Raw genomic sequence first — 115,343 nt, 5'->3', positions numbered from 1 at the left:
TTTTAAATATAAACTTTGATAGCTTTCAACCGCATAAGATGCTGAATGTGCTTTGCAAAATGAATACCCAGCAAATGATTCAATCTGGCGATATATTTCTTCGCTAAGGTTAGCTGGATGCCCTTTCTGAGCGCATGAGGTAAAGAAATTATCTTTTACTTTTTGCAAGGCTGCGAGAGAACGTCCTTTTCCAGACATGGCACGTCTTAAAATATCTCCGTCGGCTGCTGGTAAACCACCATAGTGTAAAGCAATTTTGATTACATCTTCTTGGTACACCATAATTCCATAGGTTTCGCCCAATTGTTGCTTGAAAACATCGTGGAAATACTCAAACTTAGATGGGTTGTTGTGGCGAAAAATATACTCCTTCATCATTCCGGATTTCGCTACTCCTGGTCGAATGATTGAAGAAGCTGCTACTAATGTTTTATAATTATCACATTTGAGTCTTCTTAATAAACCACGCATTGCCGGACTTTCGATATAAAAACATCCAATCGTTTTGCCTTGAGATAAATAATTATTGGCTAGTGCTTCATTTTTTGATATTGACGTATCACGGATATTCACTCGAATACCTCTGTTTTTTTCAATCAACTTAACTGTATCGTCAATATGGCCAATTCCTCTTTGGCTTAAAATATCGAATTTTTCAAAACCAATATCTTCAGCGACATGCATATCAAAAAGTACAATTGGAAATCCTTTAGGAGGCATTTCAAGTGGTGTATAATTTGTAATAGGCTCTTCGGAAATTATGATGCCGCAGGAATGCATACTTCGTTGATTGGGGTATTTCTCCAGCATCATTCCATATTCTTGAACAAACTTTACAATGTTGTTCTTATCATGAAGTTTCATTGGATTTTTAGCCAACATGTCTAATTCTTCTTTTGGGAGTCCGAATACTTTACCCACTTCCCTGAATATAGAACGGTATTTGAATTCGACATTTGTACCACAAAAAGCCACATTTTCTTTGCCATAGCGATTGAAGATGTATTCCAGTATAACATCCCGTTCTTTCCAACTCCAATCAATATCAAAATCAGGTGGGCTTTTTCGATTTTCATTTAGAAACCGTTCAAAATACAGATCCAGTTCCAGAGGACATATATCAGTAATTCCTAAGCAATAGGCAATGATACTATTGGCACCGCTTCCACGTCCAATGTGCATGAAACCACGGCTATTGCTATAGCGAATAATATCCCAGGTTATTAGAAAATAGCCGCTGAATTCTAATTGGTCAATAACCTTGAGTTCTTTTGCAACTCTTGCTTTTGCATCTGTATTTTTTTTTCCATAACGCCATAACATGCCCTGTTGGGCCAAGGAGGTCAATAATGCAATATCGCTTTGTCGATTGTTGGTATAGTATTTTTTATTTCTAGGTGTATTGAATTCAAATTTAAAATTGCATTGATCAATTATTTGTTCTGTATTGGCAATAATTTCGGGATATTCATTATAAACAGCCAAAAGTTCCTCTAAAGGTTTTAGTACTTCAGTGGTTTTACAATAATCTGTTTCTGTTAGTTTGGAAAGAATAATATTGGAATCAATTGCCCTTAAAATTTTATGAAGATTGAATTCTTTTTTGGTTCTAAAAGTTACTGGTTGCAATACCACCATTTTGGCTATTTTACTTTTAAGTTCCAAAGAAAAAAGTTTGGGTAATTCTTCGGGGCGAATACCAATGTATTCATACTCCTGTAGCGTTACTGGTGCATTTTCTACAGTGTAGATTATAAAAACAGAGTCAAATACAGGTGCTTGCTGAGGTAATGGTTCACCGCTGAAATTATGAGCCGTTAAAAATCGATTCATTTCTGCCAATCCGTTAGCATTTTTAGCCAAACCGATGTAATGCATTTTATTTTCAGAATAGAATTCTATGCCTACTAGCGGTTTTATTCCAACGATTTCACATCCTTTTATAAAATCATAAATTCCAGTTACCGTGTTGATATCAGTGAGTGCCATTGCTTTTACACCACAAGTAACGGCTTGCTCTATAAGATCATTAAGTGGGATTGTACCATATCGTAAAGAATGAAATGAATGACAGTTGAGGTACATGGGAAAGTTTATTTAATTGTATATGGTTTTTGAATACGTTTTAAAATTTCGTCTTTGTTATTAGGTTTAAATGATGCACCTGCACAACGCATTACAGCATCAAAGCCGTATCGGCTTTTCATTTTATCCATAGCTTCATAGAGGGCTAACATTTCTTGCGTATCTTCAAAAATGTCGATTTGGTATGTTCCTCTCACAAGTCCACTAAAACGAATTCCAATTAATCGTAATCTCATACGACGTTGGTACAATTTGTCGAAAAGTTCAATTACATTTTTAGTGAGTAAATGATCTGCTGAGGTATAGGCAATTTTGCATTGCTTGGTTTCGGTATCAAAATTGGAGTAGCGAATTTTAACTACAATAGTTGAAGTTAGCCATTTTTCTGAACGCAGTTGAAAAGCGAGTTTTTCGACCATTCCCATTAAGATTGATTTTAATTTTATTAAATCAATCGTGTCTTGAGAAAAAGTATGTTCGGTAGAAATTGATTTTCTTTCGGTGTATGGCTCTACAGGATTGTTATCTATACCATTGGCTTTTTTCCAAATATCTACACCATTCTTGCCAATCATTTGCTGTAGGGCATCCGCTGGCATTTCAGATAGAGTTTGGATGGTGCGAATGCCTATTCTTGATAAAAGCCTAAATGCTACATCACCCACCATAGGGATTTTTTGAATAGATAAAGGATTTAAAAATGCTTTTACCAAGTGTTCCGGTATTTCTAGATTTTGTTTTTGTTTTCCTTCTCCTGTACCAATTTTTGAAACTGTTTTATTAACGGATAACGCAAAAGTTAAGGGTAAACCTGTTTCTTTTGTAATGGTTCTAGCGAGTTCATCAGTCCATTTGTAACTGCCATAAAATTTATCCATTCCGGTAATATCTAAGTAAAACTCATCAATACTTGCTTTCTCTACAACTGGGGCTTTTTCCTGAATAATTTCGGTAATAGTATGCGAGAATTTCGAGTATAATTCCATATCACCTTTCATTACTTTGGCTTGCGGACAAAGTTTTAAAGCCATATTTATTGGCATTGCTGAACGAACACCAAAACGGCGTGCTTCATAGGAACATGAAGCTACAACCCCACGGTCACCACCACCAATAATAAGTGGAATACCCTCCAATTGTGAGTTTATTAGTCTTTCGCATGATACGAAAAATGTATTCATATCCATATGTACTATTGAGCGTGTCATATTAACTTTTTATTTTGGAGTGTAAATTTATTCTGCAAAATTAGGATGAATACACACAATTATTTATATATTTGTTGTGACAAATACGCACATTAACTTATGTCATTATTTTCGGATAATATAAAATACCTTCGAATCAAGAGCGATGTGTCGCAACAAACTGTTGCAGATGCAGTGGCCATTCCGCGACCTAGATATGCCAAGTATGAGGATGGCAAAAACTTTCCCCCACCAGAAACATTGCTGGCATTATCGAGATATTTGAAGATGAGTATTGATTTACTGCTTTCCGTAGATGTGCGCAAGATCCCGTTAGGAGATTTAATAAAACTGGAAAACAATCGAATTTTGCTACCTATCACAGTTGATGACAAAGGCAATAACAGGATAGAGGTTGTTACTGAAAAAGCAAAGGCAGGATATCTTAGCGGCTATTCGGATCCCGAATATATTGAAAACCTGCAGCAAATTTCTTTACCTTTCTTAGGACTAGGAAAACATAGAGGATTTCCAGTTGAAGGCGATTCGATGCCACCGCATGAGGAAGGTTCTATTATTGTTGGTCGCTATCTTGAAAAGATAGGGGAAGTACAGGACGGCAAAACTTATATACTGATTACTAAAAACCAAGGGGTAGTTTATAAGCGTTTGAATAAAAATAAAAAAAATGCTTTGGTTCTGGAATCTGACAATCGCTTTTATCCGAATTTTGAAGTTAAATATTCTGAAATTCTCGAAATATGGGAATTCCAATGTAATATTGGTCGAACTGATAAGAAAGAATCACTAACTGATATTGAAAGTTTAAGAGAAATTATATTAGAATTGAAAAGAGATATTTCAGACATTAAGGAAAAAACTATAACAAAAACTTAATTGCAAATTCAGATTTTTGATTTCAAAATTGAAATGGTCTTTTCGTCTATTTCTCCCTGGTAAAATTTATTCAAAACAGATTTAAAAACGGAATCGGTATTTGGAAGTACACTAAAAAGAGTCATACACGATTTCAACTTTTTAGTGTCTGGTTTACCCATGATTTCAAGAGCTGTTTTATTTTCAATTTTGAGTAATTCTTTTGAAATTTCAATTAAACGTTGCCCCAAAATAGGATGTTTTAAAAAAGATATTGCTTCTGGTATGTCTTTAATGGCATAAAAAATATTATAGTCTGTAAATCCTAAACCTACTATTTGAGGGAATACATACCACATCCAATGCGACTGCTTTTGACCAAGTTTGATTTCTGCCAATGCCTGAGGATAGGTGTTTTGTTGAGCTTCTAGAAATCGGCTTAGATTAGAGGGAGTTGCCATACTGATTTTATTTATGATTCTCTAATACTTACGAAAAGGTTGGTATTTATATTTAGACTGTGAAATATTCTTAAAGGACTACTTCAAAAAAAGCAGTTTCCTTTTGGACTTGTTTCAAGTAGGCTTCCATTGTAGTGTTTTCTGGAATGGCCAATTCCGGTGTAAACGTATCTTTTATAATATACACTTTGTCAGCACCCAACTTTTGAAATTCTTCAAAAATTCTTGAATAAACAGAGTCACTTACAAAACCATTATCATTAAAAATGTTAAGTGCATAATTGTATTGTTCCTCCCAAGCAGGCATAAACTCTATAAAATCACCATAGATTACTTTAGCTTCTTCGCCGAGTTCTAGGACAAAATTGGAATTTGAATTTTCCTTATTTCGTAAATCGTATAAAGTGGACATTATGCCGTTTTCTTTTACCTCAACAGTCCCTAAAGCAACATAATGATGTTTACCATTTTCATTTTGATACTGGCCATATTCGATATTACAATCTAGACGATTTGCAATGTCATTGGCTAAGTTCTCTAATGTTGAGCAATCTAAGTTGTGCTTACTGATGATTTTGGCTTCATCTTCTTCCATTGTATCATTGTATTTTTATGATTTACAAAATTACGGAAGACAAGTATCAATTGATGTTAAATGATGTGAAATAGTTGTTAACGAGAAGGGGAAATTATTGCTGCGAGATCTCCCGACCTCACCGAATTGAAAATTTCTTTTGAAAACCTAACTGGACTTTATATTATGTAAACTTTAAAAATCCATCAATATTTAATTTAACCATATGCTTTTTTGAAAACAAATCTCTTTTAGAAAGTCTCCTTTATTTAAGGAAAAAGAAAATTATACTTTTTAATGTATTAAAAATCAACTATAAATACATTTTATTATCTTTTTTCGGAAACAGATTATTCTTTTTTGGAAATAAATTTCTACTATTTGGAAATAAAAACCTATTTAATAGAAATAAAGTTCTTATATTTGCACATATAATATTAACAACTAGCTTCAAACATGATAAAATATTTTAGTATAATTCAAGCTTTATGCAGGTCTGCTCTTGCAAACCCAAACGAGGCTATCATACATCAAGTTGGGAGACTAAAAGATAGCCTAGAAAAGGATGGACACACCAAAGAGGCTAAATCTTTAGAAGGATTATTGTCTTCTTCACGATCTAATATTGACATGTCACCAAGTAAAATCCAAAAATCGTTTGTTGTAAACAATGGAGAAGAGTTAACGGCTAAAACATCAATTCCGGTTGACAAAGAAACTTCTACTCCGTTAGCAGAAATTTTTTTTCCAGTGGATTTACCAAATGAGGTGCCTTTATTTGATGGAAATATTCAATTAGCAATTCAGTCTATTGTAAATGAATGGATGAAGTTTGATCAACTTTTAGAGATTGATGCTACACCTGCAAGCTCGTGTTTAATTTACGGTGCACCAGGAACTGGAAAAACGCATTTAGCTAAATGGATCGCTAAACAGATAGGTTTACCTGTAGTTTTAGCTAGATTGGAAGGGCTGATGTCATCTTACCTAGGGACAACTTCACGTAACATAGGTAATCTATTTACCTTTGCTAATAGGTATAAGTGCGTGCTGTTGCTTGATGAGTTTGATGCAATTGCGAAGTTGCGTAATGATCCGCAAGAGGTCGGTGAAGTAAAACGGGTTGTGAATACTTTATTACAAAGTTTAGACTCACGACATGAAAAAGGTTTTACTATTGGGGTGACTAATCATGAAAGTCTTTTAGATCCTGCTATTTGGAGAAGATTTGACATACAAGTTGAAATTCCAAACCCATCCCCAGAGGTAATGATTCATTTACTTAAAAAATTCATTTATCCATTAGAATTTAATGAGAGTGAAGTCAGATTCCTAGCGTGGTGTCTAGAAGGTTCATCAGGCGCAGATGCTGAAACACTGTCTAAGTGGCTAAAGAGAGCATTTGTTTTAGAAAAGAAAAGCAATATTGTTAATGTCATGAAGCAATTTGCGTTACTTAACTCTGGAAGAGTAAATATAAATAAAAGAAATATAATGTTGCATAGTGATGAAGATTTCATAAGTATGCTATTAAGCGATAGAATTTATTTGTTTAAACAAAAAGACATAGCTTCATTATTTGGAATAACCCCCTCCTCTTTAAGTAAACAATTATCAAAATTCAAAGATTTATAAAAATATAAGTTATGGCAAACAGTCCTATTCAAATAGTTTTAAATACCAATGATTTTATAGAAGCATTGGATAACAAAGGCGGAGGCCCTTCTAAGGACTTTTTTGCTGAAAATGATATTGAATTTGTGAAACATCGAGACAATTTGCAAAATCAATTGAGTGAAATTAGAAGCATGCAATTGGTTAGTAGTTTTGCAAAGGTTTCATATGCAAAGGTTACTTTAAAGCAAGCTGCTTTAGCCAAAAGTCATCGCCCAACTTCGCAAATCTTTACAAGAGATATTGCTCCAGTAGTAGGTGCGGGAGATTTAGGAGAATTGTTCATTGAACTGACGCCGGAAAATATAGACAAAATAAACGATAAAGTTGGACAAGCAGAATCAGAAACACGATATAAAGAAATAAAAGGAAAAAACAAACCTAATCCATCAAGGCTTAGAAGCGAAATAGGAGTTATTAAAAAGATTGCTCCATATACCGAAAGTGATAAGAGAAACTTTTCTGTAAACGAAGCTATAGAATGGCTTTCAATCCCGCAAACTGGTGGTTCCTATATGGTTGAATTATTTGAAGCTCCACCAGCAAGACAGGATTGGGATTTGTTGAGTGGGTATAAATTTGATTTATTTGAAAGTTTTTTTGGTGGCTTAGAAAATGTTGGTAATGGTCTATTTGTTTCTAGGATTACTAAGAATTCAACTGTATTTGGAATTAAATTAGAAAAAAGTAACTCATTACCAGTTATACAATTGTTTCCATCGTCATCATCCAGCAGCAAATCTGGTGAAAGAAAAATTATTGATTTTGACGTAGAAAAACATAGTGAGTTACTTGATTTTTTAGGAAAACACCCACTTGTAAAGAAAGTTACATTACCACCTGTTGTTACTCAAAGTGAGTCAATAGGAACCACAAAAAAAGGAATGAGTTTTACTGTACAGTCTCCTAATGATGAAAACCAATATCCAAAAATATGCGTGGTAGATGGAGGCGTTTCAGATATCTACGGAGATTGGATTGAAGATCGTTGGGGACTAATTAGTTCATCCGATAAAGATGAAAACCATGGAACATTTATAGCTGGCATAGCAATAATCGGACAAACACTCAATGGAAAAGCAATTTGCCAAGAGATTGATGGCTGTAAAATTATTGATCTTGATATTTTGCCTCGCGCTGGCAGTTACGAATTATATTATTCAAAGCCCTTAGAGTTTTTCAATGAATTAGAAACGGCAGTTCAAGAACTTAAGGCAAGGACTGGCGTTAGAATTTTTAATTTTAGTTTAAATATTGAAGAACATGCATCTACTGCAGGTTATAGCATTCCTGCTCAAATTTTAGATAAAATAGCTGAGGAAAACGATGTTATTTTTGTTATCTCTGCAGGCAACACGCATCCAATGGATATGAGAAAGGAGTGGCCATCTGATAATTTTGACGCATTAAAAATCCTTGCTTCATCAAGAAATGATGCCATTAAAAAGCCAGCTGAAAGTTGTCGTAATATTAGTGTATCAGCGGTCAATCCCCCCCATATGAGCGGAGTAGTTCCTTATGCGTTGAGCAATTATAGCTGTAGAGGGCCTGGCCTTAGAATCGGCCTCAAACCTGATTTTGGTCACGTAGGTGGAGCAGGAACAAAGCACCCTACATTAGGTCACGGTTTGCTTTCTTTGGATGCTGGCGGTAAAATAATTGACGGCTGTGGCACTAGCTATGCTGCTCCAAACGTAGCAAAAACTTTAGCAAGCCTTGATCATTCTATTGAAGGCAATGTTTCAAGAGAAACATTAATAGCCCTTGGTATTCATCATGCTGAATTGCCAGAATCTTTAAATGATAAAAGTTTGCGAAATGTAACTAAGCATTTGGTCGGCTTTGGAATACCTAGCTCTTCGGACGGAATATTGAATGGTAATCCTTCAGCTATCACATTGGTTTTCGCAAATCGAGTTATAAATAGACACAAAATGAGTTTTAAATTTTCGTGGCCTTCAAGTCTTGTACGAGATGGTAAATGTTTTGGTCATGCTAAACTTACTGTCGTTAGTACTCCTGGGTTCGATTACAAATATGGATCGGAATTTGTTAGGGTAAATGTTGATGCTGCATTACGTCAAATGCAAAAAAATGGAAATTATTTAGGTCGACTAAATGCTATTTACACACCAGAAGAAGGTAATGGTAGTCTATATGAAAAAGATCAAATTGAGCATTCCTTTAAGTGGAGTCCAGTAAAGGTATATGAAAAGACCTTCCCACGTGGAGTAGGCCCAACAACCGAGTGGAGCTTGGATGTGGAGTATTTGACCAGAGATGGTGTTGCAATGCCTCGTGCAGGCGTCCCCTTTACAGCCATATTAACAATTTCAGATCCTAATAATGAAAAACCTGTTTTCAATGACATGAGACAAATGCTTCAGTCATTAGGAGTGCAAGCAGTTGACATAAAAACAGCTGCTCGTGTAGTACCAAGGGTATAAATATAGAATTTAATAACGAATGTATTATTAGTCATGTTTTACAATATTAACAATTAAAAATGCGCCGATAAATAAAAAAAACCCAATCGAACTTGGCGGTACGGATTGGGTTGTTAGGGAATAAGTTTTTCGACGACTTTCAAATACTTAGGCTTATCACCTGAGTATCCCTTTGTTTTGTTGTGTAAATCTAATACGTTTTTTGGTAAAAACAAATTTTTAGCAACAAAAACCGCTTGAAACACACTACTCCGAGAGTTTTTTAAGGATATGGAGTGTTAAATAATTTTAAATTTAAAACGTATTCATCATGAACACAAATGAAAACGGTCAAGATGACCAAAAAGAAAGACCTTTCTTAATATTGATTATTGAAGGCAAAAAGTTTGAATGGTTTGAGCAGTATATTACTGGGCAACAATTGAAGGAATTAAGAGGTCTGCCTCTTGATAGTGAATTATACTTAGATATAGTAGAGCCTTGGAAGGATGATGCTATTTTGAATGATGAAGTTGTTGACTTAGCAAGATCGGGTATTGAGCAATTCTATATCAAACAAAAATTAAAGTACTCCATCGACGGGAAAAACTTTGAAACGGATAAGCAGTATATTAAGGGCTCTCAGATTAGAAACCAAGGAAACATCTCCGAAGATTCCCAAATATTTTTGGATAATAAAGAACCATACGAAGATGATTTAATTGAAGACGATGAAGTTGTTGACTTGGCCAGACCAGGTAAAGAGAAATTTTATTCAAAAGAAAAACCTTTTTCAATAGAACTTATTGTTAACCTGAAGCCAAAACCTTGGACTGAAAAGACCATTAGTTTTGAGCAAGTTATTGCATTAGCATATGGCAATTATGATTCAAATCCCGGAAAAGGTTATACGGTTACTTACGATAGAGGACCGCACCAAAATCCAGAAGGAACAATGGTAAAAGGGCAATCAGTATTTGTTAAAAATAAAATGATATTCAATGTCAAACAAACTGATAAATCGTAGTAAAGACTTAAAACGTCTGCGAGATGAAGGTTATGAAATTGAGGTAAGAGGTGGACATTTAATTGTCCACCACATACCTTATGTTAATAGTAACCGAGAGGTAAAAATAGGCAAGCTTATTTCTACTCTTCTGATGAGTAATGATGTTACCTTGAAACCGGATAATCATGTTATCAATTTTATGGGGGAACATCCATGTAACAACGATGGTAGTATTATAACTGCTATTCAACACGTTGTTGTTAATCAACAATTGTTTAATGACATTATTTTGAATCACTCCTTTTCAAACAAACCGCCAAACGGTTATGATAATTATTATGACAAAGTAACACGGTATGTTGAATTGATAATTGCTCCTGCAAAATCGATTGATCCAAAAGTTACCGCAACAACGTTTAGAGTCATTGAATGCAGTGAAGAAGAATCGGTGTTTCGATATTTAGATATGAATTCTAGCAGGGCGAATATTAATTTTATAAATGAAAAATTTAAAGGCCAACGGATAGGGATTATTGGATTGGGGGGTACCGGATCTTATATTTTAGATCAAGTAGCCAAAACTCATGTAGATGAAATACTCCTGTTTGACAATGATGAATTTTTGCTACACAATGCTTTTAGAGCACCTGGCGCACCAACTATTGAAAAAATGAATGAGCAACGAATGAAAGTAGATTATTTTGCTTCTATTTATTCTAATATGCGGAGAGGGATTGTCCCATACGCAGAAAAGATTACCGAACAAAACATTGAACTACTTAAAGGATTATCATTTGTGTTTATTTGTATTGACAGCAACAGTTCAAGAGGTATGATTATTTCGCATCTTAAAAAATTTCAGATTCCATTTATTGATGTTGGTCTTGGCGTTGAAATTGTCGGGGATAGCCTTGCTGCCATTTTAAGAGCAACACTTGGCACTCCTTTAAAAAATGACCATATAAGCGATAGGATTGGCTCCATAGATACAGATGATGACGAATATTCCACCAATATTCAAATTGCCGATCTTAATGCGATGAATGCTTTAATGGCTGTTTTGAAGTGGAAAAAGCACAATGGTTTTTATAAGGATTTAAAAGAAGAGCATCACACAACCTACACAGTAAATACTGGTCAATTATTAAATGATGATTATACAACATAAATTTATTGAATATGTACCAGATGTTTTAGAGGATGGTGTCCTTTATATCTCTGTAGAGTATTGTTCGGCGATACACAAGTGTGTTTGCGGTTGTGGGAATCAGGTAGTGACGCCGCTTTCTCCCACTGACTGGCAACTTACTTTTGATGGAAAAAGTGTTTCACTAAGTCCTTCTATTGGCAACTGGAATTTTGATTGCAAGTCTCATTACTGGATCAGGAAAAATAAAATTGTTTTTGCCAGAATATGGACTGATGAAGAAATCAAAGAAGGTAGAGAAAAGGATGAAAAAATGAAGAAGAAATACTTCTACAACAGTAAAAAAAAGAAAAAGTGATTCTTTTGGCAAAGAAAAACAGGCTGTAAAAAGCCTGTTTTTCTTATGCTTTACTTTTAATCTCAATTAATTGAAATAATAAATCTTCGTCTTTTCTATTCGCCTCATACCTAAAACTTTGAAAATCTTCATTAAATATATCATCTAATTTAAAATCATCCAACAGCATTTGCGATGGTATATTGTGAATCATTCGATAATCGGTAAAAAAGAAATTTCCGATTTTACTTTTTCTATTTTGGACATTTTTTTCTTCCCATTGCGAACCAAAGTCAGCTAACCAATTATAATATAAAAGTATTTGTTCATGGCTAGATAACACAGAACGTAAAACCCTTAGATAATCACGTTTTTGTTCGTACGAAATAAGGTTTTCATTTTGTTTAACCACATATTTAACCGTTTGAAACAAATGTCTATAATAATGGCCTAAAATTGACAGGTGTCCTGAAAACGGTTTGTAATTAAAACTTAACCAAAGACTTTTTGTTAAAAGCCCTTCAGTTAAAACACTCCCTGTTGTATAGTATAAATGGTGTTCTTTGATTCCCGACTCTAGGTGAGATTTTCTTTTTGATTCTAATTCTTCAACAAAATCATCTAAAACCAAATCCAAAAATCCTGTAGCATCATTTTGTTTATAACTATTAATGCTTTTTTTGTAAAAACTAATACCATTAAAAAAAACAAAATAAGAGTGATCAAAAATAAATTTTTTCAATAAAGTATTGACTTGTTCTTTTTGTGGTGGTGATAAAAGATTGAAACGAAACATAAAAACTTTTGTTCCTATTAAATGAATAGCTTCGAATTCTTTCAGCATTGTAACAAACACTTTTTTTCCTGAAGTAATTTTTTTTTCTTTTGAATCAAGTTTAGCACTCTTGTCTTTACCAGCTGGATAGGTAGTAAATTCATATCCTTCAATTTGCATTTCGTTTAAATTGTCTCTATGTAGTCGTAACATCTCATAAAATTGACTTTCAAACTGTTGGATTTTAAATTGATCTTGAACTTGTTTATTGGCTTCATATTGGGCATAAAATGCAAAGCCCGCAGCAAAAACCGCAAAAACCGCTATAAGTGGATTAAGAATTCCCCCTATATAATCACCGTATGGACCAATTTTGCTATAATCTTTTGCGTTATCCAAAACATCAATTGAATGTATTGTAGTGAAAAAGAGCAGAACTAAAAAGGACAATAAAAGAATAAGTGCTGCAATTAATAGTTTACTATATGTTTTAAAAAACAGACTCCTTCCTAAAATGATTGACACTAAGATGATTGCTAAAAAAATGATTGCTACTAATGCCATTATAAAGCCTGTTTGATTAAACTCATGATGTACTCTAAATTTTGGGTGTCAGAAATAGATAATTCATAATCACCATTACCATAATGACCCTTTGAGGAAGCATCAATAGTTAAATTTTTGGAATCATCAAGCGTTCCTTTTTTCATGTTAATCCAAAAGATGAGGTTCTTTTGTTGAATGCGTATATCTACAATATTGTTCTTTAATTTGAAAGCGACATACATTTTTTTAGGAACAACTTCAATATCTGGTGATAATTGCAGAATTGCATTTTTGAAGGTTTCATACAATTCAATTATATCATCGCTTTTACCAGTGATATGATCTTCCTCAGTATAGATTTTGATTTCTTGAGTTACTTTGCTGATTTCGGAATTATCATTGTTTTGTACCTGTTTTATACTAGGGGCCGATTTTGATTTTTTGATTGGGTTAATTACAAGCACATCATTTTCAAACTGCTTGATTTCCCATAATTCAATGGATAAATCTTTGAAATTTGAAGATTGTTTTTGGAAATCGGTGAAAGAAGGGGACACGAATATGATTCGGCTTTGTGACCAATCGACATCCGTACGCTTTAGGTTTCCTTTTTGAGATTCGTTGTATTCCACAATAAAATCAGCTTTGTATTCGAGCATTAAGTTGAGGTAGGAAACGCCTTGGTCAATAACACTATAATTTTGGCTGCGCTTGTACTCGATAATTACAAAAGCATTGCTTTCTTCGTCAAATGCTAGAGTATCAATTCGGTTGTTTTTGATAGTAAACTCCGACTTAATAAATTGCAAATTAGTTAGTGCAGTCAAATTAGCTTCAAACAAGTTTTGTATTTCTTTTTCAAGCTTAAATGGTTTTTCTTTTAAGCTGTTTACTTGGTTATTTTGGTTTTTGTATAGGTACATTGACGGTAATTATATTAAGCTTAATTTACGCATTAAGTCATGTAAATGTTCTGCTTTAGCATCATTTACAAGAGTATGACTATGGGAAGTTTGATAGGTCGATGACCATATTAAATCTGATGAATATTTGGCCTTAATGTTTTGCACTGCAAGGACCGTATTCCCTCTAGTACGGGTTGCACAAACGAGTACATCTGGTTTATATGTAACCAAAATGTCATCTAAACGACGCTCTAACCCCGAATTAGGGTCACCCATACTTTCTAAAGCATAAATTTTATCCTTTATTTCAAGAATTAGTCTAAAATCAATAGTTAGAGCCGATGGGTTTTTATTGCAGTGAACGACACGATGACTTGGATAAGTACTCATTAAAAAGTTGGCTAAACTTAAAATGGAGGATGATTTCCCTTTGCCACTTGCATTCCATATTCCTATTATAGTAATCATTAGTTTGTAATTATTATTTGTAATTCCATTTACAATTGCCCTCCAACTCCTTTAAATTTGTCGACAAAGAAGCTAATTTTCTGGAATACACTTTGTTTTTTCGTCAAATACTGAGGATTTAAAGGACTCATTTTAGGTAAAATTGCATTGAGTTCAGTTCCGTTTTCATTGGCAAATTCACGCTTTAAAGATGCTGTAATATATCGTTTTGCTTCTTCCTCATTTAAGTTTTCATCTGTAATTAATTCTGAAGCCTCCTTTTTTTGTTTGTCCTGAGCATATTTGAAAAATGAATCTATTACGTTAGCTTTATCTTGAATAGTTTCAAGGTCTGTTTCATTTATAAAATCTACTACTAAACTTTCTTTTGCTCTGTTACCTATACTTGCGCGAATTACTCTTCGGATTTCTTCTATCAAGGTGGCTTTATCTTTATTCTTTTTATTATGATTAAAAATCAATTCAAGAATATAATCAAGGTTAATTTCTTGTGATTTTAGTAAGTCTATTTCAAAGACTACATCGTCCCAATCGATTGTTGAATCTTCTAATTCTTTGCCGTTTTTTTCTCGTCTTAACCAATCACGTATATCATTATAAGTAGAGCGATAATCTTGAATTGTTCGTTCTGGCAGCAAGTTTATCTCTTGCATTATTGCTATATCTTCGTCTGTTACAAAGTAAGCTTCTTTAAATTCCTGGATAGCTTGTGCATCATTTACATCTATTGTTTGAAGTGCTTTGAGATTTGTGAACTCATCGTAATTCTGTAGGATGTTTTCCACTCGTAAGTACTCTCCGAATAATTTTGAGAACTCTTTTTTGTCTTTTTCCTTTACTATTTCATCGGGGTTCGGGAACTTTTCATTTAAGTCTTTTACAACATCCTTGAAACCTCTTCGTGCTTGTCCCGTTGCAATATCCGTAAAGCCTTCTAAATATTCTTTATAACTCTTTTCGAGGACTACATTTTTAGTGTTTTTGTCTCCAAATAACGTTATGGCATCAACAGTAGCGGTTTCTAAATCTCTGAAAGTAATAATGTTTCCAAATGTTTTTGTGGCATCATAAATACGGTTGGTACGAGAAAAAGCTTGCATTAAACCATGATAACGCAGGTTCTTATCGACAAATAAGGTATTCAATGTTGGTGCATCAAAACCAGTAAGGAACATACCCACTACAATGATAAGGTCAATTTCTTTATTCTTTACACGTTTTGCAAGGTCACGATAATAGTTTTGAAACTCTTTACTTTCGACTCCGAAACTAGTTTTGAACATTGCGTTGTAGTCGCTTATTGCTGCCGTTAAAAATTCTTTGGCACTGCTATCCATTGCCGATGGTTCAAAGTTTTCATCTACTATTTCACCTATGGCACTCTGCTCTTCATTGGCGGCATAGGAAAATATCGTTGCAATATTTAAAGGCTTTTCACTGTCTTTTTGAAGACGGTTTAATTCTTCGTAGTAACATTTAGCTGCATCAACACTACTCACAGCAAACATGGCGTTAAAACCTTTGTAGCCTCCTTGATTCCTATGCGTCTTTAATCTGTAATTCTTTAGAATGTATTGCGCAATTTCTTTGATACGACCGGGATGCAAAAATGCCTTTTTGTTTTCAGCTGCACTTAATTTTTTCTCATCTTGTTCTGCTTCTATGCTCTTAAAATGAGGACGAACATCATTGTAATCTACTTTGAATTTTAGTACTTTTTCATCTCTGATTGCATCGGTAATTACATAAGAGTGTAATTCACGACCAAAAACACTGGCTGTTGTTTCTGCACCTAAAGCATTTACAGGAAAGATTGGAGTTCCAGTAAAACCAAATTGATAGAATTTTTTGAACTTTTTATTTAGGTTCTTTTGTGCTTCTCCAAACTGAGAGCGATGTGCTTCATCAAAAATAAAAACTACTTGTTTTTGATAAATGGCTAAATCACTCTCCGTTTTCATTAGGTTGTTTAGCTTTTGAATAGTTGTGACAATAATCTTATTATCCTCTTTTTCAATATTCCTTTTTAACCCTGCAGTGCTATCAGAACCGTTTACACTATCTGGAGAAAAGCATTGGTACTCTTTCATGGTTTGAAAGTCCAAATCTTTACGGTCTACCACAAAGAAAACTTTATCAACAAAATCCAATTCTGTAGCTAAGCGAGCTGCTTTAAAACTTGTCAATGTTTTACCCGAACCTGTGGTGTGCCAAATATAACCACCACTTTCTGTTTTTGACCAAATTTTAGCTTGAAATGAACTTGAAATTTTCCATAACATCCTTTCTGTTGCAGCAATTTGATAGGGTCTCATGATAAGCAACGTATCACTCGTGTCAAAAACCGAATAGGTGAGCAATACGTTTAACAACGTGTGTTTTTGAAAAAAGGTGGTTGTAAAATCTTTAAGATCTTTAATCAATGTATTATCGGCTTTTGCCCAGTTCATGGTAAAGTCAAAACTGTTTTTATTGCGCTCTACTGTGTTTGCAAAATATCGACTGTCCGTTCCGTTGGAGATAACAAAAATCTGCAAGTATTTGAAAAGAGAATTAGTACTGTTAAGGCTCTCTTTTGTATAGCGATGCACTTGGTTAAATGCTTCACGAATAGCTACACCACGCTTTTTTAGTTCTACTTGTACCAAAGGCAAGCCATTGACTAAAATTGTAACATCATAACGATTTGCATGCGTTCCTTTTTGTTCAAATTGTTTAATTACCTGTACTTTATTACGCGCAATGTTATTTTTATCTACTAAGTAAATGTTTTGGATATGCCCATCATCAAAAACAAAATCGTAAATGTAATTTTCGTGAATTTTTCTTGTTTTTTCAACAAGGTTATCACTTGGTTTATCTAAATATTCCTCCACAAAACGAGCCCATTCACTGTCTGAAAATTCCATATTGTTCAGCGCTTGTAATTGTACTCGTACATTAGCCATCATGGCCTCGATAGTATTTAGGTTCGGATTCTCATAACCTTGATTGATTAAATCTTGGATAAATTCTTTCTCAAGAGCAGCTTCCGTTTGATAAACCGTAGGAGGCTCATTCAACTCTGAATACTTGGTGTATTTATCTAAAACAATAAAATTGTTAGATTCTACTATGGTTTTATACTGTTTCATTTTGTTCTACTAGTTCTGAGAATTTATAATTTCTCTCTAAATAATTTACCAATTCAATTAGCTTATCTCTATCGTTTTCTTGAACTTCTCCAATTTCATCTCCTGCATGAGCAGAGTGACTTGAAAGGTTCAAAATACGATTTGCAAAAGGGTCTGGTTCTCCATTTGCAATTGGTAATAATTTTTCCCAATTAGAATACCCCAAAAAAGTAGCAGTTTTCTCCAAAATATGCCTAATAAAATTAAAATGATACTTTTTTATTAGGATAGGATTGTTTTTAGCTTTTTGAATCTCTCTAAAAAGCTGTAAATGATATGAAAAAGGTGTTTTTCTGCCAAGTGGTTCAAGGCTAAAATTACCATCCTCAAATTTAATAAAACGATACTTTATAGATTTGTCTGAGTGATAAATCCATTTTTCTAAACCAGTATTTTGTTCACCTCTAATATACAAAGGATTTGGTATATTATTATTAAGTTCATTTGAAATGACATTATAAAACAACGGGTTATGCGTTGTTATTATAAATTTAAGATTTGATCTACTATTTTTTATTAATCTTGAAATATTAACAGCTAACTCAATTAGATGATTATCGTCTAGTGAACTTACAGGATCGTCTATGAATACATATTCTAAATGATTAAATTTATTTGTGGAACGATTAGTTTTATCGGTCTCGTTTAGTGTCTCAATTGCCTCTTCTAATAAACTATAAAACACACACCAAATAAAATTACTTTCTTCTGCTTTAGAAATTTTAATATTTGGTAAACCCTGGTCATCTCCACTTGATATTGAAAATGTTACCTCTGAATATGCTTTTACAACAATATCATTCTCATTATCATCTTGAGTTATATACTCCTCATTAAAAAGTGGTGTAATTGAATCGTTTGTATAATACTGAAAATTGGTGACAATATTATTATCTAATCCTTGGTCTTTTAAAAATTTTAAAGCAAACCCTGTAAAATTGTTAGGTCGTATGATTAGCTTCCTATTAGTGTCAGCATCTAAATCATTATCCCAATAAAATAAGTCTTCAGTGAAAGCATTATAATAAAGGACTTTAATTCCTGTATCTTCTGAATCCTCAACTGTTTCAGCATCTTTAGGATCAACAAAAAGTCTAAACGCACGAGACAAACGTGTTTTTCCAGTACCATTAAATGCATAAATTAATTGCACTTTTTTATCATTACGTAGTGATTCTGCTACTTCGGTTAAAGATTGTGCCATATTATACTTTTAAATTATCCTTAGGAAATGCTAGTAACAAATCTCTATAATACTCATATTGTTTTTTTCTTAACTTTATTTCTTTTGGCAAACCTTCGGAGATAGAATTAGTTAAAATGTCAAACTTGTCTAAAATAGTTACTATACGTTCTTGTTCTTCCTTGGAAGGAACTGGAATTATTGCTTTACCTAAACCATTTGCATTGATAGCAGAAATTTTACCAGAAGAAATGTGTTTTTTAATTTGATCATGGAATTGTTTGGTGCGTGTAAAATAAGCCACAAACTTTGGGTTTAATGTTGTTTTATATGAAAAACATGCATCATGAACAACTACACCTTCGTCACCTAACCAAGCCGTTCCCATTCCGATATCTTCGATAGTTTCACCTGCAGCTACTATGACAACATCACCTTTATTGGCAACCCGTAGATTTTTATTTTTAACTAGTTCTTCACTCAAAAAGGATTTTGTTTTATCTGCCCAAGTTCCGTAATGTGTATACATTTCACCATAATGAATAACAGGAACTCCTTCGGAAATCAAATCAGTTTTTACAAAGCGTTTACCTCTTTGAAACACTCCAATACTTTCATCATCCATTGGTAAATATTGTACTTTATTTTTATCTAAGGAGTACAACTTCTCTCTATAATAACTATATTGCATTTTACGTGCTGTAAGCTCCGCTGTAAGCTCCGCTGTAAGCTCCGCTGTAAGCTCCGTAAAAGAATCAAGAATTGCAACTATTTTTTGTTGAATTTCGAGTGATTTTTTTGGATTATTTGGGCATGGAATGGGGATCAGTAAAGCTTTAATAATATCTGCATTTAAGTTACTTACAGAACTACTATTTATCTTTGTTAACCAATAGTTTTGAACAATATCAGATGAAAGGTAATGAAATATGTAATCAGTATTCAGTTTATCTTCAAAATTACTAATTGATGCCCAGCCATCATGAATCGCTCCATCAATATTAAGTATATAAGGCCGTCCAAAACTCATCGAATTAGACATAATTAAATCGCCCTTTTTTAATATTCTTGATTTTTCGGCTCCTTCGTTTGTTATTTTTTGTTTAGTTTGACTAACATATTTTGAATTTGGGACAGTGTCGCCTATTTTTATCCAAGGAACACCATTTTGATTATCAGTAATAAACTTTGATATAGGACGTGGCGAAGCGCCTCTTTGGATTTTAGATACATCCCCCAGAGGTTTCCATTCTACGGTAACACCTTCTAATAATTTTTCTAAATAATTCATGCTTCAATCTCGTTTATAATGGCATCAATATCTGCACGTAGTTTATTTATTTTTATTACTGTTTTGGTAACTTCTGCGTTCAATTCAACTATGTTAGTTTGCTCGCGGTTGTTTTTGGGTTCTACATAGGAACTAACAGATAAATTGTAATCGTTTTCAGCAATTTTAGTATTGTCGATAGATTTTGCAACATTTACTACATCAACTTTACTATCAAATAACCCCATTATTTTATCAATATGTTTATCGGTCATCATATTGTTATTGGTTACCTTCTTGAAGAAACCTTCACCACTTGCGTCAATAAACTGTGTGGTAGTATCAGTCTTATGTTTTGAAAGCACCAGAATTGTTACCGCTATAGAAGTTCCATAAAACAAATTAGGCGCTACAGAGATGATGGTTTCTACAAAATTATTATCCACTAAATACTTTCTAATTTTTTGTTCCGCACCACCACGGTAAAAAATACCAGGAAAACAAACTATAGCTGCTCTTCCTTTACTGGAAAGATAACTTAGTGCATGCAGTACAAATGCAAAATCTGCTTTTGATTTAGGAGCTAGTACACCAGCAGGTGCAAAACGGTCATCATTTATGAGTGTTGGGTCATCATCTCCAATCCATTTTATCGAATAAGGAGGATTGGATACAATAGCATCAAAAGGTTTGTCATCAATATAGTGAGGATGATGAAGCGTATCACCTAAAGCTATATTAAACTTGTCGTAGTTGACGTTGTGTAAAAACATGTTCATACGAGCCAAGTTATAAGTAGTATGATTTATTTCTTGTCCAAAGAAACCTTCTTCAATGATATGGTCATCAAAGTGTTTTTTTGCTTGGAGCAGTAAAGATCCAGAACCTGCTGCAGGATCATAAATTTTATTCACTTTTTCTTGTTTGTGCATTGCTAGTTGTGCAATTAGCTTTGACACGTGCACAGGTGTAAAAAACTCACCACCCGATTTTCCAGCATTGGCGGCATAATTGGATATCAGAATTTCATAGGCATCCCCAAAAAGGTCAATTTTATTGTCTTCAAAATTACCAAAATTTAGTTCTTCAACTCCTTTTAAAACCGATGCTAAACGGCTATTTTTATTTTCAACTGTATTCCCTAATCGTGAACTTGTAGTGTCAAAATCAGCAAATAAACCTTTTATAGCTTCTTCCGATGGATACCCATTGGCAGAACTTTCAATTGCTGTAAAAATGTTTTTTAAATCGGTGTTCAGGTTTGGATTGGTATTAGCCGTTTTGGCAATATTTACATAAAGTTGACTAGGATAGATAAAATATCCTTTTGTTTTAATTGCATCATCTTTTATTTCTGGTGTAATTACATCATCTGATAAATTAGCATAATCAATGCTATCATCACCAGCCTCTATATAATTCGTAAAGTTCTCACTAATGTAGCGATAGAAAAGTGTTCCTAATACAAATTGTTTGAAATCCCATCCATCTACAGCCCCACGAACCTCGTTGGCTATTTTCCAAATTTTACCTAGTAATTCTGCTCTTTGTGCTGTGCTTGTCATTTTATTTTTATATTGTTTTTTTTTTAATAGCTGTTTTTCATTTTTTTACTAGAAATATTTATTCTAAAGATTGGTTAAGAATTAAACAAAACTCATTGGTATACCCAACTATTAATCGCAAATCTACCCAAATAATATTTTATATGCATAATTATATGTTTAAAAGTAGTATTTTCTTTATTGGAAACTAGAGGCAAATTTTGGTATCAACCTTAGCGTGTTTAACCTTTTCTTTTATCTTGTGAATCTGCATCGAATGATATTAAATTAAACATTTGCCTCATACGGGATCGTAGCCGGTCACCATAGCAAGCTTCAGGTTCGGAAGCAGAAAGATTGATCGTCACATGCGTTAGCGATTTTTCGTGTATGTACAAATCATAACTTCTACCGTAACAGATTTTAGTAATTTGATTAATAGGAGATGGTGCGTCTTTGAGATGAATTTCTTCGTCTGTTCTCTATTGTGCTGGTGACAAATCCGAATAATGAGCCTCATTTAGTGGAAAAACAGTCAGACTCACAACCTCATTCCAGTTTTACTTGACCAGTACAAATTAGTAACCAATTCATTTTTAAATATGCATTTATCATACATAAAATCAAAACATTGCAATTGAATTGATGTAAAAAATGGATACGAATTAAATGGTCACAGCAATTTGGAATTTGATGATTAGTGGTATAGTTATTTACAGTATACCCACATCTGTTGTATAATCAATAACACACAAACAGCAGTTCTATTTAAAAAAAAATAAACATCGATTTAAGATATTTTCCCATATTGATTAAATTTTTCATACCTGTTAGAACCATATCCCTATCTCTTCTTTGCTTCCCCTTAATTTTTGAATATTAAGACCAGTATGCTTTTGTCTTATTTCAGGAGCAAAGGTATCTCCGTGTTCTTAACGCAATAGCAAGGCCTAGTCCTTCAGATTTGATAAAAAATCTCCACCCATGCGGGTTGTATTTTTTATCAAAGCCTTGCTATTGCTAAACACTCACCTTTTTATGCTCATGAAACAAAACATAGCATACTCCGGCTCTTTAAACGAATAAAAAAAATGTCAGCAATGAGAAATAAAATATTAAAAATGGATTTGATGAAACAAAACAGCACCTCCTCTCATTGCCGAATAAATAAATTTCAAAAAAAAATCAATTCACTAAAAAAGCAGAAATCATGAACATTATCGGAAGAGTGACAAAAGATGCGCAGGTACGCACATTGTCAAACAGCAAACAGGTAGTAAACTTTTCAGTGGCGACCAACGACAGTTACCGAAATAAAGCGGGCGAACGTATAGAGCAGACAACCTTCTTTGATTGTGCCTACTGGCTTAGCGCAAAGGTAGTGACCATACTCACTAAGGGTACTCTTGTAGAACTCACAGGCAGGGTAAGCGCAAGAGCGTGGACAGGCAATGACGGAGAAGCACACGCAGGGCTGAATTTCAATACCTCGCAAATCAAATTGCACGCAGGCGGTAAAAAATCCGAAACGGCACAAACTGCCACGGGAATCAATAATAACAAAACAGAGAACGACCTCCCATTTTAACTGCAGGTTTTCAAACAATTTTTAACCTTTTTAAATCATTTTATCATGGCACATAATATCAATTTCAACAAGAGTACAGGGCGTTATTCATTTTTCAGCGTTCAGCAAAAAGCGTGGCACAGTTTAGGTCAAATTGTAGAGGACTATCCAACAAGTGCGGAAGCCATAAAACATGCAGGGTTAGACTATGAAGTCATTAAAACACCTTTATATACCAACGGCTCAGGAATCATTGAAACCGCAAATGGTATCGAAATAGGCATTAACGAACTGCACGTTCCCAACTACTTTGCCAATATCCGTACCGATAACAATGCCGTATTGGGTGTGGTGGGCAAAGATTACCACATCGTACAAAACCGTGAAGCATTCAATTTCTTTGATGCTATTGTAGGTGGTGGCGAGGGAATACTGTACGAGACTGCGGGGGCATTGGGACAGGGCGAACGCATATTTATCACAGCTAAACTACCCGATTATATCCGAGTGGGCAATGGCGATGATGTTACGGAAAAGTACATTTTCCTAACCACTTCGCACGATGGCAGTGGAAGCATTACAGCAGCCTTCACTCCTATCCGCATTGTTTGCCAAAATACCCTTAACGCCTCGCTTCGTAATATGAGCAACGTGGTACGCATCAAACATACTTCGGGAGCAAAACAGCATTTGGAAAATGCCCACAAACTTATGGGCTTGGCGGATACCTTAAGCACACAGTTAGAGGGAATATTTAATGAATGGGCTAAAGTAATGGTAACTGACCGAGAAGTAAAAAAACTAATCCAATTAGCACTTTGTCCAAACAAGGAAACATTGGATTTACTTAAAAAGGGTGCGGATGATGAAGTTTCCACCGTGTTCAAAAATGTGGTGCAAGATGCCTTTGCCTACGCTATGACAAGCGACACTCAACAAATGGACACCACCAAAGGCACATTGTTCGGGGCGTATAATGCTGTGACAGGCTACTACCAAAATGTGCGCAGTTACAAGGATGATGAAGCCAAACTGCAATCTATTGTTATGGGTGGAACAGCACAAATGAAATCACAAAAAGCATTTGAACTATGTACTGCCTTTTCAATAGACGGTGCGGAAATCTTAAATCTCAATTAATAATTACAGGCGACTGCCTGCACAGGTGGTCGCCTATATAAAAATCGCAATCATGACAAAGGAAAATAAGGACAAAAACGAATTTGCAGACTACCTTTTTAACCAATTTGTAGAAGCAGAACGCAGAGACAAACAAGATTGGTCGCTGAATTATTGGAACGTTTTAAACCAATATGCAGAGATTGAGCTGTCTGACGAGGAACACTCTGAAAAAAGATTATACGTATTTAAACTTGATATTATAATTAGGGAAGCTATGACAGGCTGGAACACACACCTATTGATACTACGTGGAAAAGAAGCCGAGCAGGATTACAGGGAGAGAATGGAAAAATATGAAGAACGCTTACGTGCCATTGGACATGACGAAGCTACAATTAAACAAATGTTAGACTATAAAATCAAACTAAATTATGGAAACGACTAATTTTTTCAATCAGATAGCACAAATGGACATACAAGGAGATTTACACCTAACCATAGCAAAGGGAGCAGAAAACAACCTTATTGTATCGGTTATGCTCCAAAACGAACAATGCGGAGATAGCGCAAAACAACTGATACCACCACTTAATCTTAGGGGAACGGCAGAAGAATTGGATGAGGGATTTTTTCAGCAGATAACAGCTCCTTTACAAACCGCTTCAGGTTTAATGGTAAATATGGAAGCCTTTATGAAACAGTTGGAAGAAGCTAAAAAGCAATCGGCAATGGAAAAGGAAAAAGGCGAAAAAGAGAAAAAGGAACAGGAAGCAAAAGGTAAGAAATTTAAAGAGGGAATGGCAAAAGCGGATGAATTGGAAAAAGAAGGCAAATTCCGTGATGCGTGGATGAAAGTACCCGAAATGACGGAATTCCCCGAAAAGGCTGACGAGATACGAAAACGCAAATCGGAACTATCAGATAAATTTTCTTCAACAGGTCTGTTTGCGACAGAGCTACCTAATGTTTAATGCAAAATCCAAGAATTATGTTATTAGCAACACAGTTAGAACGAGTATTTATACTTAAAGATAAAGGACAGGACATCAGACTGACCGACCCCGAACCACGTTGGAGTGTGGAAGCGGTATTGAATTTTTACGCAAATACTTATCCCATACTAACCACGGCAAAAGTATCTGCCCCTATTATCCGTGATGATAGGATAGAATACAAATTGGAAAGTGTAATGGGAACAAAAGGTTAAACCAAAAATCAAAAACGATGAACTATGCAACCCAATATCCTATCGGGAACTATCAGCATACCCGAACAAAAAACACAACGGCAACTGCACCGACAATTAGGCGAGTTCGCCCATTGGATGCAGAGAGCCAAAGACTCAAACGAAGTACAGAAAGACAAACAGAAATCCGTACCAATCGCAATGCTACCAATGGTTTTCTAAAGTGTGCGTTTCTGCCTAAACTGAAAACAGTGCAATCCGTACAGGCTTGTAAGAAAACAGCAAAAATGGAGAGGGATTTTTACAAGTCCCTTTCCCAACTTGCAGAACATTATGACATTGAACCGTTACAAACGAAAAATTATTGTTATCCTTACAATATGGCTTTGGCTATGTGGGATGCTGAAAACAAGTTAAAAAAAATCAATGTAAATTGGTATAATTTACGTTTGGTACAGGATAGCAAGAAAACATTTTTTACAAGCGAGGAACGATACGGCACAGGTACAACCCTTTACTATATTCCAATTGTTCCACTCTTTCAAATGCTCAATGACCCAAAGCGCAAAAAAACGGCTCAATTGCTTGTTTCGGTTTGCAGTTATCTGTACCATATTGTTGACATACCCTATTACAGACAGGAAAACAGCTATCTGTATTGGATGTACGAAATGATGAACGATTGGGTGGAACAGGATGATTATACCGAGGAAACGGACAGCTGTATTGCTGAGATTGTAAAAGCCGAATGGATAGGCGAACGAATAGAACAGAAGCTTTTCAACCGTATCAATTTACAAGTTTTTGAACAGCGTTTAAACCATTTTAAAAGCCGTGATACATTCGACCAAGAGTGTCAAAAAGTGGCTTACAATGCCTTTGTCCTCTATACGAAATATCCACACGAGAGCATTTTCCGAAACGCTCCAAGACCCGAAGAAGACCCCTATAATGATGAAAACGAGTCCGAAACCGTTGGAATGGAAAAGTACATCTCCTTTATAGCAGATACCACAGGTTGGCTGTATGAGAGGCTTGCCGACAGTATTAACAATGAGTTTAACGAGTATGGAGCAATGGAAGAACCTACCATTTTCAAACGCTTTGACGGAAGCAACATAACAAAAACCAACCTTGATTTTGAGAACCGCCTGTTTGCCCTATTGGATGAACTCTGTACACTTTTGTTTGATTATAAAACGACAAGAAAATGAACACTATAAACGACATAACCGAGAATTTCGGAACGCTTTACCACCCAAAATCTGCATTGGTTTTTTACCAAACCAAAGGAACGAATACCGATATGTATGTAGAGCATTTTGATATGGACAAAAACGGAACTCCTGTCAATGCCCATCCATTGACCGTAAATGAAGCCAAAGTATTGGCAAAGGCGTTACACACTGACAAAGAAAAGGACAAAGCCTTTTTAAAGCCAAAAGGAATTTTGCCGACCAATATACTGCACATCAATCCGAGCGAAAAAGGCACGGTACTTTGGTACACCAAAGCACAGAAACAGCAATTCTTCTTTGTAAACGGTTTGGGCATACCCAATGGCAAAGCACATGTACCATCAATGCTTTGGTATGCCAATAAAAACAGCCTTACCGTTTTTGCTCTTGCAACTAATAGAAGACCTACCCAAAATACGCCTTTGTATTATGCTCCTTTCTTCAACATTTATGAAGATGGCAAAGTATGTATGGGAACTGTAAGCATAGATATTCAAAAATCTGCTTCTGTAGAAGAATTTACCACCGCTTGGGAAAACTACTTTTTTAACAGCTATTTCAGCCATCTATTAGGGGAACACAGCCCGATAAAAGGGAATTGTGTAAGCCTTTGGAAAAAACTAATTGAAACAAGTGAAGCCTTTCCCAAAGATGTATTAAAAAAGAACAACAAAACCCTTAAAAATATTTTGTTATGAATACCGAGAAACTAAAAGTACATTTTACCGATAACTATCTGATAAGCCCCACCAATCCCATTACGGTAAACTTAATCGGTGCAGGCGGGACAGGCTCAAAGGTTTTGACCGCTTTAATGGAAATGAACCACAGCTTAATTGAATTGGGACACGCAGGATTACGTGTCCGCTTATGGGATGATGATACAGTGACCAATGCCAATTTAGGAAGACAGCGGTTTGCAGAAAGTGAAACAGGCCTGTACAAGTCCGTTGCCCTCATCAACCGTGCAAACCGCTTTTCAGGAACAAATTGGAAAGCCGAAACCGCAAAGTTTGAAAAGAACAATTTAGGCAGAATACCCGAAAATGCAAAGGCAACTCTATACATTACCTGCGTGGACAATGTACAAGCGAGGTTTGGAGTTGCCGAAATACTGAAAGAAATAGGCAACCACAGACATCACAGGGACGAACCGAAATATTGGTTAGATTTTGGTAACAGCCAGCACACAGGACAAGTGTTGCTGTCTACCATAGGAAACATTCATCAACCCAATTCGGAGAAATACGAAACGGTGGCAAGCCTGCCAATGATTACCGAAGAATTTGGAGAATTATTGAAGCAGTCCGAACAAGAGGATGACACGCCAAGCTGTAGTTTAGCAGAAGCACTAGAGAAACAGGATTTGTTTATCAATTCCTCTTTAACCCAAATGGGATGCTCYCTTTTATGGAACTTATTTCGGCACGGTATGACACCGTACAGGGGTTTTTTTCACAATCTAAAGGACTTTAGCACCAATCCCATAAAAGTCGCCTGATAGTCAAAATCGGGCGGCAAAATGACACTCCCTTCCGGTGGTCGGGACAGTCATTTTGCGTCAAATCGGTGCAACCACTTTGGTAAAATATATGTCAATCCATAAATTTCTCTCTTATATTTTGCCAAACAGGTTGCAATCTGGTTTCTAAGGGATATTCATTATCCCTTTTGTTGTTTTGGGAACTTCTTTTCTTTCCACATCAGCGACCAAAGAAAAGAAGCAAAAGAACGCCGCTTTGGAGGTATCATTATTTTTACTTTTTTCATGAAATCATTTTAGGCAAGAAAAAAGTGTGATGTAAAATTTCACTATTATGGATTAAATAATAACCTTGTGGATTATGTCAAACCAAAATCCGTTAATTCAATCATAATCATACTCAAGTGAGCTAAGTTGATAAGTGGGATTATAAGCTCTCCCCGAATTTGTTACACGGCCTGTCTCTGATATAAGATGTAACTCACGTTTAGCCCTTGAACAAATTACATACAATAATTTTTCAGTTGCCCTGTTTCCAGTTTCATTCCAATTGGGTAATTTTCCATGTAATAATCCAAAAGCAATGACTGTATCAAACTCTTCTCCTTTAATGCCATGACAAGTATTAACAACAACGCCTTCTTCATGTTTAAACATTTTTCTAAAACTCTCTATGTCTTTTGCTAAATCAAAATCAGAATTTTCAAGTCTTGTTTTTGCACCATCAAAAAAAGTTGCCCAGTGTACTTCAAGCATCTCATTTGAAGAAATTGAAATTCCCAATTTCTCAAATAATTCAAGAAAGCATTCCTCCAAATATTGTAATCCATCAGTCTCTTCGGATGAAATTGAGTTTATTAACTTCAATAATGTTTTTGATTTGAATTCTTTATCCTCAAAGAGTATAATTCCTAAACTTTCTAACTCGTTGATAAGTTCTGATGCCCAACGCTTTCTTATTACGAAAGATTTTGGGGAAGGTAAGACAAGAAATAATCTTGCAATTTTAAACCAAGTATTCTCTCTATTTTTAAGTAGTGGAGATAAACCGACTGCATCAAATTTTACATCAGGCAAAAGTGATTTTAATTTTCTTCCCATAGGAATTACGAGATACCAAGTCGGCGCAAGAACACATATCTCATGTGCAGGAACTCCATCAGCAATTTTCTGCTTTATTATTTCTGCAATACTAACTGCTAAATTATCTTTATGAACTACTCTGTTGTAGGTTATCACAGCATTATCATCTGCATTTGTTCCTAATGCTTTTATATCAATGTCAGTAGTTTGGAAGTTTCGATAATAATCAATAATTTGTTGGTTAGACCTATAATTTCCAGATAATTCTTTACTTGTGAAAACAACCCCAAACTCCTTCTTAATCTCCTCAAGTTCTTTTGCCACACCTCCCAATGACCCGTATATTGCTTGATCAGAATCTCCAACAAAAAACATCTTACAATCCCCAGATGCTCCCTTCATTATTTTTGCCAAAATTGAATACTGCAGCTGTTGTGTGTCTTGGTACTCATCTACACATACCAAATGAAACATATTTTTAAGGATTTCCGAGATTTTAGGATATCCTAAAATCAATTTATGTGCATAATGGAGTATCTGGTCGAAATCAATCAATTTTTTACTGGCAAGCGCATTGTGGTATTCATCTATTAATGCCCTGTAAATTGTTTCTTCTTTTTCTCCATCTGGTAGATATTTAGTAGAGACGGAATCCCAAAAATTAAGTCCATAAGTTTTTTTCAACTCATCCATCAAATTTTCAGAATTGTATTCATCTGAAATTGAAAACCCATTTTTAAGGTCATCCAAATAACACATATAAGGTCTGAGAATCCATTCTAAGCAAAAGGAATGAATTGTGCCAGCCCACAAATTAGTATCATCAGCATTTAGTTCACGTATTCTCTTTTTTATTTCATCAGCTGCTCTATTGGTAAAGGTAACGGCTATGATGATTTTTTTAGAATTAGTGAGACGTTCTAACTCATAAGCAATCTTGTAAGTGAGTGCCCGTGTTTTACCACTTCCTGGACATGCAGTCAAAAGAACATTTCCCGGCTCAATTACTGCATCAGTTTGTTGGGGACTTAAACCTTTAAGCATTTAATTTACTTATTAATTTAGACAACACATCATAAGGTAACTCTTCAATAAAGAATTCTAATGCCTCCACTCCATCTTCAATTAAGATTATCTTATCAAGGATTGACTTATAATCGGTTGTATCTCCTGTGTAATGGTTATCTTTTAATTTATTAAGTCTGTATTTGGCAATAGCAAGCAATACGCTTTGATTAAGGGTTGGACAGGCAAATACAATTGCATCCAAAATATAATCAGGGATGGACGTAATGTTGCTTATGTGTAAAGAAACCATAATAGCAAACCAACCTTTTCCGAATTTTTCAGCTAACCTTAAGATTTCTTTTCCTGAAACGGAAACATCATCATCTTTAAGCAATTCTTTAATTCGGTCGATATTTGCTTGTTTTTTATATTCCTTTTCAACTGTCTGAATAACTTCATGTGAATTTCCTTCAAGTAAAAAATCAACCTCAAAAGTATGTTTGGCATAGAATGGTTTGACGAAATCATTATCCTTACAAAAAAGTTCTAATTTTTCTTTTCTGTCTACTCCTGAGATTTGAGAATTGCGACAGTCCCTCTCGTATTGATTATCATCCTTCGGGTCTTTAGGCAACTTAACGATAGAAAGGTCGTTATCAGTCAGAACACTACAATTTCTATGTATTCTGTCTTTATGAAATAATTGAGCAACATTCTCAAATCCAGTACTACCAATATTTATTAAAGAGATTCCAAGTTCATCTAAAGATACCCCAAGTACTTTTTTTATAATTTCAGGAATCAATATATGTTCAGCATCTCCCTCAACAAGAATAACCCCTTTTGCAAACAATAAGTTAGTTCTGTTGGCATCTAAATATCGTTCCAGTTTAATTATTTTATCTGCTTTAAGATTCCTTGAAGGTGCAAATACATGAGCTCTTTGTTTGCCCCTCCCTAAAATATTCATAGAGCTTATTTCACATACCGAAGATATATGGGTGGAATGTGTAGAAATAAACACCTGTGTTCTTTCCTTATCTAACTTCTGAAATAGTGTTTTTTGAATATGGGTGTGTATATGTGCTTCAGGCTCTTCAATCAAAATGAAATTTGCAATCTTGTTTTCTTTCTTTATTTTTTCAAATTCTAATAATTTGAGTGAAAGATAAATCAGGTTCGCTCCTCCAAGACTCAATTCCCATAATCGTCCTTCGTGCCCTTCCTCATCAGGGTCGCCTACCCATAATTTTAAAGATTGAAGGATCTTTTCCATTTCTGAAGGCAATTCGGATTTAATATTCACGTTAGGTGCGTATGTCTCACCAACGGCTTCCTTAATAGTTTGGGTAATACCTTTTGAAACTCCTTTTACTTCCTCTAAGCCTGAAATATTCTTATTTAAAATATCAACCTGTTCTTCGATTTCATGTTTTTTGTCAATGGAAATATTTTTTTCTTTATCTCTTAACAGATTCAATAATGGATTATCTCTATATGAGCGTAAATCAGACTCAACATCCCGAAGTGCTTTTGCAAAAGTACAGGCGAATTCATTAGGAATTGAGATGCCATACATTTTTATACCATAGACATCCGTTTGTTCGTCGTCAGGATCAGGAAATGTAATCTCAGTAAAATTGCCTACATATTGAGAGTATGTTTCCTCATCTGAGAAATCAACATTTCCTCTTCCTGCAAAAACTGACTCATAATCATTTAATGAAACTCCACTTAGTAGTTTTTCCAATTCTTCGACAGTTTTGTCATCACTTTGAGAAAGTTTAAAAAGATTTCGTCTTATTTCAATCCTAGGACGGAAAAACATAGAATATGTTCCTTGAGTAGTATCAAAATCATCGACAGCACCAATCTTATGCATAGCGATTGATTGTGCTTCTTCACTAGAGTCAAGTTCTTGAAATTCTATTTGAATTATTATCCAATGTCCAGTCCATTTTCCGAGTGAACGATTAAAATCGCTTTCATATAATCTTACGCCTCTAGGCATACTTTCATCAACTAATAACCTGATTGCATGAAAAAGATTTGTTTTTCCTGAGCCATTTTCCCCGATAATGGTATTTACACCTTTATTAAAATTCAGAGAAACATTTCTGAAATTTCTAAAGTTTCTTAGTGACAATTTTGATATAAACATATAATCATAAAATATTTCAACTAAAATAGTTAAAATATGAGAAAAATTTTCACAATCATTATTATTATTTCAATGCTTATATAATTCTCTAGTACCTAAAATAATTTTAGAATATACCATTTAAAAAACCAACTGATTACCAAATATTTAACCTAAAAAAAAACAATAAAAAATTGACCTGCTAAATATAGCAGGTCAATTTAATTTATATTAACCGTCAATAATTTTATCAATTACTGCTATTGAATTCAAAGCTCAATTGCTTTTCGTTCCCAAAATTATCCGAAATCCATACGTCAAAGGATTGCGATACAGTGGAGTTCGAAGTATAATAGAGCCTAAATTGCTTCGCCTGCAACGGGTACAAATCGTTGGGCAGATACGGCGGTTCTTCATAATACTGCAAAGTTCCTTGTCCATCAAACTGAAAGTAGCGAAGATAATATTGCGTGTTATTATAATTGCCGGTTGACAGTATAGTTATCCTAATCTCCACGGTATTGCCATTAGCAATTTCTTTGGGTACGGGCATAACCTTAAGCTCAAAAGGGAAATCATTTTGTATTTCCAGTTCGCCTTTGCTACAAGATGTAACAGAGCTTGTCAGGATTGCCAGCAATACATACATTGGCAGTAAGCCTATTTTGAATCTATTGAAAAATGCTGTCATAGTTTTATATTTTAAAAGTTAATCCTCAATCCCAGACCTACTGAAGTTCGGAACTGTTCCAAGTCAGTACCCCACAAAACTTTAGTGCGCCCCTGAAGGATCAATACACAACGGTCGGACAAATATGTTTCAAAAGACAGCCGTCCGCCTGCACCGTAAATGAAGTTGTCTTCAGTCAATATTTTTGCCCCATCATACAACAGATTTTTGCCTCGGTTAATACTTTCATAACCCAGTACACCAGTTATGGCTGTATTAAGGGTAATGCTCTTACGGGCGTCACCCAGCAGAAAGAAACTGTAACCACCTTCGGTTGTATAGGTTTCCTGTGGTAAACAGAGGTCTTTATACTCATCATATTGGTGCGTGTATTCCAAAGCCCAAAGCTGGTAATTGCCATTTTTACCGTTTACAGTCATACCGATATTGAGATAGTAGTTCCTGCCTGGATGGTCATCGGATAAGGTTCCTGCGTTTACTTCCAACCCTTTTTGTTTAGGCAGCATTCGTTGTGCCTGTGCGATAGTGAAGCCTATAAGGATAAACATCGCCGTATAGATATACTTTTTCATTTTTCTGTTAATACGTTTAATGGATTATTAAAATTTCAAGTGCATATCGGTAATCAAACGAGCCTTAATCAAATCGGAATTTTCTACCTGAAGGGTTTGATGCCTTCCTCCGTTCTTCTCGAAAATATCAATCAGCAACATCTTGTCATCCGCAATGGTAAACTGGTCTAACAGGAACACATTTTGTTCTGTTGTTTTGCCGTCAATCTCACCCAGTGGCTTGTAAGTGCGTAGTGGTATCATTGATTTTTCCTGTATCACGGTACGCTTTGCTATCTTCTTGTCTACAACCTTGAAATTGATAAAATCAATTTGAAAAGGAACATTGGTACGGTTTATCAGTTCCGTATGGAAATAGTATTTACCATTATGGATGTAAATTCCTTTGAGAAAAAACTGTATGCCGAAACTTTTCGCTCCGATATGCTTTACAATGCGCTTATCGTTTTTGTAAATGGTCTCCAATAATAAGCCTGCCAGTGATGGTGAGTTATTACCCAATTCTTCAAAAAGCACGTCGTTTCCGCTGGCTTTATCCACTGTCTTTTGCATTGTCAGCAGGTCATAACTCAACACCTCGGGGGATGAGCTGTAATGCACATTGAAACTGTAAAAATGGCCGTCATTGGTAATCACCGAAAAATTGGTTTCGGTCCCAAACTCTTTTACCGATGCTTTTACACGAAGTACATTTTCTGCATCTTCAGCTTTTCCTGCAATCAGGTATTCACTGCCCAGATCCACATAGCGGATAGCGGTTGGAAAAATCAGATGCGAAGTCTTGTCATAAGTAACTTCCATACAGTACGGTTCTATCTTGCCCAATGTAAGAGAAGTTTTTGCACTGTCCTGTGCAAAAGAAGATACGGTAAAGCCGATGATTAGGGCAAATGCCCAAAAGGTTTTAAAGTAATTTTTCATTGTTTAATTCTATTTTCGTTTAACATTATTTTTTGGAAACAAGGAACAGTTGATGCCCTGCCTTTAGAGTAACTTTCGGTGTCTTCACTTTTTTGGAGAAATAACCCGAAATGCCCTGAACTACGCCACGGCTCAAATCAGCGGCAACCTGTTGTCCTGCTGATTGGGTAAGCATCAGGCTTGTACCAGATTGTTGGCTCATATTGCCAGCCATCTCGGTAAGGGCATTCATTTCGGGCGAATACGGCACATACAAACCTTGCTGACCGTCCAGATCATAAACCGTAATATCAACCGGGAGGATGTTTCCGTCCAATTCTATGGAAATAACCTTCATCTGTAAACGTCCTCCCTCAAGTTTGGCGTTAGCCGTTAAAATTGTTCCCTTGGGAATGGTACGATTAGGCGTTTGGGCCGGTTCCAATAAGCGGAGGCGTACACCGCTTTCACCGATAATGGTCTGCGTTTCCTGTACACAGGCTTTGATACTGTTTTTGGGTTGTACCACTTGCTCTAAAGCACCTGCAGTATAAAAACTGCTGTTCTTGTTTTGACTCCAATCAGCTAAAAAGACACTATCGGTAGGCTCACGGTACAAGGTGGATACGGTGTTCTTTCTTGTAGTTGTGAATGCCACAAACTGCTCTTTTTGAGTAGAGGACGAAGATTTGGAATCTGTACCATTGGCAAGTGCAGCTTCTCCCCTGCTTGCACCTGAAGGAAGATATTTTGCTGCCATCTGATAGGATTTCTCCATCAATGCCAATTGGTTATCGACAGTTACTTTGGCAGGAATGTCTTTCTCAGCCAGCTTTTCCTTTAATTCTTCCAATTGCTTGTGGAGTTTCTGTGTTTCAGAATTATCGTCCTTATAGAAAGAGCCCAATGTGCTTTGCACGTTGCGGTAACTGTTCAAGGCGGGATTACTCTGTTTTCCAGATACGTTGGCACTACTAGAGCTTTCTTCCTCTTCAGACAAGTCCTCTCCTGGTTCTCCTTTTTCGTCTGCATTCCAGTAATCAGAAAGAGATGTGAGATCGTTCCGTTTTTCCTGATTCTTACGTTCCAGCATTTCCTCTTCGTATGCCTTACCCTTATCGTCAGGCATTCCTGTACCCGTAGCCTGAGGCACGACATCGTTCAGTCCAATTTTCTCGACTTCCTTTTTCTCGGAAGACGGTTTAAAGATCAGGTACATACAGCCTACAAATACGATTCCCATTAAACCAAATATCAGTGGCTTTTTTAGCTTCTGGACTTTATCCTGTGTACTGTCTTGCAGTACCTCATCGGTTGCTGCAGGGTTACCTTCCGTTACCCGAACAACCGTTTTTTTGTTCTCATTTTCTTTCATAAATCTTATATTTTAAAATTGTTGTTAATGTATCCTGCAATTTTGTAGGACTTTCATTTTTTTTGTGGATGGGGTTCACGATATGCTCAATGCCTATATCGTTTCGGGACTTTGAAGTTTCATACCATACTTTGCCAATGACCCCCGCAGTAAGTAGCAGATAACCCACAAAGAAGTACAGCATACATTGATGCTGTTTTTGTATTGGCAATACCCGCCAACGTTCATCCAGCTTGTCAAAGTACCTTTCCATAGTTGCTCTTAATTTTCTCATAGCCTTCTAATTTCTTTTGTTATAGCTTGAAACGCTTTGGACTTTTTTCTGCCTCTTGCTTCGGTTCTTCACTAACCAAAGAGATTGAAGCAATCGCTTTGGGTACGGATAGTATAGAAAGGTCTGTCAGAGCTGATTTTTTCATCAGTTGTCCGAAGCCATCTTTTTTTGCTACCTCCATTCTGTTGAGAGAGAATTTGCCGTTCAAGTATTTTACCCACATACTGCATTCAACACGAGGCTTATCTTCTCCCGACCATTGCAGATAGCTTGTCAGCAACAATTCCTGTTTAGGCAAATTGTCGGCATCCTTTTGGCAACTTTCGAGGTATTCACAGATACTGTCTTTTAGCTTTCCGGGATACGCGCCCTGAGTGTGGAAATAACCACTATATCCTTTTTCGGTAAGGGTTATAGCGAAAGTGTTTAAATCTGAAAATGTTTCCATACGATTATTTTTAGCGTTCGATAACTTCAATGTCCTTGTTTTCGACCACTGAAAATTTTTCTATATTGAAGCCCTGCGGGTTATTGTCCGAACGGACGGAATTGACCAGATAGCAGGAAGTAATCAGATTACGTTTGGTCACATTGCTGGAACGGATGATGAACTGTTTCGCATAGGTGCGGACCGCATAGGGATAGGTGTCAAAATTGCAGACCACACTATCCACTTCAATACGCTGCTGCACATTACCTGATATAATACGGTTGTAATATCCCTTTTCCGAAAGGTCTTTGTAATAATCAAAGGCACTTTTATCGGCAAGATTAAACGCACGTCTCATATTACTTTCGATAGCATTCTTATCGGGAGCCAGCGTAAAGAACAATTCATGAAAGTGCCTTACGTGTTCCCTCCCTTCGACCGGACGGTTGATGGATGCATCCTGTGCAAGTGCGAGCATCAGCGATTTTCCATTGTCCAGTACATAGATTTTTTGGCGTTGTTCTTCTGCAAAGCGGTAGGATTGCCATACGGCATATCCTGCAACACTTATGCAGAGAACGGCAAATACAAGGGCGTAAAGTCTTATTTGACGAAAGCTGTTTTCGATATTTCTTAGCGTTTTAAATTCCATTTTTTACTGATTAATAGTTTTACATTATTTGAGTAACTGTCCGCCGATATTTCCTGCTGCCGAACCTGCCCCCGCTCCAGCAATATTTCCTGCTTTCATTGCGGCTTGGTTCATATTACGGGTAAAATTTCCTGCGCCACCAGCCTGAATAATCCAGCCTGTCACGGTCGGAATGGTAAAATATCCCACAATACCGATGATCATAAAAATCACATACACGGTATTTGAGGTATCGGGAATGAAAGTCGGATCAGCAAGCATTTCGATATCCCTTTCTATAATCAGGGATTGTATCTTGGCAAGCATAGAGCTGAAGAGGTCGGCTACAGGTAACCATAAATACACACTGACATATCGCGTAAGCCATTGCGTAAGTGTCGATTGAAAACCATCCCAGACCGATATCGCAAAGGCAATTGGACCGAGTATGGACAATACAATCAAAAAGAAAGTACGTATGGTGTCAATCACCAGAGCAGCTGCCTGAAATAGGATTTCCAGCAATTCCCTGAACCAGTTTTTTACAGACTGCTCAATCCTGTACATCTCTTTTTCCATATACATCCCCGACATCGTGACCAGATCAGATGGTGACCAACCCAGTTCTTCCAGCTTTTTATCGAACTCTTCGTTCGATACCAAATAAGCATTTTCAGGATTTCGAAGCATGGCTTCCCGTTCCAACAGATCCTTTTTTGTCTGTAGGTCGTTCAGGTCAAGCACCTGATTTTCGAGGATGGCATGCGTCCCTTGTACTATCGGACTAAGGATTGCATTGATTGTTCCAAGTACCATGGTTGGGAAAAACATGATGCAAAGACCTAAAGCAAAAGGACGCAGTAAAGGATACACATCAATCGGCTCTGCCCGACTTAGTGCCTGCCACACCTTAATAGCTACATAGAATAAGGCCCCCAAACCAGCCACTCCTTTCGCCACTGCCGCCATATCGGCGGACAGTGGCAGCATCTCATCATACAAGGAACGCAGGACTTCGTGAAGATTATTAAATTCCATAACCTACCAGTATTTTTGGTTAGCAGTTCCATAGAGTTCGAGCACTCTCTTACTATTATTCTGTTTTTTTGCCCTTAGAAAGCTTACCGAGATATTTTTGTTGGTGTAATAGCGTACAAGGCTGTGGTATTCCTTAATTTCTTTATACACACGGTCAATAATATCCATACGCTCTTTATCATTCAATGACAAACTGGAAGAACTTACGATCTGTTTGAGTTCTTTCAGCAGTTCGGTACTTTCGTTAAGTAGTACCGCATAACCATTGGCGATAGCCATCAATTCCTGGGCAGAAAAATTGGGATCATTCATCATTTTGCCAAAATTCTGAACATACATTTCGGAAACATCTCCAACCAATAGTACGGTCTGTTGTACCTTACGGGCATCTTTCACAAGATTGTTGACGGCTTGCAGCTTGTCATAATATTCCTTGCCTTGATTATATACCTTTTCCACTTCCTTGAAATTTTTGATAACATTGGATACCGTGGATGAAGTCTGTACAATTTCATTGGCACTGTTAAGAATGCCTGAAGCCAGGTTTGTGGGGTCTGTAACCACCCATTGGGCTTTTGCGGACGGTGCTATAGCCAGCATTAGAGCTGTCAACACCATGAATAGTATTTTTTTCATTTCTCTTTTATTTTTAAATGATTAATAATTGTTTTACTTTTCTCTTCTTTGCAGGGCTATCCTCTTGATGGCCTGCTCTACATTTCCATCCAGTTCACCAGCAAGCTTCATCACTTCCATTTTTTCAGTTTCTTCGGTGGTATAGGCGAGATATTCTTCTACGGACACTTCTGTGGCATATACTGCCGAATGGGTTCCACCCAAACCAATCCATACTTCCTTGTAAAGCCGTGATGGGTCATTGTTCATGTTGATGGAAAGTACCTGCCCCTTCTCCTTGTCCGTAAGTCCAAGCATGGCCTGTATGTCATCAAACTTATTCATGTATTTGCGCTGGTCGAGCAGGATTTTGCAATCAGAATTATTGATAATACTTTCTTTGACAATGGGTGATTGGATAATGTCATCGACTTCCTGTGTTACTACTATAGCCTCGCCGAAAAACTTCCTAACCGTTTTGAATAGGTACTTTATATATTCAGCCATGCCTTCCTTGGCAATCGCTTTCCAAGCCTCTTCAATCAAAATGAGTTTACGGATACCTTTCAATCTTCTCATCTTGTTGATGAACACCTCCATGATGATGATCGTCACGATTGGGAAGAGGATTTTATGGTCTTTGATTGCATCAATTTCAAACACAATGAAGCGTTTGGAAAGAAGATCTAACTGCTTATCGGAATTTAGCAGGTAATCGTATTCGCCTCCTTTGTAATACGGTTCCAGTACATTGAGAAAATTGGCAATGTCAAAGTCTTTTTCCCTCACCTGTTTTTCTTCCAATACCTTATGGTAATCCCCCTGCACATATTCGTAGAAGCCATTAAATGAAGGATAGGTATCATCCTGCTTGATGCGTTCGATATAACCGCTTACTGCATTGGATAATGCTACTTCTTCGGAGCGGGTCGGCGGTTCGTCATCACGTTTCCACAAGGTCACGATTAATGTTTTGATGCTCTCCCTTTTCTCTATGTCGAACACGCCATCATCTGTATAGAAAGGATTGAAGGCAATGGGATTGTCTTCTGTGTAAGTGAAGTAAACCCCGTCTTCGCCTTTGGTTTTTCCTTTTATAAGTTCGCACAACCCTTGATACGAGTTACCGGTATCAACAAGCAGGACATGTGCTCCTTGCTCATAGTATTGCCTAACCATGTGATTGGTAAAGAAAGATTTACCACTTCCTGATGGCCCCAATATAAACTTGTTCCGGTTTGTGATAATGCCACGCTTCATTGGCAAATCGGAAATATCTAAATGGATGGGTTTTCCGGTCAGACGGTCTGCCATCTTGATCCCAAATGGCGATGGTGAATTGTGATAGTTGGTTTCTTCAGTGAATAAGCATAAAGCAGGCTCAATGAACGTATAAAAGCTTTCTTCACTTGGAAAATCGCCAGCATTTCCCGGCATTCCTGCCCAGTAGAGCGTAGCTACATCGGTGGTATTATGACGGGGCTTGCATTCCATCAGAGCCAAAGCACTACCGCAGTCGTTCTTTAACTGTTTAAATTCACTCGGGTCATCCGACCAAGCCATGATGTTGAAGTGTGCCCTGATGGAGGATAGCCCAAAACTGTGTGCTTCGTTCAAGTATCGCTCTATCCATTCTTTATTGATTTGATTGGCACGGCTGTAACGAGCCAGTGAATGCATATTCCTTGCAGACTTCTCAAACTTTTGCAGGTTGTCTTCGCTGTTATCCAAAAACAGATATTGGTTGTAGATGTGATTGCAGTTTAGCAACAAGCCCACTGGAGCAGCAAACGACAAACGGCAGTCGCTCCGGTCGGTAGATAGTTTTTCGTAACGAGTATCTGCTGATACTGCCGAAGGCAGGTCGTCCGTATCGGATAAGGTGTGCAGACACAATCTTTTGTTGCCGACACGGACTTCTTCTGGTCCGAGTGCAATGTCCTGCATTGGTGTTCCGGCCTCCCTTGACAGTGTTAGATACTGTTCCAGTAGTCCCTGTTTTTCATCCGTACCAATGATGTCTTCTTCCGTTAAACGTCGTAGCCCCATAAATCCGCTGTCATTTGCAATACGTTCAAATTGTCCAACGGCTTCCATGAAACGATGGATCACTTCCTTGTCCCTGATTTCTTTTGGTATAAGAGCACCTTTGCAAAGCGATGAAAAATTGCTCTGCATTCGCATTCTTTCCTTAGTGGTCTTGGTCAGGAATAGGTAACAATAATGGTTCAGAAAAGGGCGTTCGTTAAAATGCTGCTGATAAGATTTACCTAAAAAGCTCAAATCATCGCTCGCAATGTCTGGCGCATAGTTTTCCTTGATGTACCAGTCCTGTTTATGGACAACTGTATAATCGGGCAAAGTCTTGATGGCTTTGTGCCAAGCGGAATGAATAGCTTCATATTCAGCAGAAGCCACCGTGAACAGTTCCGGCAAACGCACTTCAAAACAAGCGGTAATGTCTGCATCCTTTGATAGAATACAATTGTTTTCTACCGCAAGTAAGGGAAACTTATTTTCCAGTGTTGTGGTCTTGGCTACATTTCTCATAAGGCATTCGATTTAGAAGTGAACTTTAAATAGCGGTGTAACGGCTTGCGACAGATGATGTATCGTGGGTGTCTTTTTCTTGCCCCAATTTTCATCAGGCCGTGTTCCCCATACTTTTTGTTCAATGAAAAGGTCTGCCATACAATCAGCGAAGCACCGCCTGCTCCAAGCAACAGGCAGATATAAGAGTTTACGCCAGCCATATACATAATCATTACAAGAATCAGTGTACCAAGCAGTCCGCCTGCGAAAATGAACAAGTATTGTGCTTTCAACCCCTTAAATTCTACTGTTCTTCCGATGCCTTTATTGATATTGTAATTCATAAGCCCGTGGGATTAAAGGAAGAATGAACGTAAAATGGTAGCGGCTACGATTAAGAAGATACACGCACCAAACCAACTTGCTGCTGTCTTGCTTGTATCGGGATCTCCGCTACTGAACTTACCGTACACTTTAACCCCTCCAATGAGACCTACCACGGCTCCAATAGCGTAGATGAGTTGTGTGGCAGGATCGAAATAGGACGTAACCATTTGTGTGGCTTCGGTGATACCAGCTGAACCGTCTCCCTGTGCCAACACACTGAAGCCTGTCAGCATTACCATTGTTGCCAGCAGGATTTTTTTTCTTTGTTTTTCCATGATTTTAACATTTTAAATTGTTATGTTTAGCCTGCTCCATGCAGATTATCCAGACAAATATCTCATGGAAAACGAAGAGCTATAACAAAGCGGCAGTTTGTGGAATTACTTGGTAGTGAGTGGCATTATGATTAATGTTTGTGCATAAAAAAACGCCAGAACTTTTGGCTCTGACGCTTCTTTTTTTTATCCATAAAATGAATGTTTTACATTTTTCTACCCTTTTTTTGTTCAGGGAATATATCTGACAATTTCTTGGCTTCTATTTTCTCTTTTTGTTCCAATTTTTGTTCTTCAAGGTTTAGCTTAATATTTTCTGGAATATTGGTTTCCTTCCATGGTAGTGTTCTCGCTTTAAAGTGTAATTGAAGAGTATCTTCTTTTATAAGGTGTCCGGGCCCAAAACCATATTTTATGTTCCAGCCAACATTATCCAATTCACTAAGATGCGGAAATTTTATCACTATGATTTCCTTGGGCAGTTCGGTAATGGTTCGAATACCCACTTCCTGAAATTCACGCGTTTTTGGATTATAAGGAATAATATATGCCTGGTAATAACGATCATAATACTCCCTTATTTCAGATAAATCTATTCCTTTGGACTTAAAGTCATCTTTTGGTCGAAGCTTGTCCATCACTAAATCAACATAAAAGGTGTGTCCAGCAATATCCAATGTTGGCAATATTTTTTTGTTCCATCGCAAATCAATCGGACTTCCCGGTTTTATCGTCAATTCAAAATCTGTCTTTCCCGAAATTTCTTCTATTGTTCGGTTGTACTTTTTTGCCATACCTATAGGATCGAGCTCTACAAGATTGGGGATTTTTATTTCCTTTGAATGGTTGTTATTGCCCAGAGCCATTGATGCTCCAAAAGGAAGAAAATTATTGATTGTCATATCATACTGAAAACGGTAACCGTCACCAACATACAGCATATTTTTAATGCTCATCCTGTTTTGAGGGTTGCCTTTTTCCTTCAGCTCATTTTTTATAACATCTACAAAAAAATCAGTTCCTTCGATGTTCACTGTCGGTAATTCTCGTTCCATAATATTCTGTTTTTAAAGAACAAAGGGAAGTCGTCTTTTTAGACAAACTCCCCAATGTCAAAATCACTCAAATCATTTTTCCGCAAAGTGGAAGAACTAGAATTAGTTTCAGAAGAAAGGCTCCCGTCCAACAGCTCCGCTATTTTACGGGACGCACTTTCTATGGAATTTTCCAATAGGCTGAATAATTCAGTTCCTTGTATTTTCTGAACTATAGCAACCACTGTTTCCTTTTGAGATGGCTCCAATTTGTTTTTTTGCAGCAACATCCCCGCAGAGCTTAGTTCTTCAAAGGTAACCCCTTGGGCAAAACCGTCATTCCTACCAGATATTCCATATCTGTTCCATTCTTCTTCCTCTTCCTCAAAATCAGGCATATTTCCAAAAACTTCATCCAGTTCTTCCTGCGGAATTTGTATATCGACATCTACCTCGTCGATTTCAATATCAAAATTATTCATTTCATGTTTCCGCTTTTTACTTTGGCTTTCAGTGGCACGTTTTGGCACTGAAAGGCTTCTCATTGGTTTGGGCTGTCCCATAATATCAGGTAGGTTCGGATTAGGTTTTTCCTGAGTTGGTTTTTGCTCCGTCCTTTTCTTGATAATTATCTTATCCTGCATCAAGAGCGCAATAATAATGAGCAGGCATATTACGATTACTGTTTCCATAATTATAAAATAGGTTTGTATTTATTGTTGAAACTTGTGATAATCTGCTCACCAAACTCCTGAAAATGATATTCGAGAAGATTATCTAAGTAGGCATAAATAGTTATCTTATCTTCGCCTATTACCTGTACGATTCGGGACAGTTTCTCATGAAAATCCGGTCGAATATATACCGTTTTGCCATCCCGGGCATTGGTGTCAGGCCTTTTGAAAAATATACTTTCGTAATCCCGATCATTTACTTTTTTGCCTTTGTTCCGTTCCTTCGCTAAAGACTTTTCCTGCAATGGTTTTATCGGAGTTTCTGGTTCTTCCTGCGGAAGTTGTAATCCCTCCTTCTTTATTCCATCTACCATCAAATTCATCATTAACTCTTCGTTGATTTCGGGAATTGCTTTTTTCTTATTGTCTTTTTCCATGCTATTACAATTGAACGATTCTTAAAAATTCCGTCATAAACTGGTCTAAGCGGCAAGCATTCATCAATCGTTCATCGGGAGGCATTAAAGTTGACCGAAAAACAGTCTTTGCACCCGCTTCGCTCTCCTTGCGGAAACGTGTACTGTTCATAATCTGACATTGCATTAGACTTAAGCCCAACTCATCAATAAGTTTATTATAAACATCGTACAAGGGTGAGCGTTCACGACCATCTACCTGATTCCAAAACAGATTAATGGTTTTAATGGAGGTTTCTCCTTTTTTCATAATAACATCCTTCATTAGCTGGGTAAAAATGAGTGTACTTTCCATAACTACACGATCTGCTACAATAGGCGTGAAAATATGGTGCATCCCCGCCAGAGCTTTCAAAATACCAGGAGTGTTTACTGTTCCCGGAAGGTCAAAAAAGATAAAATCAACCGGAACGGAAGTGGATTCTAAAAAATCATGCGCAGCCTCCAATACACCTTCAGCTTTATGCTGAATGATCGGATAAGCTTTTTTGTTAATAGTCGTAAATTGTTTGAATGCCATCCGTTTTAAAAACTCATTTTCCATCACCATAGCCAAATCACGAGTCTTCATTTTCATTAAACTATGTTGTGGAAAATCAGCATCGAATACGGCTACATTGTAGCCAAGACGATAATGTAGTGTACTGGCCGCAAGTGCCGTAAAGGTGGTTTTGCCAACTCCTCCCTTTTGGGACGAAAAAGCAATGAATACTGTTTTGTGTTCTGTTTTCATTTTTAACTCTATTTAATTATTCACTTATATCTCTACATAGATAGATACTTATCAACTATCGCCCATACATATGTAATTTTGTAGATAGTTATATAGCCACTTAAGCACGTATTACACTACTTGAATACTGACATATGTACATCTGTCTTTAGGTAGGTATACAAATAAATTTGCATTATCAGACCTATTTGTGTACAAACTCAGATCTGTAAATCTGCACTTATGCAACTATGTAATTTTATATCCTCATCTGCATCTATCCACACCCTTACGCTTGTATATACATAAGCGACTAAATACATAATTGAGAAACTACGTACCAACATAATTATCTGTTTAGATCCGCTTGCAGGCACAAAGAAATGTAGATATATACGTCCTTATTTTAAAGTGGTACGAATTGGCGCTCATTGACACTGTTTGGCACTACGACACTGTGCAACACTCTACTTAAGAGAAGTTTACTTTGTAAAATGATTTTTATTAATGGATTTATGCAAGAGCACTTCGATAGATCAGATTATAAAGTGAACGACCCGAAGCCGTTTTTCCCTGCTTTATTTAATCCGTCCCGCAGGGCGGATTTTTGTGTTCGCCAGAACACGGCAAGTTGTGTTTTGAGGCACTCCAAACTCCGTTCGTGCCTCAAAACAACTTGCCCTGCCGGGAGCTGAAAACCCTTCCGAAGTCAGGATTTTTGTTGAAGTTAAAAATGGATTAGTGATGAACGAAAACAGTAATAAAAAACAGAATAAAGGCGGACGAACTCCGAAGAACGATCCGAGTATTCACCGCCACGTTTTTCGTCTTACGGACGAAGAAAATATCAAATTATTATCTCTTTTTGAAGCATCGGGAATGACCAATAAAGCAAAATTTATCATTTTCGTATTGTTTGGAAGGGAAATTAAAACGGTTAAAATAGACAAAGCTGTGTTGGATTTTTATATGAGGCTAACCTCTTTTCACAACCAGTTCCGCTCTATTGGCGTGAATTACAATCAAATTGTAAAACTACTTTATCGCAATTTTTCAGAGAAAAAAGCGGCAGCTTATCTCTACAAATTGGAAAAGCAAACGGCTGAAATGGCAGTGTTATGTCAAAAAATAATCCAGCTCACAGAAGAATTTGAAGCCAAACATTTGAAAAAATAGTACTGAAATGATAGCAAAAATCGGAAGAGGAAGCAATTTATATGGTGCATTGGCATACAATCAACTCAAAGTGGAAAAAGATAACGGGCAAATTCTATTTACTAATAGAATAATAGAAACACCTAATGGACAGTATTCCGTTGCTCAGTTGGTTCGCTCTTTTGAACCTTATCTGATTGCCAACCGTAATACCGAAAAGCAAACTTTGCATATTTCTCTTAATCCTGACCCAAAGGATAATGTAAGTGATGAAAAGTTCAAACTAATAGCTCAGGAGTATATGCAGGAACTGGGTTATAGGGAACAACCTTTTGTAGTATTCAAGCATACGGATATTGATCGCACCCATATTCATATTGTATCAGTTTGTGTGGATGAAGAAGGCAAAAAGATTTCGGATAAGTTCGAAAAAAGACGATCTATGAATGTATGTCGTGAACTCGAAAGTAAATACGGACTTCTATCAGCTACAGAGAAAGAGCACAAGCAAAATGATAATATTTTCCATCCTGTGAATTACCAAATAGGAGATATAAAAAGCCAGATTGCTTCGGTTGTCCGTCACCTACCTAAGTATTATAAGTTCCAGACGTTGGGAGAATACAATGCATTACTTTCCCTGTTCAATATTACCACTGAAAAAGTAGAGGGAGAATTGCAGGGAAAAATTCGCCAAGGCTTATTGTACATTCCTTTAAATGAAAAAGGAGAAAGAGCTGGACATCCGTTCAAGGCTTCCTTATTCGGAAAGAATGCAGGGCTACCGACTTTGGAATTACATTTTGCAAAAAGCAAAGAGGCTTTGAAAGACCACCCGACAAAGCCAACCATTAAAGCTACTGTTACCATTGCCCTGCAATCAACAAGTGATGAGCAGGCTTTTAAAAAAAGATTAGGTGAACAGGGCATTAACGTAGTGGTACGGAGAAATGACACAGGGCGTATTTACGGAATAACTTTTATAGACCATAATTCTAAAGCAATTTGGAACGGTTCACGTTTAGGCAAAGAACTTTCTGCCAATACCTTAAATGATTATTGGAACCATAATATCAAACCCGACATTAAAAAGCCAGTTGAACTACAATCTAAAATATCAAAACCAAATGACACAGATCTTCCTGCAGAACAACCACATCATTTGTTCGACTTCCTGAATACTTCAGAAAAACATGAAGATGGTTTGATCGAAACATTGAGTGCCTTACTTCCCGAAGCACAGGGTGAAGATTACGAAGAACAAGATTTTGCCAATAAGATGAAAAAGAAGAGAAAACGTAAAAGAGGTCAGTAGATTTTGTTGTTTATTTTGAACTCATGATTATAAAGATACTTTCAATCCCAAAGCATAGCTCCAGTACAAAATCTTCGGAACAGTTGGTGTCTTGAACTGATAAATACCATAAACATATAATGAAAAAAGTATAAATGCTCCCCAACTCAGTCCAATACACAATAAACCTTGTCGTTCTGTTAGATTGAACATACCAGCAACGAATGATTTTACTATAAATGCGGGAATAATACAGCATATTAACACACAGATTACCCACGGTAATATCCATAATTTCCTGTTCTTTGCCTGCAAGCCAATGATAGTTCCTTTAAAGAAATAAATAATACAGAAAATAAGGTAGGTAAATAATAAGGAGAAACTCCAAATTTTAAATTTGTCGGTTTCCACTCCCCAGAACTTTTGAGACAGTAAAAATCCGGCATAAAAAAACATACCGAAAATAGCAGCTATTTTTAAGACAAAAATAAAACCCTCAACGACCATAAACATTAGCCCTGTAGCAGCCTCACTTTCTTCTCTTTTCCGAGCTTCATATTCCTCTTCACTTTCTCTAGGATCAGCATCAGGATTATTCCAATTCATATTATTTCCTTTAATATTGATTATCAAATTGATGAGTAAGTCAAAAAAATCAAGAGTTTAAATTTAATAAAAAAATCGTTATAAAATCTGAACTTGATTGGAACCAATTAACGCCAAACACTGTCACGCACCGCTAATGTCTGCCACTTTTTTATAGCCACTCTGCACATCCTTTAAATTAACGCCCGAACATTTAATATTTGAAAAATGCAAGGAGAAGACGATTTAAGAGGTTTAGCCAAGATTATGGCATTTATGAGAGCGGTAAGTATACTGATTGTACTGATGCACTTTTACTGGTTCTGTTATGGATTCTTTTTAGAAAGGAGCTGGACACTGGAGGTAGTCAATAAAATATTGAGAAACTTTGATCGAACGGTGAGCCTGTTTTCCCATACGCTTTACACCAAAATATTTGCTTTGCTCTTGCTGGCTTTGAGTTGTTTGGGAACAAAAGGTGTCAAGAATGAAAAAATAACATGGTCTAAAATATATATGACGTTGGGAATTGGGTTTGTGCTGTTTTTTCTGAACACACCCTTATTAAAACTGCCATTAAACATCGCTACATTTCTTTATATCCTTACCACAGGTTTGGGCTATATCTCGCTGATGGTAACAGGAGTTTGGATTAGCCGGCTGCTCCGTACCAACCTAATGGACGATGTATTCAATAATGAGAACGAAAGTTTTATGCAGGAAACCAAACTAATGGAAAACGAGTATTCCGTGAATCTGCCGACTAAGTTCTGGTACAATAAAAAACAGCATAATGGATGGATTAATATTGTAAACCCTTTTAGGGCAACCATTGTATTAGGCACACCCGGCTCAGGCAAATCCTATGCTGTTGTAAATAACTATATCAAACAGCATATTGAAAAAGGTTTTTCAATGTATATCTATGATTTTAAATTCGACGACCTATCTACAATTGCATATAACCATTTGCTAATACACACGGATAAATACAAAGTAAAACCTAAATTCTACATCATTAATTTTGATGACCCTAGAAAAAGTCATCGTTGCAATCCCATAAATCCTGATTTTATGACCGATATATCTGATGCTTACGAATCTGCCTATACGATAATGCTAAATCTTAACAGAAGCTGGATACAGAAACAGGGAGATTTCTTTGTAGAGTCTCCAATCATCTTATTAGCTGCCATCATTTGGTTTTTGAAGATTTATGAAAATGGCAAATACTGTACGTTTCCTCACGCCATTGAATTACTAAATAAAAAGTATTCGGACGTATTTACTATTCTGACTTCCTATTCTGATCTTGAGAATTATCTTTCTCCCTTTATGGATGCCTGGCAAGGCGGCGCACAAGACCAGTTGCAGGGACAGATAGCGTCGGCAAAAATTCCTTTGTCAAGAATGATCTCACCGCAATTGTATTGGGTTATGACAGGAGATGATTTTTCATTAGACATCAACAATCCAAAAGAGCCGAAGATATTATGTGTAGGAAACAATCCCGATCGTCAAAATATTTACTCTGCTGCGCTGGGATTGTACAATTCACGTATTGTAAAACTCATTAATAAAAAAGGACAATTAAAGAGTTCGGTTATTATAGATGAGCTGCCTACAATCTACTTTAGAGGACTAGATAATCTCATTGCAACAGCCAGAAGTAATAAGGTGTCAGTATGTTTGGGTTTTCAGGATTACTCACAGTTAACTAGAGATTATGGAGACAAAGAGAGCAAGGTAATTCAGAACACTGTGGGCAATATTTTCAGTGGTCAAGTTGTAGGCGAAACTGCCAAAAATCTATCGGAACGCTTTGGAAAAGTATTACAGAAAAGACAAAGTTTATCAATCAACCGTAATGATACGTCGACATCAATTTCCACTCAATTGGACAGCCTCATTCCTGCATCTAAAATATCTACATTGACCCAAGGTATTTTTGTAGGTGCTGTGTCGGACAATTTTGATGAACGCATCGAGCAGAAAATATTCCATGCTGAAATTCTTGTCGACAATGAAAAAGTAGCTGCTGAAACCAAAGCATATCAAAAGATACCAGAGATTTTATCATTTGTAACGAAGAATGGAGAAGACAATATGAAACAGGAAATAGAGGCCAATTACCGCCAGATAAAACAGGATATTGTTCAGATTATTGAAACTGAATTGGAGCGTATTAAAAATGATCCTGATTTAGAATACCTGATTAAAAAGAGATAATAAAAAAAGATATCCATTCAAGCAATTCGCAAAACAAAAAACTGAAAATTATAAGATTTTCGAGATTTTGACGCCATTTGGGCGTGTTATCCTAGTTTCAATTTGATTATCCTAGAAACTAAGAAGCTCTATATGCTTAATTGAATTAATAATTCAAACTTACTCCAATACCCCAACCCATGTCGCTATCATAGTGTGTTGTCAGTCCCATATTTTTTCCTAGAATATATCGTAAACCTGCCATATATTCATAATCCGTATTCCACATTAAATTCATTCTTAATCGTTTTGAAATAGGAATATCTTTTCGTTCAAATTGTATTCTAAAATAACCTCCCGTAAATATTTCTGCTTGTGCTACAATTAACAATGGTAAAGTATAATTTACACCAACACTTAAAAAATGCCGATTATCCTTTGTATTTGTTTGTCCGAACATATTTTTTTCAACTTCACCATCAGGCATTACTCTGTAACGCCAATCAAAACCAACAAACGGCATCAACCATTGCATTTTGCCAATGTATCTTCCAATATGGGTTTCGGTTTCGTAACCGTGCATATCATTATATCCTAATCTCCATTCTGTTCCAATGCTCCAACGAGTACTTTGGTACATTGCTTCGCCATCGTTACCATTTGTTGCAAAATCATTTTCTGCCATAAAATGAAATTTCCTGTCGTCTGCAAACAATTTACGTTGTGCAAGTTTTGGGTTTGGGATTTCGGGATTTGGTGCTTGGTTTTCATAACTGAAAACTCTGCCCATTCCGCTCATCATATGGTACAAGATATGACAATGAAAAAACCAATCACCTTTTACATTTGCATTAAATTCCAAGGTATCGGTTTCCATTGGCATAATGTCCACAATGTTTTTTAATGGTGCATAATCGCCTTGACCATTCAATAATCTGAAATCGTGCCCGTGTAAGTGCATTGGGTGTCGCATCATCGAATTATTATAAATTGTAATGCGGACATTTTCACCTTCTTTAATTAAAATTTTGTCAGCTTCTGAGACAACTTTGTTATCTAAACTCCAAACATAGCGGTTCATATTTCCTGTGAGTTCAAATTTTAACTCTTTTACTGGAGCATCTTTTGGGAGTGTGGTTTTAGTTGGCGATTTCAGCATTGCATAATTTAAGGTTGTAATATCCGAAAGAGCATTACTGTTATAATCGGCTTCGGTCATTTTCATATCCACCATTTTTTTTTCGGCTTTCTTTTTTTGTTCACCTGTAATTTCCGGGTACATCACCACGTTCATATCCATTTGATTGAGACTCATTTGCATTCCCATATCGTCAAGGTCTCCGTTCATTTTCATCATTCCGTTCATCATTTTCATCCCTTCAAAATATTTAAGTTTAGGAAGAGGCTCAATAAGTTGTTTGATACCATCGCCAATAAAATAAGAGGCTGAATATAATCTATCTTCGGTAGTAGCCAAAAATTCGTAAGCCGTTTTATCCGCAGGAATAGTCACAACTACATCGTAAGTTTCAGAAACTCCAACAATTAATCTATCGACTTCTACTGGTTCGACATCGTTACCATCGTTTGCAACAACGGTAATTTTACCTCCTGCATAGGTAAGCCAAAAATAGGAAGATGCCCCACCGTTGGAAATTCTCAAACGAACTTTATCACCTCCTTTTAAAGGTTTGCCATCAATACTTTTAACGTCCGTACTTTGCTTACCATTCATGAGGATTTTATCATAAAATACATCGCTTACATCCATTGCATTCATCCGCTTCCACTCGTTTTTTACTTTTACACCAAAATACCCTTGCTTTATAGCTTCTGTGTAACTTTGGGTTGTTCCTTTTTTTATTGCTGGATAATCGTTTGCGTTATGCAACATCCGGTGTACGTTTTCCGGTTTAATATCCGTCCATTCGCTCAAAACAATTGGAACGGTTGGTAAATCATCAATTCCATTTCTAAAAGTTGGGTCAGTCGTTTTTTTGAGCATTACAAAATTTCCATACATTCCGATTTGTTCTTGTAATCCTGTGTGACTGTGATACCAATGTGTGCCGTGTTGTATTATTGGAAATTTATACAAATGTGTAGTATGAGGTTTTATTGGCATTTGTGTCAAATTCGGTACACCATCTTCTTTGTTGGGTAAAAATAAGCCGTGCCAATGTAAAGAAGTATCTTCATTTAACTCATTATGCACATAAATTTCTGCAATGTCGCCTTCAGTAAATGTTAAAGTAGGCATTGGTATTTGTCCGTTTACGGCAATGGCTCTTTTTGATTTGCCTGTAAAGTTTACAATTGTATCTCGAACATATAAATCGTAGCGAACGATTTTTTGGGCTGATGCACTCAAAACAAGAAATAATAGTATAATTGATAATTTTAATTTCATTATTTGATTTTTTAAATTCTTTTAAAAATACAAAACACAAAATTTTGCACTGTATTGAATGGTGTTTGATGGTCTTGATAAAAGCTGTCAATAATTTTAAATTTATCCGAAAATAAACCAACTAAATCTCGAATGGTATATTGTTCAATTTCTAATCCACTGCATTTTAATGGTCCATTATTAGAGAAAGTAGCCATTATTAAATAATTACTTGCATAGTTTTGAACAAGTGTTTTATACTTTTCAATTTGTTCCTTTTCAGTGAGAAAATGAAAGGTTGCTCTGTCATGCCAAATATCATACGTTTCTTTGGGTTGAAATTCTGTAATATCGGAAACAATCCATTTCACTTTTTCGGATAATTTACCTAATCGGAATTTGGCTTTTTCAATAGCTTTTTCAGAAATATCCAAAACTGTAATATTCTCAAAACCTTGTTCTAAAAGATAATCTACCAAGTTACTGTCTCCTCCTCCAATATCTATAATTTTGGCTGTTTTGGGTAATTTACAATTTGCAATTAATTGTAAAGAAGTTTCAGGTTTTTCTTGAGTCCAACTTACTTCGTTAGGCAGTTTCGTATCGTACACGTTTTCCCAATGTGTTTTATTTGTCATAGTTATTTTTTAAATTGATTTTGCGATTTTTTCCATAATAGAATGGTCAGTTCCAAACTTGCAAATCGCATCACAATTCGCCCTTAATTCTGAAAAAAGTATGTATTTGATGTTCATTTTTGAATTTTTTATAACTGGCCGATTTAATTGTTGGATCACATCTTTCTCCCGACTGTCTGGAATAATAATATAAAAGACTTCTTCTCCATTGGAAATACTAAAATACAAATCAGATAAGCGTAAAATACCAGAATAAATACTGGTGCTTTTTTCGACTTCAAATGCTCCAATAATTTTGTTACTTCCTTTTTGAAACCATAAAACATCGATTAGTTTTATGGTATTTTGTGTGTCTTTATCTGTGTGAAGTTCTGGAAATTTATTTATTGATATAAATGAAAAACTTTGTCCACCAAACGATTTGCTCTTATCATTACTCGCTGGTGTTACATCAAAACCCAATGAAACTCCAATTTTTAATAAATGATATTGCATTTCGTTATGAAGATTTTCTGCTAACTTTTCTTCCTGGATTTCTTTTTGGCGTTTTAAGATGTTCTTTTCAAATTTATTGCGTTCTTCTTCGCTTAAATATTCATCGTTCCCAATAAGCATTTTTTGTGTTCCAATTTCAAAACATAATCCCGCAATGGCTCCTAAATCATTTGATAATTCAGATTTATGTTTACTGTTAGTTTCGATTAAAGTTTCTCTTATTTTTAAATATTCTGTCCAACTTCCTAGTTTCTTTTTGTCCTTGAAAAGAAAATTAAATCCGTTAAGAATTGCTGTATTGAATGGTGGAAACCAAGTCGGATGCAAGAAATATAAAATACTAGCGACTGCTGGTCCAAGCCCTTTTACTTTGAGTTCGTCTAATTTTACAATTTCTTTTACTACTTGTTCTTCCGTTTTGGCATTAATGCAGTTTTCGAGAAATTGACCAAAAGCAATTTTATTGTTTTGGTTTTCGTAAATATCTGGAATTCTTAATTTTGGTTTCCAATAAAAAGGATGTGCTACGCCAACAAAGACTTGTTTTTGTTCTGCTATACAACTTAATACAAATTCTAAACTACTGCCTTTAAAATCGTTTGGAAACGATTTGTTTTTAATATCCTCAATAACTTGTAAAACACCTCGCCGAATAGTCCTAAATGCTTTTAATCGTTGGTCGTTATCTACAAACCAAGTGTTGTAAACACTTTCGGTATCAACTTTGTATTGTTGGATTATTTGAGTAAGGTTGTTCATTTTTTATACAGCTATAAATTATTTCTAATGCTTTTTATAATTTCAAACTTCTTAATCGCAAAGCATTTACAATTACAGAAACCGAGCTAAAACTCATTGCTAAAGCTGCAATCATTGGCGATAATAAAACTCCAAAAAATGGATACAAAACTCCCGCTGCAATTGGAACTCCTAAAACATTATAGAAGAAAGCAAAAAATAAGTTTTGTTTGATGTTTCGCATTACAGCGTGGCTCAAATTCTTGGCTTTTACGATACCTAGCAAATCACCTTTTACTAGAGTTATTTTAGCACTTTCTATAGCTACGTCTGTTCCTGTTCCCATTGCAATTCCAATATTTGCTTGTGCCAATGCTGGAGCATCATTTATACCATCGCCTGCCATCGCCACAATTTTGCCTTCTGCTTGCAATTTTTTAATTTCTTTGAGTTTGTCTTCGGGTAAGCATCCTGCTTTATATGACGTCAACCCCAATTCATCAGCAACCGCTTTAGCTGTGTTTTCATTGTCTCCAGTAAGCATTACTACTTCAACACCCTGACGCATTAACTCTTTAATGGCTGCTGCACTTGATTCTTTAATGGCATCGAAAATTGATACAAAACCAACAGCAATACCATCAACAGCTATGTATGAAACCGTTTTACCTAATTTTTGTTCAGCAATAATTTTATTTTCTAAATCATCTGAAACGATTGCTTTGACTTGTTCCATTAGTTTTTTATTTCCTAATGCTACTTTTTTAGCGTCAACAGTTCCAATAACTCCTTTGCCTGCAATGGCTTCAAAATCTTTTACCTCGATTAATGAAACTGTTTTTGATTTAGCATAATTGACTACAGCTTGTGCTAATGGATGTTCGCTGTATTGGTTTAATGAAGCTATGTTTTTAAGCAAATTATTTTCTTCATTATTTGAAGAAAATATCTTCTCAACAGAAGGTTTTCCCTCGGTTATTGTTCCTGTTTTGTCAGTAATTAACACATTAACTTTATTCATGTTTTCTAAAGCTTCAGCATTTTTTATAAGTACACCAGATTGCGCACCTTTACCAACGCCAACCATTACCGACATTGGCGTAGCTAATCCTAATGCACAAGGACAAGCAATAATTAATACCGCAATTGCATTAATGAATCCATAAACCAATGCTGGTTCTGGGCCAAATTTTGCCCAAACGAAAAATGTTATTGCGGAGATAATCACCACTACGGGTACAAAATATTTAGCGATACTGTCGGCTAATTTTTGAATTGGTGCTCTTGAACGACTAGCATCATTTACCATCTGCACTATTTGGGAAAGCAAAGTTTCTGAACCTACTTTTTCGGCAATCATTACAAAGGACTTGTTACCGTTTATGGTTCCGGCAATAACATTATCGTCTTTCTTTTTGTCAACGGGTATTGGTTCTCCTGTAATCATCGCTTCATCAATACTACTTTCGCCATCGGTAATTTTTCCGTCAACTGGAATTTTATCTCCGGGTTTTACTCTCAGTAAATCACCTTTTTTGATATCATTAATAGAAATTACTTTGTCACCTCCATCTGCTACTAAAGTAGCCTCAGTTGGTGCCAATTTAAGTAATGCTTTAATAGCTCCGCTGGTTTGGCTGTGTGCTCTGGCTTCGAGTAGTTGCCCCAATAAAACTAAAGTCAGAATAACTGTTGTAGCCTCGAAGTACAGTAATACTGCCCCATGTTCTGTTTTAAATTCACTAGGAAAAATGTCTGGGAAAAACATGCCGACCAAACTAAATAAAAAAGCAACTCCAGTTCCTATACCGATAAGGGTAAACATATTCAAATTCCAAGTAATAATAGATTTGAAGGCACGAACAAAGAACATCCAACACGCATAAAAAACAACAGGAAGTGTCAGAATAAATTGTACCCAATTCCATTTTGTAGCATCCATTATTTTAAGTAATGGGTTGTTTGGCATCATTTCTATCATTGCGATAGCAAAAACAGGAACGGTAAAAATTACTGCCACTTTCATTTTCTTGACTAAATTTTTATAAGTTTTTTGGTCTTCACTATCACTAGGTTCCATCGGTACCAAATCCATTCCGCAAATAGGACACGAACCTGGTATTTCACTAATTACTTCAGGATGCATCGGACAAGTATATAAGGCTTTATTAACTGTTAAATCGGGTGCTTTTACTAAATCCATTCCACATACAGGACAGTCGCCTGCTTTGTCATATAGTTTTTCGCCTTCACAATGCATTGGACAGTAGTATTTTCCCTGAGCATTGCTTGGTATAACAGTTTCTTTTTTATGCTCATGAGAATGCGTAGAGCAGCAGGATTTTGCTGTAGTTTCATTAGCTGGTGCCTGTACTAGGATCTTGCCATTATTCATTTCTATGGTGTATTTCCCAACTGCTGTCAATGCTTCTTGTAACTGTGTTGTTGGAATATGTTTTTCCATAGTTATAGTTGCGATGGGTGGATTTAATGCAACTTTTGCCTCAACTCCTTCAATAGTATTCAATGCTTTTTCGACTTTAGAGCGACAACCATCGCAAGTCATACCGGTAATGCTGTAAGTATGTATCATCTTCTATATTATTTTAATACAAATTTCTATCATAATTGTTTTTTGCATTTGCACAATTTTGGGTATGATATGCAAGATTTACAAATCTTCTATTTGCTTTCTTTTAATGGTTTTTATGTTCTTGAAGTAAGTTGGCGAAAAACCAGTTACTTTTTTGAATTGATTACTCAAATGCGAAACAGTACTATAATTTAAAGAGTAGGCAATTTGGCTTAAAGATAATTCATCATAAATAATCAATTCTTTTACTTTCTCAATTTTCTGATTGATGAAATACTTCTCAATAGTAGTATTTTCAACTTCCGAAAACAGATTACTCAAGGTGTTATAGTCTTGATGGAGTTCTTGTGAAATATAACTGGATAAGTTACTTTTCAAATCATTGTTTTTATTTTGAACCAAATCAATAATCAATGTTTTAATCTTATCGATTGTTTTACTTTTCTTATTGTCAATTAAATCAAAGCCAATTGCACGAAGTTTTTTTAACAATTCGCTTTTTTGATTTTCGTTAATGTCACTTTTCAATTCAACTTCCCCTAACTCAACTGAAAAAGGATTAATTCCCATACTTTCAAATACAGACTTTACTACCATTTTACAACGGCCGCATACCATATTTTTGATATAAATTTTCATAGTAAACAGGTTTAATTAATATAAACTAACCCTGCTAAGTTCATAACAAGGTTAATTATAGTTTCTTCCCCAAATTAGGTGTTATTTGTTTTCTTCTTTTTTCTCAGGAACAAGTTCTGTTAATTTCATTCCACATTTTGAACATTTGTCATTCAGTTTTCCTTGCACTTCCGGGTGCATTGGGCATGCATACATTTTTTCATGATTTTTCATTGTACTGTTTTTGTCGTTTATAATTATACTGTCATTATTCATCATTGTACTATCATTGCTCATCACATTAGAATGATCCGTTGAAGCTTCTTTGTCTTTTTGGTTACAGGAAACCAATACAAATGCCATTACTATGGCTGAAAAGATTATTTTTTTCATTTTATCGGATTTTAATTTACAGATTACTTTCTGTTATATAAATATATAGTTTACTGTTTTGTAAATTGTTATACTATTATTTTTTTGATTTATGTAATTCTCCCAGACCATTTACTCTTTTTTAAAGAGCTTGATTATTTTCGATGCCCAATGAGTATTTTTTACATTTTCATTCCCTCCATTGGGTCACTTCCTTTCCGGAATTTGTATTCACTATTTATGGCATAAGCACCTGTAATCACTACTTTTTTTGAGGGATCCAAATCGGATTTGATTTCAATCATTCCATTGGTTTCTGTTCCTGTTTCTACCATAACATTTTCAAATATTCCCGGTCTTTTTTCAACCCAAATATAGGAAGCGTTTTCTTCTCGAATAACTGCATCAATCGGGATAAAAAGTCCTTTAGCATTTGATTGTGTCAATTTTACAACCGCCTGCATTCCTGGTTTTAACTGTAAACCCTGATTTGGAATTTCCATTCGAATTAACAGCAATCGGGTATCTGGATTTATTTCAGGATTGATAAAGGCAACTTGGGTATTTATTGTTTTATCTGGGAAATCACTAAAAGTAACATTGGCTTTTTGACCTATTTTAAGGTTTTTGGCATAATTTACGTTTACTTGTGTTTCTAACCAAAGGCTGTTTAAATCAGCGATTTTTATTATTCCCGAACCTTCCATTACATAACTTCCTTCTGTAGCTACAATTTCAGAAATTGTTCCGCTATGAGAACTGTAAAATATGGTATTTGGTGAAACATCTTTATTGGTTTTAATGTTTTCAATTTGGGCATTGGTAAGACCATAAAAAAGAAGTTTTTGCTTCGCGCTGGCTAGCATGTTTTTTGCGTTTTTCCCAAAATCTCCTGGCATTGACAGTTGCTTGAATGCCGTGAAATAATCCTGTTTGGCTATGGCGATATCTTCACTGTATAATTGATATACCGCTTGGTTTTTGGCAACATAATCTCCAACTGTTTTGAAAAATAATTTTTCAATTCGCCCCATCGCTCTTGATGAAACGGAATTGATTTTATCCTGATTTATAGCTAAAGTACCCGTGTAATTTTGGTTTACACTACTTTGGGATGTTGTAATAGACTGAAGACTAATATTACCCAATCGGATTTGCTGTTTGCTTAAACTTATTTCATTTGAGTTAGTTTTATCGAGTTTTACGGGAGTTAAATGCATATGACAAATGGGACATTTGCCTGGTTTGTCTTCTTTTATCTGAGGATCCATCGAGCAAGTGTAGAAAGTTGTTTCATCAGTCATTTTATGTCCACTATGATCTTCCTTGTTTTTCGAATTGCAAGCTATCATTACCATAAGTAGTATTGATAGTAAAGTGATTATTTTTAATGTCTTCATCTTTATTCGGTTTTAATGAAGCTTTCGCTGTCAATTAGATATTGTGCGTTTTTGGCAATTGTATCTCCCACAGAAACGCCTCCTATAATTTGAACAAAATCATCAATTTCAATACCCGTTTGTATTGCTGTTGCTTTGAAACCATTGTCCAATTTTTGAAAAACGACTTTTTTGTTACCTAGACTGACCAAAGTTTGTTTTTGCAACCATAATCCCTTTGTAGAATTTAATTGCACTATACCTTGTAATCTTGTTCCAATGGGCAATTTTAGAGTTGAATTATTCAAATACACCCGAATCCTATTGGTTTTATCAGTCGAATTCAATTGTGTTTCAATAAAATTTATTTTTGCGTAAATATTATTCTTTTCATCCAATTCAGAAGAAATATCAATAGACTGATTGATTTTAATAAGGCTATTGTAACCTTGCAAAACATTGAAAATACCCCAAACTTTATCTGTATTCGCTAACTTGAAAACAACTTCCCCTTTTGTAATATAGTTCCCCTGTTTGACATCCAAAGTTTCTGTGTTGCTACTTGTATTGGACATAGGAGAAACACTAGAACTAGTCATCTTTTCGGTTCCCGTGATGATTCCGTTAGCGGGACTGTAAATAACGATTACAGGATTCACCTTTTTAGCGGAAGCCAATGTGTTAACTTGATTATTGGACATTCCATAAAGTAATAATTTTTGCTTGGCGGAATTAATAATCGATGTGTTTTGACTGTCATTGGAAATCAAATAGATAAAATTTTGCTGTTCGGTCAATAATTCAGGGCTGTATATTTCAAATATTTTTTGTCCTTTGGTCACTTTTTGGTACTTATAGTTGACGTACATTTTTTCAATTCTACCACTTATTCTCGCTGAAATATTTACAGATGAATTCGGATCGTAACTCACTATTCCGGGTAAACTGATTTCGCTATTTATAACTGTGTCTTTTACCGTTGTGGTTTGATAATTTCCCACAACAAAACTATCAGTAGGTTTCAAAAGATCGTTGATAGAGTCATTTTTTTCAGAATGGTCTTCGGTTACTTTTTTTACTAAAGTCATTCCGCAAATAGGACAACTGCCCGGTTTGTCTTTGATAACTTCAGGGTGCATCGAGCAAGTGTAAACCTCATTTTGATGTTCCATTTCAGAATGTTTTCCTGATTTTGTTGCAAAAAAATAGATTGTAATTCCAATAAAAACTACGACCAAAAATAGTATTGCAAATTTTAAATATCTGTTCATAATTTTTCGGTTTCAAGTTGTTTTTCTATTTCTACTTGTGTCGCTAAAATCGATTTTAATTTGTCGAAAGCATCGATTTGAGTCATATTCATCGCTTCCCACGCATCCAAGGCTACGAATAAATCTCCGGTGTTATTTTGCCAAGCTAAAATGGCGGTATCATAATTTCGTTTCAAAGCTGGAATAATATTGTCCTGCGTAATTTGGTATTGCTTTTTCAGATTCAAAAACTCAGCATTCATTCCTTTTATCATACCGCTTGCTTCGTTCGCAATCATCTGTTTTTGCCAATCCAAACTTTCGTTTTTTATTCGATAGCTTTCCATATTGGCTTTATTCATTTTGGTTGAATAAGGCATTGGAATAGTGACCATTCCCATCAATGAAAATTGTTGTGGCTGATTGCCAAAAGCGAACATATGGTCGTATTTTACACCAAATTCAGGTCTGGTTGCCACTTTTTCAACCTCTATTTTTAGGTTGTTGATTTCTTTGGTTTTATCAATGGCTTTGATATCACTACGGTTGTTGATGTAGGGAGACAAATCGGTTTCGAAGAGATTGAAATCTTTAATCTCGTAATTGAAATCAATTTCTAAATCCTCGTTTTTATTACGAGCCATTAATGTGTTGAGCATATATTTTCGCTGTGATACATCATTTTCCAACATCACAATCATACTTTGCAAAGTGGCATATTGTGATTTTGCTTTGTAATAGGACGGCAATTTGTCCATATTATATTGATAGCGTATTTCCATACTCTTAATCATATAATCTAAAAGCAAAAGATTGTCTTGGGCAATTTTTATTTTTTTCTTAATGATAATCCATTCATAATAATAGGTTTTGGCCAATGCATTTAATTGATTGAGCGTGAAGTTTTTATTTTCACTTTCGACTGATGACATTGCTTTCATTAAATTTTCATTGGCATTTAGCTTAGAAGCATTCGGAATCATTTGAGTTACTCCCAACATATAACTCCCCATTCCTGGCCCCATTTCGTCGGCTTTCCATAGATTGGAATTGTACGGAGTCATAAAGAAACCCGTTTCCACTTGCGGTGGCATCCAACTTCTGGCTCCTTTGGCCGAAGCATCCATACTCTGAATATCGGCATCGTACATTTTCAATTGGGGATTATTTGTCTTGATGGTACTCAAGACATTATCCAAAGTAAGTGTTTGGGCTTTAGTATTTGTAAAGCTTAAAACCAAACAACTCAGGGCGATATAAAATTTAATGTTTTGCATCTATGAGACTAATTTTTCCTTTTGTTCTTAACTCGTGAAGTTTCACCATTTCAAAAACAACCGGGGTTACTAATAATACATAAATTGTTGAAGTAATTGTTCCTCCTATGAGCGGAACAGTGATWGGGAGCATCACATCTGCTCCTGTTCCCGTTGCCCAAAGAATGGGGATTAATCCAAATAATGAAACAGAAACTGTCATCAGTTTTGGGCGCAATCGTTTGGCAGAACCATCAATAATATACTCTCTCACTATTTCTTCTGTTAGGGTTTCTTTGCTGTTACCGTGTTTTTCGACCATTTTGTTCATCGCTTCATTCAAATATATAGTGATTAGCATAGCTGTTTCGACAGCCAAACCAAACAAAGCAATAAAACCGACTGCTACAGCCACCGATAAATTAATCCCATAGAAATACACCATAAAAACTCCCCCGATTAATGCAAACGGAACCGTTATCATTGTAATCAAAGCCTCTTTCATAGAATGATAAGTGAAATAGAGAATGAGGAAAATAATCACGACAACAATTGGCAGAATTAAACCCAATGTTTTGTTGGCTCTGATTTGGTTTTCCCATTGACCGCTCCATTCCACATAATACCCTTTGGGCATTTTGGTTATCATTTCATTCAGTTTTTTCTGTGCTTCTTTGACGGTACTTCCTAAATCACGGTCACGAACATTAAACAATACACTTCCACGAAGCATTGCATTTTCGCTGTTTATCATTGGCGGGCCATCGCTTATTTTTACATCGGCAACCGTTTCCAAAGGAATTGGGCCAAAATCCATTGTTTGTACTTGTAGCTTTTTCAAGGCTTCAATACTACTTCGATATTCTTGTGCATATCGTGCGTTTACCGAAAAACGCTGTCTTCCCTCGATGGTTGTGGTGAGTTTCATACCTCCAATTGAAGCTTCCACTACATTGTTAATATCATCGATGCTTAGTCCGTATCTGCCAATAACTTCTCTTTTGGGTTCAATATCAATGTATTTTCCGCCCGTAATAGGTTCAGCGTACAAGTCTTTTACTCCCGAAGTTCCATCCAATGCCATTTTTATTTTTTGTGATAAAGCATTAATGGTGTCTAAATTTTCCCCGTAGATTTTTATTCCCACATCGGTTCTGATACCTGTCGAAAGCATATTGATACGATTGATAATCGGTTGTGTAAAACCATTGGTTACTCCCGGTATTTGCAGTTTATTGTTTATATCATTTATAATATCCGCTTTTGTTTTGCCTTCTCTCCATTCGTTGTGGGGCTTCAGCAAAATAATTGTTTCAATCATACTTATGGGGCTGTTGTCCGTTGCTGTATTGGCTCTTCCTGCTTTTCCTAAAACGTGAGCCACTTCGGGAATTGATTTTATCAATCGGTCCTGAACCTGTAAAATTCGTTTCACTTCAGAATTGGACACATCGGGCAATGTTACAGGCATAAATAAAACAGAACCTTCGTCGAGCGGAGGCATAAATTCAGAACCAAGTCTTGTAAACATTAACACACCAATTAACAGCGCCACAATATTGACTGCCAAAACTGTTTTTCTCCATTTTAAACAAAGCGTCAAAATTGGAGTATAAATGCTTTCCAATTTTCTGTTTATCGGATTTTTATTTTCTGTACGAAGTTTGCCTTTGAGTAAAAAACTAATCAGCACAGGAGTAAGTGTAATCGCAAAAAACGCATCCACAATTAGTATAAAAGATTTTGTCCAAGCCAATGGACTGAACAATTTACCCTCCATTCCCGTAAGCAGGAATACGGGTAAAAATGAAGCAATTACTATTATTGTCGAATAAAAAACACCCGGTCCGACCAATTTGGAAGAGGATTCAATTAGCTTCAGTTTCTCATCGGAAGATAACGGGTCATTTTCTTTTTTGAATATATTTTTCAGTTTATCTTTCATTTTACGTAACTTATTGGTTATTATCCATTTCTTCCTGTTTCTCAGAAATTGTCCTATACGCATTCTCTACCATTACAATTCCGTCATCAACCAAAACACCAATTGCTAAAGCAATTCCCGTGAGCGACATAATATTTGAAGAAATTCCAAAAGCCTGCAGGAAGATAAAGGCAACCGCCACCGAAATTGGTATTTGTATCAAGATAATTAATGCGCTTCGCCAATGAAAAAGAAAAAGCAACACCACTATTGAAACGGCAATCATTTCTTCGATTAGCGTTCCTTTGACAGATTCAATTGCTTTCTCAATCAATTCGCTTCTGTCATAAGAGGTTTTAAAAGTTACGCCCTCGGGTAGTCCTTTCTCCACTTCTTTCATTTTGGCTTTGACCGCTTTTATGACATTATCTGCATTTTCTCCGTATCGCATAACTACGATACCACCGACGACTTCTCCTGTGCCATTTTCATCAAAAATACCCAAACGCAAATCGCCTCCCATTTGAATGGAACCGATATCTTTTACCCGCACCGGAATAGAATTGTAATTTTTGATGGCAATTTCTTCTACGTCCTTTATGCTTTTTATATATCCCAAACCCCTTATGATGTATGACATATCACTCATTTCAAATTTCCGTCCTCCCACATCATTATTATTGGCTTTAACAGCATTCATCACTTCCATCATAGTGACTTTATAATATTGCATTTTCAAAGGGTCTAAAACCAATTGGTATTGCTTTTCAAAACCTCCAAAAGAAGCTACTTCTGCAACCCCGGGAACAGTTTGTAGCGCAAATTTCACATACCAATCCTGCAAGGCTCTTTGCTCACCCAAGTCCATACCATTTGCATCTAAATGATACCAAAATATGTGACCAACACCYGTACCATCWGGWCCAAGCGTAGGTACCACATTTTGGGGCAAAAGGCGCTGAGCATAATTCAGCCTTTCYAAAACCCTTGTTCTTGCCCAATAAATATCTACGTTGTCCTCAAAAACGATATATACGAAACTCATTCCAAACATAGAAGCACCACGAATATTCTTAACTTTTGGAATTCCCTGAAGATTCGAAACCAAAGGATAGGTTACCTGTGATTCAATAACCTGCGGACTTCTGCCCATCCACTCCGTAAAWACAATYACTTGATTTTCGGACAAATCGGGAATGGCATCAATGGGATTTTGTTGCACGCTATAAACACCCCAAGCAAATAAACAGGCCGAAACGAGCAATACGACAAATCTGTTTTTTAATGAAAATGATATTAATTTTTCTACCATAATGTTTAGTATTTAGATGAAAGACTATCGCTAGTTTTCTCAATCCAATCCATTACTTCCTGTTTTTGACTACTTGAAAGTATTGCGTTTTTATGGATCAAAGTATAAGAAGCCAAAGGCATTTCATTCAACTTAATTTGTTTGCTGATAGCTTTTAATTTGCTATTCTGTTTGCGTTGTGAATAATTTCCATATTCATTGAAATTCAAATTCTCTTTTCCTTCATTTATATGATTTTTCATAAAAATTCCAACGGGTTGAATGTTGGAATACCACGGATAATTGGTGTTATTGCTGTGACAATCATAACAAGAGGTTCGCAATATCGCTTCAACATTTTTAGGAACATTATATACTTTTGTGAAATTTGCAGTTAAATCCTGCTCCAACGCAATGTTGCGAGCAGGCTGATATAACTGTATCAGCAAAAAAATAATTAATCCAATAAAAAATATCTTTTTGAAGATTTTTTTCATCTTAGAATTCTTTTCTCACAGAACCACAAGTAAGCATTTCTGAACCAAAATAAGGGTTTTTGATTTCTTTCGCTTCGCTTATCCAAATAGCACCTTTTCCTTCATCAGCCATTGGGCAAAAGTCCTCATACAGTTTTTGTTCAGTTCCAAAAGTTTTTATCAAATCATTGATGTCTTTACTCATTAAAACAAAATGCTCTCTTTGGTGTGCTATGTTCCCCGCATTATCTCCAATATGTTCAGCGTGTTCTTTGAGATCATCGGCAATATCCATATAGGTTTTCATTTGTTCACCAGATAATTTTTTCATATCTATTTTTCCCAAAGTCTCTACCAATGCTTTTCCTGCATCGGCAGTAGCGTTAGAATCGTCTTTAGTCAAAGCATTTTTTAAAGACAAATAATCCGTTACAATTTCTTTAATGGAAAAAGAAGTAGGATTGACTTTTACAGTTGCAGTTTCAGGTTTACTTATTTCTGAATTAACTGTTTCTTCTTGCTTATTTTTTTGATTACAAGAAACCATTGTGATTGCTACTGCTATTGCTGAAAGAATTATATTTTTCATTTTTATTTTTTTTGTTATTGAAAGATTAGATTAGTGTTTATGGTCTTCTGTTTGCGTCATATCCATACCGCATTTAGGACATTTTCCAGGTACATCTGAAGTGGAACCATCCATAGGACAAACATATTTTGTCACAATTTTACTTTGAGGCTGACTTCCTTTTTGCGGGTGCAAATCAACTTTTTCGGTGACTTTTACCAAACCCATTCCACATTTAGCGCATTGACCCGGTTTATCAGAAGTTGTGCCGTCCATCGAGCAAACATATTTTGTCACAGTTTTACTCGTAGGCTGACTTCCTTTTTGCGGGTGCAAATCAATTTTTTCTGTGGTTTTTACCATTGCCATTGCACATTTAGAACATTTACCTGGTTTATCAGAAGTTGATCCATCCATAGGACAAACATATTTTGTCACAATTTTACTTTGAGGCTGACTTCCTTTTTGCGGGTGCAAATCAATTTTTTCGGTGACTTTTACCATATCCATCCCACATTGTGGGCATTTACCTGAGCTTGAATTTGTTTTGTCAGGATGTGTAGGACAAACGTAAATTGTTTTTTGTTCTTCCTTTTTTGTAACAGTTTGTCCTGTTACTGCTGAATTAAATGCAAAAAATGCACTTAATACAATAATTAGTGTTTTCATCTTTTTAGTATTTTATTGTTTCTATAGTTTTACCACAACTCAACATTTGTGAGCCATAGTAAGGATTTTTAACAGCATTTTCTTTGCTTAGCCAATTGGCATCTTGCATTGGGCAGTATTGGTAATAGATCGCTTCAGTAGGTTTGGAAACTTTAATCAATTCATAAATGTTTTTAGATAATGATTTGAAAAAATCTCTTTGTTTCTTAATATCTTGTGTTTCAGAAATACTTTTGGAATCGGCAGTTAAATCTTTTAAGATTTTCATCCAAATCACATGTTCATCCATTTTTAATATTTCCATTTTCACTGCAGTAATCGAAGATAATAATGCTGCTGCTTTTTCAGAAGCTGTTTTAGCATCTGTTTTTACTAAAGCATCTTTCAGTAAAAAATAATTGTCCAAAACTGGCTGTAGTTGATTTACGGTTTGATTTTCAGCTGTTGTTGAAAGTCTGTTGCTTTCCATTCCTGTCATTTCGCTTTTTGGTTCTGTTTTAACAGGAACTTTTGCCTCACGATCATATTGACAACATCCTGCAAGTTTTGAATATGTATCATCTGGAGCAAGAAATTTATCACTGTCATAACCTGACAATGCAATACGTTTGAGTATTTCGTCTTGACTGGTTATTTTAGGATCATAACTAAGGACAGCCATTTTTGTATCTGCGTTCCAGTCAACGTTTGCGACATTTTTTAGACTACCTGCTTTTTCTATTTTGGCTTCGCACATTCCGCAGTTTCCGTAAATTTTAACGGACTCTATTTTAGCATTTTTAATTTGTGCGTTGGATACCACTACTGATAACAATAGAAGTATTGCTATCATTATTTTTTTTAATGAGTTCATTGTATGTAAATAATGTTAAATTGAATTAGTTAAGCAATAACAAAAATGAAATCATAGAATACCCATCATCTTGAAATTGAAATTAACCGATAAAATAAATGATTTGGAGACCAATAATAGTTATCAATAAGATATAATTATGGCTATCAACTATAGATTTTAGCTTATTTTAGGTATAAGCCAAAGAGAATTAAAACCAGAAGAAATAGTGGTTTTGTAATTATAAAATTTTTGTTTTTCAGAAGAGAAATTAAAAAGATTGCTATTAAATTTCAATTCATTAATAGCAACAGTACTACTGTTGCAAGAAGTAGCGCAACTGCATCTAGAATGGTTACATTTTCCTCCACAACCTTCGTGATTTTTCGTTTTGGAATGATTGTCATTTTTGCAACAATCGTCTTTGTCCATATTTGAAGATGTCTCTTTTGTAGAAGAATGTTTTGTTGAATTATTTTCACAGGCAAAAGAATTACTTGGTATCAATAAGAAACCAAATAATACTATTACTAAAATGTGAAATGTATTCATTTGTAGTTTAATTTAAATCCAAAATTAATCAATTTATATTGATTTTTTACTAACAACGTGTTAAAAATCACATTTTCGCTACACTTTTCTTAACAAGTTAGCTATCATATTTACGCATCAGAAGACAAAAAATTAAGGTGTTTTTCAAAATTTACTACCAAATAAAAAAGAATGTTTTGTTTTTACCAATGAAATTACATTGCTTTCAAACCTACAGAAGACCTTTCCTGAACATTATTTATTTTTATAGCTTCTTTCTGTTCTTTGGGCTCGGAAGTAATAGACAACTGTATTTTCCTGTCAATGGCCGCCAATCCCGTTTTCAGTTGACTCAACCTGCTTTCCTTCGTCCATATACCATTGACTACTTCCTGAAGTACAGGCAGGTCTTTTTGTAATTCGGTAATTTTCTTTTGTTCCTGATCAATATAGCTAGGTATTTTTTCCAAAGCACTAAGGAAATTCATTGACGCAAGCTTTGCGTCATTAGCAATCAAGCCATTATTATAAGTGTATTTTATATTGCCTTCACCCTGTACCAAAAAACGATTGACTTTAATATCAGCACCTTCTTTTTCGGATATTTCAGTTTTAACCAATAATGTAAACCCATACAGGCTGCCTATTTCGTCATACTGACCTCCAGTACGGGCTTTATCCGCAATCTGGTTAAGTTTGGTCCCAATCTGTTTCACATCGGCATTAGGTGACAATCCGTCTAGCTGTACAAGGTTCAGTATCGTTCCATCCTGCCCTTTTTGTAAGCGCTGTTGCAGATTTTTCCAATCGTGACCCATTCGTTCCAATCGTGACTTGGCAGACTCTAGTGTCGCAGAAATATCTTCCAGCTTGTATTTGGAGCTGAACTTGGAACGATTGAATGCCTGCTTCTCACTTTCCAATCCAGCGACCTGTTTTTCCAGTTTTGCTTTTTCCAATAAATCCGTATTTCCCGAAAGTATAGCTACGTATTCAGAGAAATTCATTCCCGATTTTTCATCCATACTCCCCTCATCAATGGTTCGCTTTCCTAGATTGTTGGTTTTGAGTTGGTCAATAAAAAGCTGTTTATTGTACAAAAGATTAAACTTGTAGCTGTCCAGCGATTTTTCGACTGCATAGATAATTACATCCACCTTGTTATCGGCGAAAAATTTGGCAATTTCATTGCCTTTTCGCACAGCCCTTCCGTCACGTTGAGCAAGATCGCTTGGTCTCCACGGGGTATCCAAATGATGAACGGCAACAGCTCTTTTCTGTGCATTTACACCAGTTCCCAACATGCCGGTAGAACCAAACAGCACACGGATTTTCCCCTCATTCATACCGCCTATAAGCTCCTTGCGTTGCTTATCATTTTTAGCTTCCTGTATAAAACGGACTTCATGTTCCGGTATACCATAATCATCTACAAGTTTGCGCTTGATTTCCCCATATACATTCCATTCTCCTGGCTTGTAAGTGCCTAAATCTGAAAAAACAAACTGCGTTCCTTTCTGCGCATGGAATTTTTGGTAATACTTTGCAATATTGGTTGCACAATGAGAAGCTTTGTTATCGGGGTGGTCATTATATTTACTGCTTACCATCCGCATATCGAGGGACATCTTACGGGCATAATCCGTAGCAATCAGCATCTTTGCTTTTTCTTCCCTATCTGTTAGCGGAGGTCTTCCCAATAAGGTCGCATTACCTGATTTAGCAAACTCCATCAATTTCTGGATGAATACTTCCTGATCGGGCGTAGGCGGTATATTATAAAGTACCTCGTTCTTTTCCGGACGATCTATACCAATATCCTTAGCGGTTCTGTAATCCGTGATTTCCGAATAGAACTGTGCCAGTTCCGGCACTTTGATAAAGTAGCGGAAGCGTTCTTTTGACACGATATTATTCGCTACCGAAAACTCATAATCAGTCGTTTTCCTTGCATAGATAGCCGCCCACGCATCAAAACAGTTAATACCTTGTTTTTCCAATGCTCTTGGACGGAGATATTTAAACAATAGATATAACTCGGTTAAGGAATTGCTGATAGTTGTACCTGAAAGAAAGGTAGCACCCATATCGCCTTGTATGCGATCCTGAATGGTGCGGATGGCAAAAAGCAGGTTCATGGCCTTTTGGCTTCCCATCATATTGCCCAAACCTGCAACCCGGTCATGACGCGTATTGAACATCAGGTTTTTGAACTGGTGGCTTTCATCAGCAAATAAGTGGTCGATGCCCATCATCTTAAAATCCACTACATCATCTTTTCGGTTTTCGATGTCATGTTCCAAAGTTTTCAGCCTAACTTCAAGGTTCTGTCTCCTGATGATTACACCTTTGAGCATACCCCTTGAAATCTCTTTGCCCTGTGCTTCCAAAGCGGCAAGATTATCTTCCACGCTGTTCAGTTCGACTTGTAGGATTTCCTTTTGCATTTCTGGCGACTGGGGTATCATGCCAAACTGGTCATGGGTCAATATCACGCAGTCCCAATCGTTGTTTTTAATATCTCCGAAAATCCGTTGCCTTTTCTGTGGGGTAAAATCTTCTTTGCCAGGATACATAATTTTAGCGTGTGGGTAGGCTTTACGGTATGTTTCTGCAATCTCATGAACATTGGCTTTCAATCCTATTATCATAGGTTTGTGTACCATTCCCAAACGTTTCATCTCCTGTGCTGCGGTACACATCACCAATGTCTTGCCGGCTCCTACTTCGTGATCGCAAATCGCACCGTTGTTCAGCTTGATCATCCATACTGTATCCTTTTGGCTCGAATACAGGTCATTAATGCCTAAGCCTTTTCTGTCCAGTCCTGGAAATTCCTGATGGCTTCCGTCGTACTGCGGACGCACAAAACAGTTAAAGGTATCGTTATACTGGTCGGTCATCCTTTTTTTAAACTCATCGTTTTGAGTGTGAAGCCATTCGGTAAAGGCGGTACGTATTTCATCAATCTTGGTATTTGCCATCTGCATAGCTTCCATATCCCGTACCTTTACTTCCTTATCATCAATCATTACTTTTTTGGTAATATCAGGAGTGGTATTGACTAATGCGTTTTTCAGCAGAGCAATCCCGTCAAATGTTCGGCTATCAGACTTGACGGCATATTTATCCCATATATGTACATTTTTCTGATCGCATTTTATAGAAAAGTCATCGGAAGTTTCAGAATACTGGATACGCACCTCCGTATCGAAAAGATGAGAAGCAAAACAGGCATAGATCCCTGTCGGTATCCAACGCTCACCGAGATTAAAATCCAGCTCTTCAAATTCGATACGCCTTGGTCGGGCTTCTTCTAAAGACGTAAGGCTTTCTTTGGCCTGCCTATCAAGGGGATTGCTTTCGAGATAGCTTTTTAAGGCTGTGGCTTTCTCCACCACATTGCCAGCTACCCATCTTTCAGCTATTTCATATTCCTTTTCCAAAGGATTATAAAAGATGCGTCCGTGTAATACCGCTTTCAAATCGTCCGATGATATACCGCTGATTTTGGACATAAAGTCTAGATCAACGTTCCCGTATTTGTTCAATGATGCGGCTAAAGCCTCATCGGGATTATCGGTAGCTAATGTGGTAATGGAGAAGCTTACCGGACGGTGGAAGATATCCGCCTTATGTACCACACCGCCAACAACACGTTCCAAATAAGGCATTTCCTTACCGGAACTGTCTGTTTTGATAAGCTTGATATTATCGGCACTGTTCAGGTTGCCGTACCTTTTTACGAAGGCATCGTAAACCTTATTAAATGTTTCTCTCTCTTCTTTATGTTCTGTTTGCAGTTTGGCTTCCTTCTGACATAAATCGAGGTAGTTATCTCGTACAGAAATATAGGCTTCAGCTCTTCCTTTCTGTAAGGACGATAATTGCAAAGGATGAAACATTGCCTGTTTCCTATCGCTATCAAAATCTCTAAGATAGCCGACCCAGCCGTTATCCACTGCAAGGCTATCGTTACGATGAAAAGACTGTATTTCTTTGGTATAAATTGCTGGTTCGGGAATGGTGTTGCCTGCGGTAATCTTTTCGGAGAGATTATTTCCTTTCAGTCCTGAAAACAAATCGCCGATAACTTCCTGTGTATTCCTTTGATTTGGGGTGTTTTTATTTACAGGAGAAATAGAAACAGGAGGTTGCTGCATCAAACCGCTGAACAGGTTTCCCTGATATCCGTTCACAGTTCTTTTTCTTTTGGCTGGCTGTTTTTTTGCTCTGACTGCTTTAACAAGACTAACAACAGCCACTGGCTCTTCTAAATTTTCAAAGAGGTCAAAAATGCTCAGTTGTCTTTCTTCTTTTACAATGTCCTTATTTATTGTTGGAGCAGATAATTTCTGCGTTGCTTTTGTAATGGTTACAAGTTCAGAATTGGAAAGTGTAACCTTTGGTGTTATAGGAATTTGTTTGACAGGCGTATCGTTTCGTTCACCTTTATACAAGCCAATATCCAGATGTTTTCCAAAATCTTCCGATAGCATTTTCTTCAGGTCTCTGGCAATTCCTTCCACACTATCCTTATGCGTATAGATAAATGCAGGTTGACCGTAAGGATCAGTGTCTAACACACATGTAGTATGTATAATCCTTCCGTTATCCTGAAACAAGGCATTACTTGGTGTATTGTATTGAGTTATTTGGCTCTGACAAAACTGCTCTTCCGATTCGGTCAAACTTTGTTTTGCAGTATTCTTTTGCAGAATTATCAAATCGCTTCCCACTTCCGTACCGGCATAGTCGGTAAATAAATTATTCGGCAACCGAACGACTGAAACTAGGTTGTTCTCCTGCATCAATGCCCTGCGTATGGGTTCGTTCTTCGGGCTGTTCAGCACACCTTGTGAAGTGATAAAAGCCAGCACACCACCTTCACGGAGCATGTCGGCTCCCTTCATAAAGAAGTAATTGTGTATGCTTCGGGCAGCCTGTATTTTTGCAGTGTCCCTGCTTCTGGAATAGGAGAGGTCAAAAACGGATGTATCACCGAAAGGGATATTGCTAGCCACCACATCATAGCTATTTTTTTCCATTTCGGATATTTCTTCAAAACCGCTGATGCGGATCGTATCCTCAGGATAGAGCTGCTTTAGAATTTTTCCCGTGAGCAGATCTTTTTCATAAGCGGTAACCTGTGATACAGCTTTATCCGCAAAGGATTGTATGAAAGATCCAGTACCGGCAGATGGTTCTAAAAGTTTTTGAATGCTTACACCATTTTCTTTTAATGTGGTGGAAATAGCATCAATAACCAAAGGTGGTGTGTAAAATGCAGTCAATACAGAACTCCGCATACTGTCCACATACCTGCCGTATTGTTTTTCGTCATTTGCATTTTCTTTAAGAAGCCGATGAAGCTCCTGTGTAATTGGAAAAAGTTCGTGTTCGGTCTTTCTCCAATGGTTGATGTCTATCGGATTTTGGACAGGGTTCAACACAAATTTAAGGCCACCAAATCCGCTGTATTGCATCATTAGCAGTCTTTCGCCTACTGAGGCTTTTCTGTTCTCCTTTTCCAGTTTAAAAGCAATTCGCAGGGCATCAATGTTCAGTTGGAGATGTTGCTTCTTACTGAAGCCCATTTTCCTCTATCCATATTGCGATCGTTCCGGTTATTTCACCATAGAGTAAATCAAACTCATAACCGTATGCGAAGTCATCAGTTAGTTCATATCTTGCAAAAACAGGCTCACAAACGGGGAACATTTTCAGGGCAAATGGTAGCAGTTCCTCATCTGCCATTATGGTGTCAAATTCATTGCATACCACTTGAAACACGGTATCGAATTTGGAGAAATGCAATTTTTCAAACAGGATATGATTGGCTATTTCGTTGCATTGATCAATAGTATTTCCCGAACGAAATGCATCCTCATAAACATTAGTAGCCCATGAAGAACGTTGGTCTATAAACTTTTGGTCACTCGCCTTTTCGGGGAAGCTGGTGTTTAATAATTCTTGTAGTCGTAATTTGAAATACGATAGGTCTTTTTGCGGGGTATCCATAGTATAATTTTGTTTAGAATTTTACTTGAAATCTAAAATTATAGTAGTAGATAAGACCTCTTACAGAAGTGGCAGAGTTTGGCTTTGATCGATAGAATTTGGCTTAATGAATTGGATAAAAAAGCTTGCCTTGTCTTTTTTCAACAATCAAAATTGCCATTAATGTTTTGCCTGGAATAATTTTATTTATATATTTGCATAATCAGTTATGTAATTAATTATGTTATTATGAAAATATTTGAAAAAACAGGCAAAATGGCATTAGGTAGCAGGTTACGATTACTCACTGCAAAAGTAACCGAAGATGCAGCCAAAATTTACGAGTTGTACGATGTGGACTTTTCGCCAAAATGGTTTCCCGTATTCTTTTTGTTGTCTGAAGACGGAGAAAAAACCATTACCGAAATCGCCAACGAAATAGGACACTCCCAACCATCAGTTACCAAAATCATCAAGGAAATGTCAAAAGCGGGATTGGTCAAGGACAATCTCAAATCAAAAGATAAACGTAGAAATGTGGCAGGGCTAACTGAAAAGGGGAAAATAGTTGCCAAAGAAATGATAAAGGTACAATGTACCGATATAGATGCTGCCATCGGAGGAATTATAGCCGAAGCAACGCACAACCTTTGGGAAGCCATTGCAGAATGGGAATTTTTATTGGAACAAAAATCAATCTTCAAACGGGTGCAGGAACAAAAAAAGCTTCGTGAAAGTAAAGATGTACAGATTGTAGCATACGAACCGCAATACCAGTCAGCTTTCAGGTCGCTTAATGAAGAATGGATTTCTACCCACTTTGAAATGGAAGAAGCTGATTACAAAGCACTAGACAATCCCAAAGAATATATTTTGAACAAGGGCGGAAAAATCTTTGTCGCATTGTTCAATGGCGAACCTTTGGGTGTTTGTGCCTTAATCAAAATGGACGACCCAAATTACGACTTTGAAATGGCTAAAATGGCGGTTTCTCCAAAAGCACAAGGCAAAAATATGGGCTGGTTATTGGGGCAGGCAGTAATAAAAGCAGCACAAGAATTGGGGGCTTCAAAAATATATTTGGAAAGCAACACCATTCTAAAACCCGCTATCAACCTGTATTACAAAATGGGGTTTAAAAAAATCGCAGGACACCCGACACCTTACAAACGTTGTAACATTCAAATGGAATTAAATTTTAACAATAAATAATGAATATGAAAAACATAGTAAAAAAAGAAAACGCAGTTTCAAGACAGTTCTTGGGCGTTGATTTCGTAGTGCTTTCCATTGGAAAAGACACAATGGTTACAAAAATGCTGTACAAACCAACTGATAACGTTCCGTTCCACAAACACCCGAACGAGCAAAGTGGATATGTCATTTCCGGCAAATACAAATTGAAGTTTGAGGGCGAAGAATATTTGTTATCCGAGGGCGACACCTATTCCATTCCTGCCGATGTGGAACATTCTATCGAAATCATTGAAGCAGGCGAAGTAGTTGATGTATTCAGCCCGATAAGACAGGATTATTTATAACACAAATAAAATGTACGAAAAGATAAAACAGAGTTTTGATAAACAGGGTTTGATGAAGACCATAAATGCTCAATTAGCAGAAGTTGAAAAAGGACGGGTAAAAATTACTTGCGGATTTTCCAAAGCATTGACACAGCAACATGGCTTTTTTCACGCAGGGGTAGTCACAAGCATTGTAGATAGTGCCTGCGGTTATGCCGCTCTAACGATGATGTCCGAAAATACGGAAGTATTGAGTATTGAATTCAAAATCAATTTTATGAAACCTGCAAAAACGGACAAACTCATTGCCATTGGTAAAGTATTGCAATCAGGCAGAACATTAACCATTTGCGAGGGATATGTTTACGATAGCAAAGAAGAAAAACTAATCGCAAAAATGACGGCAACAATGATTGCTGTTCAACAGTAATTTATGGTGCAAATTATTGGTTATACAGCATTATCACTCAATCTTATTTCAATGTCAATGAAGAACGTGCTCTATTTAAGAGTATGTTCTTTGGTGGCAAATGCGATTTATGTCTTATATGGTATAATGCTCGATGCACCGCCTATCTTTATTGGTTGTGCTATTGGAGTGTTACTTCATTCGTACAGGATATACAAAACATTAAGTGAAAAAGCATCCAATTCTCAAAACAAAACCCCACAATAATATATGGGGCAATATCTCAATTTAATTATTTAAAAGTTGAAGCATTCTGCCTACCTCAATATCCATTCTGGAAAATGCAAACCATTTTTTACCCAAGTCTTTCAATGATGCTCCGATATGGTAGAGTTTGGTATTATCAATTATGAGAAAACGATCGTGGGCATCCGAAAAAACTTCAACCTCAACCGGAGGATATTGGCTATTGTAACGTTGCACATCCAGCCGTAGCTGATTACTTATGCTTTTGGTATAGATTGTTGCGGTAACACTATTATTTCTCTTACCCAACAAGGTTAGCACAGTATCGTCTACATAATTATCAATAAGGATAATGGAACTTTGGGCACTGCGGATAATATCGGAAACAAAAGCATAGGCATCAAAAATTTGCCCATTATAGAAAATGCCCTTTTCACTGTACAACTTTCCGCTTTCCAGTGCCTTAAAGATTTCTTCAAATTTCTGGTCTGCATCTATCTGTTTCAGTTCAATCTTATCCAGTCGATGAAACAAGGCTGCGTTATTAACAAGTATCTTGCGCATTTCCACAAAGGCATTCATTATCTCGATGCTTACTTTTATGGCAATATTGCTACGGAGTACAGCTGAAAGCATCGCAATTCCTTGTTCGGAAAAAACATAAGGCAGATAACGTCTTCCCCCGTAATTCAAACTTGAGGTCACAAATTGTGACCTCAAGTTAATTGCATCAAATTCATCCTGTGTCAATTGAAAACAAAAGGATTCAGGAAAGCGGTCTGTATTACGCTTTACAGTCTGATTAAAGACTTTGGTTTCTACCTGATAAATCCTTGCGAGATCACTGTCGAGCATAACCTGTTGTCCTCTTATAGTATAAATGCGGTTCTCAATTTCCGGACGGGTAATGATAGAATCACTCATTATTTCTTCGGAAGTTTAGATTTTTCAAATTCAAAAGAGCTTTCGGCTTTCTCATTTAATACGATATAGGCATCGAATTTCTTTCCGGATTTGCTTTTCATCCCTTTGATGAGAGTAGTTTTTCTTTTGATTACAAGGTTTTCTATATCGGCTATACTGATTTGCACACCACACACATTTCGAAATTGTACCCAATTACAGTTCTCATCAGGACATTTGACAATTTTATCCCTTATAATCAGTTGCCTATTTTTGCATTTGGGACAGTCAAGCATAGCCCGATTTTCTTGTGCAATGGCAGTTTGCAATAATTCATTGGTAATTAATGCTGCATAGTTTTCCATTTCTTTTTGGAAAGCATATGCATTACTTTCGTTGTTTTCAATTTTCTGCAAAGTCAACTCCCATTCTGCAGTCATCGCTACGTCCGCAATCTTTTTATCTTTTATAAGTTCATAGACCTGTAATCCTTTACCGGTAGGTATCAGGGATTTATTTTCCCTTTGAATATAGTTACGGCTAAACAGGGTTTCAATAATGGTGGCTCTTGTGGCTGGTGTACCGATACCTATGCTTTTTAATGCCTTACGCTCTTCCTCGTTCTCTATTTCCTTTCCGGCAGTTTCCATAGCTGATAAAAGTCCTGCTTCGGTATAAAGCACGGGTGGTTTGGTTTTCTTCTCCAGGACCGAGGCATGTTTAATTTTGAGTTCATCATCTTTTTTCAGTTTGGGTAATTCCTGTAGAAGTTCGACATCATCATCTGAAAAACTGCCTTTAATGGAACGCCAACCTGATTCCAATATCTTACAGCCTTTCAATACAAAATCATAATGTAGAGCCTGTAAAGTAATATCGGTTATTTCTTTAGTACAGGCTTGGGAGGTAGCTTCCAGCAATCGAAAAGCAATCATATTGTAAACTGCATTTTCCTTTGCCGATAAAGCCGAAGGGATTTTGTCCGTAATCAGCAGACCATGATGATCGGTAACACGAAGATCATTCACGATACGTTTATTGAAATGTCCCCATTTCAGTTTGGTTACCGCTTGCTTGAAAGCTCCCATATTCTGCAAAGCTCTGATAAGGTTAGGAATCTCTCCCCACATATCTTCTGGAATGTATTTACTTCCGGTACGCGGGTAAGTAATAAATTTCTTTTCATACAAGCTTTGGGCAATGTTCAGGGTTTCTTCAGCTGTCAGGTTCAATTTTTTATTAGCTTCCTTTTGCAAACCCGTCAGGTCAAACAGCAAAGGCGGCTGTTCCGTCACGTTTTTGGTTTCTACAACGGTAACCGTAACTGTATTTTCATTTCTTTCGATTGACTTTAATATATCTTCCGCCTGCTTTTTATCTTCCCATTTGTTTTCGGAAAGGCTTTTAAAGTCTGTGAACTCTTTTGTATGGGACAACTGTATCTGCCAGTATTGTTGCACCGAAAAATTTCTGTTTTCCTGATAACGCTTACATATCAAAACCAGTGTAGGTGTCTGCACTCTTCCGAGCGAATAGTTGCCATTTCCTGCGGCAATACTCAATGCCTGCGAAGCATTGATTCCTACTAGCCAGTCAGCTCGGCTCCTGCCCTGTGCTGCCTGATATAATCCGTCAAAATCGCTGCCGGATTTCAAGTTGTCAAGGCCCTGTTTGATTGATTTTTCGGTGAGCGAGCTAATCCAAAGACGTTCAAAGGGTTTGTTACATTTGAGGTATTCATAGATATAACGAAATATCAATTCGCCCTCACGTCCAGCATCGGTTGCGACAATAATCTTTTCACTACGGTCAATGAGCTGTTCTATTACTTTCAGTTGCTTTAATGCTCCTGTATCTGCCGTATAGCCCTTGTCTTTTTTTGTCTTGCGAACGGTTAATAAAAAGGGATTGGGCAGTATTGGCAGAGATAATTTCTGAAATCCTGAAATTCCGTAATCTTCCGGCATACCCAATCCTACTAAATGTCCAAAAGCCCAAGTAACAAAATAGCCATTGCCTTTCAGGTAACCATCATTCTTTTCGGTGGCTCCTAACAAGACGGCTATTTCTCTTGCTACACTTGGTTTTTCTGCAATAACTACTTTCATCACACATTACATTTTACGCCCTTTGGATTTGGCAGGTGCTTGAGCTGCTTCTTGTTGTTCCTGCTGTTCCTTACTGTCGGGATTTTTTTGGCCTGATTTCAAAGGCTCTTTGATATTCTTGGTTGCTTCATTGGTTTTACCTTCTGAATTAACAGCTGTCTGTGTTTTGTATGCTTCGGTGGGCTTCGCCTGCTCTTTAACCTTATTCGGATTTTGAAAAGAGAAATCTGTTTTATTGGTTTCCTTGTTAAAGGTGATGTAACCATTATATTCCTTACCTTTCTTATCTACCAATCCGCTGACATAAACAGTTTGTCCGTCTTTGAATTTCTGATATTGCTCCTTATCCAGCTCTTTGTCCCTAAAGGTTTTCGGAACTTCCTGCGATTGGGCTTGCTGATTACCTTGCATCTGCTTATTGGAGTTACCCCTGTCAAACAGGAACTCTACAAAATGTTTATCAGCATTGAATTGTACGGTTGCATCAAACGCAGTTCCTTTTTTGGAAGTCATTCCTTCTATATAAAGTGGTTTGCCTTCCATTAGGATTTGCTTTTGTACATCATCTAGTTTCACGCCTTTGATCTCATCAGGGATTTTGATTTTGTCTGTTCGCAGTGCAACAAGCTCATTGGTAAGCCTGTCCACGCTGACAATGGATGGAATGCTCTCATTCGTTTTTGGATTGGTCAGATTGACTACACGACCCATATTGCCTGCCTGAAGCAGGTTGTCTTTATCTTCCTTAGTGAACTCGTGACCGAAAAAAGGAAAATTCAGGTTAGGTTCTTTGCGGATACCATGAATGGCAACCACAACCGCCCCTTCATCATTTTGTTGCAGAGACAGCCGTGCATCCATACGGGTAACAGCTGTGCCGAGATTAAGGCTTACAGGCACTAGCTCATTGGTTTTAAAACCTCTCAGTAAAGGATCAAGGAGGTTCATCTTTTCAAGTTTTTCTTTGTTCAGTCCGAGATTGTTCATTGTTTCCCAATCAATCTGTTCCGGTTTATAGCGGTACTCGCTTGTTTCCGATGTTGTCTGTTTTGTTTCCATACTATTTTTATTTTCTTGTTTATTATTTTTATCTAGTTCCGATTTTACTTCGTGTTGCTTCATTAGTTGTTCTCCTTCAAATGTTGGATGATCTAACTGTTTTTGCATTTCTTTTGCCATATTAATAGCCAATGGTACAGGGACTTTGAAGAACGAGAAATTGGTAGGGTTCTTCAACTGGCTGAAGAAATTAGAGAAGAAGTTGGAAAAGAAATCACCCTGCTTATCAACCCGCATAAACTGGTTCTGGTTCTTCTTTGTAGGGTCAACGGTTTCCAGCTTGCCATTTTCATCGATTCCCTTTACAGCCTGAATTTTCTTTTTCTCTTTATCCAGCACCAGTAATATCTCGGATAATTGTTCGGGAGATTGCGGTTTATCTAAAGTTTGTTCGCTCATAATTTGAAATATTTAAGTTCGATATCGAAAGTAAAAGAAGCTTCCACTGTTTTGCACTAAATGTCATTTATTGGCACTATTTGTCGCCCGTTGGCTTTTACTTTGGGCATGGAAGCGGTAAAACTTTCTCTGATGAACTGATGCACATCTGAGAGCTTATAATAAATTTTCCCACTAATTGTATAATAGGGAAGCTTGCCGGAGGAACGATAGCGCTGTAGGGATCGTGTACTTATCTTCAACATTTGCAAAATATCCTGATTGTCCAGTAGCTCTTCTCCATCAATAATAGCACTTTGATTTTTAGCCCCGCTTACCAATTCCATAAGGATGTCGAACCGCTCCATTATTCGCTCCATCCAAGCCATAAATTCTATTCTGTCAATATTCATGATCAATATTTTAAGTTCAATACACAGTTCATAGCAATTCTTTCAGATTGAGGTACTGTTTAATATGCCTATACAAAATTCATTTGCTTTTTTTAGATTTTATCCCAATGGCTTTCGTAGTTCCGAAAAATTTTAACATTTAAAATTCTTAAAGCCTCGGTTTTACTGGAAAATAATTCTCTAAAAAATGATGATTTCTTATTCGATTTAAAATATTCTCTTTTTAGGCCTCAATTATTTGAGTGATTCTGTCATAAAAGATGAATACAGTGATGATTTCTGTTTTAGATCGATATTGATTAGTCCATTTAGTGGCATTTATTGGATTTTATCCCAATGGCTTTCGTAGTACGAAAAAAATTAACATTTAAAATCTGTAAAAACCTTAATTTTTACTGGGAATTATTCTTTGATTGATTCTAGCAAAAAAAAAGCAGTATATCCTTTTAAATCAGGATTTACTGCTTGTGAGCTTTCGTAGTTACGACTTTACTCTTGGTCTTCTCTGTACATTTTTTGCTGTAGGTTTAGCGTTAATTCTTCCAGAAATTTTGTCTTACTGCTTTTACGTGCCTTGATTTCGGTGTAGGTTTTATAGATGTTATCCAGTTTGATGTTGAAAAAATCTTCAAAGGATGCTGTTATCGTATTAATATCTGCTGCACCATGATTGATTGTCCCATTAGAAAACAAGGCATAAATCAATTCTGTCAAAGCTGTTTTTGGTCCAGTCCATACCAATACTTTGTGTTTTTTTTCTTCAAATATTTCGGAATCATCGACTTTTAGTCTTTTTAATGCTTGTCGGATGTAATGAATGAATCGATACATTGCTTTTACTTTTGCCCAAAGCATGTCCTGCGATGTTGAAAATTCGGGAAACTGGTAGTAATCGGTCATCGGAGTAAATGGAAAATTATCCCGATGGTTTCTAGTAAAGAATTGATGGTCTAGGTAACAATATCCTTGTTCCATATAATGCACAAAATCGGCATTTCTATAAAAAAACTTATTAATTTTTCGCAATTCTTTCTGTAGAAATTGAACTTTATAGGTTTTACCCGCTTTGGGCATTCTTAGTTCACAGGAACGTACTTCTGTAAAATAAATCAATAAACTCATAGGAACGGGCTTGATATTTTTGAAAAAATCAATCTCTTCCGGAACGGTGTTGAAATCATTTTTATCAACCATCTCTTTTAAGTTCGTTAATGTTTTATTACACAAAACAATTCCGTTGCAAGCCTTATTCTGCATCGTTTCGTTTGCCTCTAAAATTTCATTGCAAACAGCATTAAATGATTCAATAGCTTTTTCAAACATCTTTTTTAATATTAGTTGTCAATATGCTTTCGTCATTTTGCAATTGATTTGTAATCATTTTGCAAAGTATTCATCAGTTCCATTGCATAATTGTCTCTTGCCTGAACATAGGCTACTTTTGGAATTATCGTAGCTCCTAATTTTCTTTTTTCAAAAGAAGCTGACACACCAAAGTCTATTTTTTGGAACTGCAACTCATTAGCTCTTTTTATAGTTTGAAACAATAATTGCCTGTAGAGCTGGTATTCTTTTGCCCATTTATAATCCATCCCTATTAATTCCGGAACATAAGTGTGATTGTTATTTTTGTAGCAAAACATAATTCCGACGAATGGGTTTTCCATTTCTGTTTTCAATGTTAATACTATGAACTCCCAATTCAGACTTTCATTCATGTTTTCAAAAATCTCTTGCGTATATCGAAATGTATTGATCGCGTAATTATTATCTTTTACATTATTGTAGAATTGGTATGCTCTTGCTATTTCTGATTTGCTTAGTTTGTCTTTTATTGCAACATCATAGCACTTTTCATAAGGCTCTATCTCTTTATTGAAATGTTTACGGGAACGAGGAGACAATGTTTCTGCAAACTCTTCATTTGTATGCCAACATTGGTTTTCAATCACACAGGATTCCGGCATGTCTATTTTGAAATATCCTTGGTCTACTATTGTTTTGTTGTAGCTATTGTCTTTTTCAAAATCTCTTAAAACTAACATATCTGCATTTAAGGCATTGTATTTTTCTTCTAATTTGTCCAATAGCAGTTTCACCGCTTTTTCTGCTAAAGGATGTTTTTGATTAATGAAACAGTGTTTGCCCTCTGTAAATAGAGAACCCATACCTAATACTTTTGAGGTGAGGTATAAAGGATTGGTTTTTCTTATTTCTTCCAAATGGATGGAGACAGATTCAGTAGCCAGCATATCGTCTTTCCAAAGACCGTATGTAAAAAAGGTCATAAGTATTACGTTACCTTCATTGTCTTTAATGCTGTAATAGTAAAAATCCCATTGGTTGGTTGGATCTAGATGTTGGCTAAATGTATTTTCTAAATAAACCATTCCTTCCCAATCGAAAATATTTTGCTTCCCCATGTATTGATTCCACTCTGATTTTATGATATTCTGAATGGTGTTTTTTTCTTCAATAAAAAGTTCTTGCACCTTTGATTCTGAAATATTTCCCACTATTTTACTGTCCATTCCAAAAGCACCTCTGATTTTGTTTTCGCTGTTATCAGTTTCTTCCAAAGCTTTAGGAAAATGAAATTCCATCGCTTCGGCTAAGGCGGTAATGTCCTGTTGCTGATTGTGACTGGATAACGTTATTCTTATTCCCGTATTCTTAATTGGGACAGCGGGATAAATTCCCAAATTCAGAAAAAACCCTTCATTGAATAATCGTTGAACAAAATTATATGCCGTTGCGGGTGTACCCATTCCCAGAAAGAAAACTGGCGAATCGTTTTTTGAAATTATTGGAAGGTTTCCTAAAGACAACAATTGATTAAAATAGCCAATTTTATCAGCCAAATCTTTTTGTTTCAATTCTATTTCTGGAGACAAATGAATGTCTGCAGATGCAATTGCAGCGGCCACTGATGCAGGTTCTAACTGAGCGGAAAAAGTTAACGGTCCACCAAAATTTTTAATTTTTTCCCGCAGTTTTTGATTCTTACAAAATAATGTTGCCCCACTGGCTCCAAAGGTTTTACTTAGTGTACTCACCACAATGCAATTTTCAGGTAATTCATTAATAGCTTCAAAAATAAAACCAGTTCCGTTTTTGCCTTTCCAACTCATTCCATGAACATCATCAAAATAAAGATTAAGCTGAGGATATTTTTGAGCTAAAGCTAATAATTCTGGAATTGGAGCATAGTCACCAAACATTGAATATACTCCATCTGCCATGTACCAGATTTTATTGCATTTGGAGGTTAGCTGTTTGATTTTATCTTCCAGCATATTCAGATTGCTGTGCCTAATCATTTCGACCGGAATTCCCCGCAGTTTTAAAAGCTGGCAGGCATTTTGAACACTCCAATGTACCTGATGATCTATTATTACGGCATCTTCATCCCTAATCAGAGTTGGAATAATTGCTAAATGTCCCAGCGTACTATTCTTGGTAATGATAGGCGGTATACTATACATTTGTTCGATTTTGCTTTCTAATTCATGGTATAGCGGATGTGAAATATATGATTTTGAAAGAGGAAATTGCGTGCCATAATCACGGATGGCTTGAATTGCAGCTTCTTTAAGTCTGCCGTCCTGTTCCAAGCCCAGATATCCTGTTGTGCCGAAATGGAACATTTCTTTTCCTTTAATTTGGATAGTTCTGCCTGTTAAAATTTTATCCTCAGCATATAAATGTAATATGCCTTCTTTCTTTGCGTTCGAAAAAACTTCATCCACAGTATCTATAAAATTATTGTGCTTGATCTTTGCCATTTTTTAGTTGTTTTAATCGTTATTTAAAAAAAGATTTATAAAAGTCACTATAAAAAATGAAAGTTATTTCATCTACTTCTTTAATACTCCCAAATTGACAAGTCAAATTCCCGAATTAACAACAAATACTACAAAAAGCAACAAATAATCCCAAATAGACAACTGCAATATTAATAAATGTTTATATTTTTGTTAAATTGTAAGACTTTAATTCATAGAACATGATTGCAGCACATGATCTTTATGAAAATGATTTTGCTCGGTTTTGGATAACCGATGGCATACTCTTTTTTGAATATAAACCAAATACTATTATTGATCTTAAGGTAGCCCGGTGTGTTGTAACCGATAGAATTCATTTTCAAAACGAGAGATCTTATCCTATTCTATGTGATATTCGAGGTGTCGTTGCCACTGAGAAAGCTGGAAGAGATCATTTGGCACAATCGGGCTCCATATTGACAAAAGCAGTAGCGCTTATTGTACATGAAAAAGTTTCCTTAATTATTAGCACTTTTTATGTAGAGATTAGTAAGCCTTCTGTACCTACTCAAATTTTCATTAAAGAAGATGATGCGTTGGTTTATCTGAAAAGGTTTGTTTAGGATTTAGTTTATTAAAAAAAGAATTAAGAGTTGAATCTTATGAAAAAAGCATACAACGAAGAACGTATTGTAACCATTCATCAAATGCTATTTGAGATGGCACGAGGCAATTTTAACAGTCACATTCCCTTAAGTTCCAATGATGAAGAATTGGAAACACTTGTTGTTTTAATTAATATGGTTGCGGAAGAAATGAAAGAGTCGATTTTTAATGTCGGCTATGTTAATGCCCATAGAAAACTTCAATTTATAGCTCAAAGTACACTTGTTTTGGACGCCTCTTTTTCTATCAAGAGCTTTACTCCTGAAATTGCTTATTTTTTAGGTTATTCGGAATCTGAATTGATAGACCTGCCTTTGGCGGGCATTATTACTACAGTTTCTTTGCAACAACTTCATGATGTACTCGATGCAAATGTTTCATTGCCTACAACTATTGCTTTAGATTTTAAACCTAATGAACATTTGCCTGTTTCTGTTTCCTGTACTATTGGAAGGTTAGTTAATAGTTCGGAAATTATATTAAATTTTGTTACTCCTGCCCGTAAAGATTCCTACATACCTTTAGCATACGAAAATGAAAACGAGAAACATAATAAAACTCGAAAGGAAGATGCCCTCTTGATTCAAAAACTTTATGACTATATATTGGCACACCTTGAAGAACCGCTTCCATCGCTAAAAGTGCTTTCATCTGAATTTGGTACTAATGAACATAAATTAAAAGATGGTTTTCGTCATTTTTTTAAGACCAGTATTTACCAGTTTTATAATGATGAGCGTTTGAAAAGAGCTTATTTTATGATTGAACACACTACGATACCTTTGAAAAATATATCGGTGATGAATGGCTTTAACGATTATCCCAATTTTTCAAAATCCTTTAAAAAACGATTTGGTTTTTCTCCATATGAAATAAAGCGAAATGAAACCGGTTCTACTTCTATACTGGAAGGTTAAATTTTACTTTTTCAAACTTTATCCGTTTTGACCAAGTTTTGCTCCCAATAAGACAAGTCTTTTGGCTTTTGAATTCAGAATTTTGCTATGTAGAACTAAAATCTATGAAGCTATGAGATTCAATATCAAAATACAGAACTTGTTTTTAGAGTTTATTTGTTTGCTCTATATTATACTTTTTGTCTATGCAGCAGTCAGTAAACTATTGGATTTTGAAAACTTTCAGGCTCAGTTGGGACAGTCTCCCCTTTTAAGTCCCTTTGCAGATTTTGTGTCTATTACAGTAATTGTTCTGGAACTGATTATTGCAGTTCTACTGAGTGTCCCTAGATTTAGATATTTTGCTTTATGTGCTGCAGTAGCCTTGATGAGTATGTTTACTACTTATATAGTTATCATACTGCACTTCAGTTATTTTATTCCCTGTTCATGCGGTGGTATTTTGGAAAAGTTAGGATGGAAAGAACATCTTATTTTTAATCTGGCATTCCTGTTTTTGGCAATATTCGCCATTTTATTGCGATCCATGAATAGCCGCATTCTGATTCGACTATCCTTATTAGTTTTAGGAAGTGTTTTGGTCATTACAGGATTATTTCTTTTCTCGGAAGACATCATGCAAAAGGAAAACCCTTTTATTAGACGCTTTCCACAAGCGACAGCAGCCAAAGTAGGCAGCATTGATTTAAGAAATACATCTTATTATGTTGCTGGTACTAATAAAAATAAAATTTATTTAGCCAATCGTTTGGCACCTCTCCAAATTCTTGAAATTGATTCCAATCTAAAAAGCAAAAAGAAATACACCATCCAATTGGACCGTGAGAATTTTAATTTTAAGGCAGTCGAGATTCGGATTAACGCTCCATATTTCTATGTAATTGATGGGACGGTTCCTGTCATTTACAGAGGTTTGATTTCCCACTGGAAAGCCAAAGTAATGATGGAAAAACAATTCTATTTTTCAGATATAGTCTTTATCAATGATGAGCAGCTGGCTTTTAGAACCCAAAAACCTCCGACAGGAGAAAATATTCTGGGGATTGCCAACAACTATGAGAATCCAAAAATCAAATACAATCCACAGGTTCTGCAAAAACAGATGGAAGGAATTTTTGATACCGATGGTACACTACAATATAGCGCCACATTGCATAAACTGATTTACACTTACTACTATCGCAACCAATATATTATTACAAAGGAAAACCTAACCGTTGAGCATCGTGCCAATACCATTGACACTACTACTAAAGCAAAATTAGAAGTGATAAAAATAAAACAATCCGGGGACATAAAATTGGCAGCACCACCGTATATGGTTAATCGTCACACAACAGTACGGGGTAACTTACTTTTCGTTAATTCCCTGTTACGAGGCAAATATGAAGAGATTGATGTGTGGAAGTATGCTTCTGTAGTTGACGTTTATGATTTGTCAAAACAGACTTATCTTTTGAGTTTTTACGTGTATGATGAAGAAGCGGGGCGAATGAAAAACTTTTTCGCTGGCGATTCAGCGATGTATATCCTTTCGGGACATTATATGCTGAAATACGGATACGGGAAAAGAATCCAATCCAAAATTTAGTAAAGTATATAAATATTATTGAAAGATACCGGCCGGTGACAGGAGTAACGATCGAAAACCTGTAGAAAAGAGTAGATCAAATTCTATTAATTTAAATTTTAACATTATGAAAACAACCATTTTAAGAGCCTTTATGCTGCCAATTGCAGCATTTGCTCTGGCCAGTGCTGGTGCAGTAAGTACTAACACTTCGGATGTAAGCAAAACAGATGTTTTGATTACAGCTTACATTCACAATCCACCTGTAGACAACTGTCAGGAAGTGAAGAATGTGGACTGTAGCCCGGGTTCCGGACCTGCCTGTCTTAGTGGGGGCTTTACAGCCTACGGTGGAAGTGAAACTTCTTGTAATCAACAATTGCACCGCAATTAGTAAAATCATTTTTCAATGAAGATAATGCAGTTTTTTTGAAAAACTGCATTATTTTTTTATGTTTATTCCCTATTCCGTTTCTTTTGATACTGCTTTAAATTCAGCTTCCCCTTTCAGCCAATAATCAAACCATTCCATCATTCGCTGACTGAGATTCTTCTGGTTTTCTGGATTCTCTAGTGAATGGTCTTCGTCAGGATAAACGTGCATCTGTGTTGGAACTTCCAATTTTCGAAGCGCTAGATAAAAGGCAATGCTTTGATTCCACGGAATAATCCTGTCATTTTTACCTGCCCATAGCAACAGCGGGGTTTTTACGTTTTCGGCGTGCATAATGGGTGAGTTGCTGACATATGCTTCCTTATCTTCATACAGCGATTTTCCAATGCGGAACTGCTGATTTTCAAATCGCCACATATCAGACTGAAAATAACCATTCCTGCTGATATTAAAGTAATAAGAAATGATGTCGCTCACTCCGGCTCCGGAAACGGCGGCTTTAAAAATATTGGTCTGCGATATGATGAAATTGGTTTCATAACCCCCGAAAGAATGCCCGAACAAACCGATCTTATCTTTATCCACCAATCCTTTGCCTGTAACCGCATTGACTCCGGCTGTTACACAATCAACGGCCGAACTTCCAGGATTACCCATCTGGTAGATGATATCGGGCATCAGCACAAAATAACCATTGAGCGTATAATTGGTTACATTAAACCCCTCCCTATTCAAGAAGCTGGGATTGACATACTGATGAAGTTCATCAGACATTACATCATAGATATGGACTACCATTGGATATTTTTTTGTTGGGTCATAATTGGCAGGATAGAACAGCGCCGCTTTTAGTTTTTGACCTTTACTATTGTAGTAATACAGTAATTCAGATTTTCCAAAAGAATACTCTTTTTGCGGTTTGTTGGACTGAAATAAAATTTTGGAAGCGGTCTGGTTTTTCCTTCTGAATTCCAATCGCGGCGACTGATTGAAAGTTTGAGTCTGGAAGATATAAGCACTGTTTTTACTCTTGCGGATTTCATCTATTTTACTGGCTTCATATACTATGGGTTGTTCTTTCGATTTATCATTGTAAATAAAATATCCCGTTGACCAGTTTTCACTATTGGTGGCTTCGAGCAGTAGGTCTTCGGATAGATCAAAAATGGTGGGTTTCCTTCCATCATAGTTACTCTGTGATCGCCAGTCATATTCAATGGGAGTTATCCTGTAAACTAGGTTTTTCTCGTATCCTCTGGTTAATCGCTTACAAGAAGAACCATCGATAGCCACCAGCCAGATATCATAGGCATCATACAATAAAACATTCTTTCCATCATTGGTCCAGCCCGGATTGCCATAGGCTCCAAATTGATGGGGAGCATCAGAAGTATTATAGTTGTCCCAGTGAATTGCAACTTTTTTGGTCAGGTTGGTATGTGTTTTTTTCACAGGATCATACAACCACCAATTACTTTCCCGATAATACAGTATTCTGTTGCTGAAAGGATCAAAGCCCATCTGGTTCAAATCAACGGATTGCTTTTTCAGTATCAGCTCCTTGGAACCATCCTTTAGATTGGTTAAATAAAAATCCGCTTCTTCATAATATTTCGATTGCAGGCCATAGGAAAACTTATTATATAAAACAGCATACTGCTGTTGTCCGCTCAGCATGATTGACGGTAGCTCGTCATCGCTGATCTGTAAACATAAACCCGTTTCAGGATACCAGAGAGCTACTTTGGGAATATCGCCCTCAGTCTGCTGCCGTTGTCTGTCTGCATAAAGCCATTTGTCGTTGCCGTGCCAAATTTCAGGCACATCCGGCTTTTCTAAATTAGGATCCTTCTTTTTGGCTAACATAAAAAAAACTTTTTTTCCATCGTCGGAAATGGCATATGTGGTCCTTTTAAAAACTTCCATATTCTTTGAATCCGCTTTAGAGGCATAATCCAGTGAGAAGAGCTTTTTATCAGCAATTCTATAATAATTCACGGTAACTTCCTTAGTAGCTGAATCTGTCTCCCGTAAAAAAGCCACCGATTTAGAGTCCTTAGCCCACATCAAGTTAAAAAAGTGACTGCCGTTTGCTTTTGAAACAGCAGTATGTGAATAGAGGGTAAAATGAATAATCCCTATCTCGCTATAATCCTTTTGACTCGAAGCATACACAATCGCATCCTTATCTGCATTTAACACATATTCAGAGATACCGTCAATACTGTCAATCACCTTACCATTTGGGTTGCGGATCTGCATCAGGCATTTTTCACCGTAACCTTTATTCAGGGTGATTATATATTGGCCATCCTTTGCCAGCTCATACCGCTTAACATTGTCATAAACCGCAATTTTGCCTGTGGGCAGCTCCATTACTTTTAGTTTTGAATCGGGAGCTAGAAAAGCAAAGAGTTGTTCCCCTCCAAAACGACCGTCATTTCCTTTTGGGAAAACATAGCTTTTATTTTTAGCGATGTTCTGCACAAATAAAGTATCACTGTGGTTTTCGTAACGCATCGCATAACTTGCCCATTTCCCTTGGTCAGAAATGGCTTTTACTTCTAGTGTTCCCCATCTCTGGTAATCGTTCTCGGTTAATGCCTTCTTTTGTTGTACCTGCCCCATACAGGGACAGGACAGTAACAAAAGAAGTGTAGCCAATACTAAACTCAAAATTTCGAAGTCAATTTTTTTTCTTACTATAAGCATTGCTTTCATAATGATTTTAGTATCCTGGATTTTGTGGATTCAGATTCGGATTGGAGTTCAATTCAAGGGCAGGCAATGGCCACAAACTATCGGTGGTATTCCAGCCAGTCTTAGAAGCAGACAAGGTCTCGTCAAGTTTTCCGGTTCGTTTCAGATCAAAAAAACGCTGCCCAAATTCAGTAAACAACTCAAACCGCCTCTGATTGAGAATATCGGTTATAATTTCTTCAGCGGTAACTGCAGTTGTATTGGTAAGTCCCGCAGTAGTTCGAATCACATTTAGATCCTCCTTAGCACCTATCAGATCGCCCTGATACGCTCTGGCTTCGGCGCGGATTAGGTATTGCTCAGCCAAACGAAACACTATAGAATATTCTACCGAGCTTGGAGTGGTGGATTGCTGTTTGTATTTAGAGGCATGGTACCAAGTTGAGACTCCGTCAGTCACTTCAGTTGTCCAATGTGTTTTTCTCAGATCACCCGCTTCAAAAGCATTTACAAAATCCGGTTTAAGCCCCACGACCGGTGGTGGACCAGAAGTAAAAATGTAAAGACTTCCCTCAGCAGTATTGCTGTCGGATGTGTTAGGCATAAATTGCCAGATTGTAGTGCGGCTTTCTTTTAGAAAGATTTTATCCAAATCCGTTTCCCAGCTATAGAGTGGATTATTAATCACAGAAGAGGCGGCATTGGATGCTTCAGGATACATTCCCATATACAAATAGACCCTTGCCAAAAGTGCTTTAGCAGTACTTCGGTTGGGAAGAATGCGCTCAGGCGAAACATAATCCTCTGATAGTAATTCAACAGCTTTGTTCAGGTCCATCAGAATTAGGCTGTAGATTTTATCGGCTGGCATTCTGGACACTTTGCTGTTCAGCAGATAATCCGTTGTGGTGATATAAGGAATATCGCCATAAAGATTTAACAGATAAAAATGAAGCAATGCCCTCACAAAGATAGCTTCCCCTTGCAACTGTTTTTTATTGGCTTCGGCAATGGATATGGAATTATCCAATCCTTCAAGAACTGCATTGGCGCTATAAATCTGGCTGTAACTCTTGTTCCAGATATCGTTTACACCTAGTTCACCAGGAAATAGCGAATTGGTATAAAAATTGCTTACGTCATATGCGTAGTAGTAGTCAAATTCATCGGCGTAGAGGCCAAGATTACAGGAAACACCATTTGAATTTCCATTTAACAAGCCGCCATCTCTCATTTTGGCATACAAACCCGCCATTGCGGCATTAGCAGTTCCTGCATCTTCGAACACGGTTTTGGCTGTCAGTTGTGAAGCAGGAAGATCCACTTCCACAAAGCTGTCGCAGCCAGCTAGTGTTAGACATACCGCTATAAGGAAACAACTATTAGCAGTCAATTCTTTAGCACTTTTATGAAGTAGCTTTTTAAAAATAATAAGTATATATATCATGGCTGTATGTATTAAGGTTAAAAAGTAAGCTGTACACCAGCCGTGATTATTCTTAACGGAGGCAGGTAGGCAGTATATTTAAATTCGGGATCACCGCCTTTGTATGGGGTAAATGTTAACACATTCTGTCCCAGCAGTGAGATTTTGCAGTGCACCCCTTTGATGGCCTGTTGTGGCAAGTCATAACTTAGTGCAACATTTTTTAATCGAATAAAAGAGGCATTTACAATGGAGGCATTACTGTCCAGATAATTATAATAGGCATTTACGGCATCCCCATTTTCACCTGATGTATTCATTTGAAAGGGAACTTGATCGCCTGCATGTTGCCATGCATTGGTCATATCCGAATTCTGATTAAAGAAACTTCCTCCAGGAACGCTGGGACTGTAGTCATAATTTTTCTGTTTTACAAATTGAAAAAGAAAATCCAATTGCCAATTTCCATATTGAAACTGGTTTTCTAAACCTCCGAAATATTTTGGAGTGAGATCCTCAATATTTTTTTTGTCTTCCAAAGAAGTAATCATTCCATCTTTATTGATATCTTCCACTTCATAGAGTCCGGTTTGCGGATTGACCCCATTTAACTGATATGTCTTTACAATGCTTGTAGATTCTCCGATAACATAGCGATTAGAATAAGTAGATCCTTCGAGTCCTGGAAAAGAAAGCAGTTTGTTGTGGGAAGCCGAGATATTAAAGTTAGTTGTCCATTTAAAATTTCTACTTTCAAAATTTAAGGTTCGCAGTGTAAATTCCAGACCCATATTTTGGACGGTCGCGTTTAAATTGGCATTAATAGAGCTGAATCCAGTGGTGCCAGGCAAAGGAATTCCCACCAGCTGATTGGACGATCGATTTCGATACCAAGCCAGCGTAAAGAATATTCGATCACTTAGAAGCCCCATTTCCAATGCAGCTTCCAATTTTTTATTGATTTCCCAACTAAAATCTGGATTGTAGAGTCGTGTAGGATCCAAACCTATTGCACCATTATAATTCAGACCTGAAGAAGTATAGGTATCCAAATACTGATAATCCCCTATTTGATCACTGCCCGAACTGCCGTAACTCGCTCTAAGCTTTCCAAAACTCAAAACGGTGTTTTCCTTGAGGAAATTTTCTTTCGAGAACAGCCAAGCGGCGCCTACAGCTCCGAAAGTGGCAAACTGCTTACCTGGACCAAATCGGCTGGAGCCGTCCCTTCTTCCTGTTATGTTCACAATGTATTTTTGATCCCAATTGTAATTGAGCCGCCCAAAAAAGGCTTGGTATTTATACAGAGTTTCATCGCTTACATAAATGGATTTTTGCGTGGCAGAAGCTATATCTGTAATCTGGCTGTTGCTGGCAAAACCATATCCGAACAGGTACAGCCTTGAAGAAGTTTGCTGCTGCGCAGTACCCCCCACCAGTATGTCAATTTTACTTATTCCAAAATCATGGTTCCAGCGAAGCTGCGGTTCCACAATCCATGATTTTCTTTGAGTATTGTTGGAAAACATCGATGAGCGGTTACTTCCCAATCCATAGGCAGGATCATACATCGTCGAAGGCAATAGTCGCTGTTCAGCATTCTTTAAATCCGTTAAGCCTAAGTTAGCCTTGAGTTCCCAACTGGGGGATATTTGATAGCTAAGTACGGTATTGGCAATAAGATCATTTGTTTTTGCAGTGGTGATGGCGCGAAGTGCTGCCAATGGATTTCTAAAGGTACTGTTTTCAAAATTCAGGTTACCGTCGGCATCATATAAAGCGGGGGCATTTGGAGCCAGATTTCGTGCAGTGCGGCTAATATCGGTTTCAGGCTGTAGATTGTCTTGGGCGGTATAGCCTGTTGAAAAAGTGAGTTTAAACTTTTTATCTTCACTCCTATGGTTCATGCTAAAATGAACAGCCGCTTTATCGTACTCAAAATCTCCCGGGAGTACCGTTGTTTCAGTGTGATAGGTACCACTCAACAGGTATTGAGTTAAATCGGAACCACCCGATACGGATGCCTGCATATTGGTGATTACCGCAGTACCGCCCAAAAGTTCCTTCTGCCAATCGGTATTGCGGTTTTGATCCCAGGTTCCATTAATGTCATACGCCCAATCGGGATATGTAGTAACACCATCATTGGCAAAACCCTGTCTTCTCATTTCCAGATACTGCTGGGTATTCATCAGGTCTATCATTTTGGTAACTTTTCCAATTCCTGAGGAGGCAGAAACTGTTACATTAGTTTTCCCTGCCTTGCCTTTTTTGGTAGTAATCAGTACCACGCCATTGGCACCGCGTGAACCGTAGATAGCCGTTGCATCGGCATCTTTTAGAACTTCTATGCTCTCAATATCGTTGGGATTAATACTGTTTAACGGACTGGTAGGTGTAGGTATTCCACTAGTAGTATTGCTGTATCCGATTACTTCCGACGAATACGGCACGCCATCAATAATATACAGTGGTTCATTGCCTTCTTCACGAAGACTGTTGAGTCCTCGTATCTTTATTTGAAACCCACCGCCGGGAGTTCCTGTGTCTTGCGTGATATCTACTCCCGCCATACGCCCCTGCATCGTGGCCAATACATTGGTAACAGGTTGTTTCTCGATGTCTTTGGTAGTTATTTTGGAAATGCTACCGGTGCGTTCACTGTTCTTTACAGAATAGTATCCCGCATTGATCTTGACCTCCTGAAGTTTGGTCGTGTTTTCCTGTAAGCTGATGTTGATTGTGGTGCGCCCTTGCACGGAAACCTGTTGCGTTCTGTATCCTATATACGAAAAAACTAAAATATCTTCTGGTGAGGCAGAAAGGGTGTAATGACCATTGTAATCTGTTACGGTGGCATTTGGTTTTCCTTTTATCGAAATGCTTACGCCTGCTAAGGGATTGCCACCATCGGTTACAGTTCCTTGAATTTTAAACTGTTGGATAGTTACAAGACTATGCCGTAGTGAATTGTTGGCTTGTAAAGGGGAAAAAGACAGGATGACACCCATTAAAAAAAGGAAACAAAAAGCCTTTCCACCCCTGAAAAATGAAAAATTATTCATAATATTGGGTTAGTTAAGTGAAACGTTAGTTAATTTAGCTACGGTCCTCTAGTCTAGTTTTGCCGACGAGTTAGAGGGCCATTTTTTTGTTGTACTGCTAAGGCACAAAGTTTTTTTGTGTTTTTTTGTGTTTTTTTTAATTCATTGGCAATTTTTTAAAAAGTTTTTTAAACAGGAAAGCCTACTGCCGTTGCCTGTTGCAGCCAGACGGTGGCAGTGTCTTTCCCTACTAATTCATTAATAATTAATGATATTGCGAAACTTAAAAAAAGAAGCAGTGCTAAGAATTGAAGTTGAGTTATGCCTAAATAATGGGCATAAAAAAATGGCATGGAACTCAGCTTACTGCATCAGAGGTACTGGTATACCGAGCAACAATAAGTGAGCCCACGCCATAGGACGTGAGCATCATACTTATTACCTCGTTGCTAAAAATTACCAGTTTTCTGATACGAGATTCTAAGCGAATGCTTCAATGTTTTATTTGAAGAATCGCAAAAATACATTTTTCAATGTAATCCAATTACAAATATATAACAATATTTCAAATATGTACTATAGTACATAACATATTAATCGTTTTTTGTTTCAATTTGACTTATGCATGAATCATTAGATGAAATAGAACGTTATGTTATCTCTAAAGTCAGAGAAATTAGAGAAACTAAAAATGTTACACAAGAAGAGCTGTCATTATCAATTGGTAAAAACATTACATTTATTTCTCAAATAGAAGCACCATCAAAAAAAGCCAAATACAATGTTGTACATTTGAATTTAATTGCGAAAGCTTTAGATTGTTCTCCAAAAGACTTTTGGCCAGATAAGGCGTTGTGAAAACTTCACTTATAGACATAAAAAGAAACTTTATGAACTTATTGTGATCATTTTATGGTTCGCAAAAAAAACAAATTGTAGGCAATTTGCTGAAATAAAGACGAATTCAATAATATAATGAAAGAAACAATAAATAAAATATTATTTCCTTTTAATTTCTTAATGATTGTATCCGGAGTTTATAAATTTCGGAATATATTTAGTGCGTGGGTTAGTAAAATAGAGTGAGATTTTTAAAATTTTATTCACTTTAACTGGTCTATTTTTACTATATAAATCTCATAAAACAATTATTTCATTTTTTTAAAAAGAGTTTAAGAAGTTGATAAAAAATTAAACATAAATAACAAAAACTAAAAATTGATCTTAATAAATACCACTACTAAAAAGATGCTATAAAAAGCATCTTTTTATTTTATAACGAATACTTGTCAAATCGGGAGTATTCGAATTTAGGATACATCATTACGGGAATCACCATTTTATCTTTGAGGGATGGATTGGTATGAAAATAATAGAGTTTGTTGAGTTCTGGTTTGTTGGGCTTTACTTGAGAGGGAAGCTTATTTCAAAAAAATTAAAAACTGGCCGAAAAACTAAGTCCCCATGTAGTATTTTTAGTATATGGATTGAATCCTACCGGAGCTACATTAAGTTGTGTTTTTACCTTTTGCTTGTAGCCGCAACCATCCATTATAGTATTAAATGGATCCATAAAAAATAAAGACGTTTTTCCTAAAAAGCGCGAATTTAAAACTCTGGAATCATTTTTAAGAATGCTTTTCTTCGCATAAAAAAATCCCTCACCCATTGCAGAACCAACAATAGGTGTAATAATTAAATCTTGCACTGAAGGAATCTCTGCAAAAGCTTCAACACCGTATTCCCAGAAGAAAGTTGACATTATAGCCGAATAAGTAAAGGATTCAAAGATATTAAAGCCACAACTACGAGCTGTCATATAGTACACCGCTCCAGCATAGGGATGGGTAACATAATTAAAAAAAAAGTTGTCACTATCTACTACAGGACCCGCTTTCACATTCTCTTTCCATTTGGCTGTAATTCCGTTTTTTCTCATTTCTTCTTTGTCCCATTTCGTTACGCTTTCAGGAAGCAACAATAAAACACCGTAAATAACAACAGTAGTACCTGCGAAAAGAGCGGTATTATATCCTAATTTTCTATAATCTTTTGTTGTAGGTGGATATACAAGGGAATCTTTAACATAAAAAGAAGAGTCTAATTGGAATGAATCCTCTTTGTCAAAAGGATAACTGTTAGTATTGTCATTTTCTAATTTATCAATACTAGAATTAAAAGTTAATAAAGAGTTGTCAAATGAGAATTGGTTAGTACTACTGGTGCTGATTTGTTGTGCAAATGTTGCAATTCCCATCAATGTAAAAAGTAAGCTGTAAATATTTTTCTTTGTTTGAATCATTGGTAATGTTAAAAATATTTTATTTAATATTGTTATCAGGTGTATATCTCAGATTTGACGTCTTTCAAATAGCATATAAAAATTTCCTGCTTAAATAGATTTATTTGAGCAGGAAAAAGTATTTATATGAATGCTATTATAGATCAACTCAATTTGTAAGTTTTTGAACCGTTATATCTGATTTTTTATTAATTATAGTTTGAATCCTTTTATTTTTTATTCGATTTGTTCTTTTCTTGAAATATTGAATGCTTCTCGTTGAAAAGAGCATTATTTTAATCGAATTTTTAAAACTTCATTCGTTGTATTCTAACTGCGTTTAAAATGGCAAGCAATGCTACACCTACATCTGCAAAAACGGCTTCCCACATTGTTGCCAAACCACCAGCTCCAAGAACAAGAACAATTGCTTTTACCGCAAAAGCCAAACCAATGTTTTGATAAACAATCTGCTTGGTTTTTTTACCGATGTTTATCGCTGTAAATATTTTATAAGGCTGGTCATTTTGAATGACAATATCTGCAGTTTCAATTGTTGCATCACTGCCTAAACCGCCCATTGCAATCCCTGCATCAGCAAGGGCAACTACTGGCGCATCATTTACGCCATCGCCAACAAAGGCAATTTTTAAGTTTTGAGATTTTAATTCCTCGACTTTTTCGACTTTGTTTTCAGGCAATAAATCACCATAAGCCTGATCTATATTTAACTCTTTTGCCACAGCATCAACAACAGCTTGTTTATCGCCTGAAAGCATTACTGTTTTTACATTTATTTTATGCAAACTTTGGATTGCTTGTTTGGCATCTTCTTTGATTTCATCAGCAATTAGAAAGTATCCTGCATATTTTTGATTGATAGCAATAACGATTATTGTAAATGGCGTATTGTCAATTTCAGCATCGTAACTGATGTTGAATTTCTTCATCAATTTTACGTTTCCTGCCAAGATTTCGTTTCCATCTACTCTGCCTTTTAGTCCGTGTCCTGCAATTTCTTCGACATCGGTAACGACTACACTTTTTTCAGCGCCTTTTGCATATTCAATAATAGCAGTTCCAACAGGATGAGTAGATTTGGTTTCGAGTGCCGATGTATATTTTACTAAATCGGCTTCGGGAATATCAACGGCTACAACTTTTTGAACTTTGAAAACACCTTTGGTCAACGTTCCTGTTTTATCCATTACCACTACTTGGATTGATGCCATTATATCGAGAAAAGTAGAACCTTTGAATAAGATTCCGTTTTTACTAGCGGAACCAATTCCACCAAAATATCCTAAAGGAATCGAAATTACTAACGCACAAGGACAAGAAATAACCAAGAAAACTAATGCTCTGTATAACCACTCTCTAAACACATAATTATCGACAAAAAGCATAGGTAACACACAAATTGCAATTGCTAAAAAAACAACTATAGGCGTATAAATTTTAGCAAACTTTCGGATGAATAGTTCTGTTGGTGCTTTTTTCGCTGTTGCATCCTGAACCATTTCCAAGATTTTTGAGAGTTTACTATCAGAATAGGCAGTTGTAACTTCCACCTGAACAACAGTATTTAGATTAATCATTCCGGCAAGAACAGTTTCTCCTTTTTGTTTCGTATCGGGTTTACTTTCACCCGTTAAAGCAGATGTATTTAAGGAAGCATTGTCAGAAAGTAATTTTCCGTCGAGAGCTAATTTTTCTCCAGGTTTTAATTGGATGATTTCGCCGATAGTAATTTCAGATGCTTTTTTATCAATAGTATTTCCATCTTTGATTACTGTAGCGGTATCAGGTCTTTGATCCAATAATAATTTGATGTTACTTTTTGCTCTTTGAACAGCTAATGTTTGAAATACTTCGCCAACAGCATAAAATAACATAACAGCAACACCTTCGGGATATTCACCAATGGCAAATGCTCCAATAGTTGCAATTACCATTAATAAAAATTCCGAAAATATTTCGCCATTACGAATGCTTTCAAAAGCTTCTTTTATTACAGGAAAACCCACAGGTACATAAGCTACTCCATACCAAGCAATACGCACCCATCCTGTGAACCACGATTGAGGAAAATAGTTGTCAAAACCAATAGCAATGAGTAATAACGCAAAACTTATTATTGCTGGCAAGAACAATTGAAAAGTAGACTTTCCTTCGGTTGAATGATCATGGTCGTGTCCATCATCGTCCGAATGATTTTCAGGTTCATTGTGAGTTGTACAACAGCCAGTTTGTTTGTCGGTTTTGTGATTTATTTTTTCTTCCAATGTGCAACAAAGCTGTTTGCCGTTTGCATCGTATTTGTGTTGGTGTTTCATTTTTTAGATTTATTAACCCATTAGGGTAATTAGTTTTTAAAATTTTAGTGAACTGCTATTTATAATAATTACACCAATGGGTTGATTACTCTTTATTCTTCTCCCTTGTTGGTTAATTTTGCATTTACAAAAAATGCACCTTTTGTTACAATTTTTGCATTTGCAGGAACCTCTTTTACCAATGTTATAGCGGTATAACCCATATTAGAAACGCCTATTGCTACTTCAATTTTTTCAAAATTTGTTGTTGGTTCCTTGCTTTTTGGTTCTTCGGATTTGTTTTCTTCTTCTTGTGGTTCTTCTTCCGCTTTTTTATCGGTTACAACGAAAATATATTCCTTTCCATCTGCACTTACAATGGCATCAGTAGGGACTGCGTCAGTAGTAACATTATTTAAACTTACAATTGCAGTTATATTCATTCCGTCTATTAGTCCCGTTTTATTACCTTGAACGGTAGCGTGCACAGGAATACTTTTACTGTCATTCTCAAAGGCTGCACCTATTGAATACACTTTGGCATTGTAATCTTGTCCTGAGTTATTCGTAATTCTAAAATGTATAATTTGCCCCACCTTTAGCATAGGCAAATCTTTTTCAAAAATATTCAAATCCAAATGCAGTTGTGAATTGTCTACAATTTCGGCAACTGGTGAAGACACATCAACATAACTTCCAATTTTGGAAAACACATTGCTTATGGTGCCAGTTATTGGACTGGTCACTGACAATGCAGAACGCAAATTACTATTGTTTAAACTATTTGGATTAATACCCATTAACTGAATTTGCTGTTGCAAAGAAGCGCGGCGAGTTCTAATTGATTTTAGTTCTGCATCGGCATTTTGATAGTTTTTTAATGCCCCCGCATTCCCTGCATTGAGTTCTTTCTGTCTTGCTAATTCTTGTTCGGCAAAGATTATTTTACTGGAAGTACTCAAATATTCTTCCTGCAATTGTATAAATTGTGGATTAGCTATTGTAGCAATTACTTGACCTTTTTTTACAAAATCACCTAACTGTACATTAATGGTTTTTATAACACCCCCGTACATTGAAGTGGCATTGGCTTTGTTATTGTTAGGCACTCGCAATGCGCCGTTGGCTCTGAGTGTTGCCGTTAATTGTTTTTGTTCTATAGTCCCGAATTGTATGTCTACCGTTTTTATTTGCTCGGCTGTGAGTGACGCGATTGTAGGAGCTGCTTCTTCTGTTGTTGCTTTTTGTTCTTCTTCTGGCTTAGTTTCGGTCTTACCGCAAGAAACAAGCAAAAGACAAGAGGCAAACAACAAAAGGGGATTCTTATATAATTTTAAAGATTTCATTTTTTTTAATTTATTTATTTGTGAAATAATTGAATTCAATTATGGCGTGGTTGTAGGCATTTAGATTGTCTAAATAATTTTTCCTTATTTCGATGGCTTGACTCAAATACAATGAGAAATCAGCATAACTTGTTTCTCCAGCTCGGTAGGATTGGTTAGCGGCTTTGATAATTTCATCAGCTTGCTGCAAACCCAAAGTTTCATAAAATTGCAAACCAGATAAGCTTTTTTCCACTTCGGTTTGACGTTGAGTCAGGTCAGATTTAAGTATTTGCGTTTTGTATTGCAGTTGTTGTTCTTGTACTTCCTTTTCGGTTCTGGCGGCTTTTATTTTATTATGATTGGCACCGCTTCCGAATATTGGGAATAATGTTGAAAATGAAAAACCACTATACGGGTCATCTACACCATATAATTTCTGTGAAAAAATACGACCGGAAAATTCAGGTAAATTATTGCTTTTTTGAATAGCGATTTCACTATTGGCAATCGCTATGTTTTGTTGCAATAAAAGAAGGCTTGGATGATTTTCGGTTGAATTCTGCAAACCATATTCCAACTTTTCTAAAGATTTTGAAAGAGGCAAAATGGCTTCTGAGCTATTTAATAATTGCATTAGTACTTGCTGTTGCACTACCATTTCTTTTTGAAGCTGCGTGATGTTTGTTTCAATTTCTTTCAACTTCACGTTTGCTGAAATCTTCTCAATACCAGCGCTTTCTCCAGTTTTTACTTTTATGGTGGTCGTTTTTAGTAAGCCTGCATAAATAGTGTCTAATTGCTGATATAAAGCTGCCTTGTCTTGCAAATACCATAATTGGTAATAAACAGAACGGATGTTTTTTTTCAGCTCTGTATTGATTACTTCTTTGTTAACCTCGTAGTACTTGGTTTGCTCACTATAGTAATTCTTCTTGGCTTGGTTTACTTGCGGCATATAGAAAGCTTGTTGTAAACCAATTTTCCAAATACCGGTTTTATCCGAAGGGCGAAGATCTTCGTTCTCAACAAAAATGCCCGTTTTAGGAAACTCCTTGTTTCCTTTTATTAAAAGCTGGTTTTTTGTAATTTGTGACTGATTGATATTGTATTGCAAATTATCCTTTAGACCCAAATTTAAGACTTCATCAATAGATTTGCGAGATTGTGCCTGACCATTGTTGAATGAAAGAAACAGTCCAATAACTAAAATTGTTGTTATCGATTTTCCTTTTATTTTAATTTTTGTATTGAATATGATATACAGTAAAGGCAACACAAATAAAGTTAAAAATGTAGCTGAAAGCAGTCCGCCAATTACTACAGTTGCTAATGGTTTTTGCACCTCGGCACCTGCACTGTGTGACATTGCCATTGGTAAGAAACCTAATGAGGCAACGGTAGCTGTCATTAAAACGGGGCGCAGTCTGATTTTTGTTCCTTCAATAACACGTTTGATAACGTCATCCCAGCCCTCTTTTTCGAGTTGGTTGAATGTGCCTATAAGTACAATTCCATTCAATACAGCTACTCCAAACAATGCAATAAAACCAATTCCTGCTGAAATACTGAAAGGCATTCCGCGAAGGATTAATGCAAATACACCACCAATGGCACTCATTGGAATTGCAGAAAATATTAAACTGGCTTGTTTCATAGAATTGAATGTAAAGTACAAAAGCATAAAAATCAATAATAGGGAAATAGGAACTGCAATCATCAATCGATTTGATGCTTTTTGTAAGTTCTCAAATGTTCCTCCGTATGTAAAATAATAGCCTGATGGCAATTTTACTTTTGTTGCTAATTTGTCTTGAATTTCTTTAACAACACTTTGTACATCTCTATCCTGTATATTGAAACCAATAACGATTCTACGTTTTCCGGCTTCTCTACTAATTTGCGCAGGGCCTAATTTAAAATCAACTTTTGCCACTTGTGATAATGGTATTTGATTTCCTGAAGGTGTCGGTATCAATAAATTATTCACGTCCTCAATACTTCTTCTTGATGTACTGTCCAACCGCACCACTAAATCAAATTTTCGCTCGTTTTCGTAAACTACACCTGCAGCTTTTCCTGCAAAAGCAGTACTTACAATACTATTTATGTCTTCTACATTTAGACCATAATTAGCAATTCGCAAACGGTCATATTCTATATTGATTTGTGGCAAACCATCTACTTGTTCTACTTGAGGAGATGAAACCCCTTTTACATTTACAATCACATTTTCGACTTTTTTTGCATATACGGAAAGGCTGTCCAAGTTTTCTCCAAATATTTTTATAGCGACATCTTGTTTGATTCCAGTCATTAATTCATTGAAACGCATTTGAATCGGTTGACTTTTTTCGATAAAAACACCAGGTATCACACTTAATTTTTCTTCTATTGCATCACCCAATTCATCATAAGTTCTACCTGATTTCCATTCGTCTTGCGGCTTTAGAATAATCATCATATCTGTTGCTCCAGGTGGCATTGGGTCAGTAGGTACTTCACCAGCTCCCGTTTTTCCCACTACAATTTTTACTTCGTCGAATTGTTTTGCAATTCTTGCGCCTTGCATCGAGGTTTCAATACTTTGGGATAAAGAAGTTTCGAGAGGCATTTTAAATTCAAACGCATAATCTCCTTCCGCTAAATTTGGGATAAACTCTCCGCCCATTTTGCTGAAAATAAAAAAGGTAACTAATAGTAATGCAACAGTAATTCCAACTATTTTGTATTTTATCTCAATAACCTTTACCAAAAGAGGCTCGTATTTTTTATACAAAAAGTCCATCATCTTGTCTGAAAATGTTTTTTTATGACTGATAAGCTTAGGTAAAAACAAGGCACTCATCATAGGAATATAGGTCAATGAAAGGATCATTGCTCCAATAATGGCAAACGAAACTGTTTTTGCCATTGGTCCAAACATTTTCCCTTCAATTCCCACTAAAGATAAAATCGGAAAATAAACAATCATAATAATGATTTGGCCAAAAGCGGCACTACTCATCATTTTTTTAGCACTATATTCTACGGCGTGATCCATTTGTGGTTGGGTCAGCTTTACCTTAGTTTTATTGTGTTCTAAAAAATAGAGAGAAGCTTCCACGATAATTACGGCACCATCTACAATTAATCCAAAATCTATAGCTCCCAAACTCATTAGGTTTGCACTTACTCCAAAAACTTTCATCAATCCCAAAGCAAACAACATAGAAAGCGGTATAGCCGAAGCTACTATAAGTCCTGCACGAAGATTTCCAAGAAATAAAACCAATACAAAAATTACTATTAATGCTCCTTCGATTAGGTTTTTTTCAACCGTAGAAATGGCACGGTTTACAAAGGTGCTTCGATCAATAAATGGTTCAACGATTACATCATCAGGTAATGATTTTTGTATGACAATCATTTTGTCTTTTATCCTTTGTACGACTTCATTACTGTTTGCACCTTTTAGCATCATTACAATACCACCAACTGCATCTACTTTTCCGTTATAAGTCATTGCTCCATAACGCACTGCACTTCCAAACTTGACATCAGCAACGTCTTTTATAAAAATAGGAACACTATTTGGGTTGCTCTTCACAACAATATTTCTTACGTCTTCTAAAGAAGTAACCAGACCAACACCACGAATAAAATAAGCACTTGGTTTTTTGTCAATATAAGCACCGCCTGTATTTTGATTGTTTTTTTCTAAAGCATTAAAAATATCAGGAATTGTTACTCCCATTGCTTTTAAGCGATTTGGGTTCACGCCAACTTCATATTGCTTTAATTTACCACCAAAACTATTTATTTCAGCAATTCCGGGAGTTCCGTTGAGTTGTCTTGCTACTATCCAATCTTGCATAGATCGCAAATCCATTGCAGAATATTTATTTTCACTTCCTTTTTTTGGATGTAAAATATATTGGTACACTTCGCCAAGTCCTGTACTAACGGGACCTAATTCGGGTGTTCCTATTCCTTGTGGTATTTGACTAATCGCTTCTTTGAGGCGTTCACTAATAAGTTGTCGTGCAAAATAAATATTGACATCATCATCAAAAACGACTGTGATTACTGATAAACCAAAGCGTGAAATACTTCGGGTTTCTTCTAAATCGGGAAGATTTGCAATACTTTGTTCTATTGGGAAAGTTACCAATTGTTCCACTTCCTGCCCTGCCAAAGTGGGGCAAAGCGTAATAATTTGTACCTGATTGTTTGTAATATCCGGTACTGCATCAATAGGTAATTTGGAAGCACTCCAAACCCCCCAAATGATTAAGAATAAAGTCATCAAACCAATGATGAATTTATTATTTATACTAAAATGAATGATTCTGTTTAACACTATTTATAATGATTAATGTTTATTAATTAATTTATAATTCACAGTAATTGAATGCATCAAATACTGTAAAAGTGATTAATGAAAATTAATAGTGTTATTAATGCACAAGTCATTAATAGCCATTCATTTAAACATTAATCAAAAAAAATTAAGCATTAATTTGTGGCGGTTGCCAAATGCTTCCGTAGAAATTGGAAGTAAGAATTGATTTGTATTCAGGCAGTTTTTTGTCAATTATGTTTTTAATGGCAACAAAATTGTAATTGCATATTGTATTGTAGGCGAAACCTTGGCAACCACAACAGTTACAAATGCACAAAGGAGAACAGGTGTCTTTTTCGTGGTGCTGTTTTGAGCTATTGGTTATAGTTACTTTTACAGACGAAACGCCTTGTTCCTTGTCTGCACAAGGCATACAGGAAAGTACTACGATGATAATTGACAATATGATGTTTGTAAATTTCAAGACTGTAAAAATATGATTTTTATTTTTATAATTAATAAATTATTTATAATGATTATTAATTATTTGTAATATTTATTGTAGTAGTACCAATATTTTGCAGCAACTCCCAATAACAAAAGCAACAAAAGTAGTATTATCATTATAGTACGAATAACAGTGTAAACCGTTATTGGCTTTTTGGATTTAGGTTTAGGGTTGTTCGGTCTTTTTGTTTTTTGCTTTGCCATTATTATATCTATAACTGTAATTAATTTAAATAAAGAAAACTTTGTAACTAACTCTATCAAGTAGAATTGTATTCTTTTAATCATCAAAAAAATTAAGCAATAATTTGTGGGGGCAGCCAAATACTCCCGAAGAAATTGGAAGTAATAATTGATTTGTATTCAGGAAGATTTTTATCAATTATAGTTTTAACCGAAAAGATATTATAAGAACAAATAGTGTTGTGAACGTGACCTTGACATCCACAGCAACTACAAACACATAAAGGGGAGCAAATATCTTTATTGTGATGTTGCTTTGAACTATTGTTTATAGTCATTTTTTCAAACGATACATTTTGTTCCTTATCTGCACAAGGCATACAGGAAAGAATCAGAATTATAATTGACAATATGGTGTTTGTAAGTTTCAAGACTGTAAAAATAGTTTTTTTTTATTTTATGCTTTTGAAATTAAAAATTTTAAAATACTGAATAAGATAACTTAACAGTAACTAAAGATAAGAACAAATACTACTTGGAAATATTTTTCAATTTTTACAAATCTTCGATGCAATAGTTCAAATTTATTCGGATGGGGCTAATAGACCAAATATTAGAGCCAACATTTCTCCTTAATGGATTAGATTTCTTATAGTCCTATAACCTATAATGATTAGAAATTAAAAGCCAAACTCCCCTTTTTAAGGACATCTTATATCTTCAAAGTCGGTAATAAATACTTTTACATGAGATTTAAATAACCGATCACCATGAAGCCATTTACTTTTGACCAAATACCTATAATGATGAACAAAATTCATGATAAATTAGAGCATTTGGAAAAACTTATTGTAAGAATTTCCAATGTAGAAGAAAATAAAGAAGAAGTTCTAAACATTCAAGAAGCATCAAAACTTTTGGATCTATCGGTATCAACAATTTATAGTAAAGTGTGTAAAAGGGAAATCCCAGTTAATAAACAAGGTAAACGTATTTATTTTTATAGACATGAGTTAATGAAATGGATTAAGTCTGGTCGGGTAAAAACTTATTTAGAAATCCAAAACGATATTGAAAAAAGGTCAAAAATCTAATATTTAGATTTTTGACCTTTTTACTTTTTAACCTTCATGTGTAAGTACTCTAATCATATATTACTCAGCTTTTTTTATATCAATGATATAATCAATATTAAAAGTTTATAACTATTTTTGTGTAAACAACTCCTATGAGTTTATGTTATCTTGATAAGGATACTTTGTTTTGTTTTGCGATAGTTTGCTTTAAATTGTACCATAATTGTACCACTAAAGTTGAAAACTCTATTAAAATAAGGAATGTTATTTTCTGCATCGGAAAATAGCGATTCTTATAGGATTTCCTAATGCTTTTGCAAATCTGGCTAATCTGTCTGCTGGTCTGCAAAATAATCTTTTTTTGTCTTTTCCATTTTGGTCTTTTATTCCATTCGTAAAATTTACGAATAATATTTACTTCCCAAACAATTTTAAGCGAATTATAAAATTATTTTGTTTTTCGCATTCTTAGCCATAGAAAATCGCAAGAGTTTTTTTATAGCATATGTTTATTATCTCTTGATTCATACTGCAAAGGCAGAAATTGTTTAGCACTTCAAAGCGTTACATGTGGACTTTGAATGCCTAACAGTGACCCTAAACTCCACTTTTAAGCAACAAAAAAGATTACGTAATAACTTAGCTCACAACTTAATAATACAGAACAGGAGGCAGAAGATGAACGACAATATAACTAAAGATGATTTAAAACAATTTGGTCTATTGCTAGTGGAGCAGTTCAAACAAATTATAGAGACCAACCAAAATAAAGAAAACGACAACTTAAATCCAGAATGGCTTAAAAGTCGCGTTGTCAGAAAATTGATGGATATGTCTGCTGCATCGTTACAGAATCTCAGGATAACGAAAAAAGTGCGCTTCAAAAAAGTTTTAGGATCATATTATTATAACAAATCAGATTTAATGAATCTGTTCAACGATATAAAATAATATGAAACTGAAAAAGCTTTATAAGTACCTCTCAATTTTGGAAGAGGATCAAAGGCTTAATGTTTGGCACTTTGCACTTTTGAGTGCAATTCTTTGTCTCGCCTATAGACAAGGACACACAAGCATCATTAAAGTGAGCCGTAGCAAAATAATGTCCCTTTCACATGTTAGTACGCTACCAACCTACCATAAATACTTTAAGGAGTTGCAGCAAATGGGCTATATTTATTACCGGCCATCCTACCATCCAGGCTATCGAAGCGAAGTGGAAATAACAATAAAGCCAAACAAAAAGCAGTAAGACTTTCTCTGAATTGATATGCAATCAAAATTTCTATATCATAAATCATAGTAAATTGCAAAACTTTGTCGTCTGAGAGCCTATAACCAGAATTTCTTCGGCATTAATCAAACCTAAAATAATAATAATAATAATAATAATAATAATAATACTTATATAAATATTCTTCATGATTTAAATTTACTAATTTTAGCACTATCGATTTTACTAATTCAAACACATTGGTATTTACTAATTTTATCACGTTTATGTTTGCTAATTTTAATACATTTGCATATACTAATTTTATCACGTATCCACGTATGCAAATTTCTAAGAAAATTATAGTATGGTTAACAATAATATAATTAAAAATGGCGACACCAAAAGAAAGATTTATAGAAGCACTTACTTTTCTTAAAGACCAACAAGAGAAGGACATTGTGGGGATACATACCGATGATATCCCTAATGTAAAATATCGACAGCTATTGGTAAAAAACGGCTTCATTCGAGAGGTCTCCAAAGGCTGGTACATTGCAACAGACCCAAGTGAAAAAGAAGGAGAAACAACTGCTTGGTTTAGTTCATACTGGGATTTTATTTCTCAATTTCTTAATAAAAAATATGGGGAGAACTGGTGTATATCTGCTGATCAATCACTGCTTATACATTCTGGAAACTGGTCAGTGCCACAGCAGTTACTTGTACGCTCCCCCGAAGGCAACAACAAACCAACCCCATTGCCATACAATACATCACTTTTCAATCTAAAGACCAATATAGCATCACCAGATCAAATTGAGATACAAAGAGGCATAAAGATGTACAATCTGCAGAGTGCTCTTATCTATAGCAGCCCTTCTTTGTATACTCACAATGCAATTGATGCCCGTACGACACTTTCAATGATCAGGGATGCCTCTGAGTTATTGCCAATATTACTGGAGAATGGACATACCACACTCGCTGGACGTTTAGCCGGCGCATTTCGCAATATACATCGAGATAGAATAGCAGATCAAATCATTGAAACATTCAAGGCAGCAGATTACGATATTCGCGAAGAAGACCCATTTAACAATCAGCTTGATATCAAATTATCTCCGCGCGAACGATCGCCATATGCAAACCGCATTCGCTTAATGTGGATGCAGATGCGCGAAGATATTATAAATATCTTTCCTGCCCAGCCCGGACTACCCAAAGACACTAATTCATATCTTAAAGAAATTGATGATATTTTTATTACTGATGCTTACCATTCATTATCAATTGAACGCTATCGTGTAACACCGGAATTAATTGCCAAAGTGAGCAGTGGCAGATGGGATGCAAAAGAAAATGAGGAAGATCGAAAACAAAGGGATGCGATGGCCGCAAGAGGTTATTATCAAGCATTTACACAAGTTAAAGAGACAATTAAAGAAATCTTAAAGGGAGCAAACCCCGGCATCGAAGTAGACAAAGATCATTCCAAATGGTACAGAGAACTATTTGATCCAAGTGTAGCTGCTGGCATATTAAAAGCATCAGATCTGGCAGGATATCGAAATCATCAAGTCTATATTGGCAACTCTAAACACACACCGCTTAACGTCGAGGCTATGCGTGATACTATGCCAATTCTTTTTGAATTGCTTGAACAAGAAAGTGAAGCCTCGGTACGTGCTGTTTTAGGACATTTCATATTTGTATTTATTCATCCCTATATGGATGGAAATGGACGAATGGGACGTTTTCTTTTAAATGCAATGCTGGCATCCGGTGGATATCCATGGACAGTAATACCAGTTGAAAAAAGGGATGAATACATGCAGGCACTGGAAAAAGCCAGCGTAGATCAGAATATTATTCCATTTGCAGCATTCCTTGGATATCTGGTAAATGAAACACTAAAAGGAAAAGCAGTAGCTGAATTACCCCCTTCCATATAAAAAATCCAATAAAAACCGACCAATTCATTTGTCGTGCTTTCATTAGTAAAACAAAATTGACATGTAATCAAAATTTCTATATCATAGTACATTGCAAAACTTTGCCGTCTGAGAACTTATATCCAGAATTTGTTCGGCACTAGACAGAACACCTTGAACACTACAGGCAGAAGTTGCAAAAATGATTTGAATATACTAATCACTTGCCAATAAGTTCATAGTTCCAAAAAATGTTTACTTTTGTAGTAATCATTGAATTATGTCGTTCTTTTAAAGTCAATCAGTTTCATGCAGGAAAGTTTAAAACAACCAAGATTTCAAGGAGTTTTTAAACTTATGGCAAAATCGTGGCAGACCCGGTTTTACAAAAGTAAAATAAAGGCAATAGTGCGGGTTTTCGGTCTTAGGTTCGATTCCCGGCGATTCCACTGGGACCGTTTAAAGCCAACTTTTCAAAGTTGTCAAAAACGCACAAAATGTCTCGAAACCCTTTAAAAGCCTGCAAATTTTTGGATTTGCAGGCTTTTTTATTTTTCCTGCAACTATCAAAATTTTTAAAAGTGCTCCAAATTTATATGGCAGTTTCGTGGCATTTTGCCACTGGAGCAAAAAGTGCCACAATTTTGCCATAAAAAAGCACTTAAAATACTGATTTACAACATGTAAAATAGGTTAACAACTTGACTAAAGAACGTCATAATTCTATATTTATTAATTTAAAAAATTGAATTATGTTAGAAAACAGCTTTGGGCTTAATTTCTTTTTGAAAACACCCAAAAACAAATCAAACAACAGATGATAATATAAAACATCTAATTGCTCAGAAAGACATTCCATTTTCCAATTCAAAAATTGAAGCTCTTAATAAAATAATCAAACATTAATTTTTACTGCCTCGAAATTTAGAAAATAGAAAACAACTTATAAGTGATTTAGTAGAAAATGTTCTCACTTACAATACAATTCGCCCACAATTTTCTTCACAGGTTAATACTCCAGAAGAAACTTTTGAAGGTAAAAGCATATCTCTTAGCGACTATAAAACTCATTTTGCAGAACAAAAATCACTAAGAATAACAGTAAATCAGCAAAATAAATGTAAAAATTGTAAGTTTTTCTCTTTTAATAAAACAAATTTAGATTGTTTCCTTTAACTCTTATATCTACTAGGAATTCCTTATATGGAACCCGTTTTTATAAAAGAGTCGTGTGAAAAGAACGGGGCATCACCATTATCATTGCTCATAAAATTTTACAATTAACTCCAATTTTTTCTGCATCTTTCAGAAACTCTTTTGCTAAATTTTCATCATCAATCTCTAAAATTACTTTTACGTTATCTAAAAGAGAATCTACATTAGATTTAGATTGCTTTAAAGATATTCCTAATTTATCCATTTGCAATTTTGTGAGGGATATCTTCTCTAATCCTTCACGCCAGCTTTCTAGCATTATTTTTGCCATAATTTAATGTACTTTAATTGTTATTGGAGACGGAATTTGTCCTTTGTACTTACCCGTAGTCCTTCTTCCTCCTTGTATTATTACTTCCTTTACATTGTATTGACGTCCCAAATCTCTTGCTATGTCCCACAAAGATTCTCTACCGACCTTTCCAGCAGAAGACCCCTGCAAGTGTAATTGATTTAAATATAATTTACCTTCTTTTACAGTAAAATTTGTAATCCCTTCTACAGTTTCATTTCCAATCTTGGAAGAAAACATCATTACATCATCTTCAACTGCTCCTATTTTTACAAGGCTTCCATTTTTAAGAGTGCTTTTGGCTAAAGCTTCTTCTGCCCCAACTGTTACAGCTTTTGTTCCAATTTTATATTCACTAGCAAAGCCAAGAGTAAATAAATCAAGAACTCCTATTCCAAAACTAGAAGCAGAACCCCAATAATCTCCTTCAACTAATTTGTCACTGCTATCAATTGTAGCACCTAAAACAGGAACAGCTAACAGCATTTGTTTAAAAAAACTAGGTTTACCTTTTTTTGGAGGATCACCACCACCGCCTGATTCACTACTATGACTTGCAATCGCTTCCCCTGCTGTTACTGTTGCACCAGTATCTTTATTTTTATACTGTTTTTCATCCCAATCGTAATAATTTCCAGATTGTCCTGCTTCTGCTTTCATACCATCAGGGTCTATAAAAAACACAGGATTATTAAGTGCGTATGTATATGGACTAAATCTTCTTGATACTTCTGCTAGTGGGTCAATATTCATCCAACGCCCAAGTGCAGGGTCATAATTTCTAGCTCCGAAGTCATACATGTTAAGTCCCAGCTCGTCTTGCAGTTCTTTTCCGTTGTATTTATACTTATAACCCGTAGGTACATAACCATTGTAACCAATATGCTTTAACCCAAAAGGATAATAATTATTCTCATCTACAATCTCTGTTGTTGCAATAGTTCCATTTTTATCGGCATCACTGTAACTCAATCGTACGTTTCCTAAATGATCCGTATAATTAAAAACATAGCTGTAATTATTTGCACTGTTTACAACAGTATTCTTTACATATCCTTCTACTGTTGGGAAAAACTGCAATGCCCAAGTTCCTAAATTCGGTTTGATATATTGATACCCTCCTAAATAATTAGTACTGGTTACCGTTGTGCCTTGGGTTACAATTTTCTCTAATTTTTGCCCTAAAGCGTTGTAAATATACTCAATTGTCCCTGTCGTTCCAAAGGTTATTTTGGTGGGTAAGTTGAGATGATTGTAAACTATGGCGGTTATATTTTTGTTTTTGTCCGTTATCAAATTACCGTTGGAATCATAGGTAAAATCATCTCCTGTTTTGTTACCGTCAATAAAACCTTCAGCATTATTACCATTGGCCCCGTCAGTTACTTTTGTAAGCTGATTGCCATTGGTTGTGCTATACTCATATCCCAAATCATCAATTTGAAAAACTTGGCTAGGTGCATCACTGGTTCCAAAACGCTGAAGAGATATTATATTGCCGTTCTTATCATAGCTTAAACTCTCATTATAAGCCCCAGACACAGGAATCGCATCGCCTGGTTTTTGATAAACGGCACTTTTCAAACGGTTTAAATTATCATAAACATATCCATATTTCCGGAGGGGAGCATCGGTTCTCCAATACGTTTCGGCTATATTTCCGTTGTACAACGGCTTTACATTCGCGACAGTTCCTGCTATAGTATTGTAATTGATCTTAAATCCAAACAAATCTTTTTCGTTGGTGTTCAATACCAAGTTGTTAGTGGGGTCGTTGTTGATTCCCGTAAGCCAGCCTCTTATATTATAGGCATAATCTACTTTCTGCAATGGCATACTGCTGGTATTACCCACTTTTTTACTGGTGAGCTGTCCTAATTCATCATAGGTGTTGTCTGCTAACAGCTGTATGGCACCGCCATTTATTTGATGGGTGTGAGTAAGCAGACGGTCTTGCAGTGAATAGGTAAACGTCTCTTTTAAGACAAGTTCGGTATCGGCAGTGGTGCGTTTGTGCTTGTTTATCGTGTATTGCAATTGACCCGAAAAGGCATCCAATTTACTGTCTGTATTTGTATAGCCTCCCAAATAGTTTGTCACGGCATTGCGGATAGGTCTTGCTTTGGCATCATAAAAAACAGCAGCAGTTTCTCCTAGAATCGAAGAAGGGGTTGTTACGGCTCTAGTCCAGGATCCAGTGGCAAGAGTTTTGGTATTCACCAACACATTTTGTCCTTCTACTGCAGTAGGGACAGCAGGTACATTAGGAAAGACATAATTATCATAATAATTGACAGTAAGAAGTTTGAAAACTGTTGGAGCAACAAGATTAGTATAATAAGCTGGAATACCGTCAATCGCTCCAGAAGTTTGTTTGGTTTCGAACAAAACCGATGCGCTGTTTTGTGCGTCCTGCAATGATTTTCTGTTGGCTGAATTAGAAACTAAGTTATACCACCCTGTATAAATGGGTCTTCCAAAAGCATCGTATTTGGTGATTAGCCACCCCACCGCAGTATCGTCTTTGAATGGTGATAAAGCAGGTCCCGTAGCGACTGGACGATCCAATTTATCATACACTATAAACTCCCATTGCTTGCCTGGAAGTTTTTTCTCCACAAGACGATTGCGGTTGTCGTATTTGTACTGATAGCACAATCCATCCAGCTGTCCTGCCGTGTTAGTAAACAATGGAGGCAAAACATAAGTCAGGTTTCCGTAGCTGTCATACACATAATACGTATCGTATTTGGCACTGGATTCATACGTTCGTTTCAAAACAACCTGTCCTTCTTTGTTTTTAAACTCCAC

At 36.1% G+C, this 115,343-nt stretch carries 92 protein-coding genes (2 of these 92 cut by a window edge); 28 read left to right on the top strand and 64 right to left on the bottom strand.

The window, feature by feature from the left end:
* Together AC1DVP_RS06060 and dinB are read right to left on the bottom strand one after the other, a co-directional pair.
* On the bottom strand, window positions 1–2,085 hold the 5' portion of the coding sequence (locus tag AC1DVP_RS06060; protein WP_477182604.1) for a DNA polymerase III subunit alpha. 969 nt of this gene lie to the left of the window's left edge; 2,085 of the gene's 3,054 nt are visible here — the first part of the coding sequence; it begins with the start codon at window positions 2,083–2,085; its stop codon lies beyond the left edge, outside the window.
* A gap of 8 nt (window positions 2,086–2,093) precedes the next feature.
* Complete coding sequence (dinB, locus tag AC1DVP_RS06055; RefSeq protein WP_477182603.1) at window positions 2,094–3,293, bottom strand: DNA polymerase IV; 1,200 nt, start codon at window positions 3,291–3,293, stop codon at window positions 2,094–2,096.
* Window positions 3,294–3,392: 99 nt separating this feature from the next.
* Between dinB and AC1DVP_RS06050 the strand changes: the two genes are divergently transcribed.
* Complete coding sequence (locus AC1DVP_RS06050) at window positions 3,393–4,169, top strand: XRE family transcriptional regulator (protein ID WP_477182602.1); 777 nt, start codon at window positions 3,393–3,395, stop codon at window positions 4,167–4,169.
* A gap of 8 nt (window positions 4,170–4,177) precedes the next feature.
* On the opposite strand, the gene AC1DVP_RS06045 is transcribed toward AC1DVP_RS06050, so the two are convergent.
* Together AC1DVP_RS06045 and AC1DVP_RS06040 are read right to left on the bottom strand one after the other, a co-directional pair.
* Window positions 4,178–4,609, bottom strand: a complete 432-nt coding sequence (locus AC1DVP_RS06045; protein ID WP_477182601.1) for a DUF1810 domain-containing protein — start codon at window positions 4,607–4,609, stop codon at window positions 4,178–4,180.
* Window positions 4,610–4,679: 70 nt separating this feature from the next.
* Window positions 4,680–5,204 (bottom strand): hypothetical protein, encoded by a 525-nt coding sequence (locus AC1DVP_RS06040; protein WP_477182600.1) that lies wholly within the window; start codon window positions 5,202–5,204, stop codon window positions 4,680–4,682.
* 435 nt (window positions 5,205–5,639) lie between these two features.
* On the opposite strand from AC1DVP_RS06040, the gene AC1DVP_RS06035 reads away from it, so the two are divergent.
* From AC1DVP_RS06035 to AC1DVP_RS06015, 5 genes are all read left to right on the top strand, one after another.
* The gene (locus AC1DVP_RS06035; protein ID WP_477182599.1) at window positions 5,640–6,818 is read left to right on the top strand and encodes an AAA family ATPase; all 1,179 of its coding nucleotides are present in this window, start codon (window positions 5,640–5,642) and stop codon (window positions 6,816–6,818) included.
* A gap of 11 nt (window positions 6,819–6,829) precedes the next feature.
* Window positions 6,830–9,304 carry a S8 family peptidase gene (locus tag AC1DVP_RS06030; RefSeq protein ID WP_477182598.1) on the top strand — a complete coding sequence of 825 codons (2,475 nt, stop codon included), beginning with the start codon at window positions 6,830–6,832 and terminating at the stop codon, window positions 9,302–9,304.
* Window positions 9,305–9,614: 310 nt separating this feature from the next.
* Complete coding sequence (locus AC1DVP_RS06025; RefSeq protein ID WP_477182597.1) at window positions 9,615–10,310, top strand: multiubiquitin domain-containing protein; 696 nt, start codon at window positions 9,615–9,617, stop codon at window positions 10,308–10,310.
* Window positions 10,285–11,460, top strand: a complete 1,176-nt coding sequence (locus tag AC1DVP_RS06020; RefSeq protein ID WP_477182596.1) for a ThiF family adenylyltransferase — start codon at window positions 10,285–10,287, stop codon at window positions 11,458–11,460. Before AC1DVP_RS06025 ends, AC1DVP_RS06020 begins: the two co-directional genes overlap by 26 nt.
* Window positions 11,444–11,797, top strand: coding sequence for a ubiquitination-like system serine protease family protein (locus AC1DVP_RS06015; protein WP_477182595.1), 354 nt, complete (start codon window positions 11,444–11,446; stop codon window positions 11,795–11,797). The genes AC1DVP_RS06020 and AC1DVP_RS06015 overlap by 17 nt, the downstream gene beginning before the upstream one ends.
* Window positions 11,798–11,840: 43 nt before the next feature.
* Here the strand turns inward: AC1DVP_RS06015 and AC1DVP_RS06010 are convergent, their stop codons facing one another.
* Genes AC1DVP_RS06010 through AC1DVP_RS05980 form a run of 7 tightly spaced genes read right to left on the bottom strand, consistent with a single transcriptional unit; the run spans window position 11,841 to window position 21,661 of the window.
* Window positions 11,841–13,115 carry a putative phage abortive infection protein gene (locus tag AC1DVP_RS06010; protein WP_477182594.1) on the bottom strand — a complete coding sequence of 425 codons (1,275 nt, stop codon included), beginning with the start codon at window positions 13,113–13,115 and terminating at the stop codon, window positions 11,841–11,843.
* On the bottom strand, window positions 13,115–14,020 hold the full coding sequence (locus AC1DVP_RS06005; protein WP_477182593.1) for a DUF5655 domain-containing protein: 906 nt from the start codon (window positions 14,018–14,020) through the stop codon (window positions 13,115–13,117). Before AC1DVP_RS06005 ends, AC1DVP_RS06010 begins: the two co-directional genes overlap by 1 nt.
* A gap of 9 nt (window positions 14,021–14,029) precedes the next feature.
* Window positions 14,030–14,470 (bottom strand): hypothetical protein, encoded by a 441-nt coding sequence (locus AC1DVP_RS06000; RefSeq protein ID WP_477182592.1) that lies wholly within the window; start codon window positions 14,468–14,470, stop codon window positions 14,030–14,032.
* Window positions 14,471–14,499: 29 nt separating this feature from the next.
* Entirely contained in the window at window positions 14,500–17,604 is a 3,105-nt protein-coding gene (locus AC1DVP_RS05995) for a type I restriction endonuclease subunit R (RefSeq protein WP_477182591.1), read from the bottom strand.
* On the bottom strand, window positions 17,591–18,847 hold the full coding sequence (locus AC1DVP_RS05990) for an AAA family ATPase (RefSeq protein ID WP_477182590.1): 1,257 nt from the start codon (window positions 18,845–18,847) through the stop codon (window positions 17,591–17,593). Before AC1DVP_RS05990 ends, AC1DVP_RS05995 begins: the two co-directional genes overlap by 14 nt.
* A gap of 1 nt (window position 18,848) precedes the next feature.
* Window positions 18,849–20,117: a restriction endonuclease subunit S gene (locus AC1DVP_RS05985; RefSeq protein ID WP_477182589.1), complete on the bottom strand. Its 1,269-nt coding sequence runs from the start codon at window positions 20,115–20,117 to the stop codon at window positions 18,849–18,851.
* Window positions 20,114–21,661 carry a type I restriction-modification system subunit M gene (locus AC1DVP_RS05980; RefSeq protein ID WP_477182588.1) on the bottom strand — a complete coding sequence of 516 codons (1,548 nt, stop codon included), beginning with the start codon at window positions 21,659–21,661 and terminating at the stop codon, window positions 20,114–20,116. The genes AC1DVP_RS05985 and AC1DVP_RS05980 overlap by 4 nt, the downstream gene beginning before the upstream one ends.
* Before the next feature lie 1,189 nt (window positions 21,662–22,850).
* Here AC1DVP_RS05980 and AC1DVP_RS05975 point away from each other — a divergent pair.
* From AC1DVP_RS05975 to AC1DVP_RS05940, 8 genes are read left to right on the top strand one after another with little or no spacing between them, the layout of a single operon-like run.
* On the top strand, window positions 22,851–23,228 hold the full coding sequence (locus tag AC1DVP_RS05975) for a single-stranded DNA-binding protein (protein WP_477182587.1): 378 nt from the start codon (window positions 22,851–22,853) through the stop codon (window positions 23,226–23,228).
* 45 nt (window positions 23,229–23,273) lie between these two features.
* Complete coding sequence (locus tag AC1DVP_RS05970) at window positions 23,274–24,347, top strand: DUF932 domain-containing protein (protein ID WP_477182586.1); 1,074 nt, start codon at window positions 23,274–23,276, stop codon at window positions 24,345–24,347.
* A gap of 52 nt (window positions 24,348–24,399) precedes the next feature.
* Entirely contained in the window at window positions 24,400–24,774 is a 375-nt protein-coding gene (locus AC1DVP_RS05965; RefSeq protein ID WP_477182585.1) for a hypothetical protein, read from the top strand.
* Window positions 24,761–25,300 (top strand): PRTRC system protein E, encoded by a 540-nt coding sequence (locus AC1DVP_RS05960; RefSeq protein WP_477182584.1) that lies wholly within the window; start codon window positions 24,761–24,763, stop codon window positions 25,298–25,300. Before AC1DVP_RS05965 ends, AC1DVP_RS05960 begins: the two co-directional genes overlap by 14 nt.
* Before the next feature lie 17 nt (window positions 25,301–25,317).
* Window positions 25,318–25,536: a PRTRC system protein C gene (locus AC1DVP_RS05955; protein WP_099715392.1), complete on the top strand. Its 219-nt coding sequence runs from the start codon at window positions 25,318–25,320 to the stop codon at window positions 25,534–25,536.
* A 17-nt stretch (window positions 25,537–25,553) separates the two neighbouring features.
* On the top strand, window positions 25,554–26,729 hold the full coding sequence (locus tag AC1DVP_RS05950; RefSeq protein WP_477182583.1) for a hypothetical protein: 1,176 nt from the start codon (window positions 25,554–25,556) through the stop codon (window positions 26,727–26,729).
* Window positions 26,726–27,451, top strand: coding sequence for a PRTRC system protein B (locus AC1DVP_RS05945; RefSeq protein WP_477182582.1), 726 nt, complete (start codon window positions 26,726–26,728; stop codon window positions 27,449–27,451). The genes AC1DVP_RS05950 and AC1DVP_RS05945 overlap by 4 nt, the downstream gene beginning before the upstream one ends.
* Window positions 27,448–28,254, top strand: coding sequence for a PRTRC system ThiF family protein (locus AC1DVP_RS05940; RefSeq protein ID WP_477182581.1), 807 nt, complete (start codon window positions 27,448–27,450; stop codon window positions 28,252–28,254). Before AC1DVP_RS05945 ends, AC1DVP_RS05940 begins: the two co-directional genes overlap by 4 nt.
* 366 nt (window positions 28,255–28,620) lie before the next feature.
* On the opposite strand, the gene AC1DVP_RS05935 is transcribed toward AC1DVP_RS05940, so the two are convergent.
* The 18 genes from AC1DVP_RS05935 to AC1DVP_RS05850 all read right to left on the bottom strand — a co-directional run bounded on the left by AC1DVP_RS05935 (window position 28,621) and on the right by AC1DVP_RS05850 (window position 45,104).
* Complete coding sequence (locus AC1DVP_RS05935) at window positions 28,621–30,363, bottom strand: UvrD-helicase domain-containing protein (protein WP_477182580.1); 1,743 nt, start codon at window positions 30,361–30,363, stop codon at window positions 28,621–28,623.
* Complete coding sequence (locus AC1DVP_RS05930; protein ID WP_477182579.1) at window positions 30,356–32,488, bottom strand: AAA family ATPase; 2,133 nt, start codon at window positions 32,486–32,488, stop codon at window positions 30,356–30,358. The genes AC1DVP_RS05935 and AC1DVP_RS05930 overlap by 8 nt, the downstream gene beginning before the upstream one ends.
* 229 nt (window positions 32,489–32,717) lie before the next feature.
* Window positions 32,718–33,158: a DUF3872 domain-containing protein gene (locus AC1DVP_RS05925; protein WP_477182578.1), complete on the bottom strand. Its 441-nt coding sequence runs from the start codon at window positions 33,156–33,158 to the stop codon at window positions 32,718–32,720.
* Between the two features lie 11 nt (window positions 33,159–33,169).
* Window positions 33,170–33,664 carry a conjugal transfer protein TraO gene (locus tag AC1DVP_RS05920; protein ID WP_477182705.1) on the bottom strand — a complete coding sequence of 165 codons (495 nt, stop codon included), beginning with the start codon at window positions 33,662–33,664 and terminating at the stop codon, window positions 33,170–33,172.
* 93 nt (window positions 33,665–33,757) lie between these two features.
* Entirely contained in the window at window positions 33,758–34,651 is an 894-nt protein-coding gene (gene traN / locus AC1DVP_RS05915) for a conjugative transposon protein TraN (RefSeq protein WP_477182577.1), read from the bottom strand.
* Window positions 34,652–34,676: 25 nt separating this feature from the next.
* Window positions 34,677–36,005 (bottom strand): conjugative transposon protein TraM, encoded by a 1,329-nt coding sequence (traM, locus tag AC1DVP_RS05910; RefSeq protein ID WP_477182576.1) that lies wholly within the window; start codon window positions 36,003–36,005, stop codon window positions 34,677–34,679.
* Window positions 35,992–36,279 carry a nitrogen regulatory IIA protein gene (locus AC1DVP_RS05905; protein ID WP_477182575.1) on the bottom strand — a complete coding sequence of 96 codons (288 nt, stop codon included), beginning with the start codon at window positions 36,277–36,279 and terminating at the stop codon, window positions 35,992–35,994. The genes traM and AC1DVP_RS05905 overlap by 14 nt, the downstream gene beginning before the upstream one ends.
* Window positions 36,280–36,298: 19 nt before the next feature.
* Window positions 36,299–36,727 carry a hypothetical protein gene (locus AC1DVP_RS05900; protein ID WP_477182574.1) on the bottom strand — a complete coding sequence of 143 codons (429 nt, stop codon included), beginning with the start codon at window positions 36,725–36,727 and terminating at the stop codon, window positions 36,299–36,301.
* Window positions 36,728–36,737: 10 nt separating this feature from the next.
* Window positions 36,738–37,361, bottom strand: coding sequence for a conjugative transposon protein TraK (gene traK, locus AC1DVP_RS05895; RefSeq protein ID WP_477182573.1), 624 nt, complete (start codon window positions 37,359–37,361; stop codon window positions 36,738–36,740).
* A gap of 24 nt (window positions 37,362–37,385) precedes the next feature.
* Window positions 37,386–38,378 (bottom strand): conjugative transposon protein TraJ, encoded by a 993-nt coding sequence (gene traJ, locus AC1DVP_RS05890; RefSeq protein ID WP_477182572.1) that lies wholly within the window; start codon window positions 38,376–38,378, stop codon window positions 37,386–37,388.
* Between the two features lie 3 nt (window positions 38,379–38,381).
* A complete protein-coding gene (locus tag AC1DVP_RS05885; protein WP_477182571.1) occupies window positions 38,382–39,014 on the bottom strand; it encodes a DUF4141 domain-containing protein in 633 nt (210 codons plus the stop codon).
* A 33-nt stretch (window positions 39,015–39,047) separates the two neighbouring features.
* A complete protein-coding gene (locus AC1DVP_RS05880; protein ID WP_100844418.1) occupies window positions 39,048–41,543 on the bottom strand; it encodes a TraG family conjugative transposon ATPase in 2,496 nt (831 codons plus the stop codon).
* Window positions 41,540–41,869, bottom strand: a complete 330-nt coding sequence (locus tag AC1DVP_RS05875) for a DUF4133 domain-containing protein (protein ID WP_100844417.1) — start codon at window positions 41,867–41,869, stop codon at window positions 41,540–41,542. The genes AC1DVP_RS05880 and AC1DVP_RS05875 overlap by 4 nt, the downstream gene beginning before the upstream one ends.
* Before the next feature lie 12 nt (window positions 41,870–41,881).
* Window positions 41,882–42,187, bottom strand: coding sequence for a DUF4134 domain-containing protein (locus AC1DVP_RS05870; RefSeq protein ID WP_100844416.1), 306 nt, complete (start codon window positions 42,185–42,187; stop codon window positions 41,882–41,884).
* 206 nt (window positions 42,188–42,393) lie between these two features.
* A complete protein-coding gene (locus tag AC1DVP_RS05865) occupies window positions 42,394–43,242 on the bottom strand; it encodes a hypothetical protein (RefSeq protein WP_100844415.1) in 849 nt (282 codons plus the stop codon).
* A 38-nt stretch (window positions 43,243–43,280) separates the two neighbouring features.
* Window positions 43,281–43,913 carry a conjugal transfer protein TraD gene (locus tag AC1DVP_RS05860; protein WP_100844414.1) on the bottom strand — a complete coding sequence of 211 codons (633 nt, stop codon included), beginning with the start codon at window positions 43,911–43,913 and terminating at the stop codon, window positions 43,281–43,283.
* Window positions 43,914–43,915: 2 nt separating this feature from the next.
* Window positions 43,916–44,332: a DUF3408 domain-containing protein gene (locus AC1DVP_RS05855; protein WP_100844413.1), complete on the bottom strand. Its 417-nt coding sequence runs from the start codon at window positions 44,330–44,332 to the stop codon at window positions 43,916–43,918.
* Window positions 44,333–44,336: 4 nt separating this feature from the next.
* Window positions 44,337–45,104: a ParA family protein gene (locus AC1DVP_RS05850; RefSeq protein WP_024981706.1), complete on the bottom strand. Its 768-nt coding sequence runs from the start codon at window positions 45,102–45,104 to the stop codon at window positions 44,337–44,339.
* A 723-nt stretch (window positions 45,105–45,827) separates the two neighbouring features.
* On the opposite strand from AC1DVP_RS05850, the gene mobA reads away from it, so the two are divergent.
* Both mobA and mobB read left to right on the top strand, forming a co-directional pair.
* Window positions 45,828–46,259 carry a conjugal transfer protein MobA gene (gene mobA, locus AC1DVP_RS05845; RefSeq protein WP_100844412.1) on the top strand — a complete coding sequence of 144 codons (432 nt, stop codon included), beginning with the start codon at window positions 45,828–45,830 and terminating at the stop codon, window positions 46,257–46,259.
* Between the two features lie 7 nt (window positions 46,260–46,266).
* On the top strand, window positions 46,267–47,553 hold the full coding sequence (gene mobB, locus AC1DVP_RS05840; protein WP_100844411.1) for a conjugal transfer protein MobB: 1,287 nt from the start codon (window positions 46,267–46,269) through the stop codon (window positions 47,551–47,553).
* 27 nt (window positions 47,554–47,580) lie between these two features.
* Here the strand turns inward: mobB and AC1DVP_RS05835 are convergent, their stop codons facing one another.
* Window positions 47,581–48,138: a hypothetical protein gene (locus tag AC1DVP_RS05835; protein WP_100844410.1), complete on the bottom strand. Its 558-nt coding sequence runs from the start codon at window positions 48,136–48,138 to the stop codon at window positions 47,581–47,583.
* 207 nt (window positions 48,139–48,345) lie between these two features.
* Here AC1DVP_RS05835 and mobC point away from each other — a divergent pair, with 207 nt between their 5' ends.
* The gene (gene mobC, locus AC1DVP_RS05830; protein WP_100844409.1) at window positions 48,346–50,346 is read left to right on the top strand and encodes a conjugal transfer protein MobC; all 2,001 of its coding nucleotides are present in this window, start codon (window positions 48,346–48,348) and stop codon (window positions 50,344–50,346) included.
* 145 nt (window positions 50,347–50,491) lie between these two features.
* Here the strand turns inward: mobC and AC1DVP_RS05825 are convergent, their stop codons facing one another.
* The 18 genes from AC1DVP_RS05825 to AC1DVP_RS05740 all read right to left on the bottom strand — a co-directional run bounded on the left by AC1DVP_RS05825 (window position 50,492) and on the right by AC1DVP_RS05740 (window position 74,365).
* The gene (locus AC1DVP_RS05825) at window positions 50,492–52,735 is read right to left on the bottom strand and encodes a multicopper oxidase domain-containing protein (RefSeq protein ID WP_100844408.1); all 2,244 of its coding nucleotides are present in this window, start codon (window positions 52,733–52,735) and stop codon (window positions 50,492–50,494) included.
* A gap of 11 nt (window positions 52,736–52,746) precedes the next feature.
* On the bottom strand, window positions 52,747–53,352 hold the full coding sequence (locus AC1DVP_RS05820; RefSeq protein WP_100844407.1) for a class I SAM-dependent methyltransferase: 606 nt from the start codon (window positions 53,350–53,352) through the stop codon (window positions 52,747–52,749).
* 9 nt (window positions 53,353–53,361) lie between these two features.
* Entirely contained in the window at window positions 53,362–54,606 is a 1,245-nt protein-coding gene (locus AC1DVP_RS05815; RefSeq protein ID WP_100844406.1) for a hypothetical protein, read from the bottom strand.
* A 34-nt stretch (window positions 54,607–54,640) separates the two neighbouring features.
* Window positions 54,641–57,178, bottom strand: a complete 2,538-nt coding sequence (locus AC1DVP_RS05810) for a heavy metal translocating P-type ATPase (protein WP_100844405.1) — start codon at window positions 57,176–57,178, stop codon at window positions 54,641–54,643.
* A gap of 78 nt (window positions 57,179–57,256) precedes the next feature.
* Window positions 57,257–57,817, bottom strand: coding sequence for a helix-turn-helix domain-containing protein (locus tag AC1DVP_RS05805; RefSeq protein ID WP_100844404.1), 561 nt, complete (start codon window positions 57,815–57,817; stop codon window positions 57,257–57,259).
* Between the two features lie 81 nt (window positions 57,818–57,898).
* The gene (locus AC1DVP_RS05800) at window positions 57,899–58,189 is read right to left on the bottom strand and encodes a heavy metal-binding domain-containing protein (protein ID WP_100844403.1); all 291 of its coding nucleotides are present in this window, start codon (window positions 58,187–58,189) and stop codon (window positions 57,899–57,901) included.
* A gap of 161 nt (window positions 58,190–58,350) precedes the next feature.
* A complete protein-coding gene (locus AC1DVP_RS05795) occupies window positions 58,351–59,568 on the bottom strand; it encodes an efflux RND transporter periplasmic adaptor subunit (protein ID WP_100844402.1) in 1,218 nt (405 codons plus the stop codon).
* Between the two features lie 2 nt (window positions 59,569–59,570).
* Window positions 59,571–60,818: a heavy metal-binding domain-containing protein gene (locus AC1DVP_RS05790; protein ID WP_100844401.1), complete on the bottom strand. Its 1,248-nt coding sequence runs from the start codon at window positions 60,816–60,818 to the stop codon at window positions 59,571–59,573.
* Window positions 60,815–62,074: a TolC family protein gene (locus AC1DVP_RS05785; RefSeq protein WP_100844400.1), complete on the bottom strand. Its 1,260-nt coding sequence runs from the start codon at window positions 62,072–62,074 to the stop codon at window positions 60,815–60,817. The genes AC1DVP_RS05790 and AC1DVP_RS05785 overlap by 4 nt, the downstream gene beginning before the upstream one ends.
* Entirely contained in the window at window positions 62,061–63,998 is a 1,938-nt protein-coding gene (locus AC1DVP_RS05780; protein WP_024981693.1) for an efflux RND transporter permease subunit, read from the bottom strand. The genes AC1DVP_RS05785 and AC1DVP_RS05780 overlap by 14 nt, the downstream gene beginning before the upstream one ends.
* 10 nt (window positions 63,999–64,008) lie before the next feature.
* Entirely contained in the window at window positions 64,009–65,289 is a 1,281-nt protein-coding gene (locus AC1DVP_RS05775; protein WP_100844399.1) for an efflux RND transporter permease subunit, read from the bottom strand.
* Window positions 65,290–65,294: 5 nt separating this feature from the next.
* Window positions 65,295–65,765, bottom strand: a complete 471-nt coding sequence (locus AC1DVP_RS05770; protein WP_100844398.1) for a heme-binding domain-containing protein — start codon at window positions 65,763–65,765, stop codon at window positions 65,295–65,297.
* A 1-nt stretch (window position 65,766) separates the two neighbouring features.
* On the bottom strand, window positions 65,767–66,333 hold the full coding sequence (locus tag AC1DVP_RS05765) for a DUF3347 domain-containing protein (RefSeq protein ID WP_100844397.1): 567 nt from the start codon (window positions 66,331–66,333) through the stop codon (window positions 65,767–65,769).
* A gap of 30 nt (window positions 66,334–66,363) precedes the next feature.
* On the bottom strand, window positions 66,364–66,981 hold the full coding sequence (locus tag AC1DVP_RS05760) for a heavy metal-binding domain-containing protein (RefSeq protein WP_100844396.1): 618 nt from the start codon (window positions 66,979–66,981) through the stop codon (window positions 66,364–66,366).
* Window positions 66,982–66,985: 4 nt separating this feature from the next.
* Window positions 66,986–67,834 (bottom strand): DUF3347 domain-containing protein, encoded by an 849-nt coding sequence (locus AC1DVP_RS05755; protein ID WP_100844395.1) that lies wholly within the window; start codon window positions 67,832–67,834, stop codon window positions 66,986–66,988.
* 159 nt (window positions 67,835–67,993) lie between these two features.
* Entirely contained in the window at window positions 67,994–68,365 is a 372-nt protein-coding gene (locus tag AC1DVP_RS05750) for a hypothetical protein (protein ID WP_100844394.1), read from the bottom strand.
* Between the two features lie 194 nt (window positions 68,366–68,559).
* Window positions 68,560–73,941, bottom strand: coding sequence for an N-6 DNA methylase (locus AC1DVP_RS05745; protein ID WP_477182570.1), 5,382 nt, complete (start codon window positions 73,939–73,941; stop codon window positions 68,560–68,562).
* Window positions 73,928–74,365, bottom strand: coding sequence for a DUF1896 domain-containing protein (locus tag AC1DVP_RS05740; protein WP_477182569.1), 438 nt, complete (start codon window positions 74,363–74,365; stop codon window positions 73,928–73,930). The genes AC1DVP_RS05745 and AC1DVP_RS05740 overlap by 14 nt, the downstream gene beginning before the upstream one ends.
* A gap of 228 nt (window positions 74,366–74,593) precedes the next feature.
* On the opposite strand from AC1DVP_RS05740, the gene AC1DVP_RS05735 reads away from it, so the two are divergent.
* Genes AC1DVP_RS05735 through AC1DVP_RS05725 form a run of 3 tightly spaced genes read left to right on the top strand, consistent with a single transcriptional unit; the run spans window position 74,594 to window position 76,297 of the window.
* Window positions 74,594–75,556: a bifunctional helix-turn-helix transcriptional regulator/GNAT family N-acetyltransferase gene (locus tag AC1DVP_RS05735; protein WP_477182568.1), complete on the top strand. Its 963-nt coding sequence runs from the start codon at window positions 74,594–74,596 to the stop codon at window positions 75,554–75,556.
* 5 nt (window positions 75,557–75,561) lie between these two features.
* Entirely contained in the window at window positions 75,562–75,885 is a 324-nt protein-coding gene (locus tag AC1DVP_RS05730) for a cupin domain-containing protein (protein WP_477182567.1), read from the top strand.
* Between the two features lie 10 nt (window positions 75,886–75,895).
* Window positions 75,896–76,297, top strand: a complete 402-nt coding sequence (locus tag AC1DVP_RS05725) for a PaaI family thioesterase (RefSeq protein WP_477182566.1) — start codon at window positions 75,896–75,898, stop codon at window positions 76,295–76,297.
* Between the two features lie 267 nt (window positions 76,298–76,564).
* On the opposite strand, the gene AC1DVP_RS05720 is transcribed toward AC1DVP_RS05725, so the two are convergent.
* The 6 genes from AC1DVP_RS05720 to AC1DVP_RS05695 form a co-directional block, all read right to left on the bottom strand.
* The gene (locus tag AC1DVP_RS05720) at window positions 76,565–77,446 is read right to left on the bottom strand and encodes an ORF6N domain-containing protein (protein ID WP_477182565.1); all 882 of its coding nucleotides are present in this window, start codon (window positions 77,444–77,446) and stop codon (window positions 76,565–76,567) included.
* Window positions 77,446–79,533, bottom strand: a complete 2,088-nt coding sequence (locus AC1DVP_RS05715; protein WP_477182564.1) for a type IA DNA topoisomerase — start codon at window positions 79,531–79,533, stop codon at window positions 77,446–77,448. The genes AC1DVP_RS05720 and AC1DVP_RS05715 overlap by 1 nt, the downstream gene beginning before the upstream one ends.
* Before the next feature lie 6 nt (window positions 79,534–79,539).
* Window positions 79,540–80,991 (bottom strand): DUF3945 domain-containing protein, encoded by a 1,452-nt coding sequence (locus AC1DVP_RS05710; RefSeq protein WP_100844390.1) that lies wholly within the window; start codon window positions 80,989–80,991, stop codon window positions 79,540–79,542.
* A 56-nt stretch (window positions 80,992–81,047) separates the two neighbouring features.
* Window positions 81,048–81,383 carry a helix-turn-helix domain-containing protein gene (locus AC1DVP_RS05705; protein ID WP_100844389.1) on the bottom strand — a complete coding sequence of 112 codons (336 nt, stop codon included), beginning with the start codon at window positions 81,381–81,383 and terminating at the stop codon, window positions 81,048–81,050.
* A gap of 489 nt (window positions 81,384–81,872) precedes the next feature.
* Window positions 81,873–82,706 carry an RteC domain-containing protein gene (locus AC1DVP_RS05700; RefSeq protein WP_477182563.1) on the bottom strand — a complete coding sequence of 278 codons (834 nt, stop codon included), beginning with the start codon at window positions 82,704–82,706 and terminating at the stop codon, window positions 81,873–81,875.
* Window positions 82,707–82,738: 32 nt separating this feature from the next.
* A complete protein-coding gene (locus AC1DVP_RS05695; protein WP_477182562.1) occupies window positions 82,739–85,168 on the bottom strand; it encodes an aminotransferase class I/II-fold pyridoxal phosphate-dependent enzyme in 2,430 nt (809 codons plus the stop codon).
* 221 nt (window positions 85,169–85,389) lie between these two features.
* On the opposite strand from AC1DVP_RS05695, the gene AC1DVP_RS05690 reads away from it, so the two are divergent.
* The 4 genes from AC1DVP_RS05690 (at window position 85,390) to AC1DVP_RS05675 (ending at window position 88,697) form a co-directional block, all read left to right on the top strand.
* Window positions 85,390–85,773, top strand: coding sequence for a DUF7793 family protein (locus AC1DVP_RS05690; protein WP_477182561.1), 384 nt, complete (start codon window positions 85,390–85,392; stop codon window positions 85,771–85,773).
* A gap of 39 nt (window positions 85,774–85,812) precedes the next feature.
* Complete coding sequence (locus tag AC1DVP_RS05685; protein WP_477182560.1) at window positions 85,813–86,733, top strand: helix-turn-helix transcriptional regulator; 921 nt, start codon at window positions 85,813–85,815, stop codon at window positions 86,731–86,733.
* A 112-nt stretch (window positions 86,734–86,845) separates the two neighbouring features.
* Complete coding sequence (locus AC1DVP_RS05680) at window positions 86,846–88,324, top strand: MauE/DoxX family redox-associated membrane protein (protein ID WP_100844385.1); 1,479 nt, start codon at window positions 86,846–86,848, stop codon at window positions 88,322–88,324.
* A 106-nt stretch (window positions 88,325–88,430) separates the two neighbouring features.
* The gene (locus AC1DVP_RS05675; protein WP_100844384.1) at window positions 88,431–88,697 is read left to right on the top strand and encodes a DUF6520 family protein; all 267 of its coding nucleotides are present in this window, start codon (window positions 88,431–88,433) and stop codon (window positions 88,695–88,697) included.
* Between the two features lie 69 nt (window positions 88,698–88,766).
* Here AC1DVP_RS05675 and AC1DVP_RS05670 read toward each other — a convergent pair whose 3' ends face one another.
* The 3 genes from AC1DVP_RS05670 to AC1DVP_RS05660 are packed head-to-tail and all read right to left on the bottom strand — an operon-like array spanning window position 88,767 to window position 95,888.
* Window positions 88,767–91,418: an alpha/beta hydrolase family protein gene (locus tag AC1DVP_RS05670; RefSeq protein ID WP_100844383.1), complete on the bottom strand. Its 2,652-nt coding sequence runs from the start codon at window positions 91,416–91,418 to the stop codon at window positions 88,767–88,769.
* A 7-nt stretch (window positions 91,419–91,425) separates the two neighbouring features.
* Window positions 91,426–92,844, bottom strand: a complete 1,419-nt coding sequence (locus tag AC1DVP_RS05665; RefSeq protein WP_477182559.1) for a RagB/SusD family nutrient uptake outer membrane protein — start codon at window positions 92,842–92,844, stop codon at window positions 91,426–91,428.
* A gap of 17 nt (window positions 92,845–92,861) precedes the next feature.
* On the bottom strand, window positions 92,862–95,888 hold the full coding sequence (locus AC1DVP_RS05660) for a SusC/RagA family TonB-linked outer membrane protein (RefSeq protein ID WP_100844381.1): 3,027 nt from the start codon (window positions 95,886–95,888) through the stop codon (window positions 92,862–92,864).
* 600 nt (window positions 95,889–96,488) lie between these two features.
* Between AC1DVP_RS05660 and AC1DVP_RS05655 the strand changes: the two genes are divergently transcribed.
* Complete coding sequence (locus AC1DVP_RS05655; protein WP_100844380.1) at window positions 96,489–96,725, top strand: helix-turn-helix domain-containing protein; 237 nt, start codon at window positions 96,489–96,491, stop codon at window positions 96,723–96,725.
* 577 nt (window positions 96,726–97,302) lie between these two features.
* Here the strand turns inward: AC1DVP_RS05655 and AC1DVP_RS05650 are convergent.
* The 5 genes from AC1DVP_RS05650 to AC1DVP_RS05630 all read right to left on the bottom strand — a co-directional run bounded on the left by AC1DVP_RS05650 (window position 97,303) and on the right by AC1DVP_RS05630 (window position 106,596).
* On the bottom strand, window positions 97,303–98,169 hold the full coding sequence (locus tag AC1DVP_RS05650; protein ID WP_100844379.1) for a DUF3943 domain-containing protein: 867 nt from the start codon (window positions 98,167–98,169) through the stop codon (window positions 97,303–97,305).
* Window positions 98,170–98,456: 287 nt separating this feature from the next.
* Window positions 98,457–100,484 carry a heavy metal translocating P-type ATPase gene (locus AC1DVP_RS05645; RefSeq protein ID WP_100844378.1) on the bottom strand — a complete coding sequence of 676 codons (2,028 nt, stop codon included), beginning with the start codon at window positions 100,482–100,484 and terminating at the stop codon, window positions 98,457–98,459.
* Between the two features lie 92 nt (window positions 100,485–100,576).
* On the bottom strand, window positions 100,577–101,809 hold the full coding sequence (locus AC1DVP_RS05640; RefSeq protein ID WP_100845074.1) for an efflux RND transporter periplasmic adaptor subunit: 1,233 nt from the start codon (window positions 101,807–101,809) through the stop codon (window positions 100,577–100,579).
* Between the two features lie 10 nt (window positions 101,810–101,819).
* Window positions 101,820–106,130 carry a CusA/CzcA family heavy metal efflux RND transporter gene (locus AC1DVP_RS05635; protein ID WP_477182558.1) on the bottom strand — a complete coding sequence of 1,437 codons (4,311 nt, stop codon included), beginning with the start codon at window positions 106,128–106,130 and terminating at the stop codon, window positions 101,820–101,822.
* Window positions 106,131–106,278: 148 nt separating this feature from the next.
* A complete protein-coding gene (locus AC1DVP_RS05630; RefSeq protein ID WP_369829038.1) occupies window positions 106,279–106,596 on the bottom strand; it encodes a DUF6660 family protein in 318 nt (105 codons plus the stop codon).
* 976 nt (window positions 106,597–107,572) lie between these two features.
* Here AC1DVP_RS05630 and AC1DVP_RS05625 point away from each other — a divergent pair.
* The 3 genes from AC1DVP_RS05625 to AC1DVP_RS05615 all read left to right on the top strand — a co-directional run bounded on the left by AC1DVP_RS05625 (window position 107,573) and on the right by AC1DVP_RS05615 (window position 111,046).
* Complete coding sequence (locus tag AC1DVP_RS05625) at window positions 107,573–107,896, top strand: helix-turn-helix domain-containing protein (RefSeq protein ID WP_100844376.1); 324 nt, start codon at window positions 107,573–107,575, stop codon at window positions 107,894–107,896.
* A gap of 660 nt (window positions 107,897–108,556) precedes the next feature.
* Complete coding sequence (locus tag AC1DVP_RS05620; RefSeq protein ID WP_477182557.1) at window positions 108,557–108,829, top strand: DNA-binding protein; 273 nt, start codon at window positions 108,557–108,559, stop codon at window positions 108,827–108,829.
* 723 nt (window positions 108,830–109,552) lie between these two features.
* Window positions 109,553–111,046 (top strand): Fic family protein, encoded by a 1,494-nt coding sequence (locus tag AC1DVP_RS05615; protein WP_477182556.1) that lies wholly within the window; start codon window positions 109,553–109,555, stop codon window positions 111,044–111,046.
* 1,243 nt (window positions 111,047–112,289) lie between these two features.
* Here the strand turns inward: AC1DVP_RS05615 and AC1DVP_RS05610 are convergent.
* Together AC1DVP_RS05610 and AC1DVP_RS05605 are read right to left on the bottom strand one after the other, a co-directional pair.
* Window positions 112,290–112,511, bottom strand: coding sequence for a hypothetical protein (locus AC1DVP_RS05610; protein WP_477182555.1), 222 nt, complete (start codon window positions 112,509–112,511; stop codon window positions 112,290–112,292).
* Window positions 112,512–112,514: 3 nt separating this feature from the next.
* Window positions 112,515–115,343, bottom strand: the 3' portion of a protein-coding gene (locus AC1DVP_RS05605; protein WP_477182554.1) for a DUF6443 domain-containing protein. It continues 687 nt past the right edge of the window; the window shows 2,829 of its 3,516 coding nt (coding positions 688–3,516); the start codon falls outside the window, past its right edge; it ends in the stop codon at window positions 112,515–112,517.

The organism is Flavobacterium sp. P3_A6 (assembly GCF_056403035.1).
This window is presented reverse-complemented; position numbering and strand designations above follow the sequence as displayed.

Bases quoted from the DNA above. Each gene is read 5' to 3' on its own strand.
- dinB (WP_477182603.1), bottom strand. From the start codon at position 3,293: ATGACACGCTCAATAGTACATATGGATATGAATACATTTTTCGTATCA.
- AC1DVP_RS06050 (WP_477182602.1), top strand. From the start codon at position 3,393: ATGTCATTATTTTCGGATAATATAAAATACCTTCGAATCAAGAGCGAT.
- AC1DVP_RS06045 (WP_477182601.1), bottom strand. From the start codon at position 4,609: ATGGCAACTCCCTCTAATCTAAGCCGATTTCTAGAAGCTCAACAAAAC.
- AC1DVP_RS06040 (WP_477182600.1), bottom strand. From the start codon at position 5,204: ATGGAAGAAGATGAAGCCAAAATCATCAGTAAGCACAACTTAGATTGC.
- AC1DVP_RS06035 (WP_477182599.1), top strand. From the start codon at position 5,640: ATGATAAAATATTTTAGTATAATTCAAGCTTTATGCAGGTCTGCTCTT.
- AC1DVP_RS06030 (WP_477182598.1), top strand. From the start codon at position 6,830: ATGGCAAACAGTCCTATTCAAATAGTTTTAAATACCAATGATTTTATA.
- AC1DVP_RS06025 (WP_477182597.1), top strand. From the start codon at position 9,615: ATGAACACAAATGAAAACGGTCAAGATGACCAAAAAGAAAGACCTTTC.
- AC1DVP_RS06020 (WP_477182596.1), top strand. From the start codon at position 10,285: ATGTCAAACAAACTGATAAATCGTAGTAAAGACTTAAAACGTCTGCGA.
- AC1DVP_RS06015 (WP_477182595.1), top strand. From the start codon at position 11,444: ATGATTATACAACATAAATTTATTGAATATGTACCAGATGTTTTAGAG.
- AC1DVP_RS06010 (WP_477182594.1), bottom strand. From the start codon at position 13,115: ATGGCATTAGTAGCAATCATTTTTTTAGCAATCATCTTAGTGTCAATC.
- AC1DVP_RS06005 (WP_477182593.1), bottom strand. From the start codon at position 14,020: ATGTACCTATACAAAAACCAAAATAACCAAGTAAACAGCTTAAAAGAA.
- AC1DVP_RS06000 (WP_477182592.1), bottom strand. From the start codon at position 14,470: ATGATTACTATAATAGGAATATGGAATGCAAGTGGCAAAGGGAAATCA.
- AC1DVP_RS05995 (WP_477182591.1), bottom strand. From the start codon at position 17,604: ATGAAACAGTATAAAACCATAGTAGAATCTAACAATTTTATTGTTTTA.
- AC1DVP_RS05990 (WP_477182590.1), bottom strand. From the start codon at position 18,847: ATGGCACAATCTTTAACCGAAGTAGCAGAATCACTACGTAATGATAAA.
- AC1DVP_RS05985 (WP_477182589.1), bottom strand. From the start codon at position 20,117: ATGAATTATTTAGAAAAATTATTAGAAGGTGTTACCGTAGAATGGAAA.
- AC1DVP_RS05980 (WP_477182588.1), bottom strand. From the start codon at position 21,661: ATGACAAGCACAGCACAAAGAGCAGAATTACTAGGTAAAATTTGGAAA.
- AC1DVP_RS05975 (WP_477182587.1), top strand. From the start codon at position 22,851: ATGAACATTATCGGAAGAGTGACAAAAGATGCGCAGGTACGCACATTG.
- AC1DVP_RS05970 (WP_477182586.1), top strand. From the start codon at position 23,274: ATGGCACATAATATCAATTTCAACAAGAGTACAGGGCGTTATTCATTT.
- AC1DVP_RS05965 (WP_477182585.1), top strand. From the start codon at position 24,400: ATGACAAAGGAAAATAAGGACAAAAACGAATTTGCAGACTACCTTTTT.
- AC1DVP_RS05960 (WP_477182584.1), top strand. From the start codon at position 24,761: ATGGAAACGACTAATTTTTTCAATCAGATAGCACAAATGGACATACAA.
- AC1DVP_RS05955 (WP_099715392.1), top strand. From the start codon at position 25,318: ATGTTATTAGCAACACAGTTAGAACGAGTATTTATACTTAAAGATAAA.
- AC1DVP_RS05950 (WP_477182583.1), top strand. From the start codon at position 25,554: ATGAACTATGCAACCCAATATCCTATCGGGAACTATCAGCATACCCGA.
- AC1DVP_RS05945 (WP_477182582.1), top strand. From the start codon at position 26,726: ATGAACACTATAAACGACATAACCGAGAATTTCGGAACGCTTTACCAC.
- AC1DVP_RS05935 (WP_477182580.1), bottom strand. From the start codon at position 30,363: ATGCTTAAAGGTTTAAGTCCCCAACAAACTGATGCAGTAATTGAGCCG.
- AC1DVP_RS05930 (WP_477182579.1), bottom strand. From the start codon at position 32,488: ATGTTTATATCAAAATTGTCACTAAGAAACTTTAGAAATTTCAGAAAT.
- AC1DVP_RS05925 (WP_477182578.1), bottom strand. From the start codon at position 33,158: ATGACAGCATTTTTCAATAGATTCAAAATAGGCTTACTGCCAATGTAT.
- AC1DVP_RS05920 (WP_477182705.1), bottom strand. From the start codon at position 33,664: ATGCTGCCTAAACAAAAAGGGTTGGAAGTAAACGCAGGAACCTTATCC.
- traN (WP_477182577.1), bottom strand. From the start codon at position 34,651: ATGAAAAATTACTTTAAAACCTTTTGGGCATTTGCCCTAATCATCGGC.
- traM (WP_477182576.1), bottom strand. From the start codon at position 36,005: ATGAAAGAAAATGAGAACAAAAAAACGGTTGTTCGGGTAACGGAAGGT.
- AC1DVP_RS05905 (WP_477182575.1), bottom strand. From the start codon at position 36,279: ATGAGAAAATTAAGAGCAACTATGGAAAGGTACTTTGACAAGCTGGAT.
- AC1DVP_RS05900 (WP_477182574.1), bottom strand. From the start codon at position 36,727: ATGGAAACATTTTCAGATTTAAACACTTTCGCTATAACCCTTACCGAA.
- traK (WP_477182573.1), bottom strand. From the start codon at position 37,361: ATGGAATTTAAAACGCTAAGAAATATCGAAAACAGCTTTCGTCAAATA.
- traJ (WP_477182572.1), bottom strand. From the start codon at position 38,378: ATGGAATTTAATAATCTTCACGAAGTCCTGCGTTCCTTGTATGATGAG.
- AC1DVP_RS05885 (WP_477182571.1), bottom strand. From the start codon at position 39,014: ATGAAAAAAATACTATTCATGGTGTTGACAGCTCTAATGCTGGCTATA.
- AC1DVP_RS05880 (WP_100844418.1), bottom strand. From the start codon at position 41,543: ATGAGAAATGTAGCCAAGACCACAACACTGGAAAATAAGTTTCCCTTA.
- AC1DVP_RS05875 (WP_100844417.1), bottom strand. From the start codon at position 41,869: ATGAATTACAATATCAATAAAGGCATCGGAAGAACAGTAGAATTTAAG.
- AC1DVP_RS05870 (WP_100844416.1), bottom strand. From the start codon at position 42,187: ATGGAAAAACAAAGAAAAAAAATCCTGCTGGCAACAATGGTAATGCTG.
- AC1DVP_RS05865 (WP_100844415.1), bottom strand. From the start codon at position 43,242: ATGGAACGAGAATTACCGACAGTGAACATCGAAGGAACTGATTTTTTT.
- AC1DVP_RS05860 (WP_100844414.1), bottom strand. From the start codon at position 43,913: ATGGAAACAGTAATCGTAATATGCCTGCTCATTATTATTGCGCTCTTG.
- AC1DVP_RS05855 (WP_100844413.1), bottom strand. From the start codon at position 44,332: ATGGAAAAAGACAATAAGAAAAAAGCAATTCCCGAAATCAACGAAGAG.
- AC1DVP_RS05850 (WP_024981706.1), bottom strand. From the start codon at position 45,104: ATGAAAACAGAACACAAAACAGTATTCATTGCTTTTTCGTCCCAAAAG.
- mobA (WP_100844412.1), top strand. From the start codon at position 45,828: ATGAACGAAAACAGTAATAAAAAACAGAATAAAGGCGGACGAACTCCG.
- mobB (WP_100844411.1), top strand. From the start codon at position 46,267: ATGATAGCAAAAATCGGAAGAGGAAGCAATTTATATGGTGCATTGGCA.
- AC1DVP_RS05835 (WP_100844410.1), bottom strand. From the start codon at position 48,138: ATGAATTGGAATAATCCTGATGCTGATCCTAGAGAAAGTGAAGAGGAA.
- mobC (WP_100844409.1), top strand. From the start codon at position 48,346: ATGCAAGGAGAAGACGATTTAAGAGGTTTAGCCAAGATTATGGCATTT.
- AC1DVP_RS05825 (WP_100844408.1), bottom strand. From the start codon at position 52,735: ATGAAATTAAAATTATCAATTATACTATTATTTCTTGTTTTGAGTGCA.
- AC1DVP_RS05820 (WP_100844407.1), bottom strand. From the start codon at position 53,352: ATGACAAATAAAACACATTGGGAAAACGTGTACGATACGAAACTGCCT.
- AC1DVP_RS05815 (WP_100844406.1), bottom strand. From the start codon at position 54,606: ATGAACAACCTTACTCAAATAATCCAACAATACAAAGTTGATACCGAA.
- AC1DVP_RS05810 (WP_100844405.1), bottom strand. From the start codon at position 57,178: ATGATACATACTTACAGCATTACCGGTATGACTTGCGATGGTTGTCGC.
- AC1DVP_RS05805 (WP_100844404.1), bottom strand. From the start codon at position 57,817: ATGAAAATTTATATCAAAAATATGGTATGCGGCCGTTGTAAAATGGTA.
- AC1DVP_RS05800 (WP_100844403.1), bottom strand. From the start codon at position 58,189: ATGAAAAAAATAATCTTTTCAGCCATAGTAATGGCATTTGTATTGGTT.
- AC1DVP_RS05795 (WP_100844402.1), bottom strand. From the start codon at position 59,568: ATGAAGACATTAAAAATAATCACTTTACTATCAATACTACTTATGGTA.
- AC1DVP_RS05790 (WP_100844401.1), bottom strand. From the start codon at position 60,818: ATGAACAGATATTTAAAATTTGCAATACTATTTTTGGTCGTAGTTTTT.
- AC1DVP_RS05785 (WP_100844400.1), bottom strand. From the start codon at position 62,074: ATGCAAAACATTAAATTTTATATCGCCCTGAGTTGTTTGGTTTTAAGC.
- AC1DVP_RS05770 (WP_100844398.1), bottom strand. From the start codon at position 65,765: ATGAAAAAAATCTTCAAAAAGATATTTTTTATTGGATTAATTATTTTT.
- AC1DVP_RS05765 (WP_100844397.1), bottom strand. From the start codon at position 66,333: ATGAAAAATATAATTCTTTCAGCAATAGCAGTAGCAATCACAATGGTT.
- AC1DVP_RS05760 (WP_100844396.1), bottom strand. From the start codon at position 66,981: ATGAAAACACTAATTATTGTATTAAGTGCATTTTTTGCATTTAATTCA.
- AC1DVP_RS05755 (WP_100844395.1), bottom strand. From the start codon at position 67,834: ATGAACTCATTAAAAAAAATAATGATAGCAATACTTCTATTGTTATCA.
- AC1DVP_RS05750 (WP_100844394.1), bottom strand. From the start codon at position 68,365: ATGAATACATTTCACATTTTAGTAATAGTATTATTTGGTTTCTTATTG.
- AC1DVP_RS05745 (WP_477182570.1), bottom strand. From the start codon at position 73,941: ATGGGCTTCAGTAAGAAGCAACATCTCCAACTGAACATTGATGCCCTG.
- AC1DVP_RS05740 (WP_477182569.1), bottom strand. From the start codon at position 74,365: ATGGATACCCCGCAAAAAGACCTATCGTATTTCAAATTACGACTACAA.
- AC1DVP_RS05735 (WP_477182568.1), top strand. From the start codon at position 74,594: ATGAAAATATTTGAAAAAACAGGCAAAATGGCATTAGGTAGCAGGTTA.
- AC1DVP_RS05730 (WP_477182567.1), top strand. From the start codon at position 75,562: ATGAAAAACATAGTAAAAAAAGAAAACGCAGTTTCAAGACAGTTCTTG.
- AC1DVP_RS05725 (WP_477182566.1), top strand. From the start codon at position 75,896: ATGTACGAAAAGATAAAACAGAGTTTTGATAAACAGGGTTTGATGAAG.
- AC1DVP_RS05720 (WP_477182565.1), bottom strand. From the start codon at position 77,446: ATGAGTGATTCTATCATTACCCGTCCGGAAATTGAGAACCGCATTTAT.
- AC1DVP_RS05715 (WP_477182564.1), bottom strand. From the start codon at position 79,533: ATGAAAGTAGTTATTGCAGAAAAACCAAGTGTAGCAAGAGAAATAGCC.
- AC1DVP_RS05710 (WP_100844390.1), bottom strand. From the start codon at position 80,991: ATGAGCGAACAAACTTTAGATAAACCGCAATCTCCCGAACAATTATCC.
- AC1DVP_RS05705 (WP_100844389.1), bottom strand. From the start codon at position 81,383: ATGAATATTGACAGAATAGAATTTATGGCTTGGATGGAGCGAATAATG.
- AC1DVP_RS05700 (WP_477182563.1), bottom strand. From the start codon at position 82,706: ATGTTTGAAAAAGCTATTGAATCATTTAATGCTGTTTGCAATGAAATT.
- AC1DVP_RS05695 (WP_477182562.1), bottom strand. From the start codon at position 85,168: ATGGCAAAGATCAAGCACAATAATTTTATAGATACTGTGGATGAAGTT.
- AC1DVP_RS05690 (WP_477182561.1), top strand. From the start codon at position 85,390: ATGATTGCAGCACATGATCTTTATGAAAATGATTTTGCTCGGTTTTGG.
- AC1DVP_RS05685 (WP_477182560.1), top strand. From the start codon at position 85,813: ATGAAAAAAGCATACAACGAAGAACGTATTGTAACCATTCATCAAATG.
- AC1DVP_RS05680 (WP_100844385.1), top strand. From the start codon at position 86,846: ATGAGATTCAATATCAAAATACAGAACTTGTTTTTAGAGTTTATTTGT.
- AC1DVP_RS05675 (WP_100844384.1), top strand. From the start codon at position 88,431: ATGAAAACAACCATTTTAAGAGCCTTTATGCTGCCAATTGCAGCATTT.
- AC1DVP_RS05670 (WP_100844383.1), bottom strand. From the start codon at position 91,418: ATGAAAGCAATGCTTATAGTAAGAAAAAAAATTGACTTCGAAATTTTG.
- AC1DVP_RS05665 (WP_477182559.1), bottom strand. From the start codon at position 92,844: ATGATATATATACTTATTATTTTTAAAAAGCTACTTCATAAAAGTGCT.
- AC1DVP_RS05660 (WP_100844381.1), bottom strand. From the start codon at position 95,888: ATGAATAATTTTTCATTTTTCAGGGGTGGAAAGGCTTTTTGTTTCCTT.
- AC1DVP_RS05655 (WP_100844380.1), top strand. From the start codon at position 96,489: ATGCATGAATCATTAGATGAAATAGAACGTTATGTTATCTCTAAAGTC.
- AC1DVP_RS05650 (WP_100844379.1), bottom strand. From the start codon at position 98,169: ATGATTCAAACAAAGAAAAATATTTACAGCTTACTTTTTACATTGATG.
- AC1DVP_RS05645 (WP_100844378.1), bottom strand. From the start codon at position 100,484: ATGAAACACCAACACAAATACGATGCAAACGGCAAACAGCTTTGTTGC.
- AC1DVP_RS05640 (WP_100845074.1), bottom strand. From the start codon at position 101,809: ATGAAATCTTTAAAATTATATAAGAATCCCCTTTTGTTGTTTGCCTCT.
- AC1DVP_RS05625 (WP_100844376.1), top strand. From the start codon at position 107,573: ATGAAGCCATTTACTTTTGACCAAATACCTATAATGATGAACAAAATT.
- AC1DVP_RS05620 (WP_477182557.1), top strand. From the start codon at position 108,557: ATGAACGACAATATAACTAAAGATGATTTAAAACAATTTGGTCTATTG.
- AC1DVP_RS05610 (WP_477182555.1), bottom strand. From the start codon at position 112,511: ATGGCAAAAATAATGCTAGAAAGCTGGCGTGAAGGATTAGAGAAGATA.